The 114,381-nt window shown below is 59.8% G+C and carries 98 protein-coding genes and 5 tRNA genes (2 of these 103 cut by a window edge); 39 read left to right on the top strand and 64 right to left on the bottom strand.

Annotated elements, in window-relative coordinates:
* The 4 genes in view from ACGHU1_RS01710 to ACGHU1_RS01725 are tightly spaced (at most 9 nt apart) and all read right to left on the bottom strand, a layout consistent with a single transcriptional unit that may run on beyond the window.
* Positions 1-547 carry the 5' portion of an extensin family protein gene (locus ACGHU1_RS01710; protein ID WP_390582791.1) on the bottom strand. It extends 194 nt beyond the left edge of the window, so only the first 547 of its 741 coding nucleotides appear in the window; it begins with the start codon at positions 545-547; the stop codon falls past the left edge of the window.
* A gap of 9 nt (positions 548-556) precedes the next feature.
* Entirely contained in the window at positions 557-4,141 is a 3,585-nt protein-coding gene (locus ACGHU1_RS01715; protein ID WP_390582792.1) for an error-prone DNA polymerase, read from the bottom strand.
* Between the two features lies 1 nt (position 4,142).
* On the bottom strand, positions 4,143-5,615 hold the full coding sequence (locus ACGHU1_RS01720; protein WP_390582794.1) for a UdgX family uracil-DNA binding protein: 1,473 nt from the start codon (positions 5,613-5,615) through the stop codon (positions 4,143-4,145).
* Positions 5,615-6,853: a putative DNA modification/repair radical SAM protein gene (locus ACGHU1_RS01725; protein ID WP_390582796.1), complete on the bottom strand. Its 1,239-nt coding sequence runs from the start codon at positions 6,851-6,853 to the stop codon at positions 5,615-5,617. The genes ACGHU1_RS01720 and ACGHU1_RS01725 overlap by 1 nt, the downstream gene beginning before the upstream one ends.
* Positions 6,854-7,115: 262 nt before the next feature.
* Between ACGHU1_RS01725 and ACGHU1_RS01730 the strand changes: the two genes are divergently transcribed.
* The gene (locus tag ACGHU1_RS01730; protein WP_390582798.1) at positions 7,116-7,739 is read left to right on the top strand and encodes a phosphoribosyl-AMP cyclohydrolase; all 624 of its coding nucleotides are present in this window, start codon (positions 7,116-7,118) and stop codon (positions 7,737-7,739) included.
* Between the two features lie 63 nt (positions 7,740-7,802).
* Here the strand turns inward: ACGHU1_RS01730 and ACGHU1_RS01735 are convergent, their stop codons facing one another.
* The 3 genes from ACGHU1_RS01735 to ACGHU1_RS01745 all read right to left on the bottom strand — a co-directional run bounded on the left by ACGHU1_RS01735 (position 7,803) and on the right by ACGHU1_RS01745 (position 10,590).
* Entirely contained in the window at positions 7,803-8,141 is a 339-nt protein-coding gene (locus ACGHU1_RS01735) for a PilZ domain-containing protein (RefSeq protein ID WP_390582800.1), read from the bottom strand.
* 75 nt (positions 8,142-8,216) lie between these two features.
* A complete protein-coding gene (locus ACGHU1_RS01740) occupies positions 8,217-9,857 on the bottom strand; it encodes a DUF6504 family protein (RefSeq protein ID WP_390583178.1) in 1,641 nt (546 codons plus the stop codon).
* Positions 9,742-10,590 carry an ImuA family protein gene (locus ACGHU1_RS01745; RefSeq protein ID WP_390582801.1) on the bottom strand — a complete coding sequence of 283 codons (849 nt, stop codon included), beginning with the start codon at positions 10,588-10,590 and terminating at the stop codon, positions 9,742-9,744. The genes ACGHU1_RS01740 and ACGHU1_RS01745 overlap by 116 nt, the downstream gene beginning before the upstream one ends.
* Before the next feature lie 198 nt (positions 10,591-10,788).
* Between ACGHU1_RS01745 and ACGHU1_RS01750 the strand changes: the two genes are divergently transcribed.
* Positions 10,789-11,271, top strand: coding sequence for a pyridoxamine 5'-phosphate oxidase family protein (locus ACGHU1_RS01750; RefSeq protein ID WP_390582803.1), 483 nt, complete (start codon positions 10,789-10,791; stop codon positions 11,269-11,271).
* A 96-nt stretch (positions 11,272-11,367) separates the two neighbouring features.
* Here ACGHU1_RS01750 and ACGHU1_RS01755 read toward each other — a convergent pair whose 3' ends face one another.
* Positions 11,368-12,798 carry a sodium-dependent transporter gene (locus tag ACGHU1_RS01755; protein ID WP_390582804.1) on the bottom strand — a complete coding sequence of 477 codons (1,431 nt, stop codon included), beginning with the start codon at positions 12,796-12,798 and terminating at the stop codon, positions 11,368-11,370.
* Positions 12,799-12,945: 147 nt separating this feature from the next.
* Between ACGHU1_RS01755 and panB the strand changes: the two genes are divergently transcribed.
* Both panB and ACGHU1_RS01765 read left to right on the top strand, forming a co-directional pair.
* Positions 12,946-13,818, top strand: coding sequence for a 3-methyl-2-oxobutanoate hydroxymethyltransferase (gene panB, locus ACGHU1_RS01760; RefSeq protein WP_390582805.1), 873 nt, complete (start codon positions 12,946-12,948; stop codon positions 13,816-13,818).
* A gap of 29 nt (positions 13,819-13,847) precedes the next feature.
* Entirely contained in the window at positions 13,848-14,924 is a 1,077-nt protein-coding gene (locus ACGHU1_RS01765) for a DUF475 domain-containing protein (protein WP_390582806.1), read from the top strand.
* Here the strand turns inward: ACGHU1_RS01765 and ACGHU1_RS01770 are convergent.
* From ACGHU1_RS01770 to ACGHU1_RS01800, 7 genes are all read right to left on the bottom strand, one after another.
* Positions 14,893-15,852, bottom strand: coding sequence for a bile acid:sodium symporter (locus ACGHU1_RS01770; protein ID WP_390582808.1), 960 nt, complete (start codon positions 15,850-15,852; stop codon positions 14,893-14,895). The two genes, ACGHU1_RS01765 and ACGHU1_RS01770, sit on opposite strands and share 32 nt — an antisense overlap.
* 46 nt (positions 15,853-15,898) lie before the next feature.
* Complete coding sequence (locus ACGHU1_RS01775) at positions 15,899-17,401, bottom strand: tetratricopeptide repeat protein (protein ID WP_390582810.1); 1,503 nt, start codon at positions 17,399-17,401, stop codon at positions 15,899-15,901.
* Positions 17,394-18,758, bottom strand: coding sequence for a PEP-CTERM-box response regulator transcription factor (gene prsR / locus ACGHU1_RS01780; protein WP_390582812.1), 1,365 nt, complete (start codon positions 18,756-18,758; stop codon positions 17,394-17,396). Before prsR ends, ACGHU1_RS01775 begins: the two co-directional genes overlap by 8 nt.
* On the bottom strand, positions 18,751-20,895 hold the full coding sequence (gene prsK / locus ACGHU1_RS01785) for an XrtA/PEP-CTERM system histidine kinase PrsK (RefSeq protein ID WP_390582814.1): 2,145 nt from the start codon (positions 20,893-20,895) through the stop codon (positions 18,751-18,753). The genes prsR and prsK overlap by 8 nt, the downstream gene beginning before the upstream one ends.
* Positions 20,895-22,280 (bottom strand): TIGR03013 family XrtA/PEP-CTERM system glycosyltransferase, encoded by a 1,386-nt coding sequence (locus ACGHU1_RS01790; RefSeq protein ID WP_390582816.1) that lies wholly within the window; start codon positions 22,278-22,280, stop codon positions 20,895-20,897. The genes prsK and ACGHU1_RS01790 overlap by 1 nt, the downstream gene beginning before the upstream one ends.
* Positions 22,281-22,423: 143 nt before the next feature.
* Positions 22,424-22,591 (bottom strand): hypothetical protein, encoded by a 168-nt coding sequence (locus ACGHU1_RS01795; RefSeq protein ID WP_390582817.1) that lies wholly within the window; start codon positions 22,589-22,591, stop codon positions 22,424-22,426.
* Positions 22,592-22,699: 108 nt separating this feature from the next.
* Positions 22,700-24,037 (bottom strand): short-chain fatty acyl-CoA regulator family protein, encoded by a 1,338-nt coding sequence (locus ACGHU1_RS01800; RefSeq protein WP_390582819.1) that lies wholly within the window; start codon positions 24,035-24,037, stop codon positions 22,700-22,702.
* A 152-nt stretch (positions 24,038-24,189) separates the two neighbouring features.
* On the opposite strand from ACGHU1_RS01800, the gene ACGHU1_RS01805 reads away from it, so the two are divergent.
* Together ACGHU1_RS01805 and ACGHU1_RS01810 are read left to right on the top strand one after the other, a co-directional pair.
* The gene (locus tag ACGHU1_RS01805) at positions 24,190-25,788 is read left to right on the top strand and encodes an isocitrate lyase (protein WP_390582821.1); all 1,599 of its coding nucleotides are present in this window, start codon (positions 24,190-24,192) and stop codon (positions 25,786-25,788) included.
* A 104-nt stretch (positions 25,789-25,892) separates the two neighbouring features.
* The gene (locus tag ACGHU1_RS01810; RefSeq protein WP_390582822.1) at positions 25,893-26,078 is read left to right on the top strand and encodes a hypothetical protein; all 186 of its coding nucleotides are present in this window, start codon (positions 25,893-25,895) and stop codon (positions 26,076-26,078) included.
* A gap of 116 nt (positions 26,079-26,194) precedes the next feature.
* Here the strand turns inward: ACGHU1_RS01810 and ACGHU1_RS01815 are convergent, their stop codons facing one another.
* Positions 26,195-27,487 carry an amidohydrolase gene (locus ACGHU1_RS01815; protein ID WP_390582824.1) on the bottom strand — a complete coding sequence of 431 codons (1,293 nt, stop codon included), beginning with the start codon at positions 27,485-27,487 and terminating at the stop codon, positions 26,195-26,197.
* 63 nt (positions 27,488-27,550) lie between these two features.
* Positions 27,551-29,350 (bottom strand): SLC13 family permease, encoded by a 1,800-nt coding sequence (locus tag ACGHU1_RS01820; RefSeq protein ID WP_390582826.1) that lies wholly within the window; start codon positions 29,348-29,350, stop codon positions 27,551-27,553.
* Positions 29,351-29,568: 218 nt separating this feature from the next.
* Here ACGHU1_RS01820 and ACGHU1_RS01825 point away from each other — a divergent pair.
* Positions 29,569-29,653 (top strand) — tRNA-Leu (locus ACGHU1_RS01825).
* Between the two features lie 225 nt (positions 29,654-29,878).
* Here the strand turns inward: ACGHU1_RS01825 and ACGHU1_RS01830 are convergent.
* Entirely contained in the window at positions 29,879-30,697 is an 819-nt protein-coding gene (locus ACGHU1_RS01830) for an inositol monophosphatase family protein (protein WP_390582827.1), read from the bottom strand.
* Positions 30,698-30,703: 6 nt separating this feature from the next.
* Positions 30,704-31,267, bottom strand: coding sequence for an elongation factor P (gene efp, locus ACGHU1_RS01835; RefSeq protein WP_390582829.1), 564 nt, complete (start codon positions 31,265-31,267; stop codon positions 30,704-30,706).
* 260 nt (positions 31,268-31,527) lie between these two features.
* Between efp and ACGHU1_RS01840 the strand changes: the two genes are divergently transcribed.
* Positions 31,528-31,923, top strand: coding sequence for an elongation factor P (locus ACGHU1_RS01840; RefSeq protein WP_390582831.1), 396 nt, complete (start codon positions 31,528-31,530; stop codon positions 31,921-31,923).
* 18 nt (positions 31,924-31,941) lie between these two features.
* Here the strand turns inward: ACGHU1_RS01840 and thiE are convergent, their stop codons facing one another.
* Positions 31,942-32,607 (bottom strand): thiamine phosphate synthase, encoded by a 666-nt coding sequence (gene thiE, locus ACGHU1_RS01845; RefSeq protein WP_390582833.1) that lies wholly within the window; start codon positions 32,605-32,607, stop codon positions 31,942-31,944.
* A gap of 49 nt (positions 32,608-32,656) precedes the next feature.
* Complete coding sequence (locus ACGHU1_RS01850; protein ID WP_390582834.1) at positions 32,657-33,547, bottom strand: fructose bisphosphate aldolase; 891 nt, start codon at positions 33,545-33,547, stop codon at positions 32,657-32,659.
* A gap of 245 nt (positions 33,548-33,792) precedes the next feature.
* Between ACGHU1_RS01850 and ACGHU1_RS01855 the strand changes: the two genes are divergently transcribed.
* Positions 33,793-34,548: a flavodoxin family protein gene (locus ACGHU1_RS01855; protein WP_390582836.1), complete on the top strand. Its 756-nt coding sequence runs from the start codon at positions 33,793-33,795 to the stop codon at positions 34,546-34,548.
* A 13-nt stretch (positions 34,549-34,561) separates the two neighbouring features.
* Here ACGHU1_RS01855 and ACGHU1_RS01860 read toward each other — a convergent pair whose 3' ends face one another.
* From ACGHU1_RS01860 to tkt, 6 genes are read right to left on the bottom strand one after another with little or no spacing between them, the layout of a single operon-like run.
* On the bottom strand, positions 34,562-35,020 hold the full coding sequence (locus ACGHU1_RS01860; protein WP_390582837.1) for a PaaI family thioesterase: 459 nt from the start codon (positions 35,018-35,020) through the stop codon (positions 34,562-34,564).
* A 13-nt stretch (positions 35,021-35,033) separates the two neighbouring features.
* The gene (locus ACGHU1_RS01865; RefSeq protein WP_390582838.1) at positions 35,034-35,669 is read right to left on the bottom strand and encodes a 2OG-Fe(II) oxygenase family protein; all 636 of its coding nucleotides are present in this window, start codon (positions 35,667-35,669) and stop codon (positions 35,034-35,036) included.
* A gap of 25 nt (positions 35,670-35,694) precedes the next feature.
* Positions 35,695-36,123, bottom strand: coding sequence for a nuclear transport factor 2 family protein (locus tag ACGHU1_RS01870; RefSeq protein WP_390582840.1), 429 nt, complete (start codon positions 36,121-36,123; stop codon positions 35,695-35,697).
* Positions 36,116-37,324 carry a phosphoglycerate kinase gene (locus tag ACGHU1_RS01875; RefSeq protein ID WP_390582842.1) on the bottom strand — a complete coding sequence of 403 codons (1,209 nt, stop codon included), beginning with the start codon at positions 37,322-37,324 and terminating at the stop codon, positions 36,116-36,118. Before ACGHU1_RS01875 ends, ACGHU1_RS01870 begins: the two co-directional genes overlap by 8 nt.
* A 25-nt stretch (positions 37,325-37,349) precedes the next feature.
* The gene (gap, locus tag ACGHU1_RS01880; protein ID WP_390582844.1) at positions 37,350-38,357 is read right to left on the bottom strand and encodes a type I glyceraldehyde-3-phosphate dehydrogenase; all 1,008 of its coding nucleotides are present in this window, start codon (positions 38,355-38,357) and stop codon (positions 37,350-37,352) included.
* 15 nt (positions 38,358-38,372) lie between these two features.
* A complete protein-coding gene (tkt, locus tag ACGHU1_RS01885; RefSeq protein WP_390582846.1) occupies positions 38,373-40,370 on the bottom strand; it encodes a transketolase in 1,998 nt (665 codons plus the stop codon).
* 264 nt (positions 40,371-40,634) lie between these two features.
* Between tkt and ACGHU1_RS01890 the strand changes: the two genes are divergently transcribed.
* The 4 genes from ACGHU1_RS01890 to ACGHU1_RS01905 all read left to right on the top strand — a co-directional run bounded on the left by ACGHU1_RS01890 (position 40,635) and on the right by ACGHU1_RS01905 (position 42,480).
* Positions 40,635-40,865: a hypothetical protein gene (locus ACGHU1_RS01890; RefSeq protein WP_390582848.1), complete on the top strand. Its 231-nt coding sequence runs from the start codon at positions 40,635-40,637 to the stop codon at positions 40,863-40,865.
* Positions 40,862-41,353: a cell division protein ZapA gene (locus ACGHU1_RS01895; protein ID WP_390582850.1), complete on the top strand. Its 492-nt coding sequence runs from the start codon at positions 40,862-40,864 to the stop codon at positions 41,351-41,353. The genes ACGHU1_RS01890 and ACGHU1_RS01895 overlap by 4 nt, the downstream gene beginning before the upstream one ends.
* Before the next feature lie 297 nt (positions 41,354-41,650).
* Positions 41,651-42,226 (top strand): 5-formyltetrahydrofolate cyclo-ligase, encoded by a 576-nt coding sequence (locus ACGHU1_RS01900; protein WP_390582852.1) that lies wholly within the window; start codon positions 41,651-41,653, stop codon positions 42,224-42,226.
* A complete protein-coding gene (locus ACGHU1_RS01905; RefSeq protein WP_390582854.1) occupies positions 42,226-42,480 on the top strand; it encodes a DUF2842 domain-containing protein in 255 nt (84 codons plus the stop codon). Before ACGHU1_RS01900 ends, ACGHU1_RS01905 begins: the two co-directional genes overlap by 1 nt.
* A gap of 61 nt (positions 42,481-42,541) precedes the next feature.
* Here ACGHU1_RS01905 and ACGHU1_RS01910 read toward each other — a convergent pair.
* The 5 genes from ACGHU1_RS01910 to thyA form a co-directional block, all read right to left on the bottom strand.
* Positions 42,542-42,618 (bottom strand) — tRNA-Asp (locus tag ACGHU1_RS01910).
* Between the two features lie 102 nt (positions 42,619-42,720).
* Entirely contained in the window at positions 42,721-44,046 is a 1,326-nt protein-coding gene (locus ACGHU1_RS01915) for a dihydrolipoamide acetyltransferase family protein (protein WP_390582856.1), read from the bottom strand.
* Positions 44,047-44,277: 231 nt separating this feature from the next.
* Complete coding sequence (locus ACGHU1_RS01920) at positions 44,278-45,336, bottom strand: alpha-ketoacid dehydrogenase subunit beta (protein ID WP_390582857.1); 1,059 nt, start codon at positions 45,334-45,336, stop codon at positions 44,278-44,280.
* Positions 45,333-46,637: a thiamine pyrophosphate-dependent enzyme gene (locus ACGHU1_RS01925; protein ID WP_390582859.1), complete on the bottom strand. Its 1,305-nt coding sequence runs from the start codon at positions 46,635-46,637 to the stop codon at positions 45,333-45,335. Before ACGHU1_RS01925 ends, ACGHU1_RS01920 begins: the two co-directional genes overlap by 4 nt.
* A gap of 153 nt (positions 46,638-46,790) precedes the next feature.
* Entirely contained in the window at positions 46,791-47,753 is a 963-nt protein-coding gene (gene thyA / locus ACGHU1_RS01930) for a thymidylate synthase (RefSeq protein WP_390582861.1), read from the bottom strand.
* Positions 47,754-47,995: 242 nt separating this feature from the next.
* Between thyA and ACGHU1_RS01935 the strand changes: the two genes are divergently transcribed.
* Both ACGHU1_RS01935 and ACGHU1_RS01940 read left to right on the top strand, forming a co-directional pair.
* Positions 47,996-48,072 (top strand) — tRNA-Pro (locus ACGHU1_RS01935).
* 37 nt (positions 48,073-48,109) lie between these two features.
* Positions 48,110-50,236, top strand: coding sequence for a hypothetical protein (locus tag ACGHU1_RS01940; RefSeq protein WP_390582862.1), 2,127 nt, complete (start codon positions 48,110-48,112; stop codon positions 50,234-50,236).
* Positions 50,237-50,276: 40 nt separating this feature from the next.
* Here the strand turns inward: ACGHU1_RS01940 and ACGHU1_RS01945 are convergent, their stop codons facing one another.
* The 7 genes from ACGHU1_RS01945 to ACGHU1_RS01975 form a co-directional block, all read right to left on the bottom strand.
* The gene (locus ACGHU1_RS01945; RefSeq protein ID WP_390582864.1) at positions 50,277-52,220 is read right to left on the bottom strand and encodes a hypothetical protein; all 1,944 of its coding nucleotides are present in this window, start codon (positions 52,218-52,220) and stop codon (positions 50,277-50,279) included.
* Positions 52,221-52,412: 192 nt separating this feature from the next.
* Complete coding sequence (locus ACGHU1_RS01950) at positions 52,413-53,261, bottom strand: hypothetical protein (protein ID WP_390582866.1); 849 nt, start codon at positions 53,259-53,261, stop codon at positions 52,413-52,415.
* A gap of 161 nt (positions 53,262-53,422) precedes the next feature.
* Positions 53,423-53,728, bottom strand: coding sequence for a hypothetical protein (locus tag ACGHU1_RS01955; RefSeq protein WP_390582868.1), 306 nt, complete (start codon positions 53,726-53,728; stop codon positions 53,423-53,425).
* An 82-nt stretch (positions 53,729-53,810) separates the two neighbouring features.
* A complete protein-coding gene (locus ACGHU1_RS01960) occupies positions 53,811-55,328 on the bottom strand; it encodes an ATP-dependent helicase (RefSeq protein ID WP_390582870.1) in 1,518 nt (505 codons plus the stop codon).
* Entirely contained in the window at positions 55,328-57,094 is a 1,767-nt protein-coding gene (locus tag ACGHU1_RS01965) for an AAA family ATPase (RefSeq protein ID WP_390582871.1), read from the bottom strand. The genes ACGHU1_RS01960 and ACGHU1_RS01965 overlap by 1 nt, the downstream gene beginning before the upstream one ends.
* Positions 57,095-57,184: 90 nt before the next feature.
* On the bottom strand, positions 57,185-58,354 hold the full coding sequence (locus ACGHU1_RS01970; protein ID WP_390582873.1) for a reverse transcriptase family protein: 1,170 nt from the start codon (positions 58,352-58,354) through the stop codon (positions 57,185-57,187).
* A 176-nt stretch (positions 58,355-58,530) separates the two neighbouring features.
* Positions 58,531-59,784, bottom strand: coding sequence for a hypothetical protein (locus ACGHU1_RS01975; protein WP_390582875.1), 1,254 nt, complete (start codon positions 59,782-59,784; stop codon positions 58,531-58,533).
* 177 nt (positions 59,785-59,961) lie between these two features.
* On the opposite strand from ACGHU1_RS01975, the gene ACGHU1_RS01980 reads away from it, so the two are divergent.
* The 7 genes from ACGHU1_RS01980 (at position 59,962) to ACGHU1_RS02010 (ending at position 68,073) form a co-directional block, all read left to right on the top strand.
* On the top strand, positions 59,962-60,891 hold the full coding sequence (locus ACGHU1_RS01980; RefSeq protein ID WP_390582877.1) for an exonuclease domain-containing protein: 930 nt from the start codon (positions 59,962-59,964) through the stop codon (positions 60,889-60,891).
* Between the two features lie 73 nt (positions 60,892-60,964).
* Positions 60,965-61,504, top strand: coding sequence for a hypothetical protein (locus ACGHU1_RS01985; protein WP_390582879.1), 540 nt, complete (start codon positions 60,965-60,967; stop codon positions 61,502-61,504).
* 92 nt (positions 61,505-61,596) lie between these two features.
* A complete protein-coding gene (locus ACGHU1_RS01990) occupies positions 61,597-62,181 on the top strand; it encodes a hypothetical protein (protein WP_390582881.1) in 585 nt (194 codons plus the stop codon).
* Between the two features lie 52 nt (positions 62,182-62,233).
* On the top strand, positions 62,234-62,992 hold the full coding sequence (locus tag ACGHU1_RS01995) for a hypothetical protein (protein WP_390582882.1): 759 nt from the start codon (positions 62,234-62,236) through the stop codon (positions 62,990-62,992).
* A 136-nt stretch (positions 62,993-63,128) separates the two neighbouring features.
* Complete coding sequence (locus ACGHU1_RS02000; protein WP_390582884.1) at positions 63,129-64,673, top strand: site-specific DNA-methyltransferase; 1,545 nt, start codon at positions 63,129-63,131, stop codon at positions 64,671-64,673.
* Complete coding sequence (locus ACGHU1_RS02005; RefSeq protein ID WP_390582885.1) at positions 64,673-67,297, top strand: DEAD/DEAH box helicase; 2,625 nt, start codon at positions 64,673-64,675, stop codon at positions 67,295-67,297. Before ACGHU1_RS02000 ends, ACGHU1_RS02005 begins: the two co-directional genes overlap by 1 nt.
* On the top strand, positions 67,294-68,073 hold the full coding sequence (locus tag ACGHU1_RS02010; protein ID WP_390582887.1) for a hypothetical protein: 780 nt from the start codon (positions 67,294-67,296) through the stop codon (positions 68,071-68,073). Before ACGHU1_RS02005 ends, ACGHU1_RS02010 begins: the two co-directional genes overlap by 4 nt.
* Positions 68,074-68,243: 170 nt before the next feature.
* Here the strand turns inward: ACGHU1_RS02010 and ACGHU1_RS02015 are convergent, their stop codons facing one another.
* Positions 68,244-68,711, bottom strand: a complete 468-nt coding sequence (locus ACGHU1_RS02015) for a DUF3429 domain-containing protein (protein ID WP_390582889.1) — start codon at positions 68,709-68,711, stop codon at positions 68,244-68,246.
* A gap of 110 nt (positions 68,712-68,821) precedes the next feature.
* Here ACGHU1_RS02015 and ACGHU1_RS02020 point away from each other — a divergent pair, with 110 nt between their 5' ends.
* The 3 genes from ACGHU1_RS02020 (at position 68,822) to ACGHU1_RS02030 (ending at position 71,457) form a co-directional block, all read left to right on the top strand.
* Entirely contained in the window at positions 68,822-69,595 is a 774-nt protein-coding gene (locus ACGHU1_RS02020; protein WP_390582891.1) for an SDR family NAD(P)-dependent oxidoreductase, read from the top strand.
* 151 nt (positions 69,596-69,746) lie between these two features.
* On the top strand, positions 69,747-69,929 hold the full coding sequence (locus ACGHU1_RS02025) for a YqaE/Pmp3 family membrane protein (protein WP_390582892.1): 183 nt from the start codon (positions 69,747-69,749) through the stop codon (positions 69,927-69,929).
* A gap of 172 nt (positions 69,930-70,101) precedes the next feature.
* Positions 70,102-71,457 (top strand): ABC1 kinase family protein, encoded by a 1,356-nt coding sequence (locus ACGHU1_RS02030; RefSeq protein WP_390582894.1) that lies wholly within the window; start codon positions 70,102-70,104, stop codon positions 71,455-71,457.
* A gap of 22 nt (positions 71,458-71,479) precedes the next feature.
* On the opposite strand, the gene ACGHU1_RS02035 is transcribed toward ACGHU1_RS02030, so the two are convergent.
* Positions 71,480-73,231 carry a DUF885 domain-containing protein gene (locus ACGHU1_RS02035; RefSeq protein ID WP_390582896.1) on the bottom strand — a complete coding sequence of 584 codons (1,752 nt, stop codon included), beginning with the start codon at positions 73,229-73,231 and terminating at the stop codon, positions 71,480-71,482.
* Positions 73,232-73,298: 67 nt separating this feature from the next.
* On the opposite strand from ACGHU1_RS02035, the gene ACGHU1_RS02040 reads away from it, so the two are divergent.
* A complete protein-coding gene (locus ACGHU1_RS02040; RefSeq protein ID WP_390582898.1) occupies positions 73,299-73,799 on the top strand; it encodes a low molecular weight protein-tyrosine-phosphatase in 501 nt (166 codons plus the stop codon).
* A gap of 4 nt (positions 73,800-73,803) precedes the next feature.
* On the opposite strand, the gene recG is transcribed toward ACGHU1_RS02040, so the two are convergent.
* Positions 73,804-75,867 (bottom strand): ATP-dependent DNA helicase RecG, encoded by a 2,064-nt coding sequence (recG, locus tag ACGHU1_RS02045; RefSeq protein ID WP_390582900.1) that lies wholly within the window; start codon positions 75,865-75,867, stop codon positions 73,804-73,806.
* Between the two features lie 55 nt (positions 75,868-75,922).
* Here recG and ACGHU1_RS02050 point away from each other — a divergent pair, with 55 nt between their 5' ends.
* From ACGHU1_RS02050 to ACGHU1_RS02060, 3 genes are all read left to right on the top strand, one after another.
* A complete protein-coding gene (locus ACGHU1_RS02050; protein ID WP_390582902.1) occupies positions 75,923-76,201 on the top strand; it encodes a succinate dehydrogenase assembly factor 2 in 279 nt (92 codons plus the stop codon).
* 76 nt (positions 76,202-76,277) lie between these two features.
* Positions 76,278-79,772 (top strand): transcription-repair coupling factor, encoded by a 3,495-nt coding sequence (gene mfd / locus ACGHU1_RS02055; RefSeq protein WP_390582904.1) that lies wholly within the window; start codon positions 76,278-76,280, stop codon positions 79,770-79,772.
* Positions 79,773-80,113: 341 nt separating this feature from the next.
* Positions 80,114-81,859: a serine hydrolase domain-containing protein gene (locus ACGHU1_RS02060; protein ID WP_390582906.1), complete on the top strand. Its 1,746-nt coding sequence runs from the start codon at positions 80,114-80,116 to the stop codon at positions 81,857-81,859.
* Positions 81,860-82,003: 144 nt separating this feature from the next.
* On the opposite strand, the gene ACGHU1_RS02065 is transcribed toward ACGHU1_RS02060, so the two are convergent.
* Positions 82,004-82,861 (bottom strand): EAL domain-containing protein, encoded by an 858-nt coding sequence (locus ACGHU1_RS02065; protein ID WP_390582908.1) that lies wholly within the window; start codon positions 82,859-82,861, stop codon positions 82,004-82,006.
* A gap of 176 nt (positions 82,862-83,037) precedes the next feature.
* On the opposite strand from ACGHU1_RS02065, the gene ACGHU1_RS02070 reads away from it, so the two are divergent.
* Together ACGHU1_RS02070 and ACGHU1_RS02075 are read left to right on the top strand one after the other, a co-directional pair.
* Positions 83,038-83,838 (top strand): NAD kinase, encoded by an 801-nt coding sequence (locus ACGHU1_RS02070; RefSeq protein ID WP_390582910.1) that lies wholly within the window; start codon positions 83,038-83,040, stop codon positions 83,836-83,838.
* A gap of 92 nt (positions 83,839-83,930) precedes the next feature.
* Positions 83,931-84,005, top strand: a tRNA-Asn gene (locus ACGHU1_RS02075).
* A 93-nt stretch (positions 84,006-84,098) separates the two neighbouring features.
* Here the strand turns inward: ACGHU1_RS02075 and ACGHU1_RS02080 are convergent.
* The 4 genes from ACGHU1_RS02080 to ACGHU1_RS02095 form a co-directional block, all read right to left on the bottom strand.
* Positions 84,099-84,266: a lasso RiPP family leader peptide-containing protein gene (locus ACGHU1_RS02080; RefSeq protein WP_390582912.1), complete on the bottom strand. Its 168-nt coding sequence runs from the start codon at positions 84,264-84,266 to the stop codon at positions 84,099-84,101.
* A 93-nt stretch (positions 84,267-84,359) separates the two neighbouring features.
* Complete coding sequence (locus ACGHU1_RS02085; RefSeq protein ID WP_390582913.1) at positions 84,360-85,115, bottom strand: sulfite exporter TauE/SafE family protein; 756 nt, start codon at positions 85,113-85,115, stop codon at positions 84,360-84,362.
* 31 nt (positions 85,116-85,146) lie between these two features.
* Positions 85,147-87,909: a preprotein translocase subunit SecA gene (gene secA / locus ACGHU1_RS02090; protein WP_390582914.1), complete on the bottom strand. Its 2,763-nt coding sequence runs from the start codon at positions 87,907-87,909 to the stop codon at positions 85,147-85,149.
* 119 nt (positions 87,910-88,028) lie between these two features.
* Positions 88,029-88,304, bottom strand: coding sequence for a hypothetical protein (locus ACGHU1_RS02095; RefSeq protein ID WP_390582916.1), 276 nt, complete (start codon positions 88,302-88,304; stop codon positions 88,029-88,031).
* Positions 88,305-88,392: 88 nt separating this feature from the next.
* Here ACGHU1_RS02095 and argJ point away from each other — a divergent pair, with 88 nt between their 5' ends.
* The gene (gene argJ / locus ACGHU1_RS02100; protein ID WP_390582918.1) at positions 88,393-89,619 is read left to right on the top strand and encodes a bifunctional glutamate N-acetyltransferase/amino-acid acetyltransferase ArgJ; all 1,227 of its coding nucleotides are present in this window, start codon (positions 88,393-88,395) and stop codon (positions 89,617-89,619) included.
* A gap of 1 nt (position 89,620) precedes the next feature.
* Positions 89,621-90,421 carry an inositol monophosphatase family protein gene (locus ACGHU1_RS02105; RefSeq protein ID WP_390582920.1) on the top strand — a complete coding sequence of 267 codons (801 nt, stop codon included), beginning with the start codon at positions 89,621-89,623 and terminating at the stop codon, positions 90,419-90,421.
* A 47-nt stretch (positions 90,422-90,468) separates the two neighbouring features.
* Here the strand turns inward: ACGHU1_RS02105 and trxA are convergent, their stop codons facing one another.
* The 8 genes from trxA to ahcY all read right to left on the bottom strand — a co-directional run bounded on the left by trxA (position 90,469) and on the right by ahcY (position 103,436).
* Positions 90,469-90,789, bottom strand: coding sequence for a thioredoxin (gene trxA, locus ACGHU1_RS02110; protein ID WP_218317901.1), 321 nt, complete (start codon positions 90,787-90,789; stop codon positions 90,469-90,471).
* A gap of 49 nt (positions 90,790-90,838) precedes the next feature.
* Complete coding sequence (gene addA, locus ACGHU1_RS02115) at positions 90,839-94,342, bottom strand: double-strand break repair helicase AddA (RefSeq protein ID WP_390582922.1); 3,504 nt, start codon at positions 94,340-94,342, stop codon at positions 90,839-90,841.
* Positions 94,339-97,365 carry a double-strand break repair protein AddB gene (addB, locus tag ACGHU1_RS02120; RefSeq protein ID WP_390582924.1) on the bottom strand — a complete coding sequence of 1,009 codons (3,027 nt, stop codon included), beginning with the start codon at positions 97,363-97,365 and terminating at the stop codon, positions 94,339-94,341. Before addB ends, addA begins: the two co-directional genes overlap by 4 nt.
* Entirely contained in the window at positions 97,358-98,047 is a 690-nt protein-coding gene (locus ACGHU1_RS02125) for a nucleotidyltransferase family protein (RefSeq protein WP_390583180.1), read from the bottom strand. Before ACGHU1_RS02125 ends, addB begins: the two co-directional genes overlap by 8 nt.
* Before the next feature lie 29 nt (positions 98,048-98,076).
* Positions 98,077-99,066, bottom strand: coding sequence for an aminoglycoside phosphotransferase family protein (locus ACGHU1_RS02130; protein ID WP_390582926.1), 990 nt, complete (start codon positions 99,064-99,066; stop codon positions 98,077-98,079).
* Positions 99,063-99,530: a tRNA (adenosine(37)-N6)-threonylcarbamoyltransferase complex ATPase subunit type 1 TsaE gene (tsaE, locus tag ACGHU1_RS02135; protein WP_390582928.1), complete on the bottom strand. Its 468-nt coding sequence runs from the start codon at positions 99,528-99,530 to the stop codon at positions 99,063-99,065. Before tsaE ends, ACGHU1_RS02130 begins: the two co-directional genes overlap by 4 nt.
* A complete protein-coding gene (locus tag ACGHU1_RS02140) occupies positions 99,527-101,878 on the bottom strand; it encodes a PAS-domain containing protein (RefSeq protein WP_390582930.1) in 2,352 nt (783 codons plus the stop codon). The genes tsaE and ACGHU1_RS02140 overlap by 4 nt, the downstream gene beginning before the upstream one ends.
* 139 nt (positions 101,879-102,017) lie before the next feature.
* Positions 102,018-103,436: an adenosylhomocysteinase gene (gene ahcY / locus ACGHU1_RS02145; RefSeq protein WP_390582932.1), complete on the bottom strand. Its 1,419-nt coding sequence runs from the start codon at positions 103,434-103,436 to the stop codon at positions 102,018-102,020.
* Between the two features lie 170 nt (positions 103,437-103,606).
* On the opposite strand from ahcY, the gene ACGHU1_RS02150 reads away from it, so the two are divergent.
* Complete coding sequence (locus ACGHU1_RS02150) at positions 103,607-104,086, top strand: peroxiredoxin (RefSeq protein WP_390582934.1); 480 nt, start codon at positions 103,607-103,609, stop codon at positions 104,084-104,086.
* Between the two features lie 83 nt (positions 104,087-104,169).
* Here the strand turns inward: ACGHU1_RS02150 and folE are convergent, their stop codons facing one another.
* Both folE and ACGHU1_RS02160 read right to left on the bottom strand, forming a co-directional pair.
* On the bottom strand, positions 104,170-104,793 hold the full coding sequence (folE, locus tag ACGHU1_RS02155; protein WP_390582936.1) for a GTP cyclohydrolase I FolE: 624 nt from the start codon (positions 104,791-104,793) through the stop codon (positions 104,170-104,172).
* A gap of 197 nt (positions 104,794-104,990) precedes the next feature.
* Positions 104,991-105,482 carry a hemerythrin domain-containing protein gene (locus ACGHU1_RS02160; protein WP_390582938.1) on the bottom strand — a complete coding sequence of 164 codons (492 nt, stop codon included), beginning with the start codon at positions 105,480-105,482 and terminating at the stop codon, positions 104,991-104,993.
* Between the two features lie 43 nt (positions 105,483-105,525).
* Between ACGHU1_RS02160 and ACGHU1_RS02165 the strand changes: the two genes are divergently transcribed.
* Positions 105,526-105,972 (top strand): metallopeptidase family protein, encoded by a 447-nt coding sequence (locus ACGHU1_RS02165; RefSeq protein ID WP_390582939.1) that lies wholly within the window; start codon positions 105,526-105,528, stop codon positions 105,970-105,972.
* A gap of 84 nt (positions 105,973-106,056) precedes the next feature.
* On the opposite strand, the gene ACGHU1_RS02170 is transcribed toward ACGHU1_RS02165, so the two are convergent.
* Positions 106,057-106,133: transfer RNA gene (locus ACGHU1_RS02170), tRNA-Arg, on the bottom strand.
* Positions 106,134-106,205: 72 nt separating this feature from the next.
* A complete protein-coding gene (locus tag ACGHU1_RS02175) occupies positions 106,206-106,655 on the bottom strand; it encodes a (deoxy)nucleoside triphosphate pyrophosphohydrolase (protein ID WP_390582941.1) in 450 nt (149 codons plus the stop codon).
* A gap of 58 nt (positions 106,656-106,713) precedes the next feature.
* Between ACGHU1_RS02175 and ACGHU1_RS02180 the strand changes: the two genes are divergently transcribed.
* Together ACGHU1_RS02180 and ACGHU1_RS02185 are read left to right on the top strand one after the other, a co-directional pair.
* Entirely contained in the window at positions 106,714-106,896 is a 183-nt protein-coding gene (locus ACGHU1_RS02180; protein WP_390582943.1) for a Flp family type IVb pilin, read from the top strand.
* Positions 106,897-107,024: 128 nt separating this feature from the next.
* The gene (locus ACGHU1_RS02185; protein WP_390582944.1) at positions 107,025-107,192 is read left to right on the top strand and encodes a Flp family type IVb pilin; all 168 of its coding nucleotides are present in this window, start codon (positions 107,025-107,027) and stop codon (positions 107,190-107,192) included.
* Positions 107,193-107,295: 103 nt separating this feature from the next.
* On the opposite strand, the gene ACGHU1_RS02190 is transcribed toward ACGHU1_RS02185, so the two are convergent.
* The 5 genes from ACGHU1_RS02190 to ACGHU1_RS02210 all read right to left on the bottom strand — a co-directional run bounded on the left by ACGHU1_RS02190 (position 107,296) and on the right by ACGHU1_RS02210 (position 112,842).
* On the bottom strand, positions 107,296-108,777 hold the full coding sequence (locus tag ACGHU1_RS02190; protein ID WP_390582946.1) for a M48 family metalloprotease: 1,482 nt from the start codon (positions 108,775-108,777) through the stop codon (positions 107,296-107,298).
* A gap of 89 nt (positions 108,778-108,866) precedes the next feature.
* Positions 108,867-109,811 carry an acetyl-CoA carboxylase carboxyltransferase subunit alpha gene (locus tag ACGHU1_RS02195; RefSeq protein WP_390582948.1) on the bottom strand — a complete coding sequence of 315 codons (945 nt, stop codon included), beginning with the start codon at positions 109,809-109,811 and terminating at the stop codon, positions 108,867-108,869.
* 10 nt (positions 109,812-109,821) lie between these two features.
* Positions 109,822-110,721 carry a tyrosine recombinase gene (locus tag ACGHU1_RS02200; RefSeq protein ID WP_390582950.1) on the bottom strand — a complete coding sequence of 300 codons (900 nt, stop codon included), beginning with the start codon at positions 110,719-110,721 and terminating at the stop codon, positions 109,822-109,824.
* 22 nt (positions 110,722-110,743) lie between these two features.
* On the bottom strand, positions 110,744-112,642 hold the full coding sequence (locus ACGHU1_RS02205) for a hypothetical protein (protein ID WP_390582952.1): 1,899 nt from the start codon (positions 112,640-112,642) through the stop codon (positions 110,744-110,746).
* Positions 112,639-112,842, bottom strand: coding sequence for a hypothetical protein (locus tag ACGHU1_RS02210; RefSeq protein ID WP_390582953.1), 204 nt, complete (start codon positions 112,840-112,842; stop codon positions 112,639-112,641). The genes ACGHU1_RS02205 and ACGHU1_RS02210 overlap by 4 nt, the downstream gene beginning before the upstream one ends.
* Before the next feature lie 38 nt (positions 112,843-112,880).
* Here ACGHU1_RS02210 and ACGHU1_RS02215 point away from each other — a divergent pair, with 38 nt between their 5' ends.
* Complete coding sequence (locus tag ACGHU1_RS02215) at positions 112,881-113,447, top strand: shikimate kinase (protein ID WP_390582955.1); 567 nt, start codon at positions 112,881-112,883, stop codon at positions 113,445-113,447.
* Positions 113,438-114,381: the 5' portion of a 3-dehydroquinate synthase gene (aroB, locus tag ACGHU1_RS02220; protein ID WP_390582957.1), read on the top strand. It continues 181 nt past the right edge of the window; the window shows 944 of its 1,125 coding nt (coding positions 1-944); its start codon is at positions 113,438-113,440; its stop codon lies off the right edge, out of view. The genes ACGHU1_RS02215 and aroB overlap by 10 nt, the downstream gene beginning before the upstream one ends.

The raw sequence follows: 114,381 nt of genomic DNA on the forward strand, positions 1-114,381 counted from the left end.
CGAATGCAGAGATATCGATTGCATTGGCACTCGCATGTTCGCTCCATGCGCCCTCTTCGCGGCCATAGAGGCGGCGGCAGGAATAGGCGCCGAGATGCTCGATCCGGGAAAGCTCGCTACCGAAAATTGTTTGCGCTGCAGGAGCCACGCTTTTGGTGCGCCACAGTTCAAGCGCGGCGGCGACCGGACAAGTGACTGAAGGGGTGTCCGGCGCGAGAGGATAATTATCGAGCTGCGTGCGGTCGGGCCGTTCGCACGCGGCGTTGCCAGTGCCCTCAAGCGCGCGAAATTCCACCTCGCTGCGCTCCAGCGTCACGCGGCACAGCTCCACATCATCTTTAAGCGCCGCCAGCTTGCCAGCGGTCGCCATGCCGATGGGGTGGCGCAGATCGAGCGGTGCCCACGGGTTATCTTCAGGGTGCGCCTCGAGCCAGCTCCATGCCGCGATCAATGCTGCGAACAGGGCGAGCAAGCCGATTACGCGCCGGTCGCCGCGAAACTTGCCAATTTTGCGGCTGATGTTTTTCTTCTGCGTTTTGCGAGACATGCTGCGGCCTTAGTGAAAGTCGCGGGACTTAGGAAGTATCCGCAAATTGCGCGGATGCGCAGGGGCACCAGGCACGCTGCGCAGACTGCGTTTGGGGGCGCCGCTGGCATCCGGCAACTGGTCGATCAAATCGCGCGGACGGATGGTTTCAGTATCGCCCGGGATCAGATCATCGCGCGGGTTCATCACCCGCTTTCCGCCCACCTGCGAGGGCAGCGGAGAATTAACATGATCCGCGCGCGCGACCGGCGCGTTCAGCATATCGTCGGACAGGCTGTAAAGCTGTTCGGTCGCATCGGTCATATGCTGCGCGATGACATGGATCACCTCGTCATCATATTCGACCCGTCCGCGCACCTCCATAAGCCGCGCACCCATCACCACGGTGCGCTGCTTCTCCTTGAGATCAGGCCACACGACGAGGTTCACGACGCCCGTTTCATCCTCCAGCGTGATGAAGCACACCCCCTTTGCACTGCCCGGTCGCTGGCGGATCAGCACCACGCCTGCAACCTTTACCATGGAGCGGAATTTGCGGTTGCGCAGGTCGCAGGCCCGCACAAAACCGCGTTCGGCGAGCTGCGGGCGAAGGAACGCCATCGGGTGCGCTTTCAGGCTGAGCCGGGTGGTCTGGTAATCGGCCACCACCTCTTCCGACAATGGCATGGCAGGCAATTGCACCGGCGCCCGCTCCGCCCCCTCATCCCGCTCGGCAGCGGCGCGGAACAGCGGCAAGTCAGGCCCGGCAATCAGGCTGCGCGCATCCCACAGCGCCTGACGGCGTGACAATTGCATAGAGGCAAAGCAATCGGCGCTGGCAAGCCGCTCAATATGAGCAGGCGAAAGCCCGGCACGCCCACGCAGCGCAGCCACGTCATGAAATATGCCGTTCTCCTCGCGCTCTGCGATCATCTGTGCTGCAACATGTTCGGGCATACCGTCAATCTGCCTCAGGCCAAGGCGCATCGCGATGTGCCGGTCGAACCGGCCATGCTCGCCCTCTTTTACCCCACCTTCAGTGGCCGTGCCGATTTCCTCCAGCGTGCAATCCCACATGCTGCAATTTACGTCCGCTGGCAGCACCTCGACCCCGTGGTCGCGTGCATCGCGCACAATCTGGGCCGGTGCGTAAAAGCCCATTGGCTGCGAATTCAGCAGGCCACATGCAAACGCCGCCGGGAAATGGCATTTGAGCCAGCTCGACACGTAAACCAGATGCGCAAAGCTGGCCGCGTGGCTTTCGGGAAAACCGTATTCGCCAAAGCCTCTGATCTGGTTGAAGCACCGTTCGGCAAATTCGCGGTCGTATCCGCGCGTTACCATGCGTTCGACCATCATATCCTGAAGTTCATCGACCATCCCGCGCGACCGGAACGTTGCCATCGCCTTGCGCAGCCGGTTCGCCTCCAGACTGGAAAACTTCGCCGCATCCAGCGCGATCTTCATCGCCTGTTCCTGAAAGATCGGCACGCCCAGCGTCCGTTCCAGAATGCTGGACAATTCATCCGGCGGACCATGCTGCGGCGATGGTTTGGGAATTGCGACCTGCTCTGCCCCGCGCCGCCTTTTCAAATAAGGGTGCACCATATCCCCCTGGATCGGGCCGGGCCGGACAATCGCCACCTGAATGACAAGGTCGTAGAATTCACGCGGGCGCAGGCGCGGAAGCATGTTCATCTGCGCGCGGCTTTCCACCTGAAACACGCCGAGCGAATCCCCTTTGCGCAGCATCGCATAGGTTTCCGGGTCTTCGCGCGGCACCGTGGCCAGCGTCAGGGCGCGGTCATGATGCCCCTCCAGCAAATCGAGGCATTTTTTTATGCAGGTCAGCATCCCCAGCGCCAGCACATCGACTTTCAGAATGCCCAGCGCCTCAATATCGTCCTTGTCCCACTCAATAAAACTGCGATCGGGCATCGCCCCGTTACCGATCGGCACGGTCTGCGTCAGCGCGCCTTCGGTCAGAATGAATCCGCCGACATGCTGCGAAAGGTGGCGCGGCATCCCGATCATCTGCTGGGTAAGTTTCAGCACACGGTTGAGGTGCGGATCGGTCATGTCCATGCCGATCTCCTCGACATGGGCCTCACCGATTTCGCGCCCGTGCCCGCCCCACACTGTCCGCGCGAGCGAGCTGGTTATGTCCTCCGACAGTCCCATCGCCTTGCCCACTTCGCGGATCGCCATGCGCGGGCGGTAATGGATGACTGTGGCGGTCAACCCGGCGCGGTGACGGCCGTATTTCTTGTAAATGTACTGAATCACCTCCTCGCGCCGCTCATGCTCGAAATCGACATCGATATCGGGCGGCTCCTTGCGTTCTTCGGAAATGAAGCGGTCGAACAAAAGCTGGTGTTTGGCCGGATCGACGCTGGTTATCTCAAGGCAGTAGCAAACCGCAGAATTGGCCGCGCTGCCGCGCCCCTGACACAGGATCGGCGGTTCGACGCGCCGCGCGAAATCGACGATATCCTTGATGGTGAGGAAATACCGCGCAAGATCCAGTTTCGCGATCAGGGCAAGCTCACGCTCCAGCGTATCGCGCACGCTGTCCGGCACGCCGCAGGGATAGCGCCGCTCTGCACCGTTCCATGTCTCCGTCTCGAGGTATTCCTGCGGTGACATCCCGTCGGGATAAATCTCTTCGGGATATTCGTAGCGCAGTTCATCAAGGCTGAAATCACAGGCATCCGCCACATCGCGCGCGGCGCGGATCGCGTGGGGCCAGCGGGCAAACAGCCGCAGCATATCCTGCGGAGATTTGAGGTGCCGTTCGGCATTGGCATGGAGCAGGTGCCCTGCCTGCGCCACGGTCGTCTTGTTCGCAATTGCCGTCATCACATCCTGCAAGGGGCGGCGCTGCGGCGCGTGGTAATGCACATCGTTGGTCGCCAGCAGGCCAAGGCCATGCGCACGGGCCAGCGCATCAAGCCGGTCGATCCGGGCAATATCCTCCCCGCGGTAAAGATAGCTTGCGGCAAGGTGGCGCAGGCTGGGCAGGCCGCGCACCAGATGTGGCAGAATATCGGGCAAAGCGCCCGTTACATGGCTTTCCAGATCGCTGCCATCCAGCGCGACGACATTGCTGGCCCATGCAGGCACGCTCACCCTCTCATCCAGATCATCCGGCGGAATCAGGATCAGCTGCACGTCCTCTGCATGATCAGCCAGCATGGCGAGGTCGATTTCGCACACGCCTTTTTCCTGCCATTCCCCGTTCAGCGTCTGCATCCGCCCTGTGCTGATAAGCTGGCATAGCCGCCCGTACGCCGCGCGGTTCTTTGGATAGGCGAGGAAGGCCAGTCCCTCTACCGTTTCAATGCGCGTGCCGATCACGGGGCGCAGTTTGAGCGTTGCGGCCTCTGTGTGGATGCGAACCACGCCCGCCATCGAATTCGCATCGGCGATCCCGATGGCATCATATCCCAAGGCGCGGGCCGTCATCACAAGGTCGACTGCATCGGATGCACCGCGCAGGAAACTGAAACAGCTGACAAGCCCCAGCTCAACGAAAGGCGCGCGCGGCGGCGTCTCGATCAGGTCGGGATCGACATCCAGCGTGCGTTTATCGGGGGTAAGCGGGGCGTCGGGCATGTCACGCTGCCAGCTCCAGAAGGCGCGATTTTACTGCCGTCAAATCCGCCTCGAACAAAGCCGCCTGCTTCTCACGCGCATCGCCTTCCAGACGCAGGAGGTAGGACGGGTGCGCCGTCACCCACAGTTCGGACCCGTCCTCCAGCATGGCAGGTTTGCCGCGCGCTTTTGAAATGCTCACCGTCTTACCCAGCAGGCTGCGCGCAGCCGACGCGCCAAGGGCCAGCACCACGCGCGGTTTTACAGCGGCCCGTTCTGCCTCCAGCCACCAGCGGCAGGTGTCGATCTCTTTGGCCTGCGGGCTTTGGTGGATGCGCCGTTTGCCCCGCTGGACGTATTTGAAATGTTTCACCGCATTGGTGACATAGGCATCCGCGCGATCAATCCCGGTGCGCGTCAGATACTGGTCCAGCAATTGGCCCGCCGGACCGACAAACGGCCTGCCCTGCATGTCCTCCTGATCGCCCGGCTGTTCGCCCACGATCATCAGCGCAGCACCCGGTGCGCCCTCACCCATGACAGCGCGGGTGCCGCAATCGGCAATGGGACAATCGCGGCAATTCGCAATCGCATCGGCAACCGCCGTCAGAGTGCCGGGCTGCTGGCGCTCTTCGCGCATTCCCGCCGCCACCATCCCTGCCTCGCGCGCCTGGGCGCCCGCGATCAGATCAGGGATCATCTCGGCCTCGGGCATGTTCTTCCAGTATTTCTTGGGCATCTCCGAAAGCATCGCCCCGACTTTCAGCCGCGCGGGATTGAAGATGGAGGCGTAATACGACTTCCACAGATCCTCCACCGGATCGCCCGATGGCGCATCGCTGCGCTGCGCCGGACCGCTTTCGCGCATCACCTTGCCGTCCCAATGAATGCAGCCGCACGGGGTCAGGATCGACCAGTTCATATTGGCAAAGCGGCGCATGAAGAAACTGGCATTGGCGCGCACGATATGATGGTCAGGCTCAAACCACGCGGCATAGTGTTCGCCTGCCTCTGCGGCGCCATCCTCGCCCGCCACTTCGCGGAAACGGACGAAAGCGTGCATTTTATGGCTGTCGCGCCGCACCGATTTATCCAGCTCCTCGATCCGGCGCACATCGGGGTCGGCCTTGTCCTCCATCGCGCGTGGATTGGACTGGAGCCGCCAGAGCATCCGGTACAGCAGGCCAAAACGTTCGGGATCGGAATGAAGCGCTGCGTTACGGGCGAGTTTCATGAAGCGTTTGCTGGCACGGACAGGCGGAGCGTCCGCATCCGGCACAGGCAACCGCTTTTCCCGGCTAGACGGCCCTTCCTGCGCAAACAGATCGCCCGTCCCGCCCGGTTCAACCCAGCTCACACGATCAGGCGGCACATCGCACTGGATCAGCGCCCGCGCGCGCTCTCGCCAGAATGCGAAATCATCAGGCGTCGGCAGGTGCACAACATAGCGCGAGCCGAGAGAGGCGTTCTGCACCGAGGCCTTTTGAGCGCCCATCAAAACAGCTCCAGCTGTTCTTGCCGGGGCGCCAGCAAAGCGCGCAGATCAGCGCGGTCGGTCAGCGCCGTAGGCCGCCAGTCCAGCGCGACCAGAAACGGGCGCACCTTGGCAATCGACTGGGTCAGCTTCGCCACATCATCGAGCCGCAAAGTCCGGTGCCGCCGCGCGGCAAGGATCCGGCCTACCGCCGTCGTCCCCAGCCCCGGCACCCGCAGCAATTGTTCTTTCGGTGCACGGTTCACATCGACCGGAAAACTGCCGCGAAATTTCAGCGCCCATGCCAGTTTGGGGTCAATATCAAGCGGCAGGTTGCCGTGCGCATCGGTCGCCTGCGCGACTTCTCCCGCAGCATAGCCGTAAAACCGCATCAGCCAGTCCGACTGGTAAAGACGGTGTTCGCGCATCAGCGGAGGGCGTTTTAAGGGTAGCACCGCGCTCGCATCGGGGATTGGCGAGAACGCGCTGTAATAGACGCGGCGCAGGCCGAAATTGCCGTATAGCGTGCTCGCCTTGCCAACGATATCGGCATCGCTGGCATTATCCGCGCCCACGATCATCTGGGTGGATTGGCCCGCCGGGGCAAAGCGCGGCGCGTGTTTGAACCGCTTCCTTTCATCCTTCGCCTCGATGATGCGCGATTTGGTTTTGGCGAGCGCACCTTCGATCTGGTGTTCATCCTTGTCCGGGGCCAAGCGGTTCAAACCTTTGCGTGTCGGCAGTTCGACATTGATCGAAACACGGTCAGCAAACAGCCCGGCCTGATAAATCAATTCGGGATCGGCCTCGGGAATAGTCTTGAGATGAATGTAGCCGCGAAAATCGTATTCCTCGCGCAGGATCCGCGCGCATTCGACCATCTGCTCCATCGTGTAATTGGAGCTTTTGATGATGCCCGATGAAAGGAACAGCCCCTCGATATAATTGCGTTTGTAGAAATTGATCGTGAGGTCAGCGACTTCCTGAGGGGTGAAGCGCGCTCGCCGCACGTTCGAGCTTTTGCGGTTGATGCAGTAGTGACAATCGAAAATGCAGTGATTGGTCAGCAGTACTTTCAGCAGCGAGATACACCGGCCGTCAGGCGCGTAGGCATGGCATATCCCCATCCCTTCGGTCGAGCCGATCCCCTTCCCGCCCAGCGAGTTTTTCTTCGCCGTTCCGGATGACGCGCAGGAGGCATCATATTTTGCCGCATCGGCAAGGATTTCGAGTTTTTGCTGGATCGTTTGTTGAGTCATGGAACACCTATATGTTCCTTGTATGTTCTCAAATCCAGTTCGGCAAATGAAATTACTAGCATTCGCTTGGAACCCGCGCGAGTTTGAGACATTATAACACCACGGACCGGGCCCCTCTGGCGAGCAATCTTGCTCGTGATGTCGGACGTAAATCGCGGCGTATGCCGAAGATTTTGTGACGAGGAGGCCAGTGTCTTCCTCGTCCCTCGAACGAACGGCCAACGCTTCTCGATGGAGCGTATGGCGCCTAAAGGAGACGAACGTGAAGAATTCAATTTCAGTATCTATTAAAACCAAACTGACGCTTGCGGCCGCCGCGAGCGCGCTTTGCACGACAGCTGTCGCCGCACAGAGCACCGGCACCATGCCGCTCGGCGCTGACCAGCCTCGCGCCCCGACCGAGGCGCAATTGCAATGTATCACGGAGAAAGAAGTCGTTGCCGCACAGGAGGCATGGGGCAATGGGATCATAGAGATCGGCGAGGCGTATTCGTCCGGTGGCGATTACCGCCAGGCAGCCATCGATCACATCGACAAATTCTATGCCTATGACGAGAGCCTCGTGCTGTTCAAGCCGACGCTCGCATCAGTCGAACAATTCCGTCCATCATTCGATGGAGCGCTCTCCTATTTCGTCGGAGGCAATCCTTCCTATCCCGAGGACAAGGGTTTTGCGATCACACCGTGGTCAAAAGTACGCTGGCAAAACGCTGGTATCACGAACAACATCTGCAACATGGCAGTCGCCATGGGGAACTACTACTTTACCCCGACCAACGGCGGTGATGAAACGAAGGTCGAGTATACGATCGGATATATTCGCGACGCAGAAGGTGACCTGAAAATGGCCGTGCACAAATCGACCATTCCTTACAGCCCGAATTGATTTTGCGAGACATAGCAGAGGGCCGCTCCTTGGGGGCGGCCCTTTTTGCTGCCTGCTATCTGCTCAGATTTGCTTGCCGCCAGCCTTCTTGGCTTCGACGTATTTGCACATTTGCGAATTGACCAGATGGTCAATGACTGCCGAATGCATCTCGCCTTCGAAGGACACTCCGGCCAGCCTGCCGTCAATCCATGCAACCGTACCGAGCGGCGCGTGGACACCGTCCACCTTGATCGTGACCCGATCGCCGATTTCCGCAAATCCATTTGAGCCGCGAATCTTGCAGCCGCCTTCGGAAATATCGATCAAATCGACATAAACAGGGCGCGACTTCACGCGGCCCTTCACCATCAAGCTGAGCGACCGTCGCTCTGCAGCGCGAGAGATGCTGTGCATGTTCATGAGAACGCATTAATGAACAAACGTAAAAATTTGCTGACTGCTAATGTTGGTATGAACCGCGCTGTTGCGAACGCTTCAGCTGTAGAGTCCTTGCAGATACCAATTCGGCATCCCGCCCCTGCCGTCGCCCGCAATGCCGTGACGGTAAATCCAATAGCGCCGCCCCTCGCTGTCTTCGATGCGGTAGTAATCGCGCAGGCGCACTGTCGATTTCTCGCGCCACCATTCCGGCGCAATGCGTTCCGGCCCCTCAACCCGCGACACTTCGCACACATTGCCGCGCCACCGGAAACGCTGGGGCAGCCCATCGGGAGAGGAATACAGGACCGCAATCGATTCGGGTTTATCGAGTATTTTCAGAGGCCTTTCGTGGAACTCTAACATCGGCTGCGAACTGCGCTCTGGCTCCAGCGGGGGCTGCCACGTCTGCGCGCGTTCAGGCAGATGGCTGGCATGGGGAACCGGACGGCGCACGGCGTGCGGGCCAAGCCGGACTGTCAATCTGTCGATGCAGGCATTCAGCGAGGTGCCGTGGCGCTCTGCTGCCTGTTCGACATCGCCCTGCGAAAGGTCGAGCGGTTCGGCCCAGCTGGCGCGCAGCCGCACAGTCTCGATCCCGAAACCGGCCTCTATGTCTTCAAGCCGGTCGGCGAACAGGCGCGTCATATGCGCCGCTTCACGCGTGGCGGCGGCCAGTTCAAGCCTGCGCACCAGCACCTCTCCATCGACCCGCCACAGCCCCAGCTCAAGCCGCCTTGCCCCTTCCCCGCGCGCCTCCAGCTGGCGCACCATGTCATCGGCCAAATCGTGCAACACCTTGTCGAGCAGGCTGCGATGGCGGATCGGCTCCATCAGGCGGCGCTGCACCATCGGCGCGTGCTGCGGCACAATCGGCAGCAGCGGTTCCGGCACGCGGCCCATCAGCTGGTCGAGCCGGACGAGCGGATTGGCCGACGGGGATTTGCGATTGCGAAACCGGCGGTGCAGCGCATCGCGCGCCGCGGCCTCTGCGCGGTCCGCAGGTCCGGTCGCAATACTTACAAGATCGCCAAGCCGTTTCAGCCCCAACCTGCGCAACACCGTAAGCACGTCCTGATCCAGCCTTAAAGCCGACACAGGAAGGTCTGAAAGGCATTGAAGCGCATCATCGCGCGGCCCAAGGATGGCTTTAGCCGGCCCGAAATGCGCCAACGCCCATGCCGCCCCTGCTGTTGGAGCAATGGCCGCGCGGCTGTACAGGCTGCGTTTTGCAAATGCGGTTTCGACATCGTCCAGCAGGCGTTTCTCTCCGCCAAACAGATGCGCTGCGCCGCTGATGTCCACCAACACGCCGTCGGGCTGGTCAATCGCGCTCCACGGTCCCCAACGCTGCGACCAGAGCGCGAGTTTTTCCAGAAAATCGAGATCGCCTGCGGGATCGGCGGGGGCGGTCTGGATGTCCGGGCAAAGCGTGCGCGCATCGGCCAGCATCATTCCCGCCCGCGCGCCTGCTGTGTGCCCTGCCCGGTTGGCCGCATCAATGCGCGGGCCGTGCGCTGTTTCTGTAATCAGAACCGTCGGCAGGGCATCGGCACCCTCGCCCGGATTGCACTTTGCGCTGTCAGAGCCGTGCGCAAGCCGCCAGCGATCGACCGACAGTCGGGCGAACCAGATCGCCAATATCCTGCGTGTTGGCCGCGACCGGGGTGCCGGTCCGCCGCGCTCGCAAACGTCCATTGTCATCTTTGAGTATCCATTCTCCCGGTGCATGACTGCGCGCCCTGAACAATTCCGCCTGCCAGGCTGGCGCGCCGGGGGCGTCGCTGTTCCAGCGCGCCGGTGAAGAGGCAGCCGGCCTCGACCTCCAGCGCATTCTGGCAGAGGATAGCTCCGGCGCGGCATCCAGCCGCACCAGCCACAGCGTCACGCCGTGTTTTTCCGCCGCAAGGCTGAGCCTGCGCGAAGCGGTGAAATCGAGCGTGCGCGGATTGCCGGAAATCTCTCCGATAACGCAGGCAAGATCGCGGCAGCGCAGCCCCTCTTCCAAGGCGAAGAGCGCGTCCTGGGCATCCTCCGCCTCGACATGGATGATCCGCCCGCGCAAATCGGATGGCAGGCCGTGGATATAAGGGCGTCCGCTGCGCTGCGCCGCGCGTTTGTCCTGCACCCACAAAACCTGCCGCCGGTCCTGCACCTCTGCCAAAGGATCAGGCTCGTCCCGTTTCGCCACCTGCAAGGCATCGCGCGCAAGGGCAAAGGCCAGCCCAGCCCCGCTCGCATCGCTGGAGCTTGCGAAAATCTCGCTATGGCTGGCCTGATCGGCAAGGCCGGGTTGCCAGCGCCCCTCGCGCGCCTTTGAAAGCGCCGCGATATCACCTGCGGACAGCCGGCCAGCCCCTTCTGCGACCAGAGTCGAGGCAGGAACAGACTGGAGCGCCTTTGCGCCGCTGGGAGAAACGGATGCCGACATTGCAAACCCTGTGAGTGTTAGAAATGTGATTGTTGGAAAAGAGACTCGCCCGAGTCACCTTTGTTCCTAATATGTTCCACATTTGGCGGCTTCGTGCAATCCCGCGTGTTTTACCCAGTCACAGCCTCGTCCTGCCGACCGGCTTGGAACGGATGGTCCCCTGCCCCGTTAGTTAAGCAAATACAGGAGATTGAATATATGCGTTACGAAGACGGAAACGCCGACGAACTGAAAACCAAATTCTGGAAAGCCCTTTCGGACTCTCCGTTCCTTTTCCTCCAGCGCGACGGAGAGCCGCAAACCGCAGTTCCAATGACCGCGCAAACGGACAAGGACGCCGATAGCTCGGTCTGGTTCTTCAGCCAGAAAAGCAGCGATTTTGCCAAGCTGGGTCCGGTGACTGCCACCTACGAAGGCAAAGGACACGATGTTTACGCCCGTTTCCACGGCAGCCTCTTCATCGAAGACAGCCAGGAACGTTTCGACTATTTCTGGAACAACTTTGTGAAGGCCTGGTACGACGGCGGCAAGGACGATCCCGATATCCTGTTCCTGCGCATGGACCTGCGCGATGCGGAAATCTGGAGCGGCGACATGAGCATCCTCACCACTGCAAAGATGGCGATGGGCATGACCGTCCATGACGATGTTCAGGACAAGCATGCCGAAACAACGCTGTAAAACATTCCGCCCGAACACATAATAATAATACGGGCCGCAAAAGGGCCGCTCCATCACGGAGCGGCCCTTTTTTCGTCCAGCTAGGATTCGCCGGGCCTAGCCGAGTATTTGCGGGAACAGTCCGGTAATCAAAATGGTGCCCACGGCCAACGGGCAGAGCCATGCGATCAGAAAGCGCCACAGCGACAGCCAGACACCTGAAAGCCCGGTCATCTCCTTCACAAGACGGCGATCCGCCTTCCAACCGACAAATATCGCGGTGAAGAACGCGCCCAGCGGCAGCATCACCTTGCCTGTAAAGCCATCAACCGTGTCCAGAATATCGGTTTCAGCAAATAGCGGCCAGAAACCCAAAAGACGGACATCGGACCAGACATTGTAACCCAGCAGGCAGGCGATCCCGATCAGGAACGCCCCGCCCCCGAACACCAGCGATGATGTGCGGCGGCTCCAGCCCATTTCTCCAATGCCCCATGCCACCGGCACCTCAAGCAAGGAGATCGAGCTGGTCACAGCCGCGACCAGGATCAGGACAAAGAACAGCAGCCCGATCAGCGCGCCTGCGGGCATCGTCTGGAATGCAAATGGCAGCGTCTGGAACACAAGCGTAGGGCCTGCCGCCGGATCAAGACCCACGGCAAACACGATCGGGAAAATCATCAGGCCCGACAGCAGCGCCACACCCGTATCGGCAAACGCGATGGTGACCGATGTCGAACCGAGGCCGCTCGGCCCCTTGATATACGAACCATACGTGATCAGCCCGGCAACGCCCAGCGACAGGGAAAACAGCGCCTGACCCAGCGCGGTGTTCATCACCTGCGGCGTCAGTTTCGACCAGTCAGGGGTAAACAGAAACGCCAACGCCTCTGTCATGTCACCCACGAATGCGCCGTAAACCGTGATCCCGACCAGCAGCACAAAGAACATCGGCATCAGGATCGTGGCCGCGGCCTCAATCCCCGAACCGATGCCGCGCGCGACGATGAACAGTGTAAGACCCATGAAAGCAAAGTGCATCGAAAGCAGCAGCATCGGGTTGGCAAACAGCTCTCCCATGCGGCCAGACACAGCTTCCTGGCTTTCACCGAGTAGCGCACCTCTGAACGGATCGCCTGCCATGATCGCGCCAAGGAAATCAGCGCCCATCACGCCGACGTAATACAGCACCCATCCGGCAACGACCGAATAGAACGACAGAATCAGGAACGCCGCCAGCACACCGAGAAATCCGAACAACGACCATGAACCCGACGCGCCCGACTGTTTCGCCACTTTGCGAATGGAGCCAACCGCGTCGTCCTGTCCGGTGCGGCCGATGAAGATTTCGGAGATGACCAGCGGCAGGCCGAGCAGGAACACACAGGCGACGTAGAACAGGACGAACGCCCCACCCCCGCTTTCCCCGGCAAGGGTCGGGAATCGCCACACATTGCCCAGACCGACCGCCGCGCCGACGGCGGCCAAGATGAATGCGCTGCGCGAGGACCAGCCTTCGCGCTCGCCCGAACCGGTGGATGCTACCATGATTGAAATTTTATCCCTTTTGCACGCGTCCCCCGACGCGCCGTGGTGTATGCCTTGCTTCTCTGCAACGAAACTGCGCCCGCGCCAAGGGGCCATTGAGATATCAACAATTGGCCTTTGGCCCGTCAGGCGCTAGACGCAGCGGCCATGTCGACGACTTTTGAGCTCGATACGAGCACCAGCAGAGCAAACCCAACCCCCAAACCGATGCGGCGGCTGACCGTCCCGCGCGTGCGATCGCGCAAGAAAGACGGCGTTACCGAAGAACCGTTGGTGATGCTGACCGCCTATACCGCGCGTCAGGCGCAATTGCTGGACAGTCATTGCGACCTGCTGCTGGTAGGGGATTCGCTGGGACAGGTGATTTACGGCCTGCCATCAACAATCCCCGTCACGCTGGAAATGATGGCCAATCACGGCGCTGCTGTGGTGCGCGGATCGTACCACTCGGTTGTCGTCGTAGACATGCCGTTCGGGTCATATGAAAGCTCGCCCGAGCAAGCTTTCGAAAGCGCAGCCTATTTGCTGAAACAGACTGGCGCCGCCGCCGTAAAACTTGAAGGCGGCGAAGGGATGGCGCCGACTGTCGAATTTCTCAATTCGCGCGGCATCCCTGTCATGGGCCATGTCGGCCTGACCCCGCAGGCGGTCAATGTGCTGGGCGGATATGCTGCGCGCGGGCGCAGCGATGCAGAGGCTGACAAGATTGTAACCGATGCGGTCGCTTTGGATAAGGCCGGCGCGTTCGCTATCGTGATCGAAGGCGTGGTCGAACCCATCGCCATCGCCGCGACGCAGGCCGTCTCTTGCCCCACCATCGGTATCGGAGCGTCCGCCCAGTGCGACGGGCAAGTGCTGGTGACAGAAGACATGCTCGGCATGTTTGAGCGCGTGCCGCGTTTTGTGAAACGTTACGAGGATATTGCCAGCGTAATCGACAAAACGGTCGCAACCTATGCCGAAGAAGTCCGCGCCCGCAGCTTCCCCAGCGATGAACAAACCTATCAGCCCAAAAGCTGAGCCCTCTCGAAATCAAGGCCTGACCTGTCATGCAAACGCTGCTGCGTTATTACACATTTTCACTGTTTTTCACCGCTGCGTGCTTCGCGCTTGCAGGATGGTATGGCTGGGTAAGCACCGGCACAATCGGCGGGATGCTTTCAATCCTGTGGATCGTGTTCGTTCTGTCGATCCTCGAAGTGTCGCTCAGTTTCGATAACGCGGTTGTCAATGCTACAGTCCTGCGGGAGATGGACCCGGTCTGGCAGCAACGGTTTCTGACCATCGGCATCCTGATCGCAGTGTTCGGGATGCGGATCGTGTTTCCCATCGCAATCGTGTCGATCGCCGCGCAGATCGGCCCGTGGGAAGCTGTCCAGCTATCGCTTGGTGATCCAGAGGAATACGAACGCATCGTCTCAGGCGCGCATATCGGCATTGCGGGCTTTGGCGGGGCGTTTCTGGCTATGGTGGGCCTCACCTTTTTCTTTGACGAGGATAAGGACATTCACTGGATCAGCGCGATTGAACGTGCCGTCAGCCGGTTTTCCAGCATTCCTGCAATGGAAATCGGGCTGGTTCTGGCGGTGCTGTACGCAATATCGACCCTGCTCACGCCTGAGGAAGCTCTGACATTCCTGACCGCAGGGGTGCTCGGCCTGCTGACATTCATCGGTGTGCATGCGCTTGGCGAGATCATCGAACAAGGCGAGGCGAAGAAAAAGGCTGCTGGCGAAGTTGTCCGGTCAGGCCTTGGCGGATTTCTCTATCTCGAAGTGCTGGATGCAAGTTTCAGCTTCGACGGAGTAATCGGTGCCTTTGCGCTGTCCAACAACATGATCGTGATCGCTATCGGCCTGTCCGTCGGCGCAATGTTCGTTCGCTCCATGACAGTCCACCTCGTGCGCGCGGGCACTTTGTCGCAGTTCCGGTATCTGGAACACGGCGCGTTCTGGGCAATCATTGTGCTGGGCATGATCATGCTGATTTCGGCGAAATATCACATTCCCGAAACCTTCACCGGATTGATCGGTGCGGTGCTAATCGGGGTCTCGCTTTGGTGGTCGGTCCGCCACAATCGCAAGCAATCCGCCGCTAACCCGGCTCCCCTTGCGAAAGATGCGTAGCCAGCGGGGCCGCGACCAGCAATTGCAGCAAATGGTAGATCAGCAGCGGGGCGATCACGAACCCTGCAATCTCCGGCGCAAACAAAATCGCGGCCAGCGGCGCACCGATGGCGACGCTTTTCTGCGGCCCGGCGAATAGAAAAGCGATCCGGTCCCCGCGTCCGAACCCTCCGAGCCGCGCGGTGTGCCAGGCCAGGAAATATGCGATCAGCATGAACACCGCCGTGATCGCCAGCAACCACAGGCCGGTCATGGCCGACATGCCCGACAGCAGACCCTGTCCCACAGCGCCGGACATGGCGACGTAAACGGCGATCCCGATCACCGTCCGATCTAGCCACACAATTTTCGGCTTGCGTGCAAGCAGCCAGTCCCGCGTGAAGCCTTGCAAAAGCTGCCCGATCGCGAAGGGCAGCAACAGGATAAAGCCGATGCGGACAAGCGTATCCGGGCCTAGGTCAACCGCCTCGCTTCCTGCCAGCAATGCAAACAACGGCGCGCTTACGAACACTCCGACTATGTTGATCAAAGCTGCGCCGATAACCGAGAGCGCGGCATTCCCCCCGGCCAGCGTCGTGTAGCTGGTGGCTGATTGGATCGTCGATGGCAGCACGCCGAGAAAGACGAAGCCCAGCGCAATTTCAGGAGCGGCAAAAATCGCGGCAAGCTTTGCAAAGCCGAGGCCGAAAACCGCCATCACGCCGAATACGAACATGAGCAGCGGCGCGAAAAACCGCCAGTTTGCCGCCGCGCGCACAATCTCTCCGCGCGCAATGCGCATTCCGTTGACAAGGAACAGGAGAAATATCGAAACGCTGGAGATATCCTGCGCTGCCTCGCGTGCGCCGCCGGTCGCGGGCACGATCAGGGCCAGCAACGTCGCGATAATCAGCACAGCGATCATCGGATCGAAAAGGGCTGTACGCATCTTCGACATCGCCCGCCCCTGCCCACGCTCGGCCCGCTTGTCGAGATCAATCAGGATCACGGGTCACAAACGCAGGCGGCTGCAAGGACGATAGAGCCGCGCGAAACGCCTTTGCTTGCTCGTTATCGCCCAGTTCCTCGGCTGCCTGCAATCGCAGCCTAAGCAACAGCGGATCATTGCCCGCACCGATGTTCGCCGCATGGTCCAGCAGCACTTTGACGCGGAGCCAATCTGCGTCGGCGGCGCTGCGACCAGCCTGCATGACAAGCGCCTCTGAATTGAGCGGATCTTGGGTAATCTGCCGCGCCAGCAATGTATCGGCGGCATCGTCATCTCCCGACAAGCGATAGGCCGCAATGATCTTACGAACGAGCGGCCATGACCGCCGCACACGCGCGGCATCTGCATAATCGTTTAACGCTGCAGAGGCATCTTTTGCGGACAGCCGCGCGTCGCCGGACAGCACCCTGATATCCGCCGATTGCGGATAATCGGCGGCGTATCGCTGTGCCAGCGTGGTCGCCTCTGACGCACGCCCCTTGCTCACCGCCGCGCGCATCTGCGTAGACGGCTGCGCAATGTCATCTAGAACGGCGCCGGTTTCGGTGATTGGCGCAAGTTCGCCCGCGTCCATATCGGCGGCGCGCTGCAAATATCGGGCCGCACTACCGCGCTGCCCCTGCCGCTCAAAAGAGCGCCCCACCAGCATGGTGATATACGGCGAGCTTGCCGGACCGTCCGCATAGCCGGCGAACCTCTCTATCAACTCGCGTTCGCGCCCGCCTAGCCACATTGCGCGGGCCAGCAGTTCTGCGGCGCGGATGTTGTATGGCTGTCTGACCAGCAATTGGTCGAGCGCGGTTACTGAGTTGTCAAAGTTGGCTTGCTGCATGTCGATAATTGCGCTGACAACGATTGCTGACGGAACGCCGCGATCCGCCATTCCGCTGCGTTTAAGCAGGCTGCTCGCCAGCACGGGATCGTGCGCGCGCGCGGCAAGGACCGCCTGAAGGTAATGCACCCGCGGATCGCGCGGGTCGATTTCGGCCAGCTTTCGCGCCGCTGTAAGCATGTCACGATGCCGCCCCAGATCGCCAAGCGTTGCGGCGTATTCGGCCAGCAGGTCGGGATCCTCGGGGTGCCGGGATAGCCCAGCCTCAAACCAGCGGAGCGATGCGGCTTTGCCATAGGCATCGCGGACGAATTGCGCCTTTAGCAGCATGGCGGGCGCTAAATTCGGGTCAAGCGATAGCGCGTAATCGGCCGCCTCCAGCGCCAGAAAATGCTCCCCGCCGCGAAAGCGCAGCCGGGCGATTGTCACCCACAAGCCGGCATCGCGAGGTTTCAGGGTAAGCGCCTCGTCCAGCAGCCGCCCTGCCCCTGGCAGATCGCCCGCTTCAATCGCGAACCGGGCATCTGCCACGATCCTGTCGAAATCGCTGCGTTCGGCGGTGTTTTCAGGAGCCGCCCCGCCTCCCGCCGTGCAAGAACTCAGCGCAACCGCGCTGGCAATGCACAGTCCAAAAAGGCGATAGCGCCGTTCACGCATGCAAATCGTATTGTTTGAGCAAGTCATACAGGGTGGGCCTGCTGATCCCGAGCATCTTTGCCGAATTGGAAATGTTGCCTTCGCTGCGCGCCAAGGCATGACGGATAACGCGGCGGTCGGCCTGTTCGCGCGCGGATTTGAGGTTCAGCACATCGGCGCTCTCATCATCCTCGTCATTGAAATCGAGGTCTTCCGCGCTCACCAGTTTGCCATCGGCCATGATAACTGCGCGCTTCACCCGGTTTTCCAGCTCACGGACATTGCCGGGCCAGTCATGCGTGTCGATCGCGGTAAGGGCATCGGGCGCGAAGCCGGTAACCGACGGGTTCATTTCCTTGGAAAACCGTTTCAGGAAAACTTTCGCGAGCAGGATTGCATCGCCGTGACGTTCCACAAGGCCGGGAATGCGCACGACGATTTCCGCCAGCCGGTAAAACAGGTCTTCGCGGAAAGTGCCCGCGCCGATCATCGCTTCCAAATCCTGATGCGTTGCGCAAACGATCCGTGTGTCCACCGAAATTGTCTTGCGCCCGCCAATGCGTTCGATTGTGCGTTCTTGCAGGAACCGGAGCAGTTTGACCTGCAATGGCAGCGGAATGTCGCCAACCTCGTCCAGGAACAGCGTGCCGCCATTGGCGCTTTCGATCTTGCCCTCGGTCGTCTTGACCGCGCCGGTGAACGCGCCCTTTTCGTGGCCGAACAGCTCGCTTTCCAATAGGTTTTCCGGGATCGCGGCGCAATTGATTGCCACGAACGGACCTTCGCTGCGGTCGCTGGCATCGTGCAGCCCTTGCGCCAGCAATTCCTTACCAGTCCCGCTGGCACCCAGCAGCATCACCGATACGCTGGTGCTGGCGACACGCTCAATCGTGCGGGCCACTTTCACCATTTCCGGCGCGCCAGTGACCAGTTTGCCGAGCACCGTCTTGTCTTCACTGGCATGGGCCGTGAGACGGCGATTTTCCGCCTCGATAAGGTGCAGATTATAGGCCCGGCGTACGATCAGCCCCAACGCATCGATATCCACCGGCTTCTGATAGAAATCATAAGCACCGCGTTCGATGGCCTGAAGCGCGCTTTCTCGCGCACCGTGGCCGCTGGCGACGATTACCTTGGTATCGGGCTTCAGCTCCATGATCGCGTCAAGAACGGCAAAGCCTTCGATCGTGCCGTCCGGGTCTGGCGGCAAGCCCAGATCGAGCGTCACGACTGCGGGCATTTCGCTGCGCAGGGCAGCGATTGCCGCATCCCTGTCGCCAGCGATCACAACCTCAAAATCTTCGTAAGCCCATTTGAGCTGGGCCTGCAGGCCCTCGTCATCCTCGACAATAAGGAGTGTGGGTTTCTTGTCAGCCATTTGCGACCTCGTTGTTGAATTCGTTCGACTGGTTTTCGGAATTGCTGCTGGCCGCGCCAAAACGGTGCGCCTCGGCCACGGGCAGGATGACACTGAAACGGGTGCCGATGCCTTCGCGCGATTCGACCACGATGCGCCCGCGCATAGCCTTCACCATTTCGCGCGCCTCGAACGCTCCGATGCCGAAGCCTCCCTGTTTTGAAGAGACAAACGGTTTGAACAGACCGCTGCGGACGAATTCCGGGCTCATTCCTTTACCGGAATCGATAATGTCGATCTGCCCGTTCAGCCCTTCGATTGCGGTGGTGAGGAAAATGGTCGAATTGTCGTCGCTTGCGTCAATCGCGTTCTGCACAAGGTGCATGATCGCTTGTTCCAAGGCCTCCCGATTGGCCATGACGCTGATATCGCGCGATTGCGTGAACGATACCGGGTGCACCGATTTAAACTTATCAGCCAGCTGCCGGCCAAATTCCGCGAGCTTTATTTCGGTCACGTTCTGCACCGGCCCCGCGCCATACCGGCCAAGCCGGGCGAGCAATGCGGAAAGTTTCTCTGACGAATTGCGCAGCGTGACTAGCATATCTGCGCGAAATGCGGGATTGTCCGCGTGTTTCTGCGCGTTCGCTGACAACAGCGAAAGCTGACTGGCGAGGTTTTTGATGTCGTGCATCACGAACGCCATGCGGCGGTTAAACTCGTCAAAGCGGCTTGCATCCATCAGCGCCTGCTGCCCTGCCTGTTCGGCCAGATAGCTCGCCAATTGCTGACCGACGACGCGCAGCAGATCGTAATCTTCCCAGTCAAGCCCGCGTTCGATGCGCGGACGGGCCACGACTATCGCTCCGACAAGGCGATCAAAATGGATTAGCGGGATGAGCGCCCAGACATCTTCGGCCTCTCTTAGCCAGGCGGGAACATGGGCCAGTTCTCCGTGATGTTCGACACCCCGCCGCACCTCATCCAGATCAAGGATATGACCGTGCTTTTCGAGCATTTCGCACAGCTCGTATTCGCCTGCGATGGCGGGCACAGCGATTGTCGGCCAGTTCCACCGCGCCGTCAGTTCCAGCTGCGCTTCCTCGTTGGATATGAGCAGCAATCCGGCCGGGCTGTCGGTGATATCGGCGACCGCCTTCACAGCGCGCTCATGAAAACTCGCACCGCCCGTGGTTCCGTGACCAATCGTGCTGGTAAATCGCAGCCATTCTTCGCGGTAATCATAGCGGTGCTGAAACAGGTGTTTCGTCGCTGTCACTCGCAGCCAGCCGCGCATCCGTTTGGAGGGAATCCATACCGCGGCAAGCACCACACCGAACACCACGAACATGACCTGACCCGCCCGGGCAAGATCGCCGCCCAACAGGGTGAGTGAGCGCGTCACCAGCACCATCACCAGCAGATAGCTGCTGATTACGAGCAAGGAGAGCGTTTGGAACGTTACGACGCGCGATGGTTTGAAATGCAACCCTGCGCGCGCCGCGTTACCGCCTACTGTCAGAACGGCAGCCATAAACCCTGCAACCAATCCGCGTCCTGCGACCAGGACGCCGGGATGCTCACCCACCAGATACGAGACGGTGAACAGGTTGAGATCATAAGCAAAGATGCCCGCCAGCGCGACGCCGCTCCAGCGCAAGATGATCCGCGATGCTGCTGCGGCCCCTGCATACAGGTTGTGCAGCAAAACCAGCGCGCCAATCGCGACGAGCATGTTGAGGATGGCTGACACTTCAAAACTGAGTGCGGCGATCTCCGGCACGAACCCGGCCCGAGCATTGACCAGTAACAGCACTGGCTGGAACATCTGCACCAGCGAAAGCGCGATGATAACAGGCCGAATGGGTTTCAGGCTTTCGTCCCTGCCATCGGCTGAAAACAGCCGGAAGATCATCGCGATCAGTGCAAGGTTGCGCGCTGTCTCTGCCAACACTGTCACTGGCTGCATCGGGCCGAGCGCCGCAGCTAGCGCGCACCACGTCGCAGTAAGGAAACTGGCCGCCAGCATTGGACCGCGATCCGGGCGCGAACGGTCGCCAAACCGCGCGATCCACATGCCCGCACCCGCGCTAAGCACGGCGCCTGCGATATAGCAGGCGAGGCTGGCATAAATCTCAAATTCGCCGAAACCGGGCATCAGCGCGCCCCTTCCGGCCAAAGGATGACGCGCACTGTCTGAAGCAGGATTACAAGGTCTAGAAACGGCGTGTAATTCTTTGCATAATACAGGTCGAATTCCAGCTTCTTGCGGCTGTCTTCGGTCGATGCGCCATAGGGAAAGTTGGTCTGCGCCCAGCCTGTAATGCCCGGTTTCACCATATGCCGTTCACCATAGAACGGGATTTCCTGCTGCAAGGAATTGACGAATTCGGGCACTTCGGGACGCGGCCCGACAAAGCTCATTTCGCCTTTCAGGACGCTCCACGTTTGCGGCAGTTCATCGATCCGCAATTTGCGAATGAAGCGGCCGATACGCGTGACGCGGGGATCGTTTTCGGTCGCCCACTGCGCTCCGTCTTTTTCCGCATCAGTTCGCATAGAGCGCAGTTTCACGACGCAGAACGGCTGTCCGTAAAGCCCCACCCGTTCCTGCCGAAAGAAAGCCGGCCCTTTGCTGTCGATTTTCACCAGCACCGCAAATAGGGCGATGATTGGCAGCGTTGCGATCAGCAGCAGCAGGCTGGCGATGATATCGAAAATGCGTTTGAACGCGCTGGAAATCATGCGTCCGCTCGAAAATCCGTCGGAGAAGATCAGCCAGCTTGGATTGACCGTATCCAGATCGACGCGCCCCGTTTCTCGCTCCATGAAGCTGGAGAAATCGTTGACATGCACCCCTTTGGTTTTCATCCGCAGCAAATCATCGAGCGGCAGCGCATTGCGCCGCTCTTGGAGGGCAAGCACAACCTCGCTTACGCCTAGATTTTCGACAAACCGGCCCAGATCGTGAATTGCCTCACGCGCAATCGCCTCTTCAACGACACGCTCGGGCTCGCTCATGGCGATATAGGAAACGATGGCGAACCCGCTTTCGGGTTTATCGCCCAGTTCCCGCAAACGCTGCGCCCGGTCTCCCGCGCCCAGCACCATGACCCGCCTGCGAAAAGCAGACGATCCGAGGAAGGCGTTGAGCAACAGGCGATCAGCGACGAGCACCAGAATGGCAAAGCCCATCGCGTACAGCAGCGTAGAGCGCCAGAATGTGTCGCCCGGAACCAGAAAATCGATAAATGCGAGGGCGATGACCCCCAGGCTGATCGCGACCAGCAACCGCGCGCCTGCAAATCTGAGGCTGCGCAAGGCGTACGGCCCGTAAACACCGACAGCAATCATCGCGAGCCAAACGACGCCCGCTGCCCCTGCGATGGCCAGCCAGCGATCGGAGATAGGACCAGCGTCCATCCCGATCTGCGCCGCGCGCAGCTGCCACGCGATTTCACCGGCGATGAACAACAGCACATAATCGAACAGGCCGAGCAACAGCACGGCATGCGGAATATAATGCTTGAAGAGGCGGATCATGGGTCGGACAAAGCTCGCAGGGGTTTGTTTGCAAGCTTCGTCCTACCCACGACTGCTTAAGTGTCGGTAAATTTTACATCGCCTTTCTTAAGCCCCGATTGGCGCGGGAGGCGATATTTAACCAAAGGTTGATTATTCGCCGGTCACTTCGTCAGCGACACCTTTTGCAGCAACGCCAATCTGGGCGGCCCCCCGCCCACCTCGCCAGCGGCATCAGTGATCGCTGTGTCCTTGGCAATTTCAGCCGCGCTCGTTTGCGAAAAGATGTAGACTGCGGCGGCAATTGCCAGAACGAGGATCAGCAGGAACACCCATTTGGCCCTGCTTCCCCTGCTTTCGATGTGGCCACCAGTGACGACGCGGGTCGTGTGCGTGTTGCCAGCTTCAACGCGTTCCGCTTTGTTGCAAATAAGTCATCCTTACCGGACCGGGTTTCCCACCATTCTCGCTGGAGCGGGGGTCAGACAGTCGACCCGTCCGCATCGCGGGCATCCCACGCCAAGCGGAACCGCGTCTTCGGGAGCCAGCGACACGCCGCGCGCATGGGCAAGTTCACTTGCGAAGCGTGCCTCCAACCCCAGAACCACCGCCTTGCGCGCAGAACAGGCCGCCCCGTCCACTTCGACCGTGCGGGCGATTGTGAACCAATGTTTCGGCACTGCCTCTCCCTCGCCGAAGGTTACAGCCTGACGCAGCAGCGCACCGCGATTTTCAAACGCTGCGTATGGCACCCATGCTGGCCAACGCGCCCCTTCGATGGGATGCACGGCCCCGCTGGCCCCTGCGGTGAAGTGCACCATGCGCCCTGTCCTTCCGAACCGTGCACTGAAAAACGGAAGACCGCGCTCTCCGACGCGCTGCAACGTCGTAAGGCGCTGGGCAATCTGATCAAAACTGGAGGCGAAGCGGCGCTGGAGGATATCGACATCATATCCGGTCTGCTCGCATGCGCGCAGGAACCGGCCATATGGCATCAGCAACGCGGCCGCGATGTAATCGGTCACATGCTCGCGAAACAGGTCGCGCGCTTCTGTTGAAGACAGGTTTGCTCCGGCGACCAGCGTCTCGATGGCATCGCGCTGCTCCAGCGCGCCGACTTGCCGGGCGATCTGGAAACGGCGCGCTGCTCCGGGCAACATTTCGGATAACTGCAGTTGGCGGGCGTGCAAATCGAGCCGGTGGACCAGCCCCGGCATCACCTCGGCAGGCAGGACGCGCACGGATAATTGGTGCTTTTCCCGAAGGCGCTCGGAAAGTGCAGCGCCGGTATCTCCGCTGGATAGGCGCAGCTCGTCTGCCGTGCGCTCCGATGCTTCGTCAATATCGGCAAAGTGATTCTGCCATTTCTCTACTGCTATGCGCGCCTCGCCCACCGGATCATCGCTCCGCATGGCGGCCTCTCCGGCGGTATCGTACAGCCGGGCAAAGGCGGCTGCAGCCTGCGGCGCGGCGGCGAGAAACTCCTGCACCTCCTCCCGGTCTATCCCGAGATCGGCAAAGCGTTTGTCGGTCATGCGCCTGACAAGGCCGTCCACGCCGCCGATCGCCTCATCTTCGCGCAGGGAGCGCGGGTCGAAATCGTATCGTTCGATCACCTGCACCAGAACGCGCGCCGATAACGGGCGCTGGTTACGTTCAATAAGATTGAGATAGCTGGGAGAAATGCCGAGCGAGGCCGCCATTGCAGCCTGCGTCAGCCCTTCGCGCTTGCGCAGCCGGCGCAGTGATGGCCCGGCGAGGAGTGAATTATCGCTCATCCGCGCTATGTAAACTTCTTTACAGAGTTACACAAGATTATCGCCGATCAGGCAGATACAGACACGAAAGTTTGTAATTTTTACTGTTGCAGCGCGCGCAATCAGGTCAGTGCGGTCTCACAAACCTCCCCAAACTCCCAAGGAGACATTGCATGACATACCAGAATACCATCGCGCAGATGCAGGAAATCATCAAGGCGAACGGCCCGAGCTGGGGCGCAATCGACGCCGAAGCGACCGCTCGTATGGCGATCCAGAACCGCTTCCCCACCGGCCTTGATATTGCAAAATACACCGCAAAGATCATGCGCGCCGATATGGAAGCTTATGACGCCAACCCTGCCGACTACACCCAGTCGCTCGGCTGCTGGCACGGGTTCATCGCGCAGCAGAAGATGATCTCGATCAAAAAGCATTTCGGCACAACCAAGCAGCGTTACCTCTACCTTTCGGGTTGGATGGTCGCCGCGCTGCGCAGCGAATTTGGCCCGCTGCCGGACCAGTCGATGCACGAAAAGACCAGCGTCCCCGCACTGATCGAGGAACTCTACACCTTCCTGAAACAGGCTGATGCCCGCGAACTGGGCGGACTGTTCCGCGATCTGGATGCGGCACGCGATGCCGGTGACGAACTGAAGGCGAAGGAAATCCAGAACAGCATCGACAATTACGAAACGCATGTCGTTCCGATCATTGCGGATATCGACGCAGGTTTCGGCAATGCCGAGGCGACCTATCTGCTCGCGAAGAAAATGATCGAAGCGGGCGCCTGCGCACTGCAGATCGAAAATCAGGTTTCCGATGAAAAGCAGTGCGGCCACCAAGACGGTAAAGTCACCGTTCCGCACGAGGATTTCCATCAGAAAATCCGCGCCTGCCGACACGCTTTCCTTGAAATGGGTGTCGAAGACGGCGTCATCGTCGCTCGCACCGATAGCCTCGGGGCGGGCCTCACCAAACAAATCGCCTACACCAAGGAAGAAGGCGATCTGGGCGACCAGTACAACGCGTTTCTTGATTGCGAAGAAGTTGATCCGACGAACACAAAGAACGGCGACGTATTCCTCAGCCGTGGCGGCAAACTGCTGCGTCCCAAGCGCCTGCCATCGAACCTTTACCAGTTCCGCGCTGGCACCGGCGAGGATCGCTGCGTGCTGGACGGCATCACCTCGCTGCAAGCGGGCGCAGATCTGCTGTGGATCGAAACCGAAAAGCCGCACGTCGAGCAGATCGCAGGCATGGTTGACCGCATCCGCGAAGTCGTCCCGAACGCAAAGCTGGTCTACAACAATTCGCCTTCGTTCAACTGGACGCTCAACTTCCGCCAGCAAGTCTTTGATGCGTGGGCAGAAGCTGGCAAGGATGTGTCGGATTTTGACCGTGAAGGGCTGATGAGCGTCAATTATGACGGCACCGATCTAGCCGCCGAAGCTGACGAGAAAATCCGCACCTTCCAGGCCGATGCAGCAAAGCGCGCGGGCATTTTCCATCACCTGATCACGCTGCCGACATATCACACGGCCGCGCTCAGCACCGATAACCTTGCCAAGGAATATTTCGGCGATCAGGCTATGCTGGGTTACGTCAAGAACGTCCAGCGCGAGGAAATCCGTCAGGGTATCGCCTGCGTTAAGCACCAGAACATGGCCGGCAGCGATATCGGCGATGATCACAAGGAATACTTCGCTGGTGAAGCCGCATTGAAAGCGGGCGGCAAAGACAACACCATGAACCAGTTCGAAGCTGCTTAAGCGGCTTGGAGAGGAGGTTCCCGCAAGGCCATGCGAAACTTGATCTTGCGGGAACCGATCTCTCCCCCCATTAGCTTCATCATTATCCCTCAAGGAGAGAGACAATGAGCGATACCGATACTCCAAAGACCGAACCTTCGCGCGCACGCGCGCTGCTTTCCACAGCAGACATGAAACTGCTTCGCCGCGCACTGGAAAGCCACGCCCGCAACACCGAAGACCGTGAAGAGCTCGCCAAAATCAACGCCCTGCACCACCGGCTTGGCACTTACGTGCCTGCCGCCAGCTAAACAGGCGTTACCCGAACCAGTTCTCCTGGGGAGGAGAATACGGCCGCCGGAACAGGGGAAACCCTGGTTCGGCGGCCGTCATCGTTTGGGCAGCTTGCGCCCAGATATTACGGTGATCAGCCGCCCGATTTGGGCATCAGGTCCAGTGTCGCAGCCGTTAGCGCCTCTGTTGCCGTCGCGATGACAACAGGGGCATCGGGCGCCCAGAACGGTGAATGCAGCGAAACAAGTTCAGCCTCGCCGCGCTGGGACGCTTCGTATTTGTCCTGCGGAACGCCGCCGACCCAGAAGATGAGCGATTCCACGTTTTCAGGATCGGCGCGGCGGAACTGTCCAAAATCCTCGCCGCCCATCACACTGGGCACTTCGAAAATGCGCCCTTCGAAACGGCCATTCAGGCCGGCCATCACTCGGTCGGTAAACTCCGGGTCATTATAAGTCGATGGCGTGTACGGATCCTGCACAGACACCTCTGGCAGCTTATCTTCGGGCATGCCTGCTGCCATAGCTTCGGCGCGGGCGATCCGCTCAATCCCTTCAAGCAGACTTGCGCGAACTTCGTCTGTGTAGCTGCGCACCGTGATCTGCAAACGCGCCTCATCCGGCACAATGTTGTGCTTTGACCCGGCCTGAAAACTGCCGACAGTCACTACCGCCGGTTCCAGCGGGCTAATTTCGCGGCTCACGAGTGTTTGCAGGCGCATCACGATGCTGGACCCGATTACAACGGGATCGATGGTCGTATGCGGATACGCGCCGTGTCCGCCCACGCCCGGTATCGTCACATCGACGCTGTCGACATTGGCCAGCGCATAACCTTTGGAATAACCGATAAATCCGGCGGGCGCCTGCGCGGCGTCGTGAAATGCGAGGACGTAATCGGGTTTAGGGAAGCGTTCATAGAGGCCGTCTTCGAGCATCGCCAGTGCGCCTTCGCCGATCTCTTCTGCCGGTTGCAGGATCATGACGAGCGTGCCCGACCATTCATCCTTGCGTTCGGTCAAAAGCTGCGCTGCGCCGACCCATGCTGCCATATGCAGGTCATGACCGCAGGCGTGCATGACGCCGGTTTCAACGCCATTGGCGGGTACCGCCATGCGTTTGGAGGCATAGGGCAGTCCGGTCTGCTCAATCACCGGTAGGCCATCCATATCGGCGCGCAGCATGACCGTAGGCCCTTCGCCGTTGCGCATAACAGCGACCACACCGGTCCGCCCCACCCCTTCGGTGACTTCAAAGCCGAGAGCGCGAGCACGAGCGGCGAGTTTTGCCGCCGTTTCGACTTCCTGAAAGCTGAGCTCTGGGTTGGCGTGCAAGTCCTTATACAGCTCCATCAGCGCCGGCATATCCGCCGCCACTTCCCCGCGCAGATCGTCCGCGTGGGCTGGCGCCGCCATTATGGCAGCCATCGCTGCACCCGCTGTCAAAACCCGTTTTAGCACTGCATTCTCCCCGTAAAGTTCGCGTCGTCGTTATAGCCCATACCAGAGCACAAGCAGGATCGACAAAGTCGTCACCATCAATGCCACCAGCGGCACGCCGGTGCGCACGTAATCTGCAAAGTCGTAATTGCCCTCCGCCATGATCAGCATATTCGTCTGATAGGCAATCGGGGTGGCGTAACATAGGTTGCAGCCGAACAGCACGGCCAGCACCAGCGGCTCTGCCGGCAGGCCAAGCTGAGCGGCGATGCTGAATGCAATCGGCGTGCCGACCGTCGCTGCGGTCGCATTTGACGCAAAGTTCGTCAGCACGGTCACAAACGCCATGATGGCCGCCAGAACCAGCGCAGGCGGCAACACACCCAGCCCGATGGAGAGCAATTCTCCCAGCCACATCGCAGCCCCGCTTTCATCAATGACGCGGCCGATTGCGATACTCGCGGCGACCAGCACGATGACCTGGCCCGACAAAGCCCGGCCGACGCGGTCGAACTTCACACATCCGGTCACAAACATCAGGATCGCACCAGCCAACGCGGAAATCGCGATGGGCAGGATGCCGAATGATGCGAGCAGGACCGAAAAGCCCATGATTGCCGCTGAAAGCACCGCCTTGGAGCGCCGCGGAAGCTCGCGCACACCTTCGAGCATGAGCAGACTGTCCGCGCGGGAAAATGCCTCCAGATCGTATTGCAGGCCCATCACCAGCAGCACGTCGCCTTCCATGATTCGCAGATCGCCGCCGGTTGAATACTGGTCTTTCTCTCCCAAAAGCCGTTCTGGCCGGTGGATGCCGAGCACCGCGACCCCGTAAAGATCGGCAATGCCTGATGATGGCAGCGTGCGTGTCAGCAGGCGGCTGTCGGCTGTCACCGTCATTTCTACGACGAGGATGTCTTCATCCGCAGCCGATGCGTTGCGTTTGATCCGGTCGAGCACCCAGTTCGGAGCAAGTTCACCCTTCAGATCGCGAACGGCGTCCTCCAACCCTTCGTGCGTGCCGGAGAGATGCAGCCGCTGCTGCGCCTGTAACGGCCCCTTTGGATCGCCGTGGAAACGGATCCCCTCCGGTAGCTTGGTCAGCAACTGCTTCGCGTCCATACCGACCAGCTGGCTTTCCCCGCCGATACGCAGCCGGGTGTGGAACCGGCGGACATTATCATCCGCCTCGGTCCGGTTGTCATCCAGCAGGCGCGGCATGACGAGCCACATATATGGCAGCGCGACCAGCCCGGCGAGCAACACGAGCGGGGTGAAATCGAACACGCCGATCTCGCGCATCCCAAGATCAACCGCGATCGAGACCACCAGAATATTGGTGGATGTCCCGATGGTGGTCGCCAATCCGCCGAGCAGAGACGCAGAATTGAGCGGCATCAGTGTTTTCGAAGTTGGCAAGGCGCCCCGGCTGGCTAGCGCGGCAAAAATCGGGATCATCAGCACCAGAACCGGCGTGTTGTTCACGAACATCGAGAGAAAAAAGCCGATCAGCAGCGATACCAGCAGACCAAGCTGCAGGTTCACCTTGAACACCCGTTCCAGCACACGCGCCGCCGGTTCCAGCGCGCCTGTAACGACTAGCCCCCGGCCCATCACCATCAGCGCGCAAATCGTGATCAGCGCGTAGTGTCCAAAGCCCCCGAATGCGAGCGCCAGCCCGTCAATCGGGCGCGTCCCTTCCAGCGGGAAGAAATAGAGGCCAACCGCGATGACAGCGATGGTCAGCAGCGACACGATCTCGATCGACATGCGTCCGCGAACGAAGCCGACGAACATGAGCACCGTAACAATCATTGCAGCGAGTGCGTGATAGGATGGGAAATCGACCATGTGGCTTCGCGCGATGTCTCAACTTACCGCAGTAAGATCAAGCGATTTTAGCCTCCATGGGCCACTGCGGGACTTTCGTGGCGCGCCGTTTCTCTGCGGCGATCCGAATTCAGGACATCAGCGGACCACGTGCACCGCCATCCAATCGCGTGAAAAGCGTCAATGCGCTCTTGAAGCGGCGAACCGAGCCAGCTAACAGCCGCGCTCTGCTCAGGTGTGCCCCTGTGGTGGAATTGGTAGACGCGAGCGACTCAAAATCGCTTTCCTTCGGGAGTGCCCGTTCGAGTCGGGCCAGGGGCACCAAATTCAGAACGCGTTTGTGTGCGTATTGTCGTGCGCTACCGCCTCGCTACTTTAGCGCGTTTTTGTGCGCTACCGCTCTGCTATTTGAGCGCGGGAATCTCATCAAACCCACACTTGCAGCTATGAACGGCGCAGAGCGCCGCAAGGGCGACCGCCCGCCCGCAGCGACGCGCCTGAAAGGCGCATGAGCGAGAAGCCAGCGCCCTGGAGAGGGCCGCGCTAAAACTAACGCAGCGATCCCGCGAGCAGTTTATGCAGGCGGGAATGCAGCGCATCATTCGCGGCAAGCACCTGCGCGGAATGGATCGGATTGGAACGCCCACGAAAATCGCTGACGAAACCGCCAGCTTCGCGCACCAGCAAGCAGCCTGCCGCTGTATCCCAGTCGTTCAAACCGCTTTCCCAGAACCCGTCAAAACGCCCCTGCGCGACGTAGGCCATGTCGAGCGATGCTGCGCCAAAGCGGCGGATACCCGCGACCTCAGGGCCGATAGCGCCGAAAATGCGGCTCCATTCGGCAAAATCACCGTGGCCCTGAAACGGAATGCCCGTTGCAATCAGCGATTCCGAAAGCGCCCGGCGGCCCGATACGCGCAGCCGTGCATCCTGCAGCCACGCGCCGCGCGATTTCTCTGCCCAATATGTCTCGTCATTGATCGGATGATAGACCACTGCTGCCGTGACTTCGCCCCACCCCTTGCCATCCAGGCGCGGTTCCTGGACCGCGATGCTGATGGCAAAATGCGGGATGCCGTGGAGGAAATTGGTCGTCCCGTCCAAGGGATCGACGATCCAGCGCGGCATACCCTCGTCACCTTCGATAACGCCAGCCTCTTCCAATACAAAGCCCCAGCCCGGACGGGCGTTCAGCAATTCGTCGTAAAGGATGCGTTCGGCGCGCATATCGGCCTTCGACACGAAATCTGCCGGACCTTTCTGGCTCACCTGAAGATGCTCGACCTCGCCAAAATCGCGGCGCAGGCGGTTGCCTGCCTTGCGAGCAGCGCGTTCCATGACGCGGATCAGGCCTGAAAACATGCTCATATCGGGTTAACTCGCTTTCCCGACATAGGTTTGTTCGTACACATCAACGATGATGCGCGTGCCGCTTTCGATGTGCGGCGGAACCATAATGCGGACTCCGTTGTCGAGCACGGCCGGTTTGTAGCTGGAAGAAGCGGTCTGCCCCTTCACCACGGCATCGGCCTCAACAATTTCAGCCTCGACCTGCTGGGGCAATTCGACGCTGATGGGCTTTTCTTCCCACAGCTCCAGCTTCACCTGCATCCCGTCCTGCAGGAACGCGCGCGCATCCCCCAACAGATCAGTTGGCAGGTTGATCTGTTCGTATGTGTTCTGATCCATGAAGACCAGCATGTCGCCGTCTTCGTACAGAAACTGGTATTCCTGGGTGTCGAGCCGCACCTTTTCCACGGTGTCGGCGCTGCGGAAACGGACATTCGTTTTGCGGCCATCCTGCAGGTTCTTCATCTCGACCTGCATATACGCCCCGCCCTTACCCGGCTGGGTGTGCTGGATCTTGGCAACTTTCCAGATGCCTTTTTCATATTCCAGAATGTTGCCGGGACGAATGTCGACGCCGCTGATTTTCATGGGGCCAGTTGCCTTTGTATCGGAAAAGTGAACGGCGCACGCCAAAGAGATGCGCGCGCGGGATAATGATGCGCGCCAATAGCGAAGCCCGCTCGCCACGGCAAGCGTAGGGAGCGCAGCGCACGCCCCCGCATCGTGCCCGCGCCGCCCGCGCGCCGCCCGCTTCTGTCTTTCAGGCTCAATTCAGCCAGCTATGGTAAACGCCGTTTAACCCGCACCCGCGGCAGGCTATGGCCGTGCTCCACAATGGAATCACCTGAATGAAAACGTCCCACGTCTTTATGCTGACAGCTTTCGCCGCGTTTGTGGCGGCAGCATCGCCGCTGATGTCACAGCAATCGGCACCGGCCAACGCGCCCGGCGGAATGCTGCGCACTATGCCGCATGGCGCATACCAGTGCGCATTACCCGGCGATGCTGGCGGAAAAGCCTATGAAGTGGTCGAGGCGGAGGGTTTCAGCATCGGCACCGCGTCCAGCTACACCAGTGCGCAGGGCCGCGGGAATTACATCTTGCGCGGTGACAGGCTGACATTCACGCGCGGCCCGAAAAAGGGCGAGCAGTTTGAACGCATCAGCACCAATCAGCTGCGCCAGCTGAACGCTTCAGGCAAGCGCACAAAACTGCGCTGCATCCGTCTGGGCGGCAACAGCTAGTTTGCCTTCCGTGGGCGATTAGGCGTCTTTGGCCGCTTTCCGCGCGTCTGCATCGGCGATTGCGGCAGCAAATGCCTCCACCGCTGCGACTTCATCGCCGTTCCACACCGCGCCTGACACGGCGATAAAATCCGCCCCGGCTTCGACCAGCGGACCGCAATTGCCGGGCGTAATGCCGCCTATGGCAACGCAAGGGATTTCAAACAGGCCGCTCCACCATTCCAGCGTTTCAAGCGTTGGGCGCTCGGCCTCGCCTTTATCTTTTGTTGTGCTGTCGAAAAACGCGCCGAATGCGACGTAATCCGCGCCCGCCTCCCCGGCCTCCATCGCCAGATGCTTGGAGGCGTGACACGTAACGCCGATCTGCACATCGCGGCCCAGTTCCTCGCGCGCCTCTTTGGGATCGCCGTCACCTTGACCCAGATGCACGCCGTCCGCTTTCAGCCGTTTCGCCAGCGGCACGCTGTCATTCACAACGAACGCCACATCATGCGCCGCGCACGCCGCCTGAAGCGGCTTCGCCAAATCAGCGAGCCGGTGCTGGTCATCAACGCCTTTCACACGGAATTGAAATGCAGTGACGGTGCCTTTTCCAGCCGCAAGCGCGCGTTCGAGACGCTGCGGAAACGCTCCGTCAACGTCTTCGGGCGAAATCAGGTAAAGCTGTGTCGGTGTTTCACTCATACGCGCCCCATAGCGCGCTCTTTCAGCCGCGCCAATCGGACTTGCAGGGTTACCCGGCGCAGCTGGCTGCAGAAATTTTGTCGATCGCCTTGCCCAGCGTTCCGTCGAAATCATCGTCCGACTGGTCTTTGCGCAAATCCTGAAGCAGGCCGCGGCTGAAACTGGCAATCATGCCGGGGTTCTTGGCCAGGTTCTCGCACGCCTCATCGGTGGAATACCCGCCCGAAAGCGCGACCACGCGCAGCACATTCGGATGCTCGATCGCCGGGGTATAAAGCCCCGCTTTTGTAGGGATCGACAGTTTAAGCATCACCTGACGCCCCTCGGGAAGCGCATCGAGCCCTTTCATGATTTCGGTAAGCAGGATGTCTTCGCCCGCAGCCCGGTCATCGGCGGTGATATCGAATTCCGGCTCCAGCATGGGCATGAGGCCCGCATCGGCGATCTGGTTGCCAACCGCAAACTGCTGCTCGACCACGGCAGCGATACCATCGGCGTTGGCCGATTTGATGACCGAGCGCATTTTGGTGCCGAACATTCCGTAAGCGACCGATTTTTCAAGCAATGCCGGCAGCTTATCCAGCGGCTTCATCAATTGCGCGCCGTTCTCTTCATCGGCGAGACCCTGATCAACCTTGATAAAAGGCACGATCCCGCGTGCCTTCAACGCCTCGGCGGTCGATTTGCCATCGACCGAGCCGTCCATCGTTTTTTCAAACAGGATCGCGCCGATTACCTTGCCCTGCCCGAAACACGGCGAGGTGATGACCCGGCTGCGCATTGCGTGGATCTGGGCGAACATTTCATCGTCGCCTGACCATTCGTCATCCTGAACACCGTACCCGCGCAAAGCCTTTGGCGTGGAGCCGCCCGACTGGTCCAACGCCGCGATGAAGCCTTGTCCGTCTTTGATCTTGGCGGTCATCCGTTCGGTATTCATGGGGCTTCGTCCTTGTCAGTCTGGGCATTGTCGGTTGCGCGCAGCGCATACCTATGCGCGTGGATTACAAGCGCGCATTAGCCAGTGCTACAGAGGCCCGCAACCGCCCAAAACGGACATTTCCCTAACCCTTACGAGCAACCGCGTCGGCGTTCCCGGAACCGTAACCTTTTGCGCTGCCAAGCGTATTAGGTGGAGAGCGGCCGCGGTATCGCCGCTTAAAGAGTATATGAGGAGACACAGTAATGCTCGACAAAACCCAGTCGGATTTGTGTGAGAACGCCCCAGCAGATTACAGCGATTTGTCCGCGTTGTTCATCAACTGCACCCTGAAATACTCGCCCGAGCCTAGCCACACAGATACCCTGATCGACATGAGCGCGGCGATTATGGAGAAGAACAAGGTCAATGTGGACCGCGTGCGCGCGACCGATTTCGATCTTGCATACGGCGTCTATCCCGACATGACAGAGCACGGCGCAGAAAAAGACGAGTGGCCGCTGCTTTGGGACAAGGTGCAGGATGCCGATATCGTCGTACTGGGAACGCCGATCTGGCTGGGAGAGAAAAGCTCGGTCTGCCAATTGATGATTGAAAAGCTGTACGCTCATTCCAGCCAGCAAAACAGCAAAGGCCAATACGTATTTTACGGCAAGGTCGGCGGGACACTGATCACCGGCAATGAGGACGGGATCAAACATTGCGGCATGGGCATATTATACAGCATGCAGCATGTCGGCTTTACCATCCCGCCTCAGGCAGATGCCGGCTGGATTGGGGAGGCTGGCCCCGGCGCGTCATATGGCGATGAGCGGGACGATGGCAGCCGCGCGGGTTTCGACAACGATTTCACCCGCCGGAACACCACATTCATGACATGGAATCTGATGCATTTTGCGCGGATGCTGAAAGATGCAGGCGGCATCCCTTCGCACGGCAACAGCGCCGAATTGTGGAGCGAAGGCCGACGCTTCGACGCGCCCAACCCCGAACACCGTTAATCGCCAGCAAAGATCAGCGTTTCCTGAAGCGGCGAATTATTCCGGTAAAGCTGAGCGCGGGCTCCCCGTCTGCGGTCACCATGCCGCGCACGAAGATCGTCTTGCCGCCGCCGCGCGTCACCTCGCCCCGCGCCTGCATCAAAGCGCCGGGGCCAGCCGCGCCCAGAAAATCGCCTGAAAGGTTCATCGTCACCGCATGATCGCCCGCCAATTCATCGGTGGCGATGGCAAACAGCGCAAAGTCGGCAAAGGTCATCAGGCAGCCCCCGTGCAGAAAGCCGCCGCCGTTCATGTGGCGATCCTCTGTGCGAAACGCGCTGGTGTAGCTGCCGTCATCCTCGCGCTGCATATAGAACGGACCGGACCGCGTTTCGAACGGATCGCCCTCCCAATACCGCCACCCGGCAAATTCGCCTTCCTCGCATAAAGCAAGCGTGCCGTAGCTGGTGCTGTCCGTTGTCTGGTCGGTCATATGCGAGTGTCCTTTATGCCTTGCGCGCAGGGACAAGGTTGATCGCCACGGATATCCGCGTCCCCTTGCCATGGAACGCGCGCACCGAATGCTGCAGCCAGCTTGGGAATATCACGATGAGGCCGGTCGCGGGCCTGACGGTGGGTTCGTTATTCTGGGCCGATCCCGCCTCGTCCTTCAGGCGAAGGTCGGGCGCGGTCATGCGTACCATCGGCATACGCGGATCGTACAATTGCAAATGGCCGCCCTGCCCCGGCTCGTCCGAACCATCGTAACCGTCATCGATATAGGCCACCGCCGACCAGTAACTTCCTGGATGGGCGTGGTATTGATTGGCGTTTCCGGCGGTGGACACGTTCGCCCACATTTCTGGCACCCACTCATATTCGTGGCCGCTGTCTTTGCCGACATTCACCGTATTTTCGTCAGCCAGTCTCATTGCCTTGAACGCGAGCGCACGCGCCGCTTCCCCGCCCCAGTCCAGCATATCCGTGTTCGAATGCCAGCCGCCGATATTGGAGATTTCAACGCCCGCTGCATCCCGCGCTTTTTCCGCGAGGATCGCCTCACGCAGGACGCGGATACCCTCGGTGCTTTGCAGCTTGTCGATAATGAACGGGGTCGTGAAGAGATGGCGCGTCTGGCTCATGCGGTTGTTTTACCCCAACCCGCCCTTAACGCCACAATTGCAGCGCGCGGATCGCGTCGGACATTGCGGTGCTGTCTTCCACGCGGGCAAGGCTGCGTTCGGTTAGCATCCAGCGGCGGCGGATCGGAGTTTTGCGCCAAAGATCGGTGATCAGAAAATTGCCTGCCCATTCGCGCCGACCCAGCTTCAGTTCCAGCTCAACATGGCCGGTGAACCATACGCATTTGCCATATTGCCGAGCGGTGATTTCCTGAAAGCGAAACGCCTCGCACAACAATTCTCCTTGGACCGCGGCAAGGAAACTTGGCCGGTCGAGTAACGCCGGGGGGCGCGTGCCGAACATCGTTATGCATTCGCTCGCCATGCTCTGCTTGATCCCCGCAAGATCGCGGTGGAGCCATGCGCGCATCAATTGGTTTTCGAGCACTTCGAACTGCGGGAGAAGGTCAGCCATCGCTGTTTTCTAGCGCCGCGACGCCGGGCAGTGTCTTGCCCTCCATCCATTCCAGGAACGCGCCGCCCGCAGCCGAGATATAGGTCACATCTTCGGTCACGCCGGCCTGCGCGAGCGCCGCAACCGTATCGCCCCCGCCAGCCACGCTGATAAGCGAACCTTCCTGCGTCAAAGCAGCCGCATGCCGCGCAAGGGCCACGGTCGCCGCATCGAACGGTTCTGTCTCGAACGCGCCCAGCGGGCCATTCCAGACAAGGGTGCGGCATGTTTTAAGGACATCGGCCAGCGCCTCAGTCGCCTGCGGTCCGATATCGAGGATCATCTCGTCTTCAGCGACTTCGTGCACGTTGCAGGTGCGCAGGCTAGGCGGGTTGGCGGCAAATTCCTTCGCCACGACTACATCGTATGGCAGGTGAACGGTGCAACCGGCGTGGTCCGCCTGATCCATGATCTTGGATGCGGTATCGGTAAGGTCATGCTCGCACAGCGACTTGCCCACATCGACCCCGCGCGCGGCCAAGAACGTGTTTGCCATGCCGCCGCCGATGATCAAATGCTGGACCTTGCCGACCAGATTTTCGAGCACGGCAAGCTTGGTTGAAACCTTCGCCCCGCCGACGACCGCGGCAACCGGCTGTTCGGGCGTGCCTAGCGCCGCGTCGAGCGCCTTTAGCTCCGCTTCCATCGCGCGGCCCGCATAGGACGGGAGGAAATGCGTGATGCCCTCCGTCGTTGCGTGGGCACGGTGTGCGGCGCTGAAAGCATCGTTTACGTAGAAATCGCCATGCGCCGCGATGGCCTGCGCAAAGTTTGGATCGTTGTCGGTCTCTCCCGCCCAGAAACGGGTGTTGTCGAGTAAGCCTATATCGCCGTTTCGGAGGATGCCGATGGATTGTTCGACCACGGGTCCGGCGACCTCGGGAATGAACATCAGTTCCTTGCCCAGCACCTTCTCAACATCGCCGACGACCATGCTGGTGGACAGGACCGAGGACCGCTTGCCGCCGGGACGGCCGAAATGCGCCAGCAGCAGCACTTTCGCACCCTTGTCCGCCAGTTCCAGAATCGTTGGCTTGACCGCCTCGACCCGGGTCACATCGCTGGCCGAGCCTTCTTTCATCGGCAGATTGAGATCGACCCTGACGAGTGCGACCTTTCCGGTCACGTCCCCGAGATCATCGAGTGTCTTGAATGCGGCCATGTCGCGCCCCTTCAGTTCGATCTAGTCAGAGAAACTTTGCTATCACACCAGCGGTGTCGATCATGCGGTTGGAAAAACCCCATTCGTTGTCATACCACGACACGACGCGGGCAAGTTTGCCCTCCATCACGCTGGTTTCCAGGCTGTCCACGGTCGAGCTGGCCGGGTGATGGTTAAAATCGGACGATACCAGCGGTTCATCGGTGTAATCCAGCACACCCTTCATCGCGCCATCAGCGGCGGCTTTCAGCGCGGTATTCAGCTCCTCTGCGGAGGTATCGCGGCCCGGCTGGAACACCAGATCAACAAGGCTGACGTTCGGCGTCGGCACGCGGACGGATGACCCGTCCAGCTTGCCTGCGAGTTCCGGCAGTACCAGACCCACTGCGCGCGCTGCGCCGGTCGTGGTCGGGATCATGTTCTGCGCACCGCCGCGTGCACGGCGCATGTCGCTGTGCATCTGGTCCAGCATCCGCTGATCGTTGGTGTAGGAATGGATCGTGGTCATGAAACCGCGTTCAATCCCGACCGTGTCGTTCAGCACCTTGGCAATTGGCGAAAGGCAGTTGGTCGTGCAGCTTGCGTTGGACACGATCACATCGTCTGCGGTCAGCACGTCATGGTTCACGCCGTAAACGATGGTGGCCGATACGTTCTTTGCAGGAGCAGAGATAAGCACCCGCTTGGCCCCGGCCGAAAGATGCGGGCGGCATGCCTCATCACTTTGGAAGAAGCCGGTGCATTCCAGAACAATGTCGATGCCCTGCGACGCGTGCGGAAGATTGGCCGGGTCACGCTCAGATGTGACCGTGATCGATTTTCCGCCAACCACGATCGCGCCGTCTTTCACGTCCACCTCGCCGGGGAAGCGGCCATGCGTCGAATCGTATTTAAACAGCAGCGCGTTGGATTTCGTATCCGCCAAATCGTTGATCGAAACCAGTTCAAGATCGTGATCGCTGCGTTCGAGAATGGCGCGTGCGACAAGACGTCCGATGCGGCCGAAACCGTTGATGGCAACTTTGGTAGCCATGATAGAAACTCCTGCTTAGCTGTTCAATTTGTTCTGGATTTGCGGAACGATATCGTCCGCTGTGAAACCGAAATGCGCGAAGAGATCCTTCGCCGGCGCCGAAGCGCCAAAGCTGTCGATGCCGATGTTCAGGCCGCCGCGACCGGTATAGCGTTCCCAGCCCAGCGTGCTGCCTGCCTCGATAGACACGATCAGGGCGTCCGACGGCAGCACGTCCGCGCGGTAATCATCGTCCTGCGCATCGAAAAGCTCGGCGCACACCATCGAAACGACATCGGCGCCGATGCCGTCTTTCTCCAGCTGGTCGGCGCATTCCATCGCAAGTGCGACTTCGCTGCCCGATGCAACGATTACGACTTTCCGCTCTGCCGATGCAGCGCGCATCCGGTATCCGCCCTTGGCACTGCGATTGGACGCGCTGGTCCACTCTTCATCGCCTTCGCCCCGCAATTGCGGCAGTCCCTGGCGCGACAGGGCCAGCACCGAAGGCGTTTCCGGCGATTCAATCGCAAGCGCCCAGCATTCGGCGGTTTCAATCGTATCGCACGGGCGGAAAACATTGAGGTTGGGGACAAGACGCAGGCTCATCACCTGCTCGACCGGCTGGTGCGTAGGTCCATCTTCGCCCAGACCGATGCTGTCATGCGTCATCACATAGATCGCGCGGGTCTTTTGCAGAGCCGACAACCGGATTGCATTGCGGCAATAATCGGAGAAGATCAGGAACGTGCCACCATACGGCACCACTCCGCCATGCAGCGCCATGCCATTCATCGCCGCAGCCATCCCGAATTCGCGAATGCCGTAATAGACATACCGGCCCGAATAATCGTCCGCCGTCATCGGCAGCGTAGATGGCGTCTTGGTGTTGTTGGAGCCGGTGAGATCGGCGCTGCCGCCAATCATCTGCGGGATCGCCTCCGTCAGCGGACCCAGCGCCATTTCCGACGCTTTGCGGGTCGCGACTTTCTGCGGGTCGCTTGCGAGGCTGCGGATGTGAGCCTGAATGGCGGACGATGCTTGATCGTCAATCGCGCTCATCCGGCGTTCAAAAGCCTGCTTGTCAGCCGACGCGTCGAGCCGGGTCTGCCACGCGCCATGCGCTTCGCTGCCGCCATCGCCCGCCGCGCGCCAATCGGCGAGGATGTCACTGGGCACTTTGAACGGTTCGGCTTCCCAGCCTAGCAGATCGCGCGCTGCGGCGATTTCTTCCGGACCTAGCGGAGCGCCGTGCGTCGCGCTGGTTCCCTGTTTGCTCGGAGCGCCTTTGCCGATAATGGTTTTGCACGCGACAAGCGAGGGAAGCTCTGAAGCTTTCGCCTCTTCGAGTGCGCGTTCGATATCGTCGAAGTCATGGCCGTCGCAGGATACGACATGCCATCCGGTCGCTGCGTAGCGTGCTTTCACGTCTTCGCTGGTCGAAAGGTCGGCGGTGCCATCAATCGTGATGTTGTTGTCATCCCACAGGACGATCAACCGGCCCAGATGCAGGTGACCCGCCAGACCGATCGCCTCGTGATTGATCCCCTCCATCAGGCATCCGTCGCCTGCTACCACCCAGGTGCGGTGATCGACCAGATCGTCACCAAATTCAGCGTTAAGGTGGCGTTCTGCCATCGCCATGCCAACCGCCATGGCGAGCCCCTGACCCAAAGGTCCGGTGGTGCATTCGACGCCTTCGAGCAGGAAGTTTTCGGGGTGGCCTGCACACGGGCTGCCCAGCTGCCGGAAATTGCGGATATCTTCCATCGTCGGACGGGCATAGCCGGACAGGTGGAGCAGGCTGTAAATCAGCATCGATCCGTGCCCCGCCGATAGGACAAACCGGTCCCTGTCGGCCCAATCGGGGCGTGAGGGATCGAATTTCAGGTGGTTCTGGAAAAGCACCGTGGCGACATCGGCCATGCCCATCGGCATACCCGGGTGGCCGGAATTGGCGGCCTGAACAGCGTCCATTGAAAGCGCGCGAATGGCGTTGGCCATGTTCTGCAAGCGGGCGGGTTTCATCGTCATGCTGGTCTGGTCTCTCCTGCTGGTCCGCGAAGTCCGGCTAAATAGGGAAGCCGCGAACGCTGCCGACCGCAATCGGGTTCGATTCGATCTTTACGGGATGCCATTGCCGAGCGGTATGATGAGGTCAAGCGGCGCTCGCCCGCCCCTCCCCATTTGCCCCGCGATGACGCAAATCGAAAAAACGCGGAGCATCACCCGACACCACTTATCAACAGGACGGCACAACGCTTTGCGCAGACACGGCAATCTGGTATTTCTCGCTGCATGGGTGAAAGCCGGATCGTATCTGCCATGGCGCGCATTGACGCCGCATTGCAGCGTATCGCCGCCGCTCCTGCGCCTGCGCCGCATGAAAACGCGGCTCCCGCTCCTGATCAGGCAGCCCAAGCTCCGCCGAAAGTGCTGGCGCTGGTGAACAGCCATGAAAAGCTGCGTGAAGAAGTGGCCGATACCTTGCGCCAGCTTGACGATATTATCACGGATCTCGAAAAATGAGCCGCGTCACGCTCGACATCGGGGGACACTCCTACACGGTCAATTGCGCCGATGGCGAGGAAGATCACATCACTGCCCTCGCCGCGATGATCGACGAGAAATACGCGCAGCTGGGCGATGCACGTATGCCGCAAGAGGCGCAGAACATGCTGTTTGCCGCGCTGTTTCTCGCGGACGAACTGTCCGAGGCCCGCAAAACGGCGGAAACCACCTCGCAATCGGCCGAGCATGAAATGGTGCGATCCGGCGGCAAAAAAGCCGAGCTTCGCGCAGAGATTGAAACGCTCACCAAATCCGAGGCGCGCGCTCGCGAAGAAATTGCGGCACTCAAGTCTGAACTGGCCGAAATGCACGAGGCCGCGAGCCATCAGCACGATCTGTTCGGTGCCCCTTCGGTGAGCGACGACGTGATCGAACGGCTTGAGGCGCTGGCAAAGCGGGCTGAAGAGACTGCGACGGCGCTTGAAGGCGGGGACAAAGCCTACTAGATCAATGGTTGGCGGGGCTGCCCGGTACGACCGTTTGAACATCCCTGAGGCTATAAGCAATCCATAGGGAGCTGTCCCTGCCTGAGTTAACGGGTTCGTCCTGGGGGCTTGGGCATACGGCGCCCACCTGACGTTTTCGCGTCAGAGGATTTCTCTGGTAACGACTCATGGTGGTCCCGTCACTTACTTGTCGCGCTATCGCTTCGCTGCCCATGCGCGGAACATTTGCGAGCCGCTCCGCTTCTGCCGGGCGGTCGCCCTTGCGGGGCTGCGCCCCTCGGCTTACCTTTCCCGGCAATGACCATCACCAAATCAAAGCTGCGCGCCTCCTTGCGAAAAGCCCGGCGCGAACATGTCGCTGCGCAAAGCGACAATATCCGCGCGCTTTTGTTCCACCGGCCCCCTGCACCCTTGCTCGCCAAGATCGGGGCGGACGCAACCATCGGCCTTTATCATGCCGGCGAAAGCGAAGCCCCCGCCGCAGCTTATGCGCGGTTCTTCCACGAAAGCGGCCACCGCATTGCCCTGCCCTATTTCGCGGACAGAGGAAGCGCGATGGAGTTCCGCGCGCACGATGATCCTTTTGGCGAGAGCAATCTCGCCGCAGGACCATACAATATCGCGCAACCTCCCGCCGATGCCGAGGCGCTGCTGCCCGATGTCCTGTTCGTCCCGCTCGTTGGGTTCACCGCATCGGGTGATCGGCTAGGACAGGGCGGCGGGCATTACGACCGCTGGCTGGCGGAACATCCGGGCCGCATGACGATTGGGCTCGCATGGGATGTGCAGCTTTGCGAAGAGCTGCCCGTCCAGCCGCACGACGCCGCGATGGACGCGGTCGTCACCCCCACAAGAATTTACGGAATAGACTGATGCGCGAAACACCAACCTGGCGAATTCCTATTGGCATTATCAGCCTGTTCGTATTCCTCATCGTCTACGGGGTTGTGATTGCCCGGTATGCCCCGGACATCATCGGTGGCTGGCCCGGCTGGGCACAAACCATCGTTTACCTGATCCTCGGCCTCATCTGGCTGCTCCCGCTGAAACGGTTCCTCATCTGGATGGAAACCGGCAGCTGGAGCCCGCCACCGTCCCCGCCAGAGGAACCTGCGCCCGGCGAGTGAGATGATCCCTGTGCCATCGCACGGGGAATAGTATCGGCCTGTAATGTAGGAAAGTCCCAAGTGGCGCGAGTGACGAGACTTGAACTCGCGACCTCCGGCGTGACAGGCCGGCGCTCTAACCAACTGAGCTACACCCGCTTAAACTTGTTCGTTCAAACTGTGGTTTGCACCGCTTGGGAGCAGGGCCATTAGGCCCCACAAACTTTGCTGTCAACGGCTCTGACAGCGATAATTTGATCTTTATTCGCTCAAAAGCAAAACTGGCGTTTCAATCAGCTTTTTCATGTCCTGAATGAAGCTTGCCGCGTCATATCCATCGACCACACGGTGATCGCAGCTGATCGAAATATTCATCAACTTGCGCTTCTCGATTCGCTCCACGCCGTCAGGTCCGGCCACGAACATCGGGCGCTCGATGATCCGATTCGGGCCGATGATCGCCACTTCGGGCCGGTTGATAACAGGCGTGGTCGCTACCCCGCCCAGCGGGCCGAGCGATGTTACTGTCAGGGTCGAACCGGAAAGCTCGTCAGATTTGGCGGAGCCATCACGCGCGGCCTCTGCCAGACGGCCAATTTCGCGCGCCAGCTGCCAGATATTGCGGCTCTGCGCATCCTTGATCACCGGAACCATCAAGCCATTATCGGTCTGCGCGGCCATTCCCAGATGCACGCTGCCGTGACGGGTGACGATATTCGCCTCGTCATCATAGCGCGCATTGATCATCGGATAGTCCGGGATCAGTTTGCAGATGGCCGTGACCAGCAAAGGCAGCATCGTCAGTTTCGGCTTGTCACCGCGCGCGCTGTTCAGATCGGCGCGCATCCGCTCCATTTCGGTCACATCGCATTCTTCGACGTAGGTGAAGTGCGGAATGTTGCGCTTTGCCGCGCTCATGTTCTGGGCGATGCGTTTGCGCAGGCCGATAACCTTGATCGGTTCATCCTCTCGCGTTTTCCCGCCCGCTGCGAAACCGCTGCCCGCATTGTAGGACAGGAACTGATCAAGATCGCCGTGGCGCACGCGGCCGTCTTCGGCGGGTTTCACGTCGGCCAGATCAATGCCGAGATCGCGGGCGCGTTTGCGCACGGCGGGCGTGGCGAGAACCTTGCTCTGCGCCGCTGGAGCTGGGGCTGGTGCTTGTGCCGGGGCTGGGGCAGGCGCGGGTTCGACCGGCTGCGCGGGCGCGGGCTGAGGGTCGGCCGCCATTGCCTCATCCGCGTCAGAGGCATCGGGATTTTCCACCTCAATGCGTGTTTCGGTTGTCTCGCTGACCGGAGCAGCGTCAGTTTCTCCTGCGTCCTCCGCCTCTTCGGCCACGTCGCCTTCGACTTCGACGACCAGCAGCATCGACCCAACCGCGATCACATCGCCAACCTCGCCTGCAACTTCGATGACCTTGCCATCGACCGGGCTTTCAATGTCGATTGTTGCCTTGTCTGTCATCACATCGACCAGATGCTGGTCCTCGGCAACGGTATCGCCGACTTTCACCATCCATTCGACGATCTCCGCCTCGGCGACGCCCTCGCCCACGTCGGGCATGTTGAATGTGAACTTGGCCATTTTCAAACTATCCTTCGAACTGCGATTGCTCGCGCCGTGTGTGTAGGAGACAGGTGACAGATACGAAAAGTGTCATGCGGTGCCTACACGGTCAAACCATTGGTATTGCTGAATATTGCTCTGTTGGACACGGTTGACACTTTTCCAACTCTTTCCGGTTCGGCGGCCATGATCATAGCCGCCGCCATGCCATCAAAACCGGTGGGTAGGAAAGTGCCGCGCGCCACAGGATCAATCTTTCAGGATCGCGTCGAGAGCCTCGCCGATCCGCACCGGACCGGGAAAATACGCCCATTCCAGACTGTGCGGATACGGCGTGTCGAAACCGGTAACGCGCTCAACCGGCGCCTCAAGGTGATAGAAACACCGCTCCGTCACCAAGGCGGATAGCTCCGCGCCAAACCCGCTGGTCCGTGTCGCTTCGTGTACGATCAGGCAGCGCCCGGTTTTCTTCACCGATGCTTCGATCGCCTCGATATCAAGCGGGACGAGTGTGCGCAGGTCCAGGATTTCGGCATCAACGCCTTTCGCTTTGCAAACCGCCTCTGCCACGTGGACCATGGTGCCGTAAGTCAACACGGTCAGCGCTTCGCCCTGCGTCACATGGCGCGCCTTGCCCAGCGGGATCTTGTAATATCCCTCCGGTACGGCGGCATCCTTGTGCTTTTTCCATGGCTCGACCGGCTTATCGTAAAAGCCTGTGAACGGGCCGTTATAGATACGCTTTGGTTCAAAAAAGATCACCGGATCGTTGTCTTCGATGCAGGAAATCAGCAGCCCCTTCGCATCGTAAGGCGTCGCCGGAATGACCGTTTTCAAACCCGAGACATGGGTGAAGATGCTTTCGGGCGATTGCGAGTGCGTTTGCCCGCCAAAAATGCCCCCGCCAAATGGCGATCGCACCGTCATCGGCGCGATGTATTCCGTGGCAGAACGATACCGCAGCCGCGCAGCCTCTGAAATCAGCTGGTCGAGGCCGGGATAAATGTAATCGGCGAACTGAATTTCCGGCACCGGGCGCAGGCCGTAAGCGCCCATACCCACAGCCACACCGATGATCCCGCATTCGGAGATTGGCGTGTCGAATACGCGCGTTTTGCCGTGTTTTTCCTGAAGGCCCGCCGTGCAGCGGAAAACGCCGCCGAAATAGCCGACATCTTCGCCCATGACTATCACGTCGTCATCGCGTTCCAGCATGATGTCGAGCGCCTCATTAATGGCCTCGATCATGTTGATGCGGCGTTCGCCGTCAGCCTGAACCGGCGCGTCCGTTTTGGTTTCGGCGCTCATGACTTTGGCCTCCCCTCGGGCCATTTGACCTCGCGTTCATGGGTGGCCTGCGCGGCCTGTTCTTTCAGATGCCATGGCAATTCCTCGAACACATCTTCGAACATTGTGTTGAATGGCTGGTGCATACCGTGGCCCAGAATGCCGTTCTTTTCCGCTTCCTTGGTCGTCGCTTTCACTTCCTCGGCGCATTTGAGGTCCATCGCCTGCTGGCGGTCCTCGTCCCATTCACCGATTGCGATGAGGTGGTTTTTGAGCCGCATCACCGGATCGCCCAGCGGCCATTCTTCGCGTTCCTGCGCGCTGCGATAACCGCTCGGATCATCCGATGTGGAGTGCCCTTCTGCACGGTAGGTGAAATATTCGATCAGGGTTGGCCCCTGATTGGCGCGGGCGCGGTTGGCGGCCCATTGTTGCGCGGCAAAGCACGCCAAAGCATCGTTGCCATCCACGCGCAGCCCGGCGAGCCCGTATCCGAGCGCGCGCGCGGCGAACGTGGTCCGCTCTGCACCCGCAAAACCGGAGAAGCTGCTGATGGCCCACTGGTTGTTGATAATATTGAGGATAACCGGTGCATTATACACCGTCGCAAAGGTGCAGGCGCTGTGGAAATCCCCCTCCGCCGTGGAGCCTTCGCCCACCCATGTTGCGGCGATCCGGCTATCGCCCTTGATCGCGCTTGCCATCGCCCAGCCGACGGCCTGCGGGGTCTGCGTCGCAAGGTTGCCGGAGATGCTGAAAAAGCTGTGCTCGCGGCTGGAATACATGATCGGCAGCTGGCGGCCTTTCAGCTTGTCGCCCTTGTTCGAATAGATCTGGTTGATCATCTCGATCAGCGGATAACCGCGCGCGATCAGGATGCCCTGCTGGCGGTATGACGGGAACACCATGTCATCGCTGGCAAGCGCCATCGACGCAGCGACGCTGGTCGCCTCTTCGCCGGTGCATTTCATGTAGAACGAAGTTTTGCCCTGCCGCTGGCCGCGGAACATCCGTTCATCAAACGCGCGAACCATCGCCATATGGCCCAGCATTGTGCGCAGGGTTTCGGGGTCAAGCTTCGGATCCCACGGACCATGCGCCTTGTTGTCATCTCCCAGCACGCGGATGAGGCTGTAGGCGAGGTCTTTCATATCCTCGGGCTTGGCGCTTTCATCGGGGCGCGGCTGCGCGCCGGGTTCACTGATTTCAACGTCCGCGAAATTGACAGGATCGCCGGGGCGCGAGCGCGGCTCTGGCACATGCAGCGCAAGCGCGGGCCGGTTGTCGCCGGTGTTCGGGTTGGTATCGGCCGGATCGGCCATAAAACTGCTCTCCCATCAGGGTCCGTATACGCCTTGAAGGAATGCGGCGGCGGCTTGGGGAGTTCCCGTTCGCCCCGATTGCCCGCACCCCTGTTAAAGTGTCTCTCAAATGGGCGGGTATGTCAGGCAAATTGCGCGGTCAAGCGGTGCGGATCACACCGCAACAGGAGCCTTGATAGGGGGCTGCGGCGCGTAATCTTGCACCAGAAAATCATCAATTTTGTAATCGAAAATTGTTTCGGGCTTTCTGGTGATTTCCAGCGTCGGGTGCCCTGATGGCTGGCGCGACAGCTGTTCATCGATCAGATGTTCGTGGTTTAGATAGAGGTGCACGTCCCCGCCCATCCACACCAGCTCGCCCGGCTCCAGCCCGGTCTGCTGCGCGATCATGCGCTGGAGCAGCGCCGCCGACCACAGGTTGAACGGCAGGCCCAGCGCCACATCGCAGCTGCGCTGGTAAAGCATACAGTTGAGGCGGTTTTCAGCCACATGGAACTGATAGGTCTTGTGACACGGCGGCAGCGCCATCCGGTCCAGCTCGGCAACATTCCACCCTTCGATAATGTGGCGGCGACTGCCGGGATTGGTGCGCAGGCTTTCGACGACCTCGGCAACCTGATTGATCCCCTCGCCGCGCTCATAGAGACCGTCCTTGCGATACCGGTAAGTCGGCCAATCCACCCATTGCTTGCCGTAAACCGGGCCAAGATCGCCCCAGCGTTTCGCAAAATCTTCGTCATCGGCGATCCGCTGGACGAATGTGTCGAGGCTGATGTCCTCTCCGCTTTCCTTCACATAGCGTGCGTGCGGCCATTCATTCCAGATCTTCACGCCTTGCAGCACCAGCGGGCGAATATTCGTCTCCCCCGTCAGGAACCACAGCATCTCTCGCGTCGCGGTCTTCCAGTAAACCCGCTTTGTCGTGAGCAGCGGCATTGCGCCGCCTGTCAACTTGAAACGCAACTGAGCACCAAAAACTGAGCGTGTACCGATGCCCGTACGATCAACACGTTCGTCACCCTGCTCCCAAACCTTGCGCATCAGCCTAAGGTAATGGTGCTCTGGATGGTTTGGATTGACCACCTCTGGATCAAAAAAGTGCAGTTGAGTAGGCATGCAAGTCGTCTAGAGAATTGTGGCAGTCAGCTACAATGCGTTACAATTTTTGGACGCGGACTAGTCGGTTAATGGCGAGTGGACAGGCTGTGGTGAGCAATTGGACATCTTGTGGACAGCTGTGGATAATCGAGAAAGTCCTAGCAGGTTTGAGGATCAAATCTACTAGCTTGTCACCCTCACCGTCCACACTTATACGCGCGCTCCTACCCCGCGTGGCCAGCGGCTATGCGGTAACGAGTCGGGAAGTAGCTCAGCCTGGTAGAGCACCGTCTTCGGGAGGCGGGGGCCGGAGGTTCGAATCCTCTCTTCCCGACCATTTTAGCGCGCTAAGCCGCAGATTTCCGCCTTTTAGCATGGGTTTCCGCCCCGTGTTGGTCACACGCCCAACACACATAGCGGGAGCACATGCGGGAAGGTCGTTATCGATGAGCCGCATACCCTTCACGATCCGGATCGAAGGCCGCTATTCGTTCCGCCGCCGAATTCATTTCCGAAATATTATCTCCAAACCGCTAACCCTAGCGTTGCAGACGGCCGATCCGGCAGCTGCGCGTGAGCGCGTCGCGATCCTCTCGGCGCGCTTCGTGGTCGTGAAATCGGATGTGAACAAAATTTTGGGCTTTGAACGCAAACTAACCGGAGACGAGATCGAGGCGATTTTCCGCCATAAGCTTGAAGCGGAGCTTCAGGCCTACCTTTCGGCCGGTTATGAAGACGAGTCCTGGTCTTCGTCCGTGACGGATTTTGCAAAAGAATACGGTGAGGCATTCAGGTTCTTGCGTCATCCCGACAGTCGATACGGCATGACCGAGGAGGTCCACGCCGAGCTAGTCCGCAGAGGACTGGGGCCGAGCATCTCGACCATCGAAAGCTACGTCGAGATGATCAAAAATTCACTCGATAGCCGCGATATTATCGCTGTGCTGAACGCCATGGGCATCGAGGAGAACGAGGCAAACGTTGCTTCGGCACGAACGCACATGATCCGAGCGGGAGCCACGGCGTCTTCTCTTGTCCAGCGAATGTTCGACGAAGACGTTCTTGCGTCGCCAAATCCGCTGCACACGCTTACCGCTGATCTTGGCGCACCGTCCGCGGACGTCACCGCGCTCATAAAGAAGATCAGCGGGCAAGCCACGAACGCGGCCGTCGCACCACCCGAAACGGCTCCAACGTCGCAGGAATGTCAGTTTGCGATTTACGACAAACGGCATTTTAGCGAGATCATCGAGGACGTCCTATCTGAGCTCAAACAGGACAAAATCTGGAAAGGCGACCTGAAGCAGCAGCGGCGGATCATGCAGTCCTTCGCCTGGATCACCGGCGACCGCGAACTAGGATCGTATGACCATCGTGACGTTGCCCGATTCAAGAACGGGTTGAAACGGCTCCCCACAACCTTTCGGTTCGGGAGCCCGTCCAAGGGCGCAATGTCCAGGCCGTTCGAGGAAGTGATCAGCGAAATCGACCCCATCACTCCAGCCAACGCAAGGAACTTGAAGACGGTCAATCGTGACCTCAGCACAATGAGCACGGTTGCCAAGCACTTGGCCCTCACGTCATGGAAGCCGCGCATCCACAATGCGCTGATCATGGATTTCGCGAGCGCAACCGTCACAATCCAAGAACGCGAAGATGCCGAGCTGCGGCCGCCGTGGAAGAAAGAGGAACTGGAATGTCTCTTCCGCTCCCCTCTGTATCAAGGCGGTGGAGCCGGCAAGAACCGCTTGAAAACCGACAGCCTTAGCCCGCAGGTTTGGCATGATGCGGCTTACTGGGCCCCGCTGATCTGGTATTACACTCACGCCTGTCGCGAAGAGATTTGCGGACTCGAGGTCGCCGACGTATTCGCTGACCACCCGGTTCCCCATCTCTCTATCCGCGAAAACCTCACACGCGGCAGGGACGGCGAAAAGGCCGGCGAAAAGCGGATCGCGCGTCGACGCAAGATCCCGCTTCATGACGAGATTCTCCGTCTTGGATTTCTCGATTACGTGGCCGCGGTCCGTGCTGAAGGCCACACTGCGCTCTTCCCCGAACTTTACCTCTTCGAAAGCAAGCGCGGCGGTGCCCAGTTCTACGATCGCGCCTGGCGGTATATGGTCCAGTGGATCACCGACCGGATGGAGGTGGAAGTGAATGATAAGGGCAAAGGACCTGATATCCATTCCATCCGCGCGCTCGGCTCCTCATTCTATGAGGTAGACGGGGTCAACGAAATCATGCGGGCCGACATTATGGGGCACGCGCGGACCGGCACGAACGCCAAGCACTACTCGAAACGAATCAAGACCGAAGGGCTTGAGATCGTGCTGAAAGAACGGCTCGAATTCATCCAGCGTTATGTCCCAGAGATCACCCTCCACCTCGATCCCTCGCCTATTCGCATGCTGCCAATAGAGGTCCGTTCGAGGGTTGGGTCTGGCCGCCACCGCCGTATCCGCTCGGACGCTGGGGTTTGCAAGACGCCGAAGGCCTAGCCTCACTCCCCATCGAACAAAGCTGCCACAGAGACTAGGGTCAGCGTTCGATCCCTGTCGGCGGTATGCCCAGCTGTCTGAGCGCTGTGTTCGCCTCCACTTTGAACGCCTCCTGCTTTGGTGAGAGAACCGGGCCAGCCTTCGCTATAAGCTCCTTCAGCCGGATTGCGTTCTGCTTTGCCTCGACGTCCCTCGTTGCCGCTCTTGCCGTAGCGATGCTCAATTCGCGCTGCTGTTTGGCAATGGTTCTCACCCAATCAGGAGGCTCCTTCATCAAGATGGCCTCCAATGCTGGGGCTTCCTTTCGGCCCGCGTTGGTCAATGCAAGCGCGCCTGACGAGGAAACGTCAAACCTATGAGGTGACGAGACCAATTGCTGCGTTACCTGCGACCATAACTGCGCGGTGTCGGCAATCGCGGCAATCGCACTCTCGCGTCCACGAAGTGCTTCAGTCTTCGCGCGATGCGATGCCTTTTCCAGCTTCATTGCGGATGTTTCATCAGCCAACGCCTTACGCGCACTCGCAAGGCTATCCAGCGCCTGCTTCTCTGCATCATGCTCGCGTTGCTGAGCTTCCGCTATCCGTTTCTCCGCGACCTCTTCGCGTGCACGCACCTGGCGCGTCATCTCGCGAACCCTGTCAAGGATGGCCGCCAATTTGAGCGCCATATTGTGAAGGATTTTCGACCACGGGCTGGTATACGCCTTCCTTTCCTCCGAAGTCATCTCGCTCTCGTTCATTGTGAACGCTTGGCCATTGGCTCGCAGGTTCAGACCCTGCTCGTCATCAGAGGCTCGCTCCAACAGAGCCAGCTGATTCTGGTCCAGCAGAATGCGCGCTGCGGCGTTTTCGCGTTCCTGCAACGCCTCTCTCTTGATCTGCTTCGCTTCTTCACGAGACTGGCGTCCCTCTTCACGCTCAAGGTTGCCCGCCGCCACCGTAGCTGCGATTTCAGCCTTGGCGTTTGATATCTCCCGTTTCTCCGATTCCAATTGCTCAGCAAGTTTCTTCGCACGGTCCCGTTCTGCCACGGCTTCGCTATTTGCGTTTGCCGCCGACACAAGAAGCTCCGCCTGCTGCAGTTCCATTTCTGTGCGAGCCATGCGATCGGCCTCAGCTTGACGTTCCCGTTCTGCATCGGCCTCGCGCCGACGCGTGTCGGCGTCCCGCTTGGCCTTTTCGAGTTCCGCCTTTGCTAGATCCCGATCTTCCCGTGCAGCCCGCCTTTTCTCCTCAGTCTCTTCTGACGCCGAGGCTGCTTGTTTTTCCTGCTCCGCGACGCTTCGCGCACTTCGCTCCAATTCGGAACGCTCCCGTTGCAGTTCGCTGCGTTGCTCCTGCAACTCCTGTTCACGAAGTTGCTCGGCGCTCAGCCAGTCAGGCCCTGCAATTGTCTTTGGCGAACCGCGCTGCACACCCGGCAACTTCATGACATCTCGGAAATAGGCGAACAGAGCATCCTGAAGAGCATGACCTGTCCCTCGCGGGGTGGTCGGTCGGTCGTGTTTTACCGCAAGCGCCTTGAGATGGCGGCTCATTGTGACAGCAATTTTCTGCTGGTGCTTGGTGATTTTCATATATTTGGGCGCGATAAAGATATCGACAATGTGGCGGCCCTTTTCGTCCCGATCAACGCGGTCCGCGAATATGGCGTCCGGTCCGAATACATCTTCGACGAATGCCCGCGCATGCCTCAGCATAAGCGCTGGTTTTTCACCATCCACGAGATCCTTCGGAAACTGGATGATGACGTGCATCGCCTTCGACTTGGCTTTGGGGACGAACGTATCTTTCAGGTGGTATCGGTGTAGCTTCTGCAGGTTGAGCCCCGTGGTAGATAGGGGAGCATCCCGAGAGGTACGGCGGGCCCTCGAAGTTGCGTCCATCCGCTTGCCATGCTTCTCCGCCATAGTGAGATCAGAGAGCTTCAATTGCTGTACACGTACCGCGCCCGAGAGGCCGGCGTTGGGGCTCTTTTTCATCGGCCCCTCCCAGCAGCAGAGGCGGTCTCGCAGAAAAAGCAGAACACGCTATGCTTTTTTCCCACCGGGAAAAAACGCGTGCCAGGGGAGCACCCCTGGACCCCCGACGGTCCTTCGGACCGTGCCTTCCCCTGCCGCGGGAAAGGCGTAGCCGCGCCATGACCATTACGATCATGGCGCGGGGCGAACCGGTCAGTCGTTTTCGCCATCGCGAGCCTCCCATTTGCCAGGGAGGCTCGCGCTATCGAGCGACAATTCGGCTTGATGGACCTGATGGCCATCATCCTCATTGCTCGACGACTTTGCGGAACCGGAAGGCCCGCATTTTTCCGGTTCGCTGGAGGACGGCTCGCTGGCGCTCGACACCTCTTCACCGACCTCGGCCGGATGGGCAGGAGGTCTCGCCAGGCTCCCACCTTCCATACCCGAACGTGGCTTGCCAGAATCGCTCTCTCCGACGTCTCCTTTCCGCCCCTTTATATTTCCAGATGCCGCATCCGCCCGAGCTTCTGCGAGCTGCCGTGCCCGTTCATCAAGCTGGCCGCGAAGACGATCAACTTCCCGCCGGAGTTTCTCGGCTTCTCGTTCAGCTGAAAGCGCGCGTTCCCGTGCGACTTCGAGATCTCTCTCAGTCTCGTTCCAGCGTTCGAGGACGTTTTCCGTATCAGCTTCACAATCGGCGGCGCGCCGCTCCGCAGCTCTCACGCGAAGGGTAGCCGTGCGGTCAATGTCCCCGGCGACGGAGCGAACGACCCGGACGAATTGATCCATTACAAGGTCGTGGGTTTCCGCGAGCACGCTCTCTAATTCAATCCGGGCCTCTTCCGGTATCTCAAGAGCAGGGAGATCTGCTTCGGCATCGCGCCGGCGCTTCCAGTCCCTGAATTTCCGGTAGAATTCGCCATTCGCGGTCAACCCGAGGCGGTCCGCGATTTCGTTCGGTTTCATTCCCGGCGGAATACCGCCCATCTCCTCGACAAACCCGTCGAGCTTCTCGTCCAGGTCCTCCTGACGGACCCAATTCTTACTCTTCTTCATCATCCGCACTCGCGATCGGCGAGCTGCGAAACCTGCGAGAGGTGCGAGACCCGCGAGATCTGCGAAGTCTGCTACCCAATAGCAATTTTCCAGGTCCCGCTAGCTGCACATACATTGGATCGCGCCCGCCAAAGGCGAGCGCACGTTACAGCCGGCAGGGATGATTAGGGGGCAGCCCAGCCCTGCGGAGGATGATAAAGGTTCCGCAACTGGAGGCTGCCAAGTGACCTCCGCAAATGCTGGATGGCAACAGCTAGGAAGCGCACGGCGTCCTTCTTCACCACCACGACGAAGGTCAGAAGTACGGATATAAGGCGGCGCAAGCGGATCGGTCCGCGGCGGCGAAGGATTGCCTGTCCTTCCAGCACGTCCGCGACTGCCGCAAGCAACTCGCCCAGAGCGACCAGTGCCGCCTGGCGTCGTCTCGGCCCTACGCCTTGCCGTTTAGCCTTGTCCGCCGTAGCCGTCATCCGACTATTATAGCCCCTGTTTGCTTTAAGACCAAACTCGAACAGGATCCGTATACGCTGGTCACTCCTTAGAGTAGCGTTTCTATAGCTTAAAAAGTGGGCTCGGATCTTCCTTCGACAAGACAAGCGTCAGCGATGTAGTCGCTCGACTTAGCGCGACATACAGTTTTGACCGCGCAGACATCGTATTGCCAAAATTCGCCTTATCACACGGCATCAGAAGCACACTGTCGAATTCTAAACCTTTGGCTTTGTGGATCGTGCTGATTGCTTTCGACGGTAATTTCGGGCGAGCATGACTCCGGCGGTTCGCGATTTCGGCAAACCCGACATCGGCGTTTTCATATCGCCCGAGCTGGATCGCCTCACCAAATTCACGGGCGTAATCTATCCTTATGCTCGCAAAGCTGTTCTCACTGGCAATGAGTTGCCTCAGATGCTTGAGCGCATCAGCAACGCCGCGATGGTCCGGTGTTTCAACAATGTGGCGCGCCATTGACTGAAGGTGATGCGGCTTTCCGGTGCACGCTTTGCTGCACCCGTCCTGTGCCTCTGCGATGAAACGATTGCCAAAGGCAGAAGGTGAAAACCCTGACCCCACATTGCCCATGAAGGTGACCATGCCTTGCGCAAGCTCTCCCGGATTGCCCCCGTTGGCCTTACAGTGAGCGATTAGGCTGGCCATGCTATCACGCACGTGCCCCTCCCAGATCGGCAGTCGGCGATTAAGGAAGGCTCGTATCGCGGTCACGCGCTTCCGATGCCCTGTAAGCACAAGAACACTGTCCGCGTTCGCACACGCATAGATCGGTTGACTGAGATTGCCCGCGATCCTGAAGCCCATATTTTGTGGCGAAGTATTAGAAGCGTAGTGGACGCTTAGGCCGGTTGGCAGATCACTGGAGAGGTCGATTTCTCCGCCATCGCGAAGCACCGCTCTTGCATTTAGAATCCATTCTCCAAGTGCAGGCTGCGCCTCTGTCCAACGGTGCGGCGTATCAAGTTCCTCCAACCGTTCGGCGCCCGCTTTGAGTTCATCCCATCGTTGTTTAGCCGCCGCCGCATCTGCTGCGGATCCTGCAAAAATCATCTGCATGGGATCCGCGAACACACGTAACATGGAGCCAGCTTCGTGCATGCACATTATAACGGCATGTCGGCTTGCGCAGGCATCTTGATGCTCATCGCAGATCATTATCGGGTAGCGACGCGCGAGACAGGTAGCAATCATCGGACGGCGGGTAAGTAGCAGCGCCGTTCGATTGGCAAGATCATCATAGCCGTTGATTTCGTTACGTGCCCAAGCGCCAACATCGGCCGGCAGGCCTAAGCACTGATGGTATGCGCCAGCGATTTCAGTAATCAGACCGTCAATCGTTCGGATCTCCACGCCATTCCCGAGACCCTTTGTCCGTTCGGCGAAGACATCGCATGCCGCGTTGGTGTGCGTTACGATAAGGAGGCGCCCTGATCCGATCGTCGGCGCAACATCGCGGGCATATTGAGCGCCCTGATATGTTTTGCCGCAGCCGCCAGGCGCTTCAACAACTACCAAGCGCGCGGTTGAACGCAAAGCTTCTGCGACCGTTTCGTCGCTCACTAGCTTATCGCCTCCACATCATCCTGCCCAACAGCGCCACGCACCGCATTGACGAAAGGAAGAAGCTGTGGCGCTAGCTGGGGCCACAACCCAAAGGCTAACAGCTTGTCCGCCAGCTCTTCACCGCCGCGCGTCGATTTGAACCATCTTTGCCCGTGCTTTTTCCAGATCTTCTTCTGATCGTCAGGCGCATTCGGATCGGTCGGAGCAGAACCGCAAGCAGCATCCATCATTAACTGACGGATATCGTCGGCCGCTGCTTGAATAGCGGTAAAGGACTTGTCGACGAGCTCCAGTCGGTCAGCCATTGTCCGTAGCCGTTCTCCAGCATCACCTTCTGGATCCGTAATGAAAGCTTCAAGCTGGTGGTCGGCAAGGTGGGGAATGATGTTGGTTTCGAGGCAGCCATTTGGCCACCGCATCAGCAAGTCACCGAGTTGATCCTTGACTTGTTGCCAGAGCCCCGACTGCGTCCCCTCGTTGTCCGCAAACCCCGCCACGGCGAGCCCGCTGGCCGCCAGTCCCTGAAGGACCTTCAGCGCCTCGGAATTGCTACCCCCATCACTTACCCAGATACCGTATCGGCGTATGTCTTCTCCAAGCGACCGGGCAAGCAGGTTGGTTACAAAGCCGACCTCAGTCGCGCCTTCAGCGATTACCGCGATACGAGCGAGAAAGGTCTCGGGATCACGCTTTTGATGCGCTGTCACTGTCTTCGGCAAGCGCCCCACGTTCCCGTCAGCGTCAACATACCAGAGTGCTGCGCCGACTGCGGCATTAACTGCCGGCGCACTATGGGTCGTCACGAATACTTGAGAGGGGTTCTCAATCAGCTCTTCCATGAGAATGCGCTGACGATATGACTCGAGCCCACGCTCGATTTCGTCAACTACAATGATAGGTTGATCGACCTGGTGTAGAGCCGCAATTTCATAGGCAGCAAGCCTACGCGTTCCGGCCCCCCAACTCGAAAGCGGCAACCTAGTGCCCTCACGGTTGGCCATGAGACCGATCAACGCATTGAGAGAAAAACCCGGGCCGCCAACTAGACCAAGTCCGAGTGAATTCGGCAGCAGTCTAGACTCAAAGCGCTGGTCCAGTTTGCCTAGGGCTTCCTTGGCTTCATCGTTGAGCTCTGCATTTACGTCGGTTTCGCCCAATTTGTCTGCAATACGCGACCGCAAAGTCCGGTCGCTCAGAAGCCGGTCCAGTGCAGATCCTTGTAGCATGCGAAGATCACGGTCATTGCGATCATCTCCAGTTAGCCGAACAACGCCGATTTTTCGGCGGACAGAGACGGGAAAGTGATCGAAGCTATCGTCCGGCTGATGGATTTCATGCTGGAGATCGAATTCCGGCGTGCCGTGGACCCGCACGCAGAATACGGGATCCGATGGCTCCCCTTCCTCCGGCTCAAGTTCGGGGAGCTTGGCCTTTTCCCCGTCCCACTCCCAAGGCCAAACTGATTTGCGCTGCTCGAGGATCCCACATGAAAAGGGCAACGTCATAACCGCCGATATCTCGAAGCCGTCCTCATGCCGCCGCTGCCAATAGTCGGCGTCTGAAAGAGCATTGGCATTTGTCGGATTTAGCAGAAGCGCGATGGCCTCGAGGATTGTCGTTTTGCCAACGTCCCCTCCCCCCAAGAGAACATTTACTCCCTTTTCTGGACGCCAAGTCAGGTCTTCGATAGACCTGAAACGCTTTATCGATAGGAGGCGGATATAGGGCGCTTCCTCAATGCAAGTTTGGGCTTCGTTGGGCATGATAGGAAGCTACGGATGCCCGGAAGATTGGTCCAGCGCAGAGAAGTACAAATTCACAATGAAAGGTTCGGCACGATCTAACGACGGTCGTCATAGATCTCGATCGTCGTTTAGAAACCCCCGTGGCTGAATGAGTGGCCACTTGGCCGATTGAAACTGGTCGAGTGCGGCTTTACCAAACGCCGGCTCCACCTGCACTGCCCATGCGATCAATCCTCGCACATGGTGATAAATACTAGAGATTCCCGTCTTACGAGCCATAGCGTGTTTCGCCGGCCCATGCTCCGGGGAGGTCAGATAGTGGAGATGAAGACGTATATTGTCCTTGTAGGACCGGGACAAACGGGGAGCCGGTCCATCGACCAATAGGCCGAGCACAATCCTTCGAGTTCCCGGTCCGCGAATAACAGTTTTGCGAAGATTGGGGCGAAACCCTGCATCGTTCAAAATGCGACATATTTCGCGTCTCAAGCGGTGCATCTCTTCAAGAGTTCGTTTCTTGTCAGTCGAGAAGGCGAGGTCATCCGCATAGCGCGAATAACGAAATCCTGTGGACTCCGCGGAGGTGGCTAGAATTTCGTCCAATGAGCGCATAGCAAGATTTGCCAACATCGGGCTTGATGGAGCGCCCTGCGGAAGCATTCCTTCAAATTTGCTCTGATAATACTCGATAGGTCCGGGGTGGGGCTCGGGATTTCGACCGTCCCCCCTATCAATGGCAACAGTGCAAAGTCGCGCAAACTCGAACGCAAGAAGCTTTGAAAATCCGAGGCTGGCGAATATTCGTGAAACCTGTCCTTCGCTGATCGAGTGAAAGAAGTCCTCGATATCCACCTTCAATAGCCATTCGGTATTGGGATGCTGCTCCGCAGCCAAAACCGGTGAGGAATCTGGGTGAAAGGCGAAGCTCGTCGGGTGGGGATCAACAAATCGAAGGACATTGTCCACCAGCCAGCGCTGAGCCGAAGCAAGGCTGGGAGGAGGAATCGAGATCATCCGCGTAGTCGATCTTCCAGGGATCCGCTTACGAAGATGAACGAAACGGTATCCCGCGCGTGCGTTTCGGGCAACGCTACGCCGAAGGAATAGATAGGGTAGACCAGTCAGCTCCGCAAAATGACGAAGCGTAAGCACTGGAGTTATACGCGGATCGACTTCCTTGATTCTCGCGAATGCCGCGAGTGCGTTATCGATTGTGTTGACCGCGACACCTTGCCGCTGACCAACAGAGCGATAGCGTTGAGGACTCGGCGTTGACATCTACTTCGACCCACCGAGGTGGGTGGGACAGCAAGTTTCGTCCAAGACACCGCCAGCCGAGACTTGCTGTCTCGCGCAGCGCGAAGGTCTCGCTCCGATACACGAACGCAGGAAATCCCGCGCTCCAGGTCCCCTAGGAACCCGTCGCCGCTTGCACGGCGCATTTCTAAACGGCCTCACCGGGCCCTCAACTGGGTTGGATAGTAATACGGCTGATCGCCAGAGGGAAGCACAACCGTTCGTGCCCGCCGTGATTTGAGCCGCCTCAGTTCTCGATGACCAAGCGCAGTTAAAGTCCTTCGGGGAGTCGTCCAGTGCGATACACGGGTGAATATGAGAATTTCCTCGACTGTTGCCAAAGGAAGCCGCGTTTTTGCCGAGACAGCCGTCGCACTACGCGCACCCTTGATCAGCGCTGTCAGCACCAGCATGGTCTCCACCCAACGTCGCTTTGTGGGGTCATCGAGAAATTTCTGGGCGGTGCGAATGCGCAAGACGCTGCGCGCCTGCTCGGCAAGCTTATCCGCGTTATCGGCAGGAAATTGCTCATTGGCTGCCAAAGAACTCCGATTGACGAACAACGGTCGCCAGCCGCGCCGCCTGCTATGCAATATCGGTGGAGCATTGTTTGGCATACCGTGGCCGAAGGCGATCAGCGCACCGGCAAAGCCATAACCAAGTGGTGAAGAATGCCTCTTGGGGAAAGCCCGGCACAGGCGCTCGATCTCCACCCTTTCGTTACCTTCAAATGCAGAAGATAAAGTCGGACAGGCGTGAACAATCCTTACATCGGGGGAGGCGCTATGCGATTGGACAAGGTCTAGACCGATTTCTGTCCCGGAATAGGCGACGACCGCAAACTTAATAACCCCGTAGGAATGCCAACTTCGAATAGAGGCAACTTGCCAGAATGCCTCGATCATCTCCCACACACGCTTACCTGATCCGATGAAGTCCGTGACGATCATGATCGTCCGTGCACGCGCTTCGCGAAGGTTATCTGGACCTGGGTGACTAAGCACCAAATCTCGATGCAATCGCCGGTAGCTCGTTATGAAATTTGCAATCGCGCCTTCGCTCCCAAGCTCTTGATCATCGGGATCGACTATGACTGGTGGCACGCCAGGCCCCGTCGCCCTCCCCTCTTCAGTTCCTGGAAAAAACGGGGCGACCTCGATGTATTCCCAGCCGTGATCGCTAATCGTTTTTTGCGTTTTGACGGCGCGTTCGGCGTATAGTGCAAGGGGTCTTTCGACCTGAGAGGCATCTCCCTCAGCTAGAATCTCGTCGAGGAGCCCGCGCAATCCGCGGTAGAGTGCATCGTGACTCACCAGCATGACCGCATCGGCCAACAGGGCGGCTGTTTTCCTGTCGCAAGAAGAAAATTGCTCGAGCCAAGTTCGGGCAAATTCTGTCTGAGAAATGCTCATGCCACCATTCATAGCGAAATGGGCGCTCATGCGAAGCGACGGAGTGGATGTGCAAAGAGCTGTCCACAGCCATGGAGGCTTTCAGCAGAGAGAAGCTCGTCGCCGAGGTTTGTGATCGAAGTCAGTTAGGGAGAAGGGAAAAGCCCTTCGGCTGACCTCGCGACACGAGGTAAACTCATGACCAATTTGAATCAGAAACCGCGGGATATGCACGCTGCCAACCATCAGAATCAACGTGCGTTATTGCCTACACGCGCTCGAGACGAATGGCCGCGGACCGCACCGGAAGGTGAATCGACCCGGCGCATCTGCGTGCTCGATACCGAAACCACTGGACTTAACATCAATCGGCATCAGATCATTGAACTGTGCGCCGCCATCGTGCTGGTAGACGACGCAGCACGCATCGTCGCGGTGCAGTCTGTTTTGACGGGGCTGATTGATCCCGGCCATCCGTTGGCTGCCGACATCGTCAAGCTCACAGGTCTCACGGACGCCGATTTGGCAGGGCATTCAATTTGTCGCCAACAACTGACCGAACTCTTCGAATACTGCGACGGTGTGATCGCTTACAATGCGGCCTTTGATCGACCGTTCATCGAGAAATACTTAGGGGCGCATACCCCGGTGCCCTGGGGCTGCGCTATGGCGGATATCTCGTGGCGCGATCTGGGCTATGAACCTGGACCGCAAGGCTACGTGATGATGCAGTCCGGCTATTACATGCCGACAGCCCACCGAGCAAAGGATGACGTTCTCGCTCTGATCCAGTTGCTGAGTCATGAGTGTCGCGACGGCCAGACCGTCGTGTCCAAGGCGCTCGCAGCAATGGATGCCGACGCCTGGAGGTTCGAGGCTAGCAACGCCCCCTACTGTTTCAAAGAAGATCTAAAGGATCAGCGCTATCGCTACGCTGGAGAGCCACGCCACAAACTCTGGCACAAACATGTGCGTCCGACCGATTTCCAAGCGGAATACCGCTGGTATCAGGACACCATCGGCAAACCTCCCGTGGTAGTCCCTCTGCCTGCCACGGAGCGATACCGCGCGACCGATACGTGGCTACCGACGCGCACGCAGGTAACCACGCCTTCTTTGCTGAAGTGATGATGAGCTGAATTCCGGAAAGGAAAAAGGCTCCGGCCAAAAGGCCGCAACACTAAAAAAAGGGAAATACAATATGGTCGATTTCGATCTCGGCGAGGCATGCCCTCGCCGCAAGCTCTCCTATGCGCTCGCTGATGCAATGGATCTCCCCATTGATCCGGGTCCTGGGACAAATGCAGTGAAGCTCGGAATACTGGATTACCCCAGCGAAGAGGCGATCGATGGTCTGGCTCTGGCTGCAATTGCAGGCCGTCAAGACGAACTGCTGTCCTTGTTCGCGGATCGAAGCAGCGAGAGCTTTATCTGCCTTGCATTGCTCTACCGCACACGAGACGGCGTAGAGACAATCAAAGTGGACCCTTGTCGTTTAAAGCGCGGCAAACCCATCATACTCGTATCTGCAGACCGTCGTCGGGCCTTCAAGCTCGATGATCGTTGCATCCTCACTACTTGCCCGGTCCCAACCCGCGCCAAGCTTGCGCGGGGCATCGAGAACGCATGGGCCGACCTTCGCGCTTCGATGCAGAATGTCGCCGTCGATCCACGTCATTGGGATCAACAGCCGATCGGCGAACCATGGGATGGAGGGTTCGCAGCAGCGTTCCGCGCCTGAAGCCCAAAACCGTACAAATTTTGAACCGCCGTGGAGGCGGCGTGCCTCACGGTGCGCCGCCTTCTCTGCATTTAGAGAAAAGGAATTGACTCATGGCCGGCATCGGCATGCATCATCCGCGCAGTCTCGCCTCACTTACCATCGTGCGCAGCGACTGTGAATCCACACAATCCTCTTTCATTCGCAGCATCGCACTTTTCAACGTTGATCGCTGTCCGGAATACGGTGTGCGCTTCCATATGGAGCATCGCGCCTTTGACGGCGACGCCAACAGAGCTGAGATCATCCATGGCATCGCTGCGCGTGTGGCAAACAACGCCACGCTGATCTCACTCGATCTATGCGAAACTGGGCATCCCCTGGGGCTGCCAGCGACGGACAACGGCCCTCCGCCACCGACCGACCTACAGATCCTGCAGCGACTTCGGCCTGACCTCGACCTGATGCCGTTCGAATGTGGTTCGGATATGTTGGACGAGACTGCGGCAGCATTCTCCATACGTCGATCAGGACCAGGCTCATCGCTCCTCGCAAGAGCTCGCCACGCTCCGGAAGAAGCTCAAATCCTCTGGCTTACTTACCTGTGGGCGTTCGCACGCGCATCGCAGCGCGTCGCCTTCAGCGCAGCCTGGCAAGCCTGGCGAGAGATCGAACGAGCGAGACCGCTCAGCTTTTGAACCCCAAGAAACGACAAGATTTGCGTGGATGGTCCACGAAAGGAAAATTTGAATGACCCAGAAATACCTTATCCTCGATACCGAAAGCGTCTTCGACCCCTATCTGCGAGAAGCCTACCAATCGATCGACCCGGCATGCGAGAAGGCACGCATTGCCTGCCGCCAACTTATCGCAGTCTCCATGTGGCCTATCGAGATCGACGCGCTCGGCCGCATTACGACGGGAACCTTGGCAAGTTGGACGCTGGACGAATGTGGGGACGAAGCATCTCTTTTGGCGAAGGCGTTCGCCTTCATTCGCCGGCATGAAAGCCATACGTTGGTTACTTATGGCGGGCTGGCAATGGACTGTCAGATCCTCCAGTTGGCGGCGATCTCAGCGGACCTTTCCCTGCCCCGTCAGCTTGCGGAAGCACAAGGTCCGAGGTGGAAGGACCTGCGTAGCGTCGACATTGGCCTATCGCTGAAGGGCTCTGGAAAGACTTGGCACCACATGTCGGAGGTGCTGCTGAGGCTGGGAATTCCGGTAGCCTTGCTGCTTGGCAAAGCTGATCCGGAAGTCCGTCCGGATCGAATTCGATGGGAGCAGATACGGCAGCACTGCGAATCCGATGTCCTGCTAACAGCAATGGTTCTAGTTGCCTGGCTGCGCCTCCAAGGTGCGACTACCATGCGCATCCCAGCGGGATGCCTCGCATTGCTGGAGTCGTTCATGCGCCGTCGCCCTGATGCCAGCCGACAGCCATTGCTTCGCAGGATGGCAGATGATTTTAAGGCCGACATTCTCGGGGCATTTGATCAAGCAGCATAATCGATCAGTGGAAGGCACCGGGCGGCGTCCGCCCGGTGCCTTCCCATCATACCGACAAGCGTTGAAAATGCTTGGGCAATACTGGCGAAACAGCGGTCAGCAGGCTAGCACTGGAATTCAATGTAAGGGGTTGGAATTGCCGATACTAGACTGGATGAGCCGAAGCGAAGACATCGTCGCTGCGGCGAAGGTGCCATATCGCATGCTGGAAGCGGTGCCGGAACTCGACGGCGGCGACCGCGACCCAGCGAATATGCTAATCCAAGGCGACAACCTTGATGCGCTTAAAGCGCTACTGCCTTTCTTTGCGGGACGGGTGAAATGCATATACATCGATCCACCCTACAACACGCGCAGCGCCTTCGACCAATACGACGACAATCTTGAGCACGCCCAATGGTTGTCGATGATTTACCCTAGACTCGTTCTTCTACGAGAATTTCTAGCCGAAGATGGTAGCATCTGGGTGAGCATCGATGACAATGAAAGCCATTACTTGAAAGTAGTAATGGATGAAGTTTTCGGACGTAGAAACTTCATCGCGAGCCCCGTATGGCAGAAACGCTATTCCCGCGAAAACCGAGGGTCTATCGGAGATGTGCACGAATACATCGTTGTATATGCTAAAGACCCGGACCGCTTCAAAACGTCAAGAAATCGACTTCCCCTGGATGAGAAGCAGGCGAAAATCTATAAGAACCCGAAGAACGCCCACGAAACCGATCCAGCAAAACGTTGGCGCGGTCTTCCAATGACAGCGCAGGGTTTTCGACCGAACCAGATGTATGAGATTGTCGCGGACAATGGAAAGATCCACCGGCCTCCGGAGGGTAGGTGCTGGTCAATGGTTGAAAGTGAATTCCTCAAACTGCGAAAAGCGGACCGAATATATTGGGGCAAAGACGGGAATGCTCAGCCAAGCGTAGTCAGATACCTGTCAGAGGTAGAAGGGCTAGTTCCTTGGACTTGGTGGCCTCACGAAGAAGCTGGGCATACTGACGAGAGCAAGAAGGAAGCAAACGCGCTTTTTGGAGCTGGGGTGAGTTTTGGAACGCCGAAACCCGAGCGCCTCATGCAGCGAATTCTACAAATCGCCACCAACCCCGGTGAACTCGTCCTAGATAGCTTCCTCGGTTCCGGCACAACAGCTGCGGTGGCGCACAAGCTTGGCCGTAAGTGGATCGGAGTTGAGATGGGAGACCATGCTGAGAGTCACTGCAAGCCTCGGCTGGATAAGGTGATTGAAGGCGAACAGGGTGGAATATCCGAAGCGGTTAATTGGCATGGCGGTGGGGGGTATCGATACTACCGGCTTGGCACGCCCGCATTCGACGCGAGTGGCAGGATCGAGCCAAATATAAAATTCGATACCTTAGCAGCCCATATATGGTTCGCTGAAACCGGACATCCGGTTGAGCGCAACCTTGAGGGGTCCTCGCCCATTCTAGGTATGCATGACGGCACCGCCTATGTTCTGCTTTACAATGGCATTCTCGGAGACCGCAGCCCCGGTGGCGGGAACGTTTTGACCGCGCCGTTGCTCGCATCCCTGTCAGAAGAACTCCCGGATCACGACGGGCCTTGGGTTATCTACGGTGAAGCATGTCGCATGTCGCCGGCCCGCCTGAAGGCTGCCGGAGTTACTTTCAAGCAAACCCCGTATGATGTGAAGGCGCGGTGATGCAGCTAAAAAAATATCAGGAGCGCGCGCTTGATGCTCTCGATTGTTTCCTTTCGGAGTCCGTGACCAAGCCGCACGCTGTCGCTTACAACATCGCCTGCCAAATTGGTGATCCCGGCTTCTATGCGTCTGCCTACGAGCCACTTCGCACCCTACCGCGAGTGCCATATTGTTGCCTCCGCCTCCCTACGGGCGGCGGCAAGACGCTGCTTGGTGCACACGCCGTGGGCATCGCACACAGCCACCGCGTAGACGGCCCGCAATACCCGGTCGCCCTATGGCTGGTTCCATCTGCGAAGATTGGTGAGCAGACACTGGACGCGCTCAAGAAGCCCAGCCACCCATACCGGCAGGCGCTGGACAAGGCTTTTGGCGGGAACGTCCGCGTCCTTGGAATCGATGAGCGGCGGCAGATAACCCCGCAGGATCTAGCCAGCTCCGCTCATGTTTTTGTCGCCACTATTCAGTCATTCCGCGTTGCACAAGCTGCACAGCGTAACGTCTACAAGGACGACGAGAATTTCGAAGCGTTCTTCAAGGGGCGTTCGTTGCCTGATGGCCTGATGCGCAACGAAGACGGGGAGCGCACGAGAGAGAACCCGCGACCCGGTGAGATAAGCTGGTCCTTTGCAAACGTAATGCGTCTTGTCCGCCCCATTATGATCGTGGACGAGGCACACAATTTTGTGACCGGCCTATCGGAAGAGACGGGGGCCAGACTCGACCCCTCAGCCATCATCGAATTTACCGCCACGCCTGTCAGATCCAACGTGATCGTCTCCGCGACCGCCGAAGAATTGAAGGCGGCCCAGATGATCAAGCTGCCGATCCACCTCACGCAGCACGCTGGTTGGGAAGCAGCGATTATCCATGCATTGCAGCAGCGCGCCGGCCTTGATCGTATCGCGACGGATGCGAAGGAGCCGATCCGCCCCATCGCATTGTATCAGGCTCAGGCCCGCACTGAAGGTGCAGAGGCCACGGTCGATGTGATCAAGGCAAAGCTCATCGAGCACGGAATTGCAGAAGAGGCGATCAAGGTAGCCACTGGCGATCAGCGAGAGCTCGACGGCATCGATCTGTTCGCCGAGGACTGCCCGGTCGAACACGTCATCACCGTAGAAGCATTGCGCGAGGGGTGGGACTGTTCCTTTGCCTATGTCTTCTGTTCGGTGGCGAACATTCAGTCCGCGACTGCGGTAGAGCAGCTTCTGGGTCGTGTCCTTCGAATGCCGTTCGCTACGCGCAGACCGGTGGAAGAACTGAACCGCGCCTACGCCCATGTGACGGGCGTCGGGTTTCATGCTGCAGCCAACAAGCTGCGAGATACACTCGTGGCTATGGGGTTCGACGAGCGCACGGCGCGGGACGAAATTATTGCCCAGCAGGCGTCCGATGCAGCTGCCGCTGTCCTGCCAATGCCCGGCCGATCGCCGCTTCCGCCAGTGAGCCTGAATTCCTCGCCAGACCTTGCGGCGATGCCTCAACAGGTGCGCGACGCGATCACGGTCATCGGAGAGGGAGACGGCGTGTCGGTCGTCATCGATCCGGAAGCGAGCGACGAGGTCCTCGATCAGATTGGTGAAACGCTGGCCCCACTTGCGGGAGATGGCGATCCGCGTCCGGCTATCGCGGCGCATGTGGAGCGCAGACAAGCAGCGGCCACGCCCTCGCAAAAGGGCGAAGTTTTCACCATGCCCGGGCTTGTGTTGGAGCAATATGGCGAGCTGGATCTCGTAGAGCCGACGACGCTTCTCGATCTTGCAGGCTGGACCTTGGAAGGTGTTGAGGCGGATTTGCCCGGCTTCGCGATCAGTGAAACCCCGGACACCGTCGTCGTGGACGTTGATGAGGGGCAGGTCCGTATCAGCCGCGACAATGCCCAAACGACGCTACAACTAGAGGATGAAACCGCCTGGACTGCCAGCGATCTTTCGCGGTGGCTTGACCGGATGACCCGTCAAACGGACATCTCTCAGCCGGTGTTTCTCGAATATTGCAGACGCGCTGTCGTGAAGCTGGTCGAAGATCGGGGATTTTCATTGGCTGCCCTCGTGCGGGCTAAAGATGTCCTCCGCCGCGCAATCGCGGCACGCGTGAAAGAGCTTCGAGCCGAAGCCGGTCAAACCGGGCTACAGTTGCTCCTAGACGATATCGCTCCATCGCTCGGCATCGGTGATAACGGCTTCACCTTCGCTGAAGGCAAATACCTCCCCCGAAAACCTTACTCCGGCCGATACAAGTGGCAGAAGCATTTCTATCCGCGCCCGGATGACATCAAGGACGATGGCGAGGAGTATCACTGCGCAATCGCAATCGACGAGCACCCCAACGTAAAGCACTGGGTGCGCAACATCGTTCGGGGAGAGAACGCGTATTGGCTACCGACGTCGACGGACCGTTTCTACCCCGATTTCATCGCAGAATTGGTGGACGGTCGCAGACTCGTACTGGAATATAAGGGTGGCGACCGGACTTCTAACGATGACAGCCGCGAGAAGGCAAATATCGGCGCCCGGTTGGAAGAGATCAGCGATGGCGACATTGTATTCTGGATGGCCGAGAAATCCAAGGACGCAGATTTCCGCGCGCGGCTTGATGCGAAAATCGGAGGCGGCGCATGAAACTTAATCGCAAACAGATTCATGCCCAGGCGCTCGACATCCTCGACAAAGAGGAAGGAGGCGTTCGCTGGGGTGAACTGCTTAAACGCATCCACAACGAAGCACCGGAAACGCCGCCCAACAGCATCCACGGGGCAATTCAGGTTCTTTTCCAGGCGAACGACGAGATCATCAAAGTAGCCCGGGGAACCTATCAGCTGGCCAAGTATGTTGACGCTCAGTCCAGCGATGCCCAAGCTGAAGAAGCAGCCACCGCAGCATTACCTGTTAAGTCCAACGGACCCCAGCCGATTACCGAGCAGGATTTCTACGAGAGCTTCGCGGAGTGGCTGGAGGAAAATGATGAGGCGACGGTGGCCACGGCTCTTGGAGGCAGTAGCTTCGGTGGCAAATGGGGCACGCCTGATGTCATCGGCGTTCTAAAACCTCGGGCGCAGGATATCTTCAAATTCGAACCGCAGATCGTCACAGCCGAGATCAAGGCGGTCCCTGGCCAGCCTGTGGTCGCCTTCGGACAAGCCGTCGCCTATCGGTTTTTCAGCCATAAGAGCTACATCGTCGTGCCGAACAGCACGAGCAGCGATGATATGAACCGGCTGAAATCGCTCTGCAGCATTCACGGCGTGGGCTTGGTGACGTTCACGCTCAACGTCGAGCAGCCGGACTATCTCGTCGTGGTTCTGCCGACGATCGCAGCGCCCGATATGTTCTACGTCAACACCATGCTTGACCGCTTGAAATCGAGCGAACCGAACCTGTTGAACAAGCTTTTCTGACCAGACCGCCCAGCGAACGAATGCGCTCGTGGACAACCGCTGAGCAGACACTGGACGCCTACACACAAGCCCTGCACAAGAGGCAGGCAACTCCGCAAAACCCGCGGAAATCTGCGGTTGTGGTTGAGCGCTATTCTGGGTTCGAATCCTCTCTTCCCGACCATTTCACCTCAAACAATCCGGTTGGCGATCACGCCCAGCGCAATGGTCAGCAATCCAAGGCCAATGGAAAGATGCCAGCGCAGCTGAAGGAAATCCTTCGCTGCAAATCCGAGTGCGCGGTCCACAAATGGTGACAGCAGGATCAGCGCGCCGAGATACATCAGAGCAGGTCCCGGCCAGTCCCACCCGAAACTCCACGGCAGGAACAGCGCAACAGATAGCAGGCTGGGCATGACGGCGACCAGATACGCCCCTGGCCCGCCCTTGCCGCTGGCAATGGCCTGACCCCACCACACACCGCCCAGAAAGCTGAAAATCGCCGCGCCATAGGCGAACCCACCTGCCAGCGCGCTATAGCCGTATTCATGCCCGCTCATCGCGAGCGCGACGCAGATTATCTGCGGCAGCAGTCCCGCGTAACCAAGGGCGATTGATGCAGAGGTGAGTGTGCGCGGGGTGTCCGGGTCTGTGTCCATACCGCCTCCAGCGATTTTGGGCGCGCGTGGTTCCCGCGCAGTTCCCGCAGGCTTGCCCAATGCAAGCGGCATTCTTGCCCGCGCAGTAAGATTGCGCCACTGAAACACGCATGGAACTGTTCGACCTTTCCGGCCGCGTGGCCGTGATCACCGGCGGCAATGGCGGCCTTGGCCTCGGCATGGCGCGCGGCCTTGTGAAAGCGGGCGCGAATGTCGCCATCTGGGCGCGCAACACGGAGAAGAATGCGCGTGCGCTGCTTGAATTGCGGTCCATCGGAACGGCGGAGGTTAAGACCTTCGTCTGCGACGTGACCGAAGAAGCGCAGATCGAAGACGCGATGGGGGCGACGTTGCGGGCATTTGGCCGGGTTGATGCGTGTTTCGCCAATGCCGGTGTGCCGGGCGCGGGCACCGCCGTTCCCGATATGACATTAGAAGGGTGGGACGCTGTCATGTCTGTGAACGCGCGCGGCCCTGCGCTCACGTACAAGCATGTGACCCGCCATATGGTAGAGCGCGCGGCCAATGGCGATGGAGGGGGAAAACTGATAGCCACGTCATCCGGCCAGTCGATCATGGGCGTGAACCGCTCGTCTGATTACGCTGCATCAAAAGCGGCAGTGAACGGTTTGACACGCGGGGCCGCATTCGAGCTTGCCCGGTATGGCATCACCGCCAATGCGCTGCTGTTTGGCTATTACGAAACCGACATCACCGCCGCTGCCGATCCGAAATTTGCAAAGTGGATGGAAAACCGCATCCCGCTGCGCCGCGCAGGCGATCACGCGGGGATGGAGGGGCTGGCGGTGTTCTGGGCGTCATCTCACAGCGATTACATCACCGGCCAGTGTCTACCCGTCGATGGCGGACTAAGTATCAGTTAAGTCATGCGCTGAATTGCCGCGAATAACACACCTTCCGGCAATTGGTTCCGTAAGTTTTTTCGGAACGATTGCGCGCCCCGCTCCGTTAATTGGTCAAACGACGGCGCGAAATACGGCGTCACCCTCGAAACCCATAAAAGGAGCCTGCTCGATGCTCGCTATTCTTACACTGATTGCAACCGTTCTTCTTCCGCCACTTGGCGTTGCCATGAAGAAGGGTCTTGGAACCGACTTTCTGATCAACCTCGTACTGACGCTGATCTTCTTTATCCCCGGCCTGATCCACGGTCTCTACGTGAACTATGTTGCGGGCGGATCACGCGCTCTTGCGTAATCTGACACACTAATTCTCTCGACGATTATCGAGCGGTTTGGGCCCGGGTTTATTCCCGGGCCCAAGTCGTTTTGGCGTGCAATTCAGATCATCTCACCCGGCTGCGGGAAACATTGCACCGCCGCGCCGTTGGAACAGCAGGGATCAAACCAACTTTTAAATACGAGAAACCATGTCCGACAAATCCGACCGTTCGCGCGAACGCTCCGTCCCATCGGGGCGCGTATCGCGCTTTGCCAGTTTCGGCAGGCTCGCCAGCGGGGTCGCAGGCGGCATGGTGGCAGAGGGTGCGCGCCGCCTTCGCACAGGCGACAGCCTTTCCCCGCGCGACCTGATCCTGACCCCCGGCAACGTCCAACGCATGGCGGACCGGCTCTCTCACCTGCGCGGTGCAGCGATGAAAATGGGGCAGATGATCAGCATGGATGCGGGCGATTTTCTGCCCGCCGAACTATCAGACATTCTCGCCACGCTGCGCGATCAGGCGAATTTCATGCCCGCGCGTCAGCTGGACGGCGTGCTTCGCGCCGAATGGGGACCGGATTGGCGCAAACAGTTTCGCTGGTTCAACCCGCGCCCTATCGCCGCCGCCTCCATCGGGCAGGTTCACAAGGCGATGACCCGTGATGGTGAGGAGCTCGCGATCAAGGTGCAGTACCCCGGCATCGCGGAAAGCATCGACAGCGATGTGGACAACGTCATGACCCTGCTCAAAGTCGCAGGCTTTGCCCCGCCCGAACTGGAGATCGACAAGCTGCTGGTCGAGGCGAAGAAACAGCTTCACGAAGAAGCCGATTACCGCCGCGAAGGCGCGCAGATGGAACTGTACCGTCAGCGTTTGGCCGGAACGCCCGGCTTTATCGTGCCCACCCTGCACGAAGGGCTGACGCGCGACCGCATTCTGGCGATGAGTTTCGAAGAAGGCGTGAGCATCGAAGAACTCGCCAACGAAACCGATGAACGCCGCGACGAGATTTATTCGCGCCTGCTGACACTGGTGGCGCGCGAATTGTTTGATTTCGGCGTAATGCAGACCGACCCGAATTTCGCCAATTTCCGTTATCGCCCCGACAGCGGCGATATCGTGTTGCTCGATTTCGGCGCATGCCGCGATGTCGATCAGGGCGTTGCCAACGCCTACCGCGCGATGCTGGAAGCGGGCATGGCAGGCGACAAGGACCGCGTGCGCGAAGAGACGATCAAGGCCGGTTTCATGATGCCGATCGTGGTTGAAAAGCACGGCGAGCGGGTCGACCGCATGATCGAAATTGTGGTCAACGAAATGCGCGAGGACAAACCGTTCGATTTCGGCGACCGCGCCTTTGTCCCGCTGCTGCGCGAGGAAGGGTGGGAGATCGCTCAGGACAAGGACACGTGGGCGTTCCCGCCGGTCGAAACGCTATTTGTCCAGCGCAAGGTAAGCGGCACCGCCCTGCTAGGCGCGCGGCTGAAAGCAAAGGCAAATGTCCGCCGCATCACGGAAAAGGTGCTCAGTGATACCGAGCCCTTCCCCGTGAAAGCAGCCTGACTTAACCCGCCGCCGCTGCCTTTTACAATTGAGCGGCGATCCAGCGGTCCACGTAATCCTCCAGCACGCTGAGCGGCACCGATCCGTTCTCCAGCACGGTGTCGTGGAAGGCGCGCAGGTCAAATTCCGCGCCCAGCGCATCCTCGGCACGCTCGCGCAATTCGCGGATCTTCAGCTCGCCGATCTTGTATGCGAGCGCCTGACCCGGCCACGTCATGTACCGATTGACCTCCGCGTCGATATTCGCAGGCGATAGCGCGGTGTTGTCGAGCATGTAATCGACCGCGCGCTGTTTGCTCCACCCCTTGGAATGCAGGCCGGTATCGACGACAAGACGCGTCGCGCGCCACATTTCATAGGACAGCCGCCCCATCTCTTTTGCCGGCGTATCGTATAGACCCATCTCGATCCCGAGCCGCTCTGAATACAGCCCCCACCCCTCGACAAAGGCGGTGAAGAACACGCCGTTGGCCCGCAGCGGGTGAATATCCAGCTCCTGTTGCAGCGCGATCTGGTGGTGGTGCCCCGGCACCGCTTCATGCACACCAAGCGCGGGCAATTCCCAAAGCGGGCGCTGGTCGAGCGCGGTGAGGTTCAGCCAGTAAATCCCCGCCTGCCCCGTTTCCAGCGATCCCGGCTCGTAATACGCGGTGGTGTTACCCGGCGCATTGGCGGCGGGGATCGGCTCAACGGTGTAGGGCTGCCGCGGCAATTTGCCGAACAGCTTTGGCATGAAACCGTCGATCTTTTTTGCCAGCGCCTGCGTATAGCGCAGATATTCCTGCCCGTCGGTCATGTAGTATTGCGGGTCGGTGCGCAGGTGCTCGATAAACGCCTCACGCGTGGCAAAGCCCGCCTCCGCGGCTACCGCCTCCATTTCGGACCGGATGCGCGCAACTTCGCGCAGGCCGAGGTCGTGAATTTCATCGGGCGTCATGTCGGTGGTTGTGAAACTGCGAACGCGGTGCGCGTAATATTCCGCGCCGCCGGGCGTTTCGAGCACGCCGGGCGTGCCGGTGCGGCAATTGGGTCCGTATTCCGCGCGGTAAAAGCTGAGCAATTCTTCGTAAGCGGGCAGCACGCCGCCCTCAATCGCCGCAGCAGCGGAGGTTTTCAAAGCCTCCCATTCCGCCTCGGAAACTGAGCCGGGCCGCTCGCCTGCAAAGGGCCGCCAGAACGGCGATTCGGTATAATTGTCCACCAGTTGCTGACGGATCTTGCCGTCGAAACCCTCCATCGGCTCGCATGGCTGCGTCAGGCCCAGGCGCACCGCTTCACGGCTGCGCGCAATGCCTTGGCCGTTATAGGCCCGGTACGCCTCCAGCCGCGCCACATAACTCTCGTAATCAGCCAGGGTAAAAAACGGCGAGCGGTTGGGCAGCGACGCAAAGCCTGAAAACCACCCGCTGAACGTGTTGAACAGCACATATCTTGTATGCGCGTGCTGCGATGCGTCGATCTGGTCTTCGATGCTGCTCTTCAGCACCTCGTAATCGATCCGTTCTGCCGCTGGCAAAGCGGCCGCATCTATCGCCTCCAGGCGCTGGAGATAGACACGCGCCATCGCAATCTGCCGCTCGTATTCGGCCACCGACAGATCGCCCAGCTGCCCGTCCCCGCGCCGGTCGCCGATGCTGGTTGCAAGCTGGGGGGACGCATCGAGCGCGGCCTGCCACACCTCTTCGCGCAGTTCCTCGTAATCCTCCACCGGACCGGCAAAGGCAGGAGCCAACGGCGCAAGAGCCAAGACGGCCCCCATGGTTAACAGTCGCATAATATTCACTCCTATTTTGCCCGTGAAGGTGTTGTCATTGCCGCGATTGCGGCGTTAATGGATATCGATGTTAGGCAATGACGACAAACGAACGGGCGTGCTTTTTGTATGTCTAGGCAATATCTGCCGCTCCCCGATGGCCGAGGGTGCGTTTCGCAGTGCTGCCGCAAGGGCCGGTCTTGACTGCGTGACCGATTCCGTCGGCACGGCCGCCTATCACCTTGGCGAAGCGCCCGATGACCGCGCGATCGCGACCGCAGCCGCGCACGATGTGGATATTTCGGGGCTGCGCGGACGCCAGTTGGAAGCGGAAGATTTTCGCCGTTTCAATCATATCTTCGCCCTCGATACAGCCAATCTGTTCGCGATCAAAGCAAAGGCTCCTCTGGACGGAATTGCAAAAGTCGCGCTGCTCATGGACCTTGTCAAAGGGCGCGAGGGCACAGCGGTGAAAGACCCGTATTATGGCGACATGAAAGGCTTCGAAACCGCGTGGAAAGACGTGAGTGTCGCGGCTGATGCGTTGGTGAAGATGATTGCGCGAAAAATCCCCGCCGCAAACGACTGACCGCCTAACCGCCGCGCAACAATTGCACGCCCCAATCGCGTTCAAACAGATACAGCAATTGCCGCGCCGCTTCGCCGCGTTCGCTGGTGAGGCCGCCATCGCGGTCCATCAAAAGCCGTGCATCGGCGTGGGCGACGGGCAGCAATTGCTGGACCTGTTCAAGGTTGGCGATGCGGAATGCAGCATCGCCTGATTGGCGCGTGCCGAGCAATTCACCCCCGCCGCGCAGTTCCAGATCCTCTTCCGCGATGCGGAACCCGTCCTGCGTCTCTCGCATCAGGGCGAGCCGTTTCTTGCCCGTTTCGGAAAGCGCGCCTCCGCGCAGCAACACGCAAACTGATTTCTCTGATCCGCGACCGACACGTCCGCGCAGCTGGTGCAATTGGGCAAGACCGAACCGTTCCACCTGCTCAATCACCATCAGCGTGGCGGACGGCACATCGACGCCAACTTCGATAACGGTTGTGGCGACCAGCAATTTCGCCCCACCGCCAGCAAAGCGTTCCATGTTGGCGTCCTTGACGTCGCCGGGCAGTTGGCCGTGAACCATCACGACGTCATCGCCAAACCGCTCTTTCAAATAGGCGTAACGCGCCTCCGCCGCCGCGATGTCATCTGTTTCGTTATCGCGCACCATCGGGCACACCCAATAGGCCTGCTGACCTGTCGCCAGATGGCGCTCAACCCCCGCGACCATATCATCCAGCCGGTCCTGCGAAATGACGCGGGTGTCGATCGCCTGGCGTCCCGGTGGCAATTCGTCGAGGCGGCTCACATCCATTTCGCCATATTGCGCAAGAGTGAGCGAACGCGGGATCGGCGTCGCCGTCATGGCAAGCGTGTGCGGCGCGCGCCTGCCCTTCCCCGCGAGCGCGAGGCGCTGTGCCACGCCGAACCGGTGCTGCTCGTCAATCACCACAAGCCCCAGATCGCGGTAATTGACCGTATCCTGAAAGATCGAATGCGTGCCGACTAGAATGTCTATCGAACCGTCGAGCAATCCCATCAGGATGCCCTCACGCTCTTTACCCTTCGCACGCCCGGTCAGCAGCGCGACTTCGGCCCCGGTGGGCGCGGCCATTTTGCGCAAAGTCTCGTAATGCTGGCGCGCGAGAATTTCTGTTGGCGCAAGCATGGCGGCCTGTTTGCCAGCCTCCACCGCGATCAGCATCGCGGCCAGCGCCACGACCGTTTTACCCGCGCCGACATCGCCCTGTAACAGGCGAAGCATCGGTGCCTCCTGCTGCAAATCACCCTCAATTTCGGCAATCGAGCGTTTTTGCGCGCCGGTCATTTCAAACGGCAAGTCCAGTTTAGCCCGCAGCCGCCCATCACCCGCCAGCGCCTGCCCTTTTCTGCGGCGGCTGTCCGCTTTTACCAGCAGCAGCGCAAGGCTGTTGGCGAGCAATTCGTCATAGGCCAGCCGGTCACGCGCTTCCTTGTGATCATCCTTGTGCGCCAGCCGCAGCGCGTCCTGCCATTTTGGCCAGTTCTGCGCGTCGAATTGCCCCGGTTCGATCCATTCGGGCAGGTCCGGCAATCGGCCAAGGGCCTGCGCGGTGAGCGATGCCATGCGCGGCTGCGTCAACCCTTCGGACAGGGCGTAAACCGGCTCCATCAGCCGCCCCAGATGCGCGTTGCCATCTTCCTCCACATGATCGGGATGTACGATCTGGAGCATGTCGCCATACCGGTCCAGACGTCCTGCCACCCAGCGTTTCTCGCCCACGGGAAGCTGTTTTCGCGCGCTGTATGACGCGCGCCCGAAATATGTGAGCGCGCAGATATTGCCCGCCTCGTCCTGCGCCAAAACGCGGTACGGCCCGCGCCCCGGATTGCGGCTGGCGCGGTGCTCTGTCGGGGTCAGCGCGACGATCACCTGCTCGCCCTCCGCGCCTTCATCCAGATCGGTAATCGCCCGCCGCGTTACGAACCGTTCAGGCAGGTGATAGGCAAAATCCTTCACCCGCGTCAGGCCCAGCTTTTCCAGCGGCTTCATCAGTTTTGGCCCGACCCCGTCTAGGTCGCGGGCTTCGGCAAACAGGGGGTTTAGGGCTTCGGGGCGCATAATTGCCCTCTATACCGCCTTGAACGGGAATGCCGAGTGCCTTACTTGGCGCTGCATGACGGATATGCCCACATTCGAAGCGCGCCTCGCGAGAGCGAAATTCCGCGCATGGCACCGCGGCACGCGTGAGGCCGATTATATGATCGGCGGGTTCTTTGACAGGTATTCGGCAGAATGGGACGTGCCCGCGCTGGAATGGTTCGAAGACGTGCTTGCGGAAGACGACGTGGACATCATGGCATGGGCACTGAAAACCGCGCCAGTGCCTGAGAAATTTCAGGGCGAGCAGATCGCAAAGATGCAGGCGCTCGACTACGTCGATATCCCGCGCTAAGCCGCGCCCGCATTTTGCCTCCACCTTCACGGGTTTGCGGGAACACCCGCCCCTCCCGTCGTTTGACTGAACAGACATGCCCGATTTGAACCGTATTTTGGCGGCGGAGACCCCGCTTACGCTATCGTCACTGCCGCGCGGCGCGATCCCGCTTGTCATGAGCGATCTGGCGCGTGCGGCAAAACAGCGCGCGGTGTTTATCGCGCCGGACGATGCGGCCATGCGCGCAGCGGCAGAGGCCGCGCGGTTCTTTGCGCCTGAGGTTGAGATCATCGAGTTTCCGGCGTGGGACTGCCTGCCCTATGACCGCGCCAGCCCCGCTCTTTCGGTCAGCGCGCAGCGGCTGTCCGCATTGTTCAAATTGCAGCGCCCGGCGGGCGGTTCGCAACTGCTGGTCACAACCGTCAATGCGGTGTTGCAACGCGCGCTCACCCCGTTCCGCATCCGCGAGAGCGTGCGCGAGTTCAAACCCGGCATTACAATCGGTCACGAAAGCCTCGCCAAACTGCTTCAGCGGCAGGGATATACCCGCACCGACACCGTGATCGACCACGGCGAATTTGCCGTGCGGGGGTCGATTGTCGATATTTTCCCGTCTTCGCTGGACGAAGGATTGCGGCTCGATTTCTTTGGCGATGAGCTGGAAAGTCTGCGGCTGTTCGATCCGGCCACGCAGCGTTCGACAGGCGTGATCCAGTCGCACCTCCTGCTCCCCGCGTCAGAGGCGCTGCTGGATGAGGACAGCATCAAACGGTTCCGGTCGCGTTACCGCGAAATGTTCGGCGCCGCCGCGACGCAAGATCCGCTTTACGAGGCGGTAAGCGACGGGCGACGACTTGCCGGGATGGAGCATTGGCTGCCCCTGTTCGAGGATAAGCTGGCGACCCTGTTCGACCATCTGGCTGCCGATGATCTGGTGGTCATCGATCAAGGCGCGCTAGGCGCTGCGGATGAACGGTTGGGCGATATCTCCGACTATCACGACCAGCGTGAGCGGATCGCGGCAGACAAGACCGGCAGTTACCGGCCGCTTGACGCGCAGGCGCTGTATCTTGGCAAGGACGAATTCAGCGCAGCTCTGGAGGCTGCACCGGCCCACCGCGCAAGCGGATTTGCCGCACCGGAAAACACCGGCACGGTCGATTTCGGTTTCAAGGCTGCGCGTGATTTCACGCCGGAACGCGGGCGCAGTGACAACGTCTACGAAGCGGCGGCAAAGCATTTCAAAGCCATCGCCAAATCGGGCCGCAAACCGCTGTTCGCCGCCTATTCCGCTGGCAGCCGGTCGCGCATCGCCTCTATCCTGTCAGAAGCCGGATGCGAAAGCGTAACCGCCGATAGCTGGCAAGAGGCGCTGGGCCTTGCGGCGAAGGGCAAAACCGCCGCGATGGTGCTGCCGCTGGAAACGGGCTTTTCCAGCGACGATCTGGAAATCCTGACCGAGCAGGATGTGCTGGGCGACCGGCTGGTCCGGCGCAAGAAAAAGCGCAAGGATTCCGACGCTTTCCTCGCCGAACTTCAGGCATTGGCAAAGGGCGACCTGGTCGTCCATGTCGAACACGGGATCGGCAAATATCTCGGCCTTGACCCAATCGCGGTTGGCAAAAGCCAGCACGATTGCGTCGCGCTGGAATATCATGGCGGGGACAAGCTGTTTATCCCGGTCGAGAATATCGACGTCCTCAGCCGCTATGGCTCCAGCGAGGAAAGCGTCACGCTGGACCGGCTGGGCGGCGAGGCATGGCAAAAACGCCGCGCCAGACTGAAAGAGCGCATTACCGCCATCGCAGGCGAGCTGATGAAAGTCGCCGCCGAACGCGCGCTGAAAAAAGCGCCGGTTTTCGAAGCGGAAGAGGCCAGTTTCAACCAGTTCGTCGACCGCTTCCCATGGGAGGAAACCGACGATCAGGACGCGGCAATCGCCGATGTCTTGCGCGATCTGGAAAGCGGCAAGCCGATGGACCGGCTCGTCTGCGGCGATGTTGGCTTTGGCAAGACAGAGGTTGCCCTGCGCGCCGCGTTCGTCGCCGCGATGAGCGGTCAGCAGGTCGCCGTGGTCGCGCCCACCACCCTGCTCGCCCGTCAGCATTACCAGAATTTTGTCGACCGCTTTGCCGGCTTCCCGCTGAAAATCGGGCGGCTATCCCGCCTTGTCTCTTCCAAGGAAACGACCGAGACACGCGAAGGTCTGGCGAGCGGCGATATCGACATCGTCGTGGGCACTCATGCAATCCTGTCGAAATCGACCAGTTTCGGCAATCTGGGCCTTGTCATCGTCGATGAAGAGCAGCGTTTCGGCGTGACGCACAAGGAAAAGCTGAAGCAGCTGCGCAGCGACGTGCACATGCTCACGCTGACCGCGACGCCAATCCCGCGCACGCTGCAAATGGCGATGACAGGCCTGCGCGAACTCTCCACGATCCAGACCCCTCCGGTAGACCGCCTTGCAGTGCGCACTTACGTCATGGAGTGGGACGATATGGTGATGCGTGAGGCGTTGCTGCGCGAACACCACCGCGGCGGGCAAAGCTTTATCGTCGTCCCGCGCATTTCCGACATGGCGACGGTCGAGGAATGGCTGCACGAAAATGTGCCCGAGGTGAAACCGATCTCCGCCCACGGCCAGATGGGCGCAGGCGAGATCGAAGAGCGCATGAGTGCGTTTTACGAAGGCAAATACGAAGTCCTGCTATCCACCACCATCGTGGAAAGCGGCCTCGACCTGCCCAGCGCAAACACCATCATCATCCACCGCGCCGACCGGTTTGGCCTCGCGCAATTGTACCAGCTGCGCGGGCGCGTGGGACGCGCGAAACTGCGCGCCTACGCCTATCTCACTTACGAAAAAGACGTGCAGCTTTCAGAGGTTGCGCAAAAGCGCCTGAAGGTGCTGAGCGATCTCGACAGCCTTGGCGCGGGTTTCCAGCTGGCCAGCCACGATCTCGACATTCGCGGCGCGGGCAATCTGCTGGGCGATGAGCAATCGGGCCATATCCGCGAGGTTGGCTTCGAGCTTTACCAGTCCATGCTGGAAGACGCGATCCTCGCTGCGAAGGCGGGCGAAATGGGTCTGGAGGCGGCCAAGGACAAGGTTTCGCCGCAGATCACCGTCGATGCGCCGATCATGATCCCGGAAGAATACGTGCCGGACCTCGCCGTGCGCATGGCGCTGTATCGCCGCCTGAACCAGGCGCAGGACAAGGCCGAGATCGAAGGGCTGGCCGCAGAAATGATCGACCGTTTCGGCGACCTGCCGCAGCCGACCAAGAACCTTATCCGCTTGATCGAGATCAAGCATCAGGCGATCGAGGCCAATATCGCCAAAATCGACGTCGGCGCTCGCGGGACGCTGGTGACATTCCACAATGACGATTTCCCCGATGGTCCGGGCCTGATTGGCTATGTCGACCGCCTCAACCAAAACCGCGAAGACACCGCCAAACTGCGCCCCGATATGAAGCTGGTAATAAGCCGAGCATGGGGCGACCCGCAAAGCCGCCTGAACGGCCTGTTCCAACTGACCAAGGGGCTAAGCGGCATCGTGAAAAAAGCGCGCAAACAGGCGGCGTAGGCTGTCAGTTTTTCGTGCTTGGTTCGTTAGAGCCGACTGCCGGTTTGCGGACCTTCGTGCCTGAGCTCCATCCAATTTGATTTGATCACCTGAGCCACAAAACAATTGTTACCTCCCGGGTTTTGATTGAGCGCCGAAGGCGCGATTGTTCAATCCCAGTTCTACCCCAATGGCGGGCACGCAGGCGGATGGTACCCAATCATCAAGGGAATTGGTGATTGGAGAAGAATACGATGACGGCTGCGGCGCATGCCGAGTTGAGAAGGCCGAGTTGAGAAGGCCGAGCAAAGTTGACTTTGCGGGCATCCTCTAGTCATCTCACCAGCCATTGGGGGGTATTAATGAAAATCACACACACGTTCTTCGCCGCCGGGCTGCTCTGTAGCCAGGCGTCAGTTTACGCCAACACCGAAGAGGCGACGCTTGGCGACAGCGTAGATGCGATCTTTGCCGATCTGGTGCTGGAAGACGCGCCGGGTGCGGGCGTGATTGTGGCTGAGGGCGGGGAGCCGCTGCACGAGTTGTATTATGGCGAGGCCGATCTGGTCCATGGAGTTCCGATTGGACCCGACACCGTCTTTCACGCCGCGTCCGTGTCCAAGCAATTCACCGCCTACGCGATCAATCGGTTGGCGCTCGACGGCAAGATCGACCTCGACGCGACGTTCCAAACCTATCTGCCCGATGTTCCCGATTACGGTGCGCCGATCACCGTGCGCCAATTGATCCACCACACCAGCGGCTTGCGCTCGAGCTATGTGGTCGCCTCTCTCGCGGGCCAGCCAAGGGATCTTCCCATGACCATGGCCCGCGCCAAGCGCTGGCCTGAATCGCTGCGCGACCTTAACTACGCGCCGGGGACAGAAACCTCTTACACCAACCTCGCCTATGGCTATCTGGCTGAAATCGTTGAGGCGGCGGCGGGCCAGAGCATGCCGGATTGGTTACAGGCCAACGTGTTCACGCCGCTGGATATGCGCTCAACCCTCGTGCTTAATGATTACAACCGCGTCGTGCAGGGCCGCGCTACAAGCTTTCGCAAGACCGAGGATGGCTGGGAGCACAGCCACTATCTCAACAACGTTGCCGGTGGGACCAACGTCAACACCACGCCGCGCGATCTGGCGAAATGGGGCGCGCATCTTGTCAGCCTGAAGCAGAGCGATCCCGAAATGTGGTCCGCCATGACCACTCCCGGCACGCTGAACGATGGCAGCCCGGCTCTGCTCAATGGAAAACTGCCATACGCGGCCGGGTTGATCCATTCGAAAATCGCGGACGTTCCCGTCCTTGGGCATGGCGGGGCCAACGCACAGTTTCGCGCCAACATGAAGTTCGAACCGGAAAGCGGGCTGTTCGTCGCGATCCTGTCCAACACATCCGAAGGCGCCCCCCACGCAAAGATTGACGCGGTGATGCGCGCCGCCCTCGTGTCCAAGGGGCTGGCCGAAGCTGATCCCGCGAAAGAAGCGGACGAGGCGCAAGAGAAAGAAGAGAAAACCAAGATTGCCTTTGACATGGACACGGTCGCACCGGCGATGGGCGCCTTCACCATCGCGAGAGCGGCGCTTCCAGAGGGCATTGCCCATCCGCAGGGTCAGAACCTTCCAACGGACGCGACCATTCTGCTGCGGGCCGGTGAGGAAGGCGTTGAGGGGCGCGTCGACAGCAGCGTCTGGGTGCCTCTTGGTGCCGTTGCCCCGACGATCGCCAAAGCGGGTGAGGCGACCATCGATCTTTCCGGCGCGCAGCCCATATTGCAATTCAACGGCGAAAGCACCGCCTTAGCGCGCGGCGGGTGTTCAGCAGCACGCTCGGCGCAGCTTGTCGGTCGCTATAAGAACCCGGCGTGGCCGGTGGTGATCGAAGTCACCTATGCAGACCAGATGCTGCTGATGACCTATGGCGAAGACGAAACGCGCGGCCTCACCTGCGCATCCGAGAGCCAATTGGTCACTACGATCAACGACAGAACCGATTTTGCCGGCAGCAAGCAGTTCGAAACTGTTGGCGATGGCACGCCAAGCGCACTCGACGTGAGCCTGGGCCTGCGCGTACGACGCGTACGGTTTGATCGGATCAATTAGGTCGTCGTGCTTTCTGGGCGCTGTTAGGATCCCACAACGGACGTCCGCTTCCACCCCCAATTTCGGACATAGTTCGTCCGTGCGACGCGACCAATCACAGCGCGCTCCCCGCCCAGTCAATTATCGACGCCGAAGCGCGCCTGATCAGCCGTGACCGCGGCCTCGTGCTGTTCTTGCCAGCGCCAGCACTTCTTCGCTTTTCATTGGCTGCGCGCGCAGGAAGCCTTGCCAGTATTGGCACCCTTCGGAGATGATCGCGGCGCGCTGGATTTCACTCTCGATCCCCTCTGCGTAGACGTCGAGGTCCAGCGCATTCGCGAGCGCGATGATGGCGCGCAGCACGGCCAGCGACTTGCCATCGGCAGGCACGCCCTCAACCATAATCTTATCGAGCTTGATCGCGTCCAGTGGCAATTCGCGCAGGTAATGGAAATTGCAAAACCCCGCGCCGAAATCGTCAAGCGCCGTGCGGAATCCCAGCGCGCGCAATGCGCCCAGCGCCTCGCTTGCCTGAGCCAGATTGCGCAGCAGCAGATCCTCGGTAATTTCCAGCATCAAACGGCCCGGCGCAATCGCGCCCGTCCCGATCAACGCCGCAAAATCGGCTGCAAAGCGCGGATCGCCCAGCTCTTCCGGCGTGATGTTGAGCGACAGGCTCAATTCCTCTGGCCAGCGCGCGGCCTCTTCCAATGCGCGCGCGACCACGTGGCGCGATAAAGGCGACACCATCGAAGCGCGTTCCGCAATGGCAAACAGATCGCGCGCGCCGATCTCTCCCAAGGTTGGATGCTGCCATCGGGCCAGCGCCTCCGCCCCGGCAACCGCGCCCGTCCCGCCTGCAAATTGCGGCTGAAAAAGCACTTCTATCTCGGCCCGGTCCAGCGCGCGCATCAGATCATCTTCGAGCACGCCAATCTTCACGCCCGGAAAGATGGCGCGCTGCGGCTCTCTAAGCGATTGACCGATGGAGGGGTTTGCTGTGTCCACGTGTCTTGCTGACATTCCCGCACCTTAGGCGCGCAATCCTGAAAAAGCTTATCCCATTTGCAATCCGCCCAGATTTGGAACATCTAGGCGCCAGACGGATTGCCACTTGGCCGTCTGAGCCGACACAGGCATCGGATCAAGTCAGGGCAGATACCCACGATGCGGGAGGGGACCGGACCGGTTCGAATATTATGGCGACGAATGTCCCCCGCAATCCCTTTGCGCGCATGGCGCTGGTCGCCTCCGACACATCCCGCGCGCAGGAAGCGTATGAGGCGCTGCTGGGCCAGCAGGATTGGGCACCGCTGGAAGAGGCCGATGTGGCCGTGGTTCTGGGCGGTGACGGGTTCATGCTGCAAACGCTGCACGCAATGCTGGATGCGGGCCGGATCATCCCCGCTTACGGAATGAACCTTGGGACGGTCGGGTTTTTGATGAACCGGTATGATCGCCGCGCCGTCATCGCCAATCGTCTGGCCAAGGCCAATCGCAAAAGCATCACGCCTTTGCGCATGACAGCGGTCCTGCAAAACGGCGAAAAACAGACATTGTGCGCGATCAACGAGGTTTCGCTGCTGCGCGAAACCCGCCAAACCGCTAAGATAGAAGTGACCGTGGGCAGCCGCGTGCGGATCAAGGAGCTGACCGGTGACGGCGTGCTGGTGGCAACGCCGGCTGGCTCCACCGCCTATAACCTCTCCGCCAATGGCCCGATCCTGCCGCTCGACAGCGAAATGCTGGCGCTAACGCCGATCAGCCCGTTCCGGCCAAGGCGCTGGCGCGGCGCGATCCTGCCGGACCGGATGCCGATCAAGCTGCGCGTATTGGACCCGGACAAACGCCCCGTCGCCGCCGTCGCCGACCAGAAGGAACTGCGCGATATTGCCGAGGTGACGGTCGAAAAGGCGCAGGACACAGCGCTGGAATTGCTGTTCGATCCCGGCCAGTCATTAGAAGAGCGCATTGTGGCTGAACAATTCGTCGTCGATTGAGAAATTGCCCGAAACGCGGCAAAACCCTCTTGCAATGAATTGAGCGCCCCCATATAGGCGCTGCTCGCATCCGGGAAACATCCGGTTGCTGCTCCCCGATAGCTCAGCGGTAGAGTAGGTGACTGTTAATCACTTGGTCGTTGGTTCGAATCCAACTCGGGGAGCCATTTTACCTCATCATGAAAATGGCACCGGGCATTCGGCGCATCACCGATTGGTGTGAGCCTGAATTTTCTCTAATGACGCGCGATATTGCGCGATTAGAACATCCCTCTCATGCCGCGCGTCATGCTTCCACCGCCGTCGCCCATCCTTCCGCCACTGCCCCCGGTGAGGTTGCGAACAGAACCATATTCAATGAGTTTCGGAGCCGAATAGGCTTTGATGGCCGGGCGATCAGACGCCGCAGCCTTTTGATAATCAACCATTTCCTCGATCTTTTCTTTTTATATCTTCGCATTACGCCGAGCGAATCGGCGGGGAAAAATATAGTTGACGTCGCGTCATCGGATCAAGGGTCATCAAAATGGCCAGAGCAACCTGGCGCCTACCACCAAAACCAGCGCCGCAGTCAGCCATCTGATCCAGCGTTTGGGCAGGACGCGCACCGCCATCAGGCTGCCGATCTGCCCTCCAATCGCAACTGCGATCAGCAGCGGCAGTGCGGCGCCGATTGCGCCTGCGAACGCGCCCGGACCTTGCTTTAGCAATTGCCCGATTAGTCCGAACGCGGAATTGACGAGGATGAACAGGCTTGCCGTCGCGGCAATGGCCTTGGCATCGCGCCAGCGGGTCAAATGGAGCAGCGGGGCAAGGAATATGCCGCCGCCTATACCGACCAGTCCCGCCAGATAGCCCAGCGGCGCGGCCAGCACCGGCACATATCGGGCAAGCCGCATGGGCTGCCCCGCCCGCCCCTCTCTCACGGGAAGCAGCATCGTCGCCGCAGTCAGCACCAGGCTAATACCCAGCAGCATCATGAAACTGCTTTGCCCGATGGGGGTCAGGCCGCCAATTAGCGCGGCTGGCGCTGCCAGTGCGGTCATCGCCAATGCGCCGCGCCACGGGATCAACCCTGCGCGGGCAAAACGGATCGTGCCGCCCGCAACCACCACGATATTGCACGCAAGCGCGACCATCGGCAGCAGCCGGAAATCGAGGCCCGATAGCGCAAGCAGCGCGGCATAGGTCGACCCGCCGCCAAACCCCACGCTCGCGTAAAGCAGCGCGGTCAGCAGGAATGCAAGCGCGAGCAGCGCCGGAACCGCTCCGATCATCGCTGCTCGCCTCTATCGCCGTCCAGCGCGATTAAGCGGACTGTTTCGCGCTCGCTGCACCGTGGCAATGTTTGTATTTGTTGCCGCTACCGCACGGACACGGCGCATTGCGGCTCACATCAAGGTTGGCATACGGATCATCCGTGTTTGCCCCACCCGGCCCCGATGCCGCGCGCGTCGATCCGGCGAGCGAGCCGAACAGTTCCGGACGCCGCGACGAACCATCGCCATCATCGGAATTGTCGAGCCCTGTCAGCGGATCGATGTGTCCGGTCAGGAAATCGGGAAGATCGGGGAGCGCCTCAGGCTCTGGCTGGGCGATGCGCAGTTCGGATTTGAACAGCAGCTTCGTCACTTCCTCGCGCAAGGTTTCGAGCATGGTTTCAAACAGACCAAACGCTTCCTGCTTGTATTCATTGATCGGCTGTTTCTGCGCAATGCCGCGCATCCAGATCACCTGACGCAGCGCGTCGAGCGTGGCGAGGTGTTCTTTCCAGTGAAAATCGAGCTGTCGCAGCAGCACGTCCTTTTCGACCATGCGCCAGATGGTCGGATCGTTTTTGCCGATCTTTTCTTCCATCATTTTGTCGGTCTGTTCGCGCAGACGCTCCTCGATCATTTCCGGTTCGACCTGATCTTCCTGCAGCCAATCTTCGAATGGCGGGTTGAGGTTGAACACTTCCTCAATCTTGGTCTTCAGCTCCTCGACATCCCATTGTTCCGGATATGAGCCGGGAGGGCACGCCGTGCCGACGATCGAATTGATCGTGTCATGGCGCATATCGACGACGACATCGTCGACCGTCTCACTGTCCATGATCTCCTCGCGCTGTTCATAGATGACCTTGCGCTGGTCGTTCATCACGTCGTCGTACTGGACCACCTGTTTACGCGTGTCGTAATTGCGGGCCTCGACCTTTTTCTGGGCGGTTTCGATAGCTTTGGACAGCCATTTGGAACCGATGGCCTCGCCGTCTTCGAGGTTGGAATTCATCATCTTGGAAAACAGCGTATCGGGGCCGAAAATACGCAGCAGATCGTCTTCGAGGCATAGGTAAAAACGCGATAGGCCAGGGTCGCCCTGACGGCCCGAACGGCCGCGCAGCTGGTTGTCGATCCGGCGGGATTCGTGCCGCTCCGTGCCGAGGACAAACAACCCCCCTGCATCCAGCACCTGCTGCCGCTCTACAGCCACTTCCTCGCGGATTTTTGCGACTGCCGCTTCCTTTGCCGGGCCGTCTTCCATCTCGCCAAGTTCTTCCTCGATGCGGAATTCGACATTCCCGCCCAGCTGGATGTCGGTGCCGCGGCCCGCCATGTTGGTGGCAATGGTCACTGCGCCCATGCGGCCAGCCTGCGCCACGATATACGCCTCGCGTTCGTGTTGGCGTGCGTTGAGGATCTCGTGCTTCACGCCTTCCTTGTCGAGGAACTGGCTGAGCAATTCGGATTTCTCGATCGAGACCGTGCCGACCAGAACCGGCTGGCCGATCTCGTTCTTTTCCTTGATCGCCTTTGCGATGGCCTGGAATTTATCGAGCGTGTTCTTGTAAAATTCGTCTTCCTCGTCGATCCGCGCGACGGCCAGATTGGTCGGGATTTCGACCACACCGACCTTGTAAATATCCCAGAATTCCGCCGCTTCGGTCGCGGCTGTGCCGGTCATGCCGGACAGTTTGGGATACATACGAAAATAGTTCTGGAACGTGATCGAGGCCATGGTCTGGTTTTCCGGCTCGATCTTTACGCCTTCTTTCGCCTCCACAGCCTGATGCAGGCCGTTGGACCAGCGGCGACCGTCCATCATGCGGCCAGTGAACTCATCAATGATGACCACCTTGTCATCCTTGACGATGTAGTGATCGTCGCGGCGGAACATGTGCACCGCTTTCAGCGCCTGATCGAGGTGGTGGACGACCTGCGTGTTTTCGACGTCGTAAAGGTTCTCTGTTTCCAGCAGGCCTTTCTCGATCAGCAGCTTTTCAACTTCGTCCAGGCCATCTTCGTTCAGCTGGATGTTCTTGGATTTCTCGTCCTTTTCGTACCACTCCTCCGGGATCTCCTTGGCGACCTCGTCCAGCTTTACGTAAAGGTCGGACTTGTCCTCGGTCGGGCCGGAGATGATCAGCGGGGTGCGCGCTTCGTCGATCAGGATCGAATCCACCTCATCGACAATCGCAAAGTTGAACGGACGCTGCGCCATCTGGCTGCGCTCGTGTTTCATATTGTCGCGCAGGTAATCAAAGCCGAACTCGTTGTTCGTGCCGTATGTGATGTCCGCGTTGTAGGCATCACGCTTTGAATATTCGTCCATGTTCGGAATGATCGTGCCGGTCGTCAGGCCCAGCCATGTGTAAAGCTGCCCCATCCATTCGGCATCGCGCGTGGCGAGGTAATCATTGACGGTCACGACGTGCACGCCCTTACCCTCAATGGCGTTGAGATAGACCGCCAGCGTCGCCATCAGGGTCTTACCCTCACCCGTGCGCATTTCCGCGATTTCGCCCCGGTGCAGCACGATGCCGCCGATCAGCTGCACGTCGAAATGGCGCATCCCGAACACGCGCGTGGACGCCTCGCGCACGGTCGCAAACGCTTCTGGCAGGATATCATCGAGCGTGCTGCCATTATCTAGCAGGCCGCGGAACTTGTCCGTCTGCGCACGCAGATCATCATCGGACAGCGCCTGCATCTGGGGTTCAAGCTCGTTGATCTGATTGACAGTCTTGCCGAGTGATTTGACGTAACGGTCATTCGAGGAGCCGAAGACCGATTTCATAAGTGCGTCGAACATGGGTTTTGTATGCCTTGGATTGGGGGCGGCCCGCATGCGGGGCCGGAAAATCTGGTAAAATGTATGGGTGGCCCGCGCCCGTCATGCAGGCGCGTTGCAAAATTGGTGTGCGCTGGACGCTATTCGTAAGCGCGCTCGATCCCCATCAGCACCGGCAACCGCAGAGCGTGCGGGGTGGGCGATGGCGGATCGATATCGGCCTCATCTGCGGCGATTGAGCCGGATGTCTGACCGAATTCTGCCTGAACGTGTTCGCTCGCAGCAATGGCATCGGCGCTGGCCGAAACGCTGGCATTGCACGGCGATGCGGCAGAGGAATACGACGCGGCAGCCGGCCCGCTAAGCGCGACAAGGCCTGAAAGCATGGCCAGAAAGGCAAAAAGCTTACGCGTCATTGCTCGCATAGATAGGCTTTCAAAGGTAAATAGTCCACTCGCATTGGCGGATTTACTGTTGGCGGACGCTCGCCTAAGCGCGTCTGCCATGGAACTTGCCACATCGCCTCTCGCCCGGCCCTTTCCCGATATGCCCGCGATCAGCGGCGTGGAGCTGCGCGTCGCGCGCGCGCAGTACAAAGATTGGGACCGCGCCGACCTCACCTTTGTAACGCTGGACGAAGGGACGAGCGTGGCCGGTGTCTTCACTCAAAGCGCCTGCGCATCGAGCGAGGTTGAAATGGGCCGCGATCAGGTGAAATCGGGCGCCGCGCGCGCATTGATCGTGAACGCGGGCAATTCCAATGCTTTCACCGGATATCGCGGGCGCGAAGCGGTCGAGGCGATCATGCAGCAGGTCAGCGCGGCAATCGGCTGCACGCCGGACCAAGTGTTCGTCTCCTCGACCGGAGTGATCGGCGTTCCCCTTCCCCAGGATAAAGCGCGCGCCGGGATCGACGCTGCGCTGACCGCCGCGCCATGCGGGTGGGAGGATGCAGCACTGGCGATATCCACCACGGATACATTTGCAAAAGGCGCGCATGCTTCTGCCATTATCGGTGACACACGGGTCGAACTGTGCGGCATTATCAAAGGGTCCGGCATGATCGCGCCCGACATGGCCACCATGCTCGGCTATGTCTTCACTGATGCAGGCGTCGCACCTGCATTCCTGCAAGAGGCACTGGAGCGGGCCAGTGCGCGCACTTACAGCTGCATCACAGTGGACGGCGACACCTCGACCAGCGACACTGTGCTGGCATTTGCAACCGGCAAAGCGGGCAATGCTCGGATTGAAAGCTGGGACAGTCCCGGCGCAGACGCATTTGCCGCCGCGCTGGAGGATGTTTGCCGAGAGCTTGCGCAACTGGTCGTGCGCGACGGCGAAGGCGCGAGCAAATTCATCACCGTGCGCGTATCGGGCGCGGTCAGCGATGACAGCGCGCGCGCCGTCGGCCTAGCCATTGCCAACTCACCGCTCGTCAAAACTGCCATCGCCGGGGAGGACGCAAACTGGGGCCGCGTCGTCATGGCTGTTGGCAAGGCAGGCGAACCGGCTGACCGTGACCGCCTTTCCATCGCATTTGGCGGAGTATGGGCAGCGCGCGGCGGAATGCCAGTTGATGACTATGACGAAGCGCCTGTTGCACAGCATCTGAAAGGCGAGGAAATCGACCTCACCGTGGACCTTGGCATGGGCCATGGCCGGGCGGCTGTGTGGACCTGCGACCTCACGCACGGATACATTTCGATCAACGCGGATTATCGTAGCTGACATGACTGCACTCGACGAAGAAATCCGCGACCTGATGCGCTTTGCCGCGCAGCGTTCCATGATGCCGCGGTTCCGCGCGCTGGCCGACAGCGATATCGAGATGAAGGGCGAGGATGATCCTGTCACCATCGTCGACCGCGAAGTGGAAGGTTTCCTGACAGAGGCGCTGACCAAACTCGCGCCCGGCGTGGCTGTAGTGGGCGAAGAAGCGGTGCATGCGGACGAAAGCGTGCTCGATCACCTGTCAGGGCAATGCTGGATCATTGACCCGCTGGATGGCACCGCAAACTTTACTGAGGGCAAGGAGCCGTTCGGCATCATCATCGCGCTGGCTGATGCGGGTAAAGCGGTCGCCGGTTGGATTTACGATCCGCACAAGGACCGGTTTTGCCATGCGAAGGCCGGCGAAGGCGCTTTCGTGGACGCAGAGAAAATTAGCGCGGCGACCACGGGCAGCAACCCGCCCGTCGCCGCAATCAGCCGGATGTTCCTGACCGAGGAACAGCGCGCGCAGGTCGATGAAAAAATCGCCCCGCATTATTCGCTGGTCGATATTCCGCGCTGCGCCGCTGAACAATATCCGCGCCTCGCGCTAGGCGAAAACGATGTGTCGAGTTTTAAACGCACACTCGCGTGGGATCATGCCGCAGGCGTGTTGTGGCTGAACGAAGCGGGCGGCAAAGCGGCGCGGCTGGATGGCAGCGAATACCGCGTGGACCAGCACGGCGAGCCGGGATTGGTCGGCGCATCCAGCCCTGCAATCTGGGACGAATTTGTCGGGCGCGTTCTCGCCCAGACATAAAAAAGGGCGCCGCTACGGACGCCCTTTCTTGAATGCTTTGGCCGAAATCAGATTTCGCTTTCGATCCAGTCTTTCAGCTGGCTTTTCGGAGCAGCGCCAACCTTGCGCGCAACCGCTTCGCCGTTTTTGAACAGCACCATCAGCGGGATCGACTGGACGCCCATTTCCGCCGGAATGCCGGTGTTTTCCATGATGTCCATCTTAGCAATAGTCACCTTCTCGCCCAGCTCATTGCTGATTTCTTCGAGCGCGGGGGCGATCATCTTGCACGGGCCGCACCATTCGGCCCAGAAATCGACAAGTACGGGCTTGTCGCTTTCAAGAACGTCGGCTTTGAAGCTTTCGTCGGTGACATTGACGGTGGACATTCGGATTCTCCTGTAATTTGCTTGCCCCCTACTTAGGGCAATTCCCCGCTCACTCAATATCGAGCGGGACATAGCTTTCCTGCGCGCTGCCCAAATCCTGCTTGTGCGGGGTCAGGACGTTCGGCGGGATTTCGATGAGACGCGGGGCGTGGGTGTAAAGGATCGCGGCGCGCACCGGCCTGCCGGGATAGATGACCTCCAGCGCAGCAACATAGGCGGCCATCTGGCGCAGCACGGCGCGCGGAACATCTTCCAACGTTTCAGGCGGGCGGCGAGTGGTCTTGAAATCGACCACCGTCACCGCGTACTGTTCGATCAGCAGCCGGTCAGCCGTGCCCGCAATCACAGTGGTGCCAACCGTCGCTGTCAAAGGCACTTCGGCCAGCGCATCGGGCGAGAATATCGCCGCATATTCCGAGTCATCCAGCACCGCTATTGCGCTGGCCAGCATGGCTTCCAGATCGCCATCGTCGAGGCCGCTTGCCTGCCGCCTTAACCAGCGCGCGCCTGTATCCTGCCGCTGCTCGCTGGGCACATCTGGCAAACGTTCCAATAGCCGGTGGATCAGCACCCCGCGCTGCGCCGCGATCCGCGCAGCATCCGCAGGCAGCGGCGGGTCTGCGCCCGTTTCCTCACCCGCCGAACTTGGCGATAGCGGCCGCGGCGGGCTGGGTTCGGGGCCAATCGGCGTGACCGCCCAATCGGGCAGCGCATCCGGTGCGGTATTTTGCGCGGCTGTTTCCGCAACCACCAGCGGCTCCGCACGCTCCCCCCATTCGCGGCGCGCACCCCATAAAGGATCGTCCAGCTCATCGCTTTCGAAAACCTGCTCCAGCCGCGCATACCAGCTGTCTTCGTGCGGAATTCCCTTTTTCGCGTCCTTTTTGTTGAGCGATCCGCCGATGAACAGCGCCTCTTCCGCGCGCGTCATCGCGACATAGAGCAGCCGCCAGTGCTCCTCCATCGCGGCAGCGCTCACGCTTTCCTCTGCATCCGCCACGCGGCCCCGGCGCTGCTCGGCTGACAGCGATGGCAGCGGCACGGTGCGCCCGGTGCTTTCATCCAGCGGAGCATCCTCCAGTTCCAGATCGCCGCTTTGCCCCGGCCCGCCTGCTGCATCGGCCAGAATAACGATGGGCGCCTGAAGCCCTTTCGAACCGTGCACGGTCATCACCCGCACCTGGCCGCCCGCGCTATCGGCGTTGCGCTTCAGATCTTCATTGCTCGCGTCGAACCATTCGATGAACCCTGCAAGGCTGGGCACATGCGCCGCCTCGAATGCGAAAGCGGCGTTGACGAGTTCATCAATCGGATCGTTCGCCTCGCGCCCCAGCCGCGCGATCAGACGCTCCCGCCCTTTCCATGATCCGGTGAGCAGCCAAGCAAGCAATGCCTGCGGCGTTTCAAAATCGGCGCGGGCCAGCAGGCCTTTCAATCGCTCGCAGCTTTGCACCACAAATGGATCGTCGCTGCTACGCAAATGCCGCCACAGCGACAGACCTTTCTTACGCGGCACATGGGCAAGCAGATCGTCCTGTGTCCACCCCATCAGCGGCGATGAAAGCAGGTTTGCAAGCATCAGATCATCGAGCGGCTGCGCAGCAAACCTTAGCGCGGCCATCAAATCCTCTACCGCCAGCGGCTCGCCCAGTCGCAGGCGGTCCACGCCCGCAACCGCAACGCCTTTTGCATGGAGCTTGGCGACAATCTGCGCTGCCAGTTTTCCGCGCTTTCGCACCAGCACCATGACGTCGCCCGCATCCGCGCGGCGGTGCGGCAGGCTTTTGGCGAGGACGAATGGCTCATCCCCCTTTACCCAGCGGCGAACCTGCTCCGCAATGCGCTCTGCCAGCAATGTCTCGTGCGCGGGCAGCCAGTCTTTTTCTTCATCGCTGCGATCATCCAGCGTATCCAGCGGGCTGACCAGTTTCCACTGCGTGACGAGGCCCGGCCGGTCTGCACCGATATGATCGCTCGGCTCCGCATCCAGACCGAACTGCTCATATCCGAGTGAGGCAATCGCGCGGTTCACGAAATCGAGCACGGGGCGCGATGTTCGGAATGACTGACCCAGATCGAGGTCGCGCCAACCGGGCACGCGGCGATTGTCTCGCATACCGGCGGCGTTCTGGCGCGCGGCGAGGATAGCTTTGTGAACCTTGTCCTTTGCCCGAGCGAAGTTTTCGGGACTTGTGCCCTGAAATCCGAAGATCGCCTGCTTGTAATCGCCCACGGTGAAGATCGTGCGCAGCCGGTCCCCGCTCGCGCCGTCACCGCTGAAGAAATCGTCGATCAGCGCGAAGACGATGTCCCACTGCGCTTCGTTCGTGTCCTGCGCCTCGTCGATCAGGATATGATCGAACTGCCGGTCCAGTTTGTACCGAATCCAGTCGGCGACCGCGCTTTTCTTGAGCAGGACCGCAGCTTTGCGGATCAGGTCATCGAAATCGAGCAACCCTTCGCGCCGTTTTGCTTCCTGCCAGCGCCGGGCAAACGCGTATCCGATTTCGAGCGAGGCAGTGAGCAGTTCTGCGACGCCTAGCAATGCCAGACGCTCCTCGATTTGCAGCACGGCCTCGGAAATCAGCTCCAGTCCCTCGGCAAACCCAGCGTGATTTTCACGCGGGTTCTTCAATTTTCCGTTCGGCGTGCCGTCTGCTTTTAGCAAAGTCCCCTTGAACCCGACGACCGCATTGATCCGCGCCGCGTGATCCAGTGTTAGCCATTCCCGCATAAATAATAGGCATTTGTCTGCGGTCGCTGTGCCCCATTCCTCCAGCGGCGGGATCATCGCCAGCAATCGGTAGTCGGGGAAGGTATTAGGCGACAACCCATCATGAGCCCACGCTTCATCCGCATCGGCAGGAATGTCGAGCAGGCGGCGCACGCGCGCGTCCATCGGCGATTGCCAGCTCCCCGGTCCTTCCCATAGATCATCCGCCTTTGCACAGCGCATCAACCAACCATGCAGCGCGCCGGGGTCTTTGGCGGTGGTGAACAGATCGACGGCATTTGTGATCCGGGTGTCGCCGGTCCGTTCTGCCTCCACCAGCAGATCGGTAAGGACTTCGCGCGCGAGCAGTTCTCTTGTGCGGTCCTCCATCGGCTGCGCGCCGGGCGGCAGATCGGCCTCTTCCGGGAAATTTGCGAGCAGCCACTGCGAAAATGCGTGGATCGTGTCGATCCGCAGCCCGCCGCCAGGGCAATCGAGCACTTGCGCAAACAGGGTCCGCGCGCGTTGCTGCACGTCCGGCCCGATCGCTGCGCCCAGATCGCCCAGCTCCTTGGCCAGCTGCACCGGCTCCATCCGCACCCACCGGGCGAGCACCGCGTTGATGCGGTTCGCCATTTCCGCCGCCCCAGCCTTGGTAAAGGTCAGGCAGAGAATTTCCGACGGATCGACGTCGGGCCGCAGCAGCAATCGCAGCACGCGCGCCGATAGAACTTGCGTTTTGCCCGTCCCAGCGGATGCCGACAGCCAGACATTGTGCTCTGGATCAACGGCATCGCGCTGTTCGCCTGCCAGCGGATAGACTTTACCCTCGCCGCTCATGCAGCATTATCCTCATCGCGAGAGGCGAGCGTGACGGCCCATTCCTCCAGCCGCATCAACTGATCGTAATCGGTGTAACCGGGGTAATCGGGGTTTTCCTTCGCCGTAAAAGGATCGCTGCCATTGATGTATTTCGCAATCGCATGACGCAGGTGGCGTTCGTGCGTTGGCAGGAATTCTTCGGGTAGCAGGCCGGAGCGTTTGCCGGCTGTTTTCACAGGCTGATCGACATAGCCGAATTCGCCGCTCTTCTTTTTGGCGAGCGACCAGTATTCAAACGCGGTCGCCTTTCCGTTCACCGGGCCATCATCGGTGGTGAAAGCGCCTTCACCCGCAATCAGGCCGAGCACGCCAAGCTGCAAGGCATAGCCTGCCTCGACCTGCGCCGCGCTGGGGGAATTGCCGGTCTTGTAATCGACAATCGCCAGCGATCCGTCCGCTAGCCGGTCGATCCTGTCCGGTTTTCCGCCGACCGTTACGCCCTCAAACTGGATATCACCCCACACCTCGGTCGCGATCACTTCGCGCCCCTCGCGCGCTGCCTCGTCCACCCATTGCTCGAACCGTGACAGCGCAGCGCAGATGCGTGGCCGCCACAGCCCCCAGAACAGCGGATGCACCTGTTTTTCGCGCAGCTGCTTTTCAGCAAACGGGACGAGGCCAAGGTTCGGTTGATCAATCCGCGCCTTGTGCCAGTTATCGAGGATATCGTGCACCAGCGTTCCGCGCAGCGCCGCATCGCCAAACGGATCGGCAGCCAGCGGATCAAGCCTTTTCAGGCCAAGGATTTCGCGGGCGTAAAACTGGTATGGATCGCCCAATAACCGGTCCAGCGCGGTGGCGCTGATCTTTACCTGTCGCTGCTGTTTTGTGGGCGAAGGCGCTGGCTGGGTATATGCCGGTGCGCGCGGCGGATCGCGGTCTATACGTTGCAGCATGGAAGGGATCGCGGCTTCGCGGTGCGCCTCCGCCAATTCTTCACCCAGCAGCGCCTCCACCCGCAGCCAGAACCGGGATGCCAGCGCCGGCCCCTCGCTATCGCGGGCCGCACGGCTCAGCACCACTTCGGGTGCGCCCATCGCGCCTGCCAGATCGTGCGCGGAAAGTCCGATGCGAAACTCTGCCCCCGGCACTCCCAAGGCGCGCAGCACCCCGGGTGCGAGCAAGGCGTCGGCACCGGGCGGCTGGGGCCAGCTGCCCTCGTTCAAACCGCCGCAGATTACCAGGTCGGCGCGCGCCATACGCGATTCCAGCAAACCGTAGATGCTCACCCGCGGATGGCCGCCATAGGGAGGGCGCACGGCAATGTTGTCCATCGCATCGCGCAGCACTTTTGCCAGATCGCCCGGTTCGACCAGAGTGCCGATTGCGCGGGCGTGGAGGCGCAAATCCTCGACCAGCGCAGAAAGCGCGCGGCCATCCTCACGCGCCCAGAGCCTGTCCCCCGCCAGCGACTGGGAGGCGGTGACGAGCAGGTCCAGCGCATTGGCCAGCGCGATGGCTTCGTCGCTCAAACAAAGCGGCGCAAGGATTGCCTCACTCTCCTGCCACCACGGTGCAGTCCCCGCTTTTGCCGCGATTTCTCGCAGCGGGGCAAAGCCAGGCGCTGGCGAAGGGCCGCGCAATTCCTTTTCGAACTTTCGCAGCCCGCTAAGCCATTCGCGGCGCATGTCCGTATCGTGTGCGCGCACCAGCGGATGCGCGAGCGCCGCGATCAGCGGGGCCGGTTCCAACCCATCGGAGGTAAGCTGCGCGAGAAGGCCCAGCAATCGCCCCGCAGGTGTCAGCGACAGGGGCTGGCCAGCGGTATCATCCGCCTCGATATTCCAGCGCGCCAGATGCTGCGCCGTCCTGCGGGCAAGCGCGCGGTCAGCGGTGATGACGGCGATGCGTTTTTCCGGCACTTCCAATGCCTCGCGAACGATCAGCGCGATGGCCTGCGCCTCTTCCTCTGCCGTCGCGCTGGTCATCAGCTTTACGCCCGACAGCCGCCGCTTGTCCGCAGGCAGATCGATCCATGACTGGCTCGCTTGCGGGGGCAGGAATAGCGAGGATATCGCGTGGCTGCGCTGGGGCGGAGCGGCTGATGCGCCCTTGCGGTGCCATTGCGACACCTCCGCACGCGCAATGCCCATGCGTTGGAGCAGCAGTTTCAGGTGATATTGCGGGTGGGTAAGCGCGTCCTTCTTGCCGAACACCTCGCCGTCGGGATCCTCGGTTGCACCAGCGCGGCCCAGTTCATCCCACGCCGCCTCGCTCATATTAAGGTCGAGATCGGGCAGGATCACCGCGCCGTTTGGCAGGTTCGCGATGGTCCGCAGCATCTTGGCAAGTGCGGGTGAGGCGCTGGTCACTCCGGCGGCAATTATGGGGGCTGAAGGCGGTTCATCGCGCCAGCGGCGCGCGGCGCGCTCAAACAGCATGTTGCGGCGGGTCGCGGCATCGACCCGGTCAAGCTCTTTCAACCGCGCAAGCCAGCGCGCCTGCACGCGGGCGAACAGGATGAGCGCATTTTTCCAATGCTCAGAGAGTTCGCCGAGCATCGTCAGCACCGCTTCGCCCGTCAGATCATCTGGCGCGACGTCTTCTACCAACAGGCGGTCCATCGCGCGCGCCATGTCGCGGGCGAGACGCAGCCGCGCCGCCCCTGTCAGTGCAGGTCTGCCCTGCTCTGACAGCTCGACCCTGATCAATTCGGCCAGTTCAAGCCAACGCTGCGTTGGCTCGGTCGCGGGCGGAATATCCTGCGCGCCCAGCGGATCGAGCAGGCTTCCCAGCGCCTCATCCAGATCGAGGTCGCCGACCGTCACCATGCGCGGCATTAGCAGCCCAGTCGCGCCGGAATGGCGGACAAACGCCTCTGACATGGTGCGCGCGGCGCGGGAACTCGGAACCAGCAGCGTGAGGCGAGCAAGGCCAACATCGTCCTGCGCGTAACGCGGCACCAAACCGGCGACCAGCGCGTCGGCAAAACCGCGATGCGCCGCTATGGAATAGACCGCTGGCCGGGACTTATCACCCACGCTTTAAAGCGTCTTCGGTTGGGGCGATTGCCTGCGGAGTGCCCACTTCGAACCATATGCCGGTGAACGCGACGCCGTATAGCCGCCCCTCTTCGATGGCGCGGTTCCACAGAATGTTAGTAGAGAATTTCCCCTCAGGCGCATCGCGCAGCAGCCGCTTCGATATCAGCTGGATGCCGGTGTATATAAACGGCGCGATCCGGCCCGGCAGGCGGCGCGAGAGTTTGCCCGACCCATCCATATAGAAATCGCCCTGACCGTTGAAATTGGCCGCCTTCGCATGGCCGACGAGCAGCAGCAGCGCGTCCATTTCATCGGCATTCCAGCGAGAGGACAGATCGGCAAAAGCATCGCGCGGCCCGTCCAGCCATATATTGTCCGCGTTGAGGCAGAAAAACGGATCGGGCAGCGATCCTTGCGCCTTCACCAAGCCGCCGCCTGTTTCCAGCAACTCGTCCCGTTCATCCGACACAGTGACGCGCGGCTTATCGCGTTCGAGTACATGCGCCTCCAGAGCATCGGCGAGGTAATGGACGTTTACGACAGCATTCTCGATCCCGTTTTCCGCCAGCCGGTCGAGTGCATGGTCGATCAATGCTTTACCCGCCACGCGCACCAGGGGTTTCGGCTGGGACGCGGTCAAAGGCCGCATCCGCTTGCCGTAACCGGCGGCCATGACCATCGCGGTATCGCTCGCCAGATCGGATTTGCTCACGTGATCGTTCCTCCGCCTGAATGGCGCAATTCATCGGGAATGTTGCTGTCGAACCAGCGGGCGACGGGACCAAGGGCCGGATGCGTGAGATCGCGCTCCATCGCGGCCCAGACTCGGGGGATCAGATCAAGATAGCGCGGCTTTTCGTCGCGTTTATAAAGGCGGGTGAAAATGCCAACGATCTTTGCGTTGCGCTGCGCACCCAGCCGCGCATAATCCGCTTCGAAATGATGATCGGGCGACGCCAACTGGCGGTACCGATCAAGCATCGCGGATTCCAAATCTTCGGAAACTTCCCGCCGCGCATCCTGTAACAGTGAGACAAGATCGTAAGCGGGATGGCCAACCAGCGCGTCCTGAAAATCGATCAGACCCTGCGGCGCGCGGGCCACCGGATCGCCCAGCAGCATGATGTTTTCCGCGTGATAATCGCGCAGGACCGTCACGCCGGGTGATTGGCGCTGCATCATCGGGGCCAGCGCCTCTTCCCACGCAGCTTCGTAAGCGGCTTTATCCACGGTCAGCCCCTGCGCCGGAGCATACCATTCGGTCAGCAGGCCGGTTTCGCGCAGATAGGTCGGCATATCGTAGGGCGCAAAGGGTCCGGGGGGTCGCTGGTGAAGCGCCGCAAGTGCATCGATTGCCACTTCGTAGGCCGGCGCTTCTCCGGCAGGATGATCATCCAGCCAGTCACGCATCCGGTCATCGCCGAAATCTTCGAGCAGCACCCACCCCTGCGCAGCGTCCGCCGCGTAAATTTCAGGTGCGCGCATGTTGTGATCCGATAGCCAGCCTGCAACGTGCAGAAACGGTTTTGGATCTTCATGCGGCGGCGGTGCGTGCATCAGCATCGCCTTCTTTCCGCCCGCCGATTTGATGCGGAAATAGCGGCGGAAAGAGGCATCACCGGGGATCGGGTCTATATCGGCCCCGCCCCATCCCGCTTTTCCAAGGAATTCTTCAATACCGTCAGGCAGATCGCTCATGGCAATCGTCCTAGCCAATCCGGTCCGCTGCGGGCAATCGCAATTCGTCCTGCATCCTCAGATTTGGACACGGTTTCAAGCCGGATCGAAAGACACGCGCTCTCATGCGCAAATCCGCCCGCATGATCCGGCCATTCCGCGATAAGCGCGGCGCCGTCACGATAATCGTCCAGCCCGATTTCCTGCGCCTCTTCGGGATGTTCCAGCCGGTAAAAATCGGCATGAGCAACTGGCACTCGCAGCGGCGGCGCATCGTATGTTTCAATGATGGTGAAGGTTGGCGAAGGCACTTCGCCGGCATATCCCAGCGCCGCGATGATCGCGCGCGCAAGGGTTGTCTTGCCAGCGCCCAGCCCGCCTTCCAATGCAATCACATCGCCGGGCCTAAGTGCATCGGCAATCGCCGCACCCAGCCGCTCCATCGCGGCGAGATCGGGCAGGTCGTATCGCGACTCTTCACTCACGGGAGGTAAATGACCGCCGTTGTGCCGACGCCCTCTTCGCTCGACAATTCGAGCGATCCGCCATGCGCTGCGACCAGCTGGCGGGCGAGCGGTATGCCAAGACCGCTGCGTTTTTCCTGCTCGCCTTCCGCGCCTTCGCTTTCGCCGTCGATGGCAAGCGCCAATTCCTCCGCACTCATCCCCGCTCCGGTGTCGCGGATCATGAAGCTGGCGCCCCATTTGCCGTCGGGATCAGGCTTGGCAATCTCAATCAGGATGTGTCCGTCTTTCGGAGTGCCGGCGATTGCGTTGTCCAGCAGGTTGCCCACCGCGCGTCCCAATTGCCGCGGATCGGCATCCGCCTTGCGCCCGCGCTTGCCTTTCAGGTCCAGTCCCAGCCCGGCTTTGATAATCGCGCTTTCACGGTCGCGGACCAGTTTGGTCAGGAATGCGAGCAGGTCGATCGGCTCTTTCTCAATCGGCAACAGGCCTGCCTCGCTCTGTGACAGGTCGAGTACGTTTTCCACCTGTTCGCGCAGCCGCTCAACGGCAGTCAGGATCGAATCGACATATTCCCCGGCGCCCTCGCCCAGTTCACCCGCCGCGCCGCTTTTCAAAAGCTCTGCATAGCCGCCGATGGTGGTGAGCGGCGTACGGAATTCGTAGGACATATTGGCGAGGAAGCGTGCCTTCACTGCGTCGGCCTCTTCTAAGGCGACCGCACGTTCCCGCAGCGCCTCTTCGGCTTTTTGCGAATCGGTGATGTCGAGCACGGTCAGCAGGCCGTTGCCATCGGGCAGCGGCACCCCGGCAAACCGCAGCGTGCGCCCATCGGATAGCCGCACCAGCCCCTCTTTCTCACGCCGGTCGAGCGTTGCCGCGCGCACGACTGCGCCGATCTTGTCAGCATCGTTTTTGCGCACAAGGTTTTCGGCAATCGCTTCGATCAACTCATCAGCGCCGGGATGAATATCAAGGAATTCGCTGCTGAGGCCCCATGTCCCGGCAAAGCTGCGATTCCACAGCTGCACCGATCCGTCGGGGGAAAAGATCGCCAGCGCCTCAAACAGACTGTCGAGCGTGGCGGTGCGTGTGCGCAGCAGCGTGTCGCGCGTCGCCGACAGCGAAAGGCTTTCCGTGCGGTCTTCCGCGATCATAACCATGCCGCCATCGGGCATCGGCTGCGCGACAATGCGCAGATGCGTCCCGCCGGGCAGCGGCCATGCCTCTTCTTGCATATCGGGCTGGTCGAACCACCCGGCGTGTTCGCGCCGCCATTCGGGGAAATCGCGCACTTCGGGCGTGCGCCCTTTCTCGCGTGCGTCGGACAGAAACCGTTCGAATGGTGTTTTTTGACTGATCGCGGTTTCAGAAAGGTCGAACTGGCGCTGGAACGGGCGGTTTGCAAAACAAAGCTGTTCGTCCGCATCGAACTGCGCCACGCCAACGGAAAGCTGGTCCAGCAAGGCACGCTGCGCATCGCGGAACGCACGAAATTCGCGGCGGACCTGTTGCTGCTCCTCGATATCGATGGCGTATCCGGTGACGCCCTCTTTTCCCAGCGGCTGATTGCTGACGCGCAGGGTGCGGCGCGATCCGTGGACGGTTGCTGTGGTCGTGCCGTCTTCCGCTTTCTGCTGCGCGAACACGCGCTGCGCGATTTCAGCCGGAGTTTCGCCCGCTTCCGCTTCCAGCAGCTCGACCTGATCGGCGATGACTGCAGCAGCGCTTTCCGCCCCAACCGCATCGACATAGGCCTGATTGACGAGCTGCAATTCCATCGTCTTGCCCCGGAACCACATCGGCACCGGCGCAGCCTCGATCAGTCCGACCAGCGCCGCGAAATCGGCCTCCGCCCGCGCCGCCGCGCTGCGCAGTTTCGACAATTCGTCTTCGCTTTCGCTGAAATCGAACACCCATACCAGCGCCGCGCCGCCGGGCGAGACCTGCGGATCGGCGAGCGCGCCCTGCATCGCGAGGCTGCGGCTCGATCCCGGCGGGCTGATCGCCATTTGAAACGGTGCGGCACTTTTCTGCGTCAGGCGAATACGCTGCGACAGATCCTGCACCTGTTTTTCAGACAGGCCTGTGCCCTCTTCGCCTGAAAGCTCCGTAAGGTAGGACGGCATGGTATCTAGCCCCAGCCAGCGGGCGAGCCGCTCTGGCGCTTCGATCCGGCCATCGACCCGCACCAGCATCGGGATGGCAGGCGCTGCGTCGAGCATGTGCTGCATCCGTTTTAGCGAGGTTTCAAACGCTTTGGCCCGCCGCGATTTCGCGCTCGCACGGATAACCATAACCGCCGCCGCCAGCGTCCACGCGGCGAGGATCAGTCCGATAACAACCAGGGCAAGCGGGGAGAATTCCATCGTAGCAATCAGCTATGCCGAGAGCGGCCCGCTTGCAACTGCCGTTGAACGCAAAAACCCCCGCAAATGCGAACAATTGCGGGGGCTTCCGGTTTGTTTGCGGCAGAATGACTGACGCTGCCGTTGAATTACGCGGTGTTTAGTAGCGGTAATGATCCGGCTTGAACGGGCCAGCCGAAGGGACACCGATGTAATCGGCCTGCTTCTGGCTCAGCTTGGTCAGTTCCACGCCCAGCTTTTCAAGATGCAGCGCGGCAACCTTTTCATCGAGATGCTTTGGCAGGACGTAGACATCGTTCTTGTATTCGTCCGATTTCGTAAACAGCTCGATCTGGGCAAGCGTCTGGTTGGTGAAGCTGGCGCTCATCACAAAGCTTGGGTGACCGGTCGCGCAGCCGAGGTTCACCAGCCGGCCCTTGGCAAGGATCAGCAGCGAATTGCCATCGGGGAAGGTGACCATGTCGGTGCCTTCCTTGATTTCCTTCCAATCGTAATTGTCGAGCGCGCTGATCTGAATCTCGCTGTCGAAGTGGCCGATATTGCACACGATCGCCATGTTCTTCATGTTCTTCATGTGCTCGCCAGTGATCACGTCTTCGTTACCGGTCGCGGTGACAAAGATATCGGCGCGCTTGGTCGCTTGTTCCATGGAGACGACTTCGTATCCGTCCATCGCCGCCTGCAACGCGCAGATCGGGTCGATCTCGGTTACCATGACGCGGGCTCCGCCATCGCGGAGCGACGCTGCAGAACCTTTGCCGACATCGCCGTAACCAGCAACGCAGGCAACCTTACCGGCCAACATCACGTCGGTGGCGCGGCGGATTGCATCGACCAGCGATTCTTTACAGCCATACAGGTTGTCGAACTTCGACTTGGTCACGCTGTCATTCACGTTGATCGCCGGGAACGGCAGCTTGCCCTGCTTGGCAATCTGGTAAAGGCGCATGACGCCCGTTGTCGTCTCTTCGGACACGCCCTTGATGTTCTGGACGCTTTTGGTGAGGTAGCCGGGCTTTTCCGCAACATACGCTTTCAAAGCGCGCTGAAATTCGATTTCTTCTGCGTTCTGCGGTGCTGGCAGTTCTTCGCCCGCTTCGATCCGTGCGCCCCACAGTGCAAACATGGTTGCATCGCCGCCATCATCCAGGATGATATTCGCGGTCAGGTCCGGGTTTTCATCGGTCGACCAGTCGAAAATGCGGCCAACGTAATCCCAGTAATCCGCCAGCGTCTCACCTTTGATTGCGAAAACCGGAATGCCCTGCGCTGCAATCGCTGCCGCCGCGTGGTCCTGCGTGGAAAAGATGTTGCAGGTCGCCCAGCGTACTTCCGCGCCCAGCGCAGTCAGCGTCTCGATCAGGACAGCGGTCTGGATCGTCATGTGAAGCGAACCGGTGATCCGCGCGCCTTTCAGCGGCTGCGATGCGCCATATTCTTCGCGCAGAGCCATCAGGCCAGGCATTTCGGTTTCGGCAATGTGGATCTCGTCGCGGCCGTACTGGGCCAGCGAGATATCCTTGATGATGTATTCCTGAGTAGCAGCAGCGGTGGCCATGTTCGTCTCCTGGAGGTAATTTTTCGCAAATATAATCTTGATTGCGCCCTAGCGTTCGCAGCCTTCGCAGGCAAATATAAACTTATCTTTATATGTCTAATTGTTGTGGCCCGTGCAACAGGCCCTATATCGTTTCGCAACACCCCCTTCACACGAAAGGAAATGCTAATATGACAATCTCGGTAGGCGACAAACTGCCCGACGTGGCGCTGGTTAAAGCGACCGCAGATGGCCCCCAGCAGGTTCAGGCGAGCGAGTATTTCGCAGGCAAGAAAGTGGCGCTGTTTTCAGTGCCCGGCGCTTTCACCCCGACCTGTTCGGCCAAACACCTGCCTGGCTTCGTCGAAAAAGCCGATGATCTCAAGTCAAAGGGCGTTGATGAGATCGTCGGCACGGCGGTGAACGATGCGTTCGTGATGGGCGCGTGGAACAGCGCGGCTGGCAGCGAAGAAATCACCATGCTGGCAGATGGCAATGCCGATTTTGTCGAAGCGGTTGGTCTGACAATGGACGGCACCGGCTTTGGCATGGGCAAACGCGGCCAACGCTTTTCGATGATCGTGAATGACGGCGTGGTCGAACAGTTGAATGTCGAAGAACCCGGCGATTTCCGCGTCTCCAGCGCGGAACACATGCTCGGCCAGCTTTAACAGGCTCTGCATCGCACATGAAAAAGGGCGCCCGATGGAGGCGCCCTTTTCTTGTTGTTCGGTGTTTGGCAAGCGTCGCGGGATCAGTATCCCATAAGGCTCATCACTTCCTTGCGGCTGCGATGATCTTCTAGGAAACAGCCCAGCACTCGGCTGGTCGTCATTTCAACGCCGTGTGTTTTTACCCCGCGGCCCGTCATGCAGCCATGCTGCGCTTCGATGACAACCGCCACGCCGTGCGGGTCGAGATTGGTCCAGATGCATTCTGCGACCTCTGCGGTAAGGCGCTCCTGGATCTGAAGCCGCCGCGCAAATCCATGCAGGACGCGGGCGAGTTTGGAAATTCCGACAACCTTGTTCTTAGGCAGATAGGCAATGTGTGCCTTGCCCGTGATCGGTGCCATGTGATGTTCGCAGTGAGATTGGAACGGAATATCCTTGAGCAGGACAATCTCGTCATATCCGCCGACTTCTTCGAACACCCGGCTTAGATGGATCGCCGGATCTTCCTTATAGCCTTCGCAATATTCGAGCCATGCGCGGCCCACGCGTTTGGGAGTGTCGATCAAGCCTTCGCGAGTTGGATCATCGCCAGCCCATTCAAGAAGCGTGCGAATGGCATCCTGCACATTCTCGGGAACATCGGGTTTGCTCAAGGGATTCTCCGGGTCAAACTCATCGTCATCATGCCCATGCATGTAATTCATAGCCAAGGTCTTTCTAAACTTTGACGGCAGGCCCGGATGATGTTCAGCCCCGCTCTGTCGCTACAATCCCAAACCACAAACGTGCCATCCCCGCGTTAGTTCCGCGCAAAATAACAGTCCTGGCCGCATTGCCCCCTAGTATGAAAAAGGCGCCCTCAGCTTTCGCCGGGGCGCCCTTGCTGTGGAGGAGTGGAAGATTACTCCTTGGCGTCTTCCATTTTTTCCGGCGTCAATTCGGCCGCTTCTTTTTCGGCTTCCTTGCGCTCGTCAAATGTCTGGGTCATTTCCTTGTCCATCGCATCGTCGATCTGCTCGGCGAAATCGGGGAAGTGATCCTTTTCCTCTTCCGTAATATGGTGGCGATACCGATCATCCAGCTGCTTGAACTTTTGCAGCCATGCAGGCGAGCTCATGTCGGTCGCGGCCAGATCGTTGAGCATTTCATCGATTTCGTGGTGCTCTGCAACCGAGTGGCGCGTTTCATCGCTGACTTCGGGATCGGCGAGCATTTCGGAATACACCGCCTGCTCCTCGGCAGCGGCGTGGCTCTTCAGCTCTTTATTCAGCTCTTTGAAAAGCTCGCGGCGGCGCTCTGTATCGCCGCTTGTCGCTGCGATCTGGTCCAGCAGGTCGCGCTGGCGGTCATGGTCGGTCTTCAATCGTTGGAGGACAGTGGTCTGCTCGGTCATAAATTCGCTCCTGTTATCTTTCCAATTCAATGGATGAGCGCGCATGACGTTCCGAAAACTTGCCGCAGCCGCGCCAAGGCACCACATAACTGCGATGAACCACCCAGAGCCAAGCGCCGCTGATTTTGACGAGGCTGCACGCCGCGTGATTGCGCGCTTGCCAGAGGAATTTCGCGAGCAGCTGACCGGATTGGTCCTACGCATCGACGAATTTGCATCACCCCAGCAGCTTGCCTCGCTTGAATTGCGGGACAAATGGGGGCTGACCGGATTGTATGAAGGTGTCCCGCTGACCGAGCAATCGTCATGGGGCAACGCCGACATGCCGCCGGTCATCAGCCTGTTTCGCCAGCCGCTGCTTTTGGAGATGCGCGAAACAGGCACTGCGTTTGACGATCTGGTCCGGCATGTGGTCATTCACGAGGCCGGGCACCATTTCGGATTCTCCGACGACGATATGCACGCGCTTGAGGATCAGGTCGCGGACTAGGACGCCGCGCGCAACGCATTCCCCGCGCCCCGACAATCCTGCGCCCCAACAAAAAAGCCCACCCCTGATAGGGATGGGCTTTCTTGGTGCGCCAGGAAGGATTCGAACCTCCGGCCGCCTGATTCGTAGTCAGGTACTCTATCCAGCTGAGCTACTGGCGCACGTGAGGGGCGGCACATAAGCGGGCATCATTAGATTGGCAACCTCTGTTTGCGATTGCGTTCGCGAAAATGTCATTCTTTTCCAAACAGGCTGCGGGTCAACTCACAATCGAGCGGTGGTTTATCGAGCGCCCTGATCTCGTCAGGCGTAAACCAGCCTGTTCCACCGCCCTCCAGCGATATCGGATCACCGTCCCAAATGCTTACTTTGTAAAGCAGGATGACAATCGGCTTTTTATCCGCTTGCCCCCGCTCCTCGGCAAAGGCGACAGGGGCGCATTGTTCTGCATGAACCGTGATTCCCAGCTCTTCTTGAAGTTCGCGGGCAAGAGATTCTACTGGTTTTTCAGATGCTTCCACCTTACCTCCGGGAAACTCCCAAAGCCCGCCGTGCTGTTTCGTTAACGGCCTGCGGTGCATCAGCCATCTGCCGTCGCTGCGACACAAAGCGCCTGCGACCACTGCCAACCACAAGGGGGAAATGTCGGAATTTTTGCCAGCCGCGGACAGCTTCTCAACCATTTCTTAATCCCCTGCCTCGATATCAGGTCTCGTCAGGTACGTTTTGACAGGTGACCACATGAATTTGATGACATTCCTAAAGCACATTGGAACGGACGAACAAGGTGCCACCGCCGTTGAATACGGACTGATCGTAAGTCTGATCGTGATTGCCATGATCTCTGCTCTCCAAGGTGTAGCCACGGAGACGGTGAATATGTGGAGTTCTGTGAAGACTGCGAGTGAAGAAGCATCGAGCTGACCAAATTAAGGTTTTTGAAAGGCTCCAAATTAGGACTTTTTCAAGAGCTGCTCGCTAATTCTTAAATCGTCTGATCGCTTTCCGGCGAGATGGCACGGGTATCGAAGACTTGAACCAGGAGACTACCAATGAACTTCATCAACAAACTGGCTCGTGACGAGCAGGGCGCAACCGCAATCGAGTACGGCCTCATCGCCGCTCTTATCGCTGTTGCAGCAATCACCGCCATGCAGAGCCTCGGCAGCACGCTGTCCGACACCTTCTCGACCGTCGCGTCGTCGATGGAAGTCGCATAATAAGTCGCAAGACTTACTGCAAAAAGAGAGCGGCGGGGATTTCCCCGCCGCTTTTTTTTGTGCTGTGAAGACGCGGCCGCATTGAATGCGGCCAAGTCTCAGATCAGCGCGCCCTTACGACAAGCTTCACTTTTTGTCCTGCGCGCAGCTGATCGTTTGATCCCAGCGCATTGAGCACGCGAAAACGCGCTTCTTGTCCCGTTGAATAGGCCATTCGCTGCGAAAGCGACGCAACCGAATCGCGCGATCCCACTGTTACAACATCAATCCGCCGCGGAATAACGCTGGCAGCCTCTGCCTGCGTGATGCGGCGCATCGACTGATACATCGAATTGAAGGTCCCGGCATTGCCAGCAGGGGTGATCGCCTGAAAATGATAGGCGCGGTCGTTGGAAAACTCATACGCGAACACCACTACATTGACCTGGCTGTTGCCGTTGTTGACGGTCGCGGTGCCGTATGCGGCAGAAAGACCGTTCACCGTAGTGCGCGAAATGCTCTGCGGAGCGAGATTGTTGCCCTCGCCGCCCAAGGTCGCGAATTGTTGGCGAACATAGCTTTCAAGGTCACCGGCATACGGGGCGAGGGTCAGCTGCGCCTGACCGCTTTGGCCCTGAATGCTGACCGCCGTCGTGCCGTTGACCATGTAAAAGCCCTGCGGCGCGGTGAAGGCGAGGCGCAGATCAGGGTGAATGAACTGGCTGCCTTCGATGACGCCCTGTTCGGGATCATCGCCGTAAAGCATTCCGTCGATCCGTGACAGGAACGTATCCCTGTTGGTTACAGTGCCGCTCAACCCTTGCGCCTTGCTTAGCGCGGTTTGCACCCGGCTGGCAGGATCGGGATGGGTCGATGCCCATTCGGGAATCGTCGCATTGTCGCGGCCCTGCAAACTTGCATCGAGCGAATTTTGTGCGGCCAGGCTGGCCAGCACGGTGCCCATTGCGCGGGCATCATATCCGGCCCTCGTCAGATACTGAATACCGAGTTCGTCGGCTTCGATTTCCTGACTGCGCGAAAAGCTGAGCGTAAGGAGCTGCGAACCTTGGAGGAAACCGCGCGAAACGGTTTCTCCGATGGAGCTGTCACCCAGCAGGATCGAGCTGCCGATCGCGCCAAGCACGCCGAGGATAGAGTTGCGCTGCGTAGCCTGCTGGCGGCGCTGGGAATGGCGGGCGGTAACGTGGCCGACTTCGTGGCCAAGCACACCTGCAAGTTCCGCTTCATTATTCATCAGCGCGACGAGTTGGCGAGTTGAATAAATGTATCCGCCGGGAATCGCGAAAGCGTTATTCACCGGACTATTCAGAAGGCTGACCGTGAAGCTTTCACGCGCATTGCCGAGGCCCGATTGGACCGCGATATTTTTGCCCACCTGCTCGACGTAATCGGCCTGCGGACCCGTCATCGCGCCGCCAAATTGCGCGAGGAATTGCGGGTGATATTCTGCGCCCTGCTGCGCTTCTGTCTGGGTGATTGGGGCAGAGGCCGACGGAATTGATCCGCCCGCACCCATGCAGCCCGTGATCGTCAGAGCCAGCGCCGAAACGCACCCGATCTTCGCCAATTTATTGAAATTTCGCATATTATCCGCGCTCCCCTTCTGGTTCTTGTCGCAGCGTATTGTAATCAAACAATACAAACGCCGCGCAGAAGTTCCGGGAAGGCGGGCTATCAGCCGCCCAGTTGCAAAAAGCGTTCCTCGCGGGTGCGAATCAGCTCATTTGCCGGTTTACCCGCCAGCGCGGTCAGTTCTTCACTGAGCGCCTTGCCGAGGTTTTTCGCAGCTTTCACCGGATCGCGGTGCGCCCCGCCCTCTGGCTCTTTCACGATCCGGTCGATGACCTTGAGCCGTTTGAGATGCTGAGCGGTAACGCGCATCGCCTGAGCAGCCTCTGCCGCCTTTTCCGATGTGCGCCACAGGATGGACGCGCAGCCCTCTGGCGAAATGACTGAATAAACCGCGTGTTCGAACATCACCACACGCTCTGCGCTGGCCAGCGCAACCGCGCCGCCCGAACCGCCCTCGCCCACAATCGCTGCAACCATCGGTACCGGCAGCGCGAGGCACGCCTCTGTCGAGCGGGCAATCGCTTCGGCCTGGCCGCGTTCTTCGGCCTCGATTCCGGGAAACGCACCTGACGTGTCGACCAAGGTGACAACTGGCAGGCCGAACCGTCCGGCAAGCTCCATCAGGCGGATCGCCTTACGATACCCTTCGGGTTTGCCCATGCCGAAATTGTGCTTGATCCGGCTTTGGGTGTCGTTGCCTTTTTCATGGCCGATCACCATCACGCGCCTGCCGTCCAGTTTGGCAAAGCCGCCCATGATCGCGAGGTCATCGCCGAACAGTCGGTCTCCGCCAAGTGGCATGAAATCTTCGAACGCGTGCTCGATATAATCGCGGAAATGCGGGCGCTGCGGGTGCCGGGCGACCTGCGTTTTCTGCCACGGCGTCAGCGATGAATACGTGGACGCGAGCAGATCCGCGCTCTTTTTTTCAAGCCGCGTGATTTCGGTGGAAATATCAACCTCGTCACTTTCGCTCGCGCTCCGCAATTCTGCGATGCGCTCTTCAAGCTTTGCGACGGGTTTCTCGAATTCGAGATAAGCATTCATGGCCAACGCGCTAATCCGATGTGCGCCTTGTAGCAAGAGGGTGACGCGAATTGACCAGTGTTACGAGCCGCGCTGCATCAACATGCGTATAAATCTGCGTCGTGGCGATGTCGACATGGCCCAGCAGCGTTTGTAGGACGCGCAAATCCGCCCCGCCTTCAAGCAGATGTGTGGCAAAGGCGTGCCGCAGGACATGCGGGCTGATGCCGGAGGGATCGAGGCCGGCCCTGACCGCCAGATCTTTAAGCAATTGAAACAACCGCACCCGCGAAAGATGGCTGTCCGCGCCAGAGCGGGTGCGCGACGGGAAGAGATAGCGCGACGATTTTTCCGCCGGGCGCACTTTGATCCATTGCTGAAGCGATTCGCGCGCACGCTCACTAACCGGCACCATGCGCGCCTGCCCGCCTTTGCCCATCACCGTGATAAGCGGCGCGTCACGCGGCACCGCGCTTAAAGGCAGCGATACCAGTTCGGTCGCGCGAAGACCCGAGCCATAGAGCATTTCCAACAAAGCAAGTTGCCGCAGACTGGCAGGCTTCGCGCTTTGCGCTTCCAATTCGGCGCGTTCCAGCAAAGCCTCGACCTGACTGTGGGAAAGCACTTTGGGCAAAGGGCGGCGACTGCGCGGCGATGGCAAGGCGCCAGACGGGTCGTCTTGCCGCCATCCCTCGTCTAGGGCAAAACCGAAATACTGGCGCAGCGCCGATGCTTTTCGAGCGACTGTGGACGGGGCAAGTGCGCTCCAAGCGCCAGAAAGCTGCGCAACTTTCGCGCGCGAAGCCTGCGCCAGATCGCCAATCAGTTCTTCCGCGCCGTCCAGATCGCGGCGATAGGCCGCCAATGTGTTTGCCGCCGCGCCGCGCTCTGCTGCGAGCATGTCCAGAAAAGCCTGAGTGGAAGCGGACATGCCCGATTTCGATCCGCTTGGATCAGGCCCGCGCGACCGCTTCGGCAGCGATCATGCGTGCCTCCGCGTCCAGTCCGACGCGGCGCAATGCTGACGTGATGTGATAAAGGTGCAGCGGCGTCATTTTCGACCAGTCGCTGCCCTGCATTCCCAAGCCTGCAAGCAAGGAGACAAGCGCCGCATTATCGACATCCGCCGCGCGCGAAATCATGCGGGTCCAGCGTGTCTGGCGGCTTAAATCGACGCCGATTTCATCAGAAAGTCCGTCCAGTGCGCCGCCCGATACGCGCTCCAGCCCAGCAAGGCTGGCGAGCAGAAATGCCGAGCCGCGCCCACCGTCACTATCATCGTTGTCAAAGAAAACCTCGACCGCTTCGGGATCGGCTTCTCCGGCGCCGGGCAGGCCCAGTTCGAGCAGCGCCCAGCCCATGCTGCCGTCGGCAATCGCGCCGCGCCAGCGCGCGGCATCACGGTCCAGACCGGCCGCCAGCATCGAACCGATGAGATCGCCGGTGTAGCCTGAAAATTCTTTCGAGACGGGAATGCGCGCCGCTGCGAAGGCTGTCATCACGCGGCCAGCATATCCACCCTCAGCGCCCCACAATTGCTGCATCGCGCTGATGCGAGCCTGAGGGCTGTCAGCGACATAGGCCGCGCGCAGGTTTGCCGCGCGGTCGCCCAAATCGCCGCCAATCGAATTGTCCGCGTATATCCGGCTGTAAAGATCGACCATTGCCCGCGACGAAAGTACACCTGCCTCTGCCGCGCGCTGCGCAAACGGCGCACGCTGCTCCAGCGAAAGCATCGGCGCTGTCGCTCCGGCGAGCGCGTAATAATCGCCGTCAGCCCCCTCCAGAGCGGCGTTCAAAAGCGCCTCTGGCACAGGCTCTCCCACCGCATTGGCAAAGGCAAAACGCCACGGATTGATCTCCTCGACCTCTTCCCACTCAACCGAAACTGCGCGCCGTCCCCGGCCAGCGGCACCGGCGTAACGCTGCGCCAAAAGAACATCGATCGGCGGGGCGATCTCTTGGCCCAAAGCGCGGTCAAGCTGTGTTCCGGCAAGCGCGCCCTCACCCGCATAGGCATTGCACACCGCCTGCATCATCACCCATTGCGAGTCATCGCGCGCGCTGCCTTGTAGCCGGACGGCAGGGCAGACCCCGACCATGTCAGATGTTGCAATATAAGCAGTCAGCGCTTCGCTTGTGAGCGCATCGTTCCAGTTGCCAGTATCGACATCCTGCACCAGCGCGCGGGCAATCGTAAATTCGCCCATGCGGTTGAGCGTCGCCATCCGCAGTGCGGCGAATTCGACCGGGTTCATCCCTTCGGGCGCGGTCAGTCTGCTCGCCAGCGTCCGGCGCATAAGAATGTGCCCCCAGCGCGAAACCATCGGGCGGCGCGTCCCCGCCAGAACCGCGCGGACCAAACCGGCGGGCTGATTGGCGAGCGAGCCTGCCGGTAGGCCGCCCTCTTCGGCAGAGAGCAATCCGACCTGCGACAATGATCGGCGCGCTGCAGGAGGAATATCGAATTTGGGTTTCAGGCCAAGCCTTTCGTCCAGCTCATCCGGGGTCAGCGCCTCCAGCTCTTCGAGCGAGGGGATCCCGGCCAGATCCTCGCCTGATAGGGTCGGAACAGACGGCAATTGCGCAGGCGCCGCCGGTGTGCCCGGCGCATCAGGACCGCCCGGAGCCGCGCCGGGTGCAACCGGAGGAGCGGCTGTAGTCGCCGCAGTCGGCTGCGCCGTTGGCGTAGGGGTCGGGGACGGCGTTGGCACAGGATCGTCGAACCCGGGCGGCAAAAGCGATGCAGGCCCGTCCTGCGCGCTCGCCAACGAGGCGGAAAGGCCGCCCGCTGCCGCACCGACCAGCCCGATCGCAGCCGCGCTGCCCAGCCAGAAATTCCGCCCCATCATTCACTCCTCCCGGCACTGCCAGGCACATCGATCTGTTCGGCAATTGGCCGGATCGGTTCTTCACCGCCGTCGATGTAGGCGAGAACCAGCACGGCGCAAATACCCAAGATTACAAACAGGGCGTTTCTGCGGCGCGGCCTGCGCTCCGGCTGGCCCAATACCCTGCCCTGTGCATGAGAATGTCGTGACTTGATTGACATATTGCGCGCGCCCTACCCCATCTATAGGCCATGCGGCAATGACTGCCGCGCCGTCTTTAACCGATGATGAAATCGCCCGTATCGCAAGCCGGATCGACCGGCCTGTGGTGCTGGTGGGATTGATGGGCGCTGGCAAATCCACTGTGGGGCGTCGGCTTGCGACATTACTGGCCCGGGACTTTGTCGATGCTGACGACGCGATCGAGGATGCGGCCCAGCGCAAGGTCTCCGAGATATTCGAGGAATTTGGCGAGGCCTATTTTCGCGACGGAGAACGCCGCGTTATCGCCCGCCTGATAGAAGAAAACAGCGGCATCATCGCAACCGGCGGCGGCGCCTTTGTCGATCCTGAAACGCGCGCGCTTATCCTTGAAAAAGCCATTGCGGTCTGGATCGATTGCGATGTCGATACCTTGGTGGAACGCACATCCCGCCGCGATCATCGCCCGCTTTTGAAAACGGGTGATCCGAAAGAAATCCTTATGAAACTGCACGGCGAACGTGCCGCGTTTTACAGTCAGGCGCAGATCCGCGTGCTGAGCGAGGATGGCCCCCATTCGAACACGGCAAAGACTATAATCGAGGCAATTGACCGATGGCTGTAATCCCCGTCGCACTGTCCGGTCGCAGTTATGATGTGACAATCGAGCGCGCATTGCTGGGCGATCTGGCAACGCATGCTGCGCCCTATCTGGAAAGCTATCGCACATCAGCTCGGCCCGTCCCCTTCGTGGCTGATACGAACACGCACCGGCTTTACCGCGACGCGGTCGATAAAAGTCTCAAGAGCGCCGGGCTGCGCGCCGACTGGTTCGTTGTTGAGCCGGGCGAAGGCGCGAAAAGCTGGGCCGTGCTTGAACGATTGACGGACCGCCTGCTGGAGCTTGGCGTGACACGCACCGACCATGTCTTTGCGCTGGGCGGCGGAGTTGTGGGCGACCTCACCGGCTTTGCCTGTGCTGTGACAAAACGCGGATGCGGCTTCGTCCAGATACCCACCACGCTGCTGGCACAGGTCGATAGCTCCGTCGGCGGAAAAACCGCGATCAACACCGCAGCTGGCAAAAACCTGATCGGCGCATTCCATCAGCCTTCGGCGGTCTTCATCGATCCGGTTGTCCTTGAGACCCTGCCTGACCGCGAAATGCGCGCCGGCTATGCCGAGGTGATCAAATACGGCTTGCTAGGCGATGCGGCATTTTTTGGCTGGCTTGAAGAAACCGGCGACGCAGTTCTATCGCGTAAGCCGGAGGCGCTGGCCCATGCCATTGCCACAAGTATTGAGGCGAAGGCACGGATCGTAGCCGAGGATGAGCGCGAGACGACCGGCGTACGCGCGCTGCTCAATCTCGGCCATACATTCGGGCACGCGTTGGAGGCGGAAACCGGATTTTCCGACCGGCTGTTACACGGCGAAGCGGTTGCTGCAGGAATGGTGCTTGCCGCCAGATATTCAGCGCGGCGCGGCGATTTGTCGGAACAGGGCGCGCAGCGCGCAGCGCGGGCCATTGCCGATGCGGGCCTGCCCTCGGAAATCAG

The sequence above is a fragment of the Erythrobacter sp. MTPC3 genome, from assembly GCF_042854385.1.
Taxonomy (GTDB): domain Bacteria; phylum Pseudomonadota; class Alphaproteobacteria; order Sphingomonadales; family Sphingomonadaceae; genus Erythrobacter.

What these genes read in the sequence shown, in the direction of transcription:
- ACGHU1_RS01805 (WP_390582821.1), top strand. Translation starts at nt 24,190, where the DNA reads ATGACATACCAGAATACCATCGCGCAGATGCAGGAAATCATCAAGGCG.
- ACGHU1_RS02210 (WP_390582953.1), bottom strand. Translation starts at nt 112,842, where the DNA reads ATGTCAATCAAGTCACGACATTCTCATGCACAGGGCAGGGTATTGGGC.
- ACGHU1_RS01985 (WP_390582879.1), top strand. Translation starts at nt 60,965, where the DNA reads ATGGTCGATTTCGATCTCGGCGAGGCATGCCCTCGCCGCAAGCTCTCC.
- ACGHU1_RS02190 (WP_390582946.1), bottom strand. Translation starts at nt 108,777, where the DNA reads ATGCGAAATTTCAATAAATTGGCGAAGATCGGGTGCGTTTCGGCGCTG.
- thiE (WP_390582833.1), bottom strand. Translation starts at nt 32,607, where the DNA reads ATGAGTGAAACACCGACACAGCTTTACCTGATTTCGCCCGAAGACGTT.
- ACGHU1_RS02130 (WP_390582926.1), bottom strand. Translation starts at nt 99,066, where the DNA reads ATGAGCGATCTGCCTGACGGTATTGAAGAATTCCTTGGAAAAGCGGGA.
- ACGHU1_RS02185 (WP_390582944.1), top strand. Translation starts at nt 107,025, where the DNA reads ATGAACTTCATCAACAAACTGGCTCGTGACGAGCAGGGCGCAACCGCA.
- ACGHU1_RS02140 (WP_390582930.1), bottom strand. Translation starts at nt 101,878, where the DNA reads ATGGAATTCTCCCCGCTTGCCCTGGTTGTTATCGGACTGATCCTCGCC.
- ACGHU1_RS02165 (WP_390582939.1), top strand. Translation starts at nt 105,526, where the DNA reads ATGACGTTCCGAAAACTTGCCGCAGCCGCGCCAAGGCACCACATAACT.
- ACGHU1_RS01945 (WP_390582864.1), bottom strand. Translation starts at nt 52,220, where the DNA reads ATGAAAAAGAGCCCCAACGCCGGCCTCTCGGGCGCGGTACGTGTACAG.
- ACGHU1_RS02150 (WP_390582934.1), top strand. Translation starts at nt 103,607, where the DNA reads ATGACAATCTCGGTAGGCGACAAACTGCCCGACGTGGCGCTGGTTAAA.
- ACGHU1_RS02105 (WP_390582920.1), top strand. Translation starts at nt 89,621, where the DNA reads ATGACTGCACTCGACGAAGAAATCCGCGACCTGATGCGCTTTGCCGCG.
- mfd (WP_390582904.1), top strand. Translation starts at nt 76,278, where the DNA reads ATGCCCGATTTGAACCGTATTTTGGCGGCGGAGACCCCGCTTACGCTA.
- prsK (WP_390582814.1), bottom strand. Translation starts at nt 20,895, where the DNA reads ATGCCCGGTTTCGGCGAATTTGAGATTTATGCCAGCCTCGCCTGCTAT.
- ACGHU1_RS02125 (WP_390583180.1), bottom strand. Translation starts at nt 98,047, where the DNA reads ATGGTCATGGCCGCCGGTTACGGCAAGCGGATGCGGCCTTTGACCGCG.
- trxA (WP_218317901.1), bottom strand. Translation starts at nt 90,789, where the DNA reads ATGTCCACCGTCAATGTCACCGACGAAAGCTTCAAAGCCGACGTTCTT.
- ACGHU1_RS01900 (WP_390582852.1), top strand. Translation starts at nt 41,651, where the DNA reads ATGACCATCACCAAATCAAAGCTGCGCGCCTCCTTGCGAAAAGCCCGG.
- ACGHU1_RS01965 (WP_390582871.1), bottom strand. Translation starts at nt 57,094, where the DNA reads ATGCCCAACGAAGCCCAAACTTGCATTGAGGAAGCGCCCTATATCCGC.
- ACGHU1_RS01905 (WP_390582854.1), top strand. Translation starts at nt 42,226, where the DNA reads ATGCGCGAAACACCAACCTGGCGAATTCCTATTGGCATTATCAGCCTG.
- ACGHU1_RS01855 (WP_390582836.1), top strand. Translation starts at nt 33,793, where the DNA reads ATGCTCGACAAAACCCAGTCGGATTTGTGTGAGAACGCCCCAGCAGAT.
- ACGHU1_RS01755 (WP_390582804.1), bottom strand. Translation starts at nt 12,798, where the DNA reads ATGGTAGCATCCACCGGTTCGGGCGAGCGCGAAGGCTGGTCCTCGCGC.
- ACGHU1_RS01770 (WP_390582808.1), bottom strand. Translation starts at nt 15,852, where the DNA reads ATGCGTACAGCCCTTTTCGATCCGATGATCGCTGTGCTGATTATCGCG.
- ACGHU1_RS01810 (WP_390582822.1), top strand. Translation starts at nt 25,893, where the DNA reads ATGAGCGATACCGATACTCCAAAGACCGAACCTTCGCGCGCACGCGCG.
- ACGHU1_RS01980 (WP_390582877.1), top strand. Translation starts at nt 59,962, where the DNA reads ATGACCAATTTGAATCAGAAACCGCGGGATATGCACGCTGCCAACCAT.
- ACGHU1_RS01890 (WP_390582848.1), top strand. Translation starts at nt 40,635, where the DNA reads ATGGGTGAAAGCCGGATCGTATCTGCCATGGCGCGCATTGACGCCGCA.
- ACGHU1_RS01850 (WP_390582834.1), bottom strand. Translation starts at nt 33,547, where the DNA reads ATGAATACCGAACGGATGACCGCCAAGATCAAAGACGGACAAGGCTTC.
- folE (WP_390582936.1), bottom strand. Translation starts at nt 104,793, where the DNA reads ATGAATTACATGCATGGGCATGATGACGATGAGTTTGACCCGGAGAAT.
- ACGHU1_RS01745 (WP_390582801.1), bottom strand. Translation starts at nt 10,590, where the DNA reads ATGTCGGCATCCGTTTCTCCCAGCGGCGCAAAGGCGCTCCAGTCTGTT.
- ACGHU1_RS01765 (WP_390582806.1), top strand. Translation starts at nt 13,848, where the DNA reads ATGCAAACGCTGCTGCGTTATTACACATTTTCACTGTTTTTCACCGCT.
- ACGHU1_RS01775 (WP_390582810.1), bottom strand. Translation starts at nt 17,401, where the DNA reads ATGCGTGAACGGCGCTATCGCCTTTTTGGACTGTGCATTGCCAGCGCG.
- ACGHU1_RS01995 (WP_390582882.1), top strand. Translation starts at nt 62,234, where the DNA reads ATGACCCAGAAATACCTTATCCTCGATACCGAAAGCGTCTTCGACCCC.
- thyA (WP_390582861.1), bottom strand. Translation starts at nt 47,753, where the DNA reads ATGCCTACTCAACTGCACTTTTTTGATCCAGAGGTGGTCAATCCAAAC.
- ACGHU1_RS02010 (WP_390582887.1), top strand. Translation starts at nt 67,294, where the DNA reads ATGAAACTTAATCGCAAACAGATTCATGCCCAGGCGCTCGACATCCTC.
- ACGHU1_RS02160 (WP_390582938.1), bottom strand. Translation starts at nt 105,482, where the DNA reads ATGACCGAGCAGACCACTGTCCTCCAACGATTGAAGACCGACCATGAC.
- ACGHU1_RS02050 (WP_390582902.1), top strand. Translation starts at nt 75,923, where the DNA reads ATGACGGATATGCCCACATTCGAAGCGCGCCTCGCGAGAGCGAAATTC.
- ACGHU1_RS01990 (WP_390582881.1), top strand. Translation starts at nt 61,597, where the DNA reads ATGGCCGGCATCGGCATGCATCATCCGCGCAGTCTCGCCTCACTTACC.
- ACGHU1_RS01820 (WP_390582826.1), bottom strand. Translation starts at nt 29,350, where the DNA reads ATGGTCGATTTCCCATCCTATCACGCACTCGCTGCAATGATTGTTACG.
- prsR (WP_390582812.1), bottom strand. Translation starts at nt 18,758, where the DNA reads ATGGCTGACAAGAAACCCACACTCCTTATTGTCGAGGATGACGAGGGC.
- ACGHU1_RS01840 (WP_390582831.1), top strand. Translation starts at nt 31,528, where the DNA reads ATGAAAACGTCCCACGTCTTTATGCTGACAGCTTTCGCCGCGTTTGTG.
- ACGHU1_RS01800 (WP_390582819.1), bottom strand. Translation starts at nt 24,037, where the DNA reads ATGAGCGATAATTCACTCCTCGCCGGGCCATCACTGCGCCGGCTGCGC.
- ACGHU1_RS02040 (WP_390582898.1), top strand. Translation starts at nt 73,299, where the DNA reads ATGTTAGGCAATGACGACAAACGAACGGGCGTGCTTTTTGTATGTCTA.
- ACGHU1_RS02020 (WP_390582891.1), top strand. Translation starts at nt 68,822, where the DNA reads ATGGAACTGTTCGACCTTTCCGGCCGCGTGGCCGTGATCACCGGCGGC.
- ACGHU1_RS01870 (WP_390582840.1), bottom strand. Translation starts at nt 36,123, where the DNA reads ATGGCTGACCTTCTCCCGCAGTTCGAAGTGCTCGAAAACCAATTGATG.
- recG (WP_390582900.1), bottom strand. Translation starts at nt 75,867, where the DNA reads ATGCGCCCCGAAGCCCTAAACCCCCTGTTTGCCGAAGCCCGCGACCTA.
- panB (WP_390582805.1), top strand. Translation starts at nt 12,946, where the DNA reads ATGTCGACGACTTTTGAGCTCGATACGAGCACCAGCAGAGCAAACCCA.
- ACGHU1_RS02205 (WP_390582952.1), bottom strand. Translation starts at nt 112,642, where the DNA reads ATGATGGGGCGGAATTTCTGGCTGGGCAGCGCGGCTGCGATCGGGCTG.
- ACGHU1_RS01915 (WP_390582856.1), bottom strand. Translation starts at nt 44,046, where the DNA reads ATGGCCAAGTTCACATTCAACATGCCCGACGTGGGCGAGGGCGTCGCC.
- ACGHU1_RS02080 (WP_390582912.1), bottom strand. Translation starts at nt 84,266, where the DNA reads ATGGTTGATTATCAAAAGGCTGCGGCGTCTGATCGCCCGGCCATCAAA.
- ACGHU1_RS02195 (WP_390582948.1), bottom strand. Translation starts at nt 109,811, where the DNA reads ATGAATGCTTATCTCGAATTCGAGAAACCCGTCGCAAAGCTTGAAGAG.
- ACGHU1_RS02030 (WP_390582894.1), top strand. Translation starts at nt 70,102, where the DNA reads ATGTCCGACAAATCCGACCGTTCGCGCGAACGCTCCGTCCCATCGGGG.
- ACGHU1_RS01860 (WP_390582837.1), bottom strand. Translation starts at nt 35,020, where the DNA reads ATGACCGACCAGACAACGGACAGCACCAGCTACGGCACGCTTGCTTTA.
- ACGHU1_RS02035 (WP_390582896.1), bottom strand. Translation starts at nt 73,231, where the DNA reads ATGCGACTGTTAACCATGGGGGCCGTCTTGGCTCTTGCGCCGTTGGCT.
- ACGHU1_RS01815 (WP_390582824.1), bottom strand. Translation starts at nt 27,487, where the DNA reads ATGGCTGCCATAATGGCGGCGCCAGCCCACGCGGACGATCTGCGCGGG.
- efp (WP_390582829.1), bottom strand. Translation starts at nt 31,267, where the DNA reads ATGAAAATCAGCGGCGTCGACATTCGTCCCGGCAACATTCTGGAATAT.
- ACGHU1_RS01725 (WP_390582796.1), bottom strand. Translation starts at nt 6,853, where the DNA reads ATGACTCAACAAACGATCCAGCAAAAACTCGAAATCCTTGCCGATGCG.
- addA (WP_390582922.1), bottom strand. Translation starts at nt 94,342, where the DNA reads ATGAGCGGCGAGGGTAAAGTCTATCCGCTGGCAGGCGAACAGCGCGAT.
- ACGHU1_RS02015 (WP_390582889.1), bottom strand. Translation starts at nt 68,711, where the DNA reads ATGGACACAGACCCGGACACCCCGCGCACACTCACCTCTGCATCAATC.
- ACGHU1_RS01920 (WP_390582857.1), bottom strand. Translation starts at nt 45,336, where the DNA reads ATGAGCGCCGAAACCAAAACGGACGCGCCGGTTCAGGCTGACGGCGAA.
- ACGHU1_RS01720 (WP_390582794.1), bottom strand. Translation starts at nt 5,615, where the DNA reads ATGGGCGCTCAAAAGGCCTCGGTGCAGAACGCCTCTCTCGGCTCGCGC.
- ahcY (WP_390582932.1), bottom strand. Translation starts at nt 103,436, where the DNA reads ATGGCCACCGCTGCTGCTACTCAGGAATACATCATCAAGGATATCTCG.
- ACGHU1_RS01790 (WP_390582816.1), bottom strand. Translation starts at nt 22,280, where the DNA reads ATGATCCGCCTCTTCAAGCATTATATTCCGCATGCCGTGCTGTTGCTC.
- ACGHU1_RS02065 (WP_390582908.1), bottom strand. Translation starts at nt 82,861, where the DNA reads ATGTCAGCAAGACACGTGGACACAGCAAACCCCTCCATCGGTCAATCG.
- ACGHU1_RS01735 (WP_390582800.1), bottom strand. Translation starts at nt 8,141, where the DNA reads ATGAACATGCACAGCATCTCTCGCGCTGCAGAGCGACGGTCGCTCAGC.
- ACGHU1_RS01750 (WP_390582803.1), top strand. Translation starts at nt 10,789, where the DNA reads ATGCGTTACGAAGACGGAAACGCCGACGAACTGAAAACCAAATTCTGG.
- ACGHU1_RS02215 (WP_390582955.1), top strand. Translation starts at nt 112,881, where the DNA reads ATGACTGCCGCGCCGTCTTTAACCGATGATGAAATCGCCCGTATCGCA.
- gap (WP_390582844.1), bottom strand. Translation starts at nt 38,357, where the DNA reads ATGGCTACCAAAGTTGCCATCAACGGTTTCGGCCGCATCGGACGTCTT.
- ACGHU1_RS01715 (WP_390582792.1), bottom strand. Translation starts at nt 4,141, where the DNA reads ATGCCCGACGCCCCGCTTACCCCCGATAAACGCACGCTGGATGTCGAT.
- ACGHU1_RS02070 (WP_390582910.1), top strand. Translation starts at nt 83,038, where the DNA reads ATGGCGACGAATGTCCCCCGCAATCCCTTTGCGCGCATGGCGCTGGTC.
- ACGHU1_RS02085 (WP_390582913.1), bottom strand. Translation starts at nt 85,115, where the DNA reads ATGATCGGAGCGGTTCCGGCGCTGCTCGCGCTTGCATTCCTGCTGACC.
- argJ (WP_390582918.1), top strand. Translation starts at nt 88,393, where the DNA reads ATGGAACTTGCCACATCGCCTCTCGCCCGGCCCTTTCCCGATATGCCC.
- ACGHU1_RS01950 (WP_390582866.1), bottom strand. Translation starts at nt 53,261, where the DNA reads ATGATGAAGAAGAGTAAGAATTGGGTCCGTCAGGAGGACCTGGACGAG.
- ACGHU1_RS01925 (WP_390582859.1), bottom strand. Translation starts at nt 46,637, where the DNA reads ATGGCCGATCCGGCCGATACCAACCCGAACACCGGCGACAACCGGCCC.
- ACGHU1_RS02005 (WP_390582885.1), top strand. Translation starts at nt 64,673, where the DNA reads ATGCAGCTAAAAAAATATCAGGAGCGCGCGCTTGATGCTCTCGATTGT.
- ACGHU1_RS02175 (WP_390582941.1), bottom strand. Translation starts at nt 106,655, where the DNA reads ATGGTTGAGAAGCTGTCCGCGGCTGGCAAAAATTCCGACATTTCCCCC.
- ACGHU1_RS01740 (WP_390583178.1), bottom strand. Translation starts at nt 9,857, where the DNA reads ATGGACGTTTGCGAGCGCGGCGGACCGGCACCCCGGTCGCGGCCAACA.
- ACGHU1_RS02180 (WP_390582943.1), top strand. Translation starts at nt 106,714, where the DNA reads ATGAATTTGATGACATTCCTAAAGCACATTGGAACGGACGAACAAGGT.
- ACGHU1_RS01940 (WP_390582862.1), top strand. Translation starts at nt 48,110, where the DNA reads ATGGGTTTCCGCCCCGTGTTGGTCACACGCCCAACACACATAGCGGGA.
- ACGHU1_RS01895 (WP_390582850.1), top strand. Translation starts at nt 40,862, where the DNA reads ATGAGCCGCGTCACGCTCGACATCGGGGGACACTCCTACACGGTCAAT.
- ACGHU1_RS02095 (WP_390582916.1), bottom strand. Translation starts at nt 88,304, where the DNA reads ATGACGCGTAAGCTTTTTGCCTTTCTGGCCATGCTTTCAGGCCTTGTC.
- ACGHU1_RS01975 (WP_390582875.1), bottom strand. Translation starts at nt 59,784, where the DNA reads ATGAGCATTTCTCAGACAGAATTTGCCCGAACTTGGCTCGAGCAATTT.
- ACGHU1_RS01955 (WP_390582868.1), bottom strand. Translation starts at nt 53,728, where the DNA reads ATGACGGCTACGGCGGACAAGGCTAAACGGCAAGGCGTAGGGCCGAGA.
- ACGHU1_RS01865 (WP_390582838.1), bottom strand. Translation starts at nt 35,669, where the DNA reads ATGAGCCAGACGCGCCATCTCTTCACGACCCCGTTCATTATCGACAAG.
- secA (WP_390582914.1), bottom strand. Translation starts at nt 87,909, where the DNA reads ATGTTCGACGCACTTATGAAATCGGTCTTCGGCTCCTCGAATGACCGT.
- ACGHU1_RS02025 (WP_390582892.1), top strand. Translation starts at nt 69,747, where the DNA reads ATGCTCGCTATTCTTACACTGATTGCAACCGTTCTTCTTCCGCCACTT.
- ACGHU1_RS01970 (WP_390582873.1), bottom strand. Translation starts at nt 58,354, where the DNA reads ATGTCAACGCCGAGTCCTCAACGCTATCGCTCTGTTGGTCAGCGGCAA.
- ACGHU1_RS02200 (WP_390582950.1), bottom strand. Translation starts at nt 110,721, where the DNA reads ATGTCCGCTTCCACTCAGGCTTTTCTGGACATGCTCGCAGCAGAGCGC.
- ACGHU1_RS01830 (WP_390582827.1), bottom strand. Translation starts at nt 30,697, where the DNA reads ATGAGCATGTTTTCAGGCCTGATCCGCGTCATGGAACGCGCTGCTCGC.
- ACGHU1_RS01875 (WP_390582842.1), bottom strand. Translation starts at nt 37,324, where the DNA reads ATGGCCGCATTCAAGACACTCGATGATCTCGGGGACGTGACCGGAAAG.
- ACGHU1_RS02060 (WP_390582906.1), top strand. Translation starts at nt 80,114, where the DNA reads ATGAAAATCACACACACGTTCTTCGCCGCCGGGCTGCTCTGTAGCCAG.
- tkt (WP_390582846.1), bottom strand. Translation starts at nt 40,370, where the DNA reads ATGACGATGAAACCCGCCCGCTTGCAGAACATGGCCAACGCCATTCGC.